The sequence below is a fragment of the Litchfieldella qijiaojingensis genome (genome assembly GCF_014651875.1).
Classification (GTDB): domain Bacteria; phylum Pseudomonadota; class Gammaproteobacteria; order Pseudomonadales; family Halomonadaceae; genus Litchfieldella; species Litchfieldella qijiaojingensis.
On sequence record NZ_BMXS01000004.1, the window covers coordinates 169,188 to 277,585 of the forward strand.

Genomic DNA, 108,398 nt, shown 5'->3' on the forward strand with positions numbered 1-108,398 from the left:
TTGGCACTGCTTGGTCGGGCTCTGCGTATCGTGGGCGATGATGGCATAATGTCTGGCATCGAGTTTCCGACAGGATGCCAGGATGTTGAAGTGGCTCGCTATTGTGCTGATTGCCCTATTTGCATTATTGCAGTACCGCTTGTGGTTCGGCGAGGGTGGGCTGCGCGAGCTGATGCAGATCCGGGCCCGCGCCGATGCCCTGGAGGAAGAAAATCGCCCGCTACGCGCACGTAACCAGCGTCTGGCGGCAGAAGTGGTGGACTTGAAAACCGGCCTGGATGCCATTGAGGAGCGCGCGCGCAGCGATATCGGTATGGTACGCGAGGACGAACAATTCTTCTGGGTACCGGGGGTGGTGACCGAAAGTTCGCGCATCGAGCAGCGCGCCCTGGATTTCAGCCCGCAAGCCCGGATCGGTGAGGAGTCCCGTCAATGAGCCGTTGGTGGTGGGTGGTTCCGGCTGCGGGGCAAGGCCGGCGTATGAGGGCCGATCGTCCCAAGCAATACCTGGAACTCGACGGGCGGCCGGTGCTGGCGCACACACTCGAACGCCTGCATCGTGCCATGCCGGAGGCTGGATTGTGCCTGTGCCTGGATGCTGACGACCGCTGGTTCGACCCTGCCTGGGTCCCCTTCGCTGACTGGCGCCGGGTGACGGGCGGTAGTGAGCGGGTGGATTCGGTGGCCAATGCCCTGGCGGCGCTTGCCGAAGAGGCGACCGACGACGACTTTGTGCTGGTGCATGATGTGGCACGCCCGTGTGTTTGGGTCGAGGACTTGCGACGCCTGGCAGGCGTGTTGGTCGAGGAGCCCGCGGGCGCGTTACTGGCGACACCGGTCGCCGATACCGTGAAGCGCGACGATGGCCAGGGCCATGTGCACGCCACCGTGCCTCGTGAGGGGCTGTGGCAGGCACTGACGCCCCAGGGGTTCCGTTACCGCCTGTTGCGCGATGCCCTCGCGTTGGCCCGCTCGCGGGGGCTGGCGGTTACCGACGAAGCCTCGGCGGTAGAGGCGTTGGGCGTCTCGCCGCGACTGGTGGCGTCTCGCCGCGACAATCTCAAGATCACTCACCCCGAGGACCTGGCGTTGGCGTCTCATGTGCTCGCCACCCAGGCTGCTCTGGATGGGGACCCGCTACCGACCTCTCCGACTCCCCAATCTTGGCAAGAGAACTGACATGACCCTGAGAATCGGCCATGGCTTCGATGTGCATCGCTTTGGACCTGGCGACCACCTGATCGTCGGTGGCGTCGAAATCCCTTTCACGCATGGCTTCGTCGCCCACTCCGATGGTGATGTCCTGCTACACGCGATCTGCGATGCCTTGCTCGGGGCCTGTGCCCTGGGCGATATCGGCCGGCATTTTCCGGATAGCGACCCCGCTTGGGCGGGGGCTGATAGCCGTGATCTGTTGCGCCACGTGGTCGAGCTAGTGGCCGCACGCGGTTATCGGGTCGGCAACCTGGATGCCACCCTCATTGCTCAGGCGCCGAAAATGGCGCCGCATATCGAGGCCATGGTCGCCCATATCGCCGAGGACCTGAAGGTCTCGCCAGGGGCGGTCAACGTCAAGGCCACGACTACCGAACGCCTGGGCTTCACCGGTCGCGGCGAGGGGATCGCAGCCGAGGCCGTGGTCCTGTTGCAGCCTAGGGAGAACTCCGATGACTGAATCGGTCACGGCAATGCCATTGACCTGGCCGCCGGCTTGGCCGCGGGCGCTGGACGAGGTGATGGGGCAACCGCCACCCCGGGGTGATTACCGCGCCTCTCCCGAGGACTTCAAGGTCGAAGAGTGTCTGGGATTTGCACCAGAGGGCGAAGGGGAGCATCTCTGGTTGTGGGTGGAAAAACGCGACCTGACCACCCTCGAGTTGGCTCGACGGCTAGCCAGAGCCTGTGAGGTCGGCGTGCGCGATATCGGCTACTCCGGCATCAAGGACCGCGTAGCGGTGACCCGGCAATGGTTTTCGGTGCATTTGCCCGGCCGAGCGACACCGTCTGACCTGTCCATGCGACTGGCGGATACGCCGGTAAGAGTACTCGAACAAGTGCGGCATCCGCGCAAGCTCAAGCGAGGAGTGCATCGCGCCAACCGCTTCGAGCTGCGTTTGACCGGCGAGGTAGTGCGTGATCCCGGCGTGGAACGACGCTGGCAATGGCTGTGCGAGCATGGCGTACCCAATTACTTCGGTCCTCAGCGTTTCGGCCCCGGGGGGCGCAATTTGATCAACGCCAGGGCGGTGCTGGCGCGTGGCTGGCGCAAGCGCGACGACCGGGAAGGCATGCTGCTTTCCACCGCGCGCAGCTATCTGTTCAACACTCTGTTGGCTCGACGCCTGACAGCCGGTCACTGGGCTTCGGCGCTACCTGGCGATGTGCTGATACTCGATGGCACGGCTAGCCAGTTCCGAGCCGATATTATCGATGCTGAACTGCGTGAGCGGTTGCGGCAACTGGATTTGCATCCCAGTGGTGTGCTGTGGGGGACGGGCCGCCTGGCGAGCCAGGCCGATGCGGCGGCCTATGAACAGGCGCTGGCCATCGCTGAGCCCGAGCTGTGCGAAGGGCTGCAGCGGGCGGGGGTGCGTATGTCCCGCCGGGCCTTGCGCGTGCGTCTGGGGGCACCTGCACTGATGCGTGACGACGCTACCTTGACGCTGTCTTTCGAACTGCCCCGAGGGGCCTTCGCCACCGCGGTGGTGCGTGAGCTGATGGCCCACCCCGATCTTTGATGGCGTGGAGGTTCGTGAAGTTTGCGCAAGAGAAAGATTGATTCACCAGGAAGAGACGATGCGAAGATTATTGCTGTCCAATGACGATGGCGTGCATGCTCCGGGGCTGCGAGCTCTTTATGACGCGTTATGTCCGCACGCTCGGGTACGGGTGGTGGCGCCGGATCGCGACAAGAGTGGGGCCAGCAATTCGCTGACGCTGTCCCGTCCTTTGGCCCTGAGCGATCTCGACAATGGCTTCTACTGTGTCGATGGGACCCCTGCCGACTGCGTCTACTTGGGGGTCAATGGAGTCTGGGACGAAAAGCCGGATCTGGTGATCTCGGGCATCAATCACGGTGGCAACCTGGGGGACGACGTGCTCTATTCGGGGACCGTTGCCGCCGCCATGGAAGGGCGCAACCTGGGTATGCCGGCGATCGCCATGTCGCTGGTGGGTAGCCATCATTTCGATACCGCCGGTCGCGTCGCGGCGAGCCTGATCGGGGCCGCCGACCAGTTGTCGCTGCCCCCGCGCAGCCTGCTCAACGTCAACGTGCCCGATCTCCCTTGGGAGGAGATCCAAGGCTTCCGCGTCACTCGGCTGGGGTATCGTGGCCCGGCGGCACAACCGTTGAAGGTTTGCGATCCGCGCGGTCGCGAACGCTTCTGGATCGCCGCTGTCGGCGAGAACGCCGACGAGGGACCGGATACCGACTTTGCCGCCGTGAAGGCGGGGTTCGTTTCAATCACGCCGCTGCAGACCGACCTGACCCGGCATGCGGCATTGGATGACGTTCAGGGCTGGTTGGATGCACTCACATGAATTGCGCGGTGTCGGCATGACATCGCAACGTACCCGTGACCGTTTGGTCGCCCGTTTGCGGGCTGGAGGCATCGAGGATACCCGTGTGCTGGAAGTACTCCGGCATGAGCCACGTCACTTGTTCCTCGATGAGGCACTGGCTCACCGTGCTTATGAGGACACCTCGCTACCCATCGGTCATGGCCAGACCCTTTCGCAGCCATGGATCGTGGCGCGGATGACTGAACTGGTGATCGCCGAGGCTCCCGAGCGGGTACTGGAAATCGGAACCGGTTCCGGCTATCAGACGTTGATTCTTTCTCGGTTGGTGCCGGAATTGTGGTCGATCGAGCGGATTACCGCCCTGTATCAACGCGCGGGTGAACGTCTGCGCCGCCTCAAGGTCTCCAATGTGCGGTTGCGTCTCGCCGATGGTGGCCACGGTTGGCCCGAGGCGGCCCCCTTCGATGTCATCCTGCTGACGGCCTGTGCCCGGGAACTGCCCGAAGAGCTGCTGGCCCAGCTTGCTGGTGGCGGCAGACTGATCGCACCACTGGAAGAAGCCGACGGCCGCCAGTGGCTAACCCAGGTGCGTCGCCGGGGCGACGCCTTCGATTACCAACGCTTGGAGCCGGTGCGCTTCGTCCCGTTGTTGCAAGGAGTCATTCGTTGAAGCGTTCGTATTCCATCTTCCTGAAGGGTGCCGGCATGGGAGCGGCCGATGCGGTTCCCGGGGTCTCGGGAGGGACCATCGCCTTTATCACCGGCATCTACGAAGAGCTGATCCATACCATCAAGCAGTTCGGCCCCACCGCCTTCACGGCCTGGCGTCGTGGTGGCTGGGCGGAGCTTGCCGTTCATCTCAACCTCGCCTTCGTGGTGCCGCTGCTTGCCGGGATCGCCGCCAGTCTGATCAGCGTGGCGCACCTGGTGACCTACCTGATGGCCGAACATGCGCTATTGCTGGATGCCTTTTTCTTCGGTTTGGTCGCGGCTTCGGTACTTGTGGTTAGCCGCGAGTTGCCGAATTGGCGGCTATGGCATGTGGTACCGCTGGCCGTGGGACTGTTGCTGGCCAGGGCCTTGCCCGGGCTGATGCCCGTTGTCGCCACCCTTGGGCAGGAAACCCTATTGCTGGTGGTGGGGGGCGCCATCGCCATCAGCGCCTTGTTGTTGCCTGGTGTCTCGGGGAGTTTCCTGCTGCTGACCATGGGGCTCTACGGCACGGTCATGGAGGGCATCAAGGGGTTCGATTTGGCCCTGATCGCGCAGTTTGGTCTGGGCTGTGTCCTTGGCCTGTTCTTTTTCTCGCGGTTATTGTCTTGGATGCTGCGCTGCTTCCATACTGCAACGCTGCAACTGTTGGTCGGTTTCATCCTGGGATCCTTGCCAACCTTGTGGCCATGGCGGGAATTGGTCAGATACCAGTTGGGACCGGACGGCAGGATGATTCCGCTGGATTATCGTTATCTGTCGCCAGGGAATTATGCGTTGCTGACCGGAGAGTCCGCGCAGCTTTTTGGTGTGCTGGCCTTGATGCTGGCTGGTTTGATATTGGTGCTGGTGGTCGGCAGACAGTCCCGTCCATCCCAGGCACGCCCTCACAAGGAGGAAGGCTCCGATGCGTAAGGCCCTGTTGATTTCCGCTATGGCGTTGGGCATGGCGGGTTGCGCTACCCAGCCGGAGGGTCCTTCTCAGGTCCAGGTACGCGACCTGTCGATGAGCCGTGAACGGGAAGCGGCGAGTACCTATACCGTGGAGGCAGGTGACACCCTGTATGGTATTGCCTGGCGGTATGACATGGATTTTCGAGACTTGGCGAGCCTCAACGATATTGGCCCTCCTTACCGGCTGCAACCGGGGCAGCAACTGCGTCTCGATGCCAGCGGTGGTGGGCAGAGGGCCACCGCTTCGACTTCCACGCAAGCCGCTTCCGGAGCCCAGGTCAGTGGAGCGGTCGATGTCGATGCCGAGAGCGGCAACCTCGACTGGTTGACGCCGGACGAAGAGGCTATCGAGCGCAATCGCCGTTTGACGGCGCGCTCGCTCGATGAGTCGGGTACCAGTGAGTCGGCGCTTGGAGCCGCGGCCGCTGCCGGCGAGCAACGGGCGGCACAAGAGGAAAACACCAATTCCCCTGGCCCGATTTACAACTACGGTAGCCCCGGTGCCGATGGCCAACTGAGCGAGCGCGATCTTGCCGAAAGCGAGGCGCTTGCCGCAAGCCGGCAAGTCGCCGATTCAGCTACGGAGTCGTCGACCGCGGCGAGAGCGGAGGCTTCCGATACGCAATCCACGCAGCAGGCTGGCCCTGACACACAGTCGTCATCGACAACACGCGATACTGCTCAGCAACAGCAGCCGGATGCCGGTACTGCCGTGGCCGGTGAATCCCAATCGGCGGGAGGTGAAAACGCCAACCGGACATACACTCCCGTGGATGAGGTGCCTTGGCAGTGGCCTGCCGACGGGGAGCTGCTGGGGCGTTTCGGCGAAGGTTCGAGTATCACGGCCGGCATTGATATCGGCGGGCAAAAGGGGCAACCTGTCAGAGCGGCCGGACCGGGAATCGTGGTGTATGCGGGCAATGGGGTGCGAGGCTACGGTAACCTGATTCTGCTCAAGCACAACGATCAGTACCTTAGCGCCTATGCCCACAACGACAGCTTGAGAGTCAAGGAAAATGACGTAGTCGAAGCCGGAGAGGTGATTGCCACCATGGGCGATACCGATGCCGACGGCGTCAAGCTGCACTTTGAGGTGCGCCGGGATGGCCAGCCTCAAGACCCCTTGGAATTCTTGCCGTCACGTTGAGTGACGGCTTGCATCGCACAATAACAACAGCGACCATCGCCATGCGACAGGGCATATCGGTACATCGTGGCGGTCGTGTTTCTGGGTAGCACTGAACGGGGTAGCGACACATGAGTATGCTCGAACGGGATCTTCAGGATGTTGACCTCGAGGCCATCGAGGAGGAGCTGGATGTTGACGAAGAAGACGACGCCAGCGCCAAGGATGACCAGGAATTCGAGAAGGCGCTGAGCCGTGAAGAGAATCAGTATCATCACAGCCTGGACGCCACGCAGATCTACTTGAATGAGATCGGTTTTTCTCCGTTACTGACACCCGAGGAGGAAGTGCATTACGGTCGCCTCGCCCAACAGGGCGATCCGGCTGGTCGATCGCGGATGATCGAGTCCAATCTGCGTCTGGTGGTCAAGATCGCGCGGCGCTATCTCAACCGGGGGCTGTCACTGCTCGATCTGATCGAGGAGGGCAATCTGGGCCTGATTCGTGCGGTCGAGAAGTTCGACCCCGAGCGCGGCTTCCGCTTCTCGACCTATGCGACCTGGTGGATTCGCCAGACCATCGAGCGTGCCTTGATGAACCAGACACGTACCATCCGCTTGCCTATCCATGTAGTCAAGGAGCTCAACATCTATCTGCGCGCGGCGCGCGAGCTGACCCAGAGGCTCGATCACGAGGCCACGCCAGAGGAAATCGCCGAATTCCTCGACAAGCCGGTGACCACGGTCAAGAAGATGATGGGGCTCAACGAGCGCGTCTCCTCGGTGGATTATCCGATGGGTGGCGAAAGCGACAAGCCGCTGATCGAAACCCTGGCCGACGACAATGACGTAGGCCCTGAGTCGTCGCTGGTGGATGTCGACGTCAAGCAACATGTCAACGACTGGCTGGCCGAACTCACTGACAAGCAGATGGAAGTCGTGGTGCGTCGCTTCGGTTTGCGAGGCCACGAGGCTGCCACCCTGGAAGAAGTCGGCGAAGAGATCGGCCTGACTCGTGAACGGGTCAGGCAGATTCAGGTCGAGGCCTTGAAGAAACTGCGCCGGGTGCTCGAGAAGCAGGGATTGTCCCTGGATGCCATATTCGAGTGATGGTCCTTCGGTTCTCTTCATCCGCGTGACCTTGGCGCCCCTCGAGTCTCTCTCGGGGCGGCGATCTTGGAGTGTTCGGCAGTGTGCGTGCTCCTTGCACGAAAAGCTGGCACATTGAAAGCGTCTCGGTCCCCTGCGGAAGGAAGGCTCATGTCGGCCGCTAACTCCTCGCCTTGCATTTCGCGCCTGTTCCTCTTCCTGCTGATGGTAATGTTGCCGATCGGCTCCGCGCATGCCGCCGATCTGTGGACGATTACCCGCGATGCCCTGAATAACGATGCCACTCTGGCGTCAACGCGGGCTGGCGTGAGTGGCGCGGAAGCTGGTCGTGATGCCCAGCAGGGTGCACTGCGGCCCCAAGTCAGTGCATCAGCTAGCGCCTCGCACAACCGCATCTATAGCAGCCAGGAAAATGGCTTTCGCGGTGGTCAAGGCGATTTCATCGGTGATTTCGTCTCGAGTACCGAGGATAAGGTCAATCGAGCCGATGTCGCAGTGGATGCCTCCCAGGCACTGTTCGATGCTGGCAATCGAGCGCAGCTCGAGCGTGCCGAGCGTCAGTTCGGTCAGCAGACCTTGTCGCTCGAAGCGACGCGGCAACAACTGCTGTTCGATGTTGCCGAGGCTTATTTCGAGATCTTGCGAGCCTACGATATTCTCACCGCCCGCCAAGCACAGGAAGCGGCCATCGCCCGACAACTGGAGCAGGCTCGCGAGCGCTTTGAGGTCGGGCTGGTGGCGATCACCGAGGTTCATGAAGCCCAAGCCTCGTTTGACCTGGCGCGTTCACAGCGTATTGCGGCCGAGGGAGCCATGCAGGTCAACTTCGAAGCACTGGAACGCCTGACGGGACGTCGTTACGTTACTATCGACAGCCTGTCCGACGAATTGCCGATCGAGGTACCACAACCCACCAGTCGCGATGCCTGGGTCGAGCTGGCGCTGGACAACAGCCCTACATTGATGGCCGCACAAGCCGGGGTAGAAGTGGCACGCAGCGATGTCGATGTATCGCGGGCTGATCGCCTGCCTTTGGTGGAGGCCTTCGCCAACTACCAGTACGCCGATAGTGACAGTGATTTCGCATCGGGCCATGACTCGACGAGTCAGGTCGGGGTGCGAGCCGAGATGTTGCTGTATACCGGAGGGACGACCAGTGCGCGGATCCGTCAGAGCACCTTCGACCTCGAGGCCAGTCAGTACGATTTCGAGGCCCAGCGTCGGGAAACCGTCCAGCAGGTACGTTCGCTCTACACCCAGACCAGCAACACCGTGGAAACCGTCGAGGCGCGACGTCAGGCGATCGTTTCCAACCGTAGCGCGCTCGAGGCGACTCGCTTTGGACATGAAGTTGGCACGCGCAATATCGTCGATGTCCTCAATGCCGAACAGAACTTTTTCACGGCGATTGCCGATCATGCCGAAGCGCGTTACGACTATGTGCTGGCATTGCTCAATCTGCGTCAACAGGCGGGGCTGCTCGATACCGAGGTGGTTCGTTCGATCAACGAGTGGCTGCGTGCCGACCAACCGGTATCGCTGGAGTTGCCCGACGCCGCCGGTGGAAGCGACGACAGGATGACCAATATCGGGGCGCGCCCGCAAATGCCTGAATGATTCGGCTGCTTTTTTCTTGTTATTCGGTTTAATATTTTGATATTTGGTTATAATTTGGGTGTTTCATCGGTGAAATCGACGAAAAAATGACAAATAATCATGCCCGATCGTCATCGTCGTTTCACTTCAGGAGAACCCCCATGGCCCGGCCGTTGATCGCCGATATCGACCTCGATGCCCTGCGACACAACTACTGTCTGGCTCGTGACCTGGCGCCACACAGCCGCGCCCTGGCCGTGCTCAAGGCCAATGCCTATGGGCACGGCGCCGTGCCGTGTGCGCAAGCCCTGAGCGATCTGGCGCCCGCCTTCGCCGTGGCCAGTCTCGAGGAAGCGTGTGTGCTGCGCGAAGCCGGTATCGAGACGCCTATCGTGCTTCTGGAAGGCATTTTCGAGGCACGGGAGCTGGAAGTCGTCGATGCCATGGGGTTGTGGACCGTGGTGCATAGCGACTGGCAGCTCGAGGCCCATCTGGCCTATCGGCCGCAGCGGCCGATCCCGACCTGGGTCAAGGTCGATTCCGGCATGCATCGTCTGGGGTTCGATCCGCATCGGGCCGAGCAAGTCTGGGAACGGTTGGCCGCCGCTCCCGATCGCGTCACCGATCTGCATCTGATGAGTCATTTCGCTACCGCCGATGCTCTGGACCCCAGCTACTTTCGCCATCAGCTTGCCGTGATGGATGAGTTGGCGGAACGGCTGAAGGCCCCTACTTGCCTGGCCAACTCTCCGGCGACCCTGGCCTGGCCACAAGCCCACGGTGCCTGGAACCGCCCCGGAGTGATGCTGTATGGCAGCAACCCGCTCGAAGGTGCTGACAATGTCAGCCGAGGTCTGGAACCAGTGATGACGCTGCGTTCGGAGCTCATTGCCGTACGCGATCTGGCGGCCGGCGAGCCGGTAGGCTATGCAGGTCGCTGGAAGGCGCCACGTCCCTCGCGGATCGGGGTCGTCGCTTGCGGTTACGGCGATGGCTACGACCGTCACGCGGTGGATGGTACTCCAGTGCTGGTCAACGGCCAGCGCACCACGATCGCCGGCAAGGTCTCCATGGACATGCTCACCGTGGACCTGACCGATATCCCCGACGCCAGGATCGGCAGTTCAGTGGTATTGTGGGGTCGCGCTGAGAGTGGTGAATGCCTGTCGGTGGACGAGGTGGCACGTCACTGCGATACCATTAGCTATACCTTGTTGACCGGGGTACTGCCGCGTGTGCCGAGACGTTATCATGGTGGTCCGGCGGGAGTGGCCCGCCACGCCAACGTCCACGACTGAACAGGAGAGGACCCTCGAAACGGGGGTCGACCCCGTGCATGGCCAAGTCCCGTTATCCCGAATCTTTCGCCCACCCGCGTTATTGGCCGACCTGGCTGACCATCGGATCGATGCGTATCGTCGCCTGGCTACCTTGGCGGGTGAAGCTCGCACTCGGCAAGGCGCTGGGTCTGTTGGCCTGGCGGCTGGCCAAGCGCCGTCGGCATATCACCGATACCAACCTGCGCCTGTGCTTTCCCGAAAAGAGCGAGGAAGAGCGCCGTGCACTGGTGCGCGAAACCTTCATCGCCAACGGCCTTGGGGTCGTCGAAACTGCGACCGGCTGGTGCCGTGACCCCGAGCACCTACGCCACCGGGTAACCTTCAAGGGACAGGAGCACATGGCCCGGGTCCAGGCCGAGGGCAAGGGAGCGCTGATCATCGGCGTGCACTTTTCCACGCTGGATCTGGGCGGTGCGCTGCATTCGCTGTTCTTTCCCGCCGACGTGGTCTATCGGCCCCACGACAATCCCCTGTTCGAGCGCTTCATGACCCGTGCGCGCAATCGCATCTTCGGTACCTCCATCGATCGTCACGATCTGCGCGGCGTGGTGAGGCGCATCAAGTCCGGTCACCATGTTTGGTATTCGCCGGACCAGGATTTCGGCCGTGGTGCCAGCGTGTTCGCGCCTTTCTTCGGTGTGGAGGCGGCCACGATCAAACTTACCGCCAAGATTGCCCGCATGACGGGAGCTCCGGTCATGCCGCTCATGTTCCACCGCAATCCCGACAATCGCACCTATACCCTGGAATACTTGCCGCCCCTGCGCGATTTTCCCAGTGGCGATGAAGTGGCGGATGCCGCGCGTATCAACGCCTTCATCGAGAGCGCCATTCGCAAGCATCCCGAGCAGTACCTGTGGTTGCACCGGCGTTTCAAGACACGCCCGAAAGGGGAGGTCCGCGTCTACTGAGGATGAATGCAGGGAGTTACCCTCGGTAACTTGACCCTTTGTTCAGGGCTGTCGAGTCTGAATGAGGGTGGCAATCTTGGAAAGGAGGCCTCCTCATGCTCGGCAATGCCCTCCTGTTCCTGCTCGTCGCCGTTATCGCCGCTGTCGTGGGCTTCAGTGGTATCGCGGGAGTGGCCACGGTCATCGCCCAGGGGCTATGCGTGCTGTTTCTCATCCTGTTCGTCGTGTCGCTGATTCGCGGCAGACGTTGATAGACACAAGAAAGTCTCGTCTCGAATATGAACTGACCCCCAACAACTGGGGGTCAGTTCACGCCTGCTACATGAGGAGAGCGAGCACCGCATAACGCAGTGATTGAGTCGCGCGGCCATGTATTCAGTACTTCCTCATGCGTCGATGCGCTTGTACTTCATGCGGTGCGGCGTGTCATCACCGACCCGCTTGCGGTGATCTTCCTCGTACTCGGTATAGTTGCCTTCGAAGAACACTACCTTGGATTCACCCTCGAAACCGAGGATATGGGTAGCGATCCGGTCGAGGAACCAGCGGTCGTGGGAGATCACCAGAGCGCAGCCGGGGAAGGCCAGCAGGGCCTCCTCCAAGGCTCGCAGGGTTTCGACATCCAGGTCGTTGGACGGCTCGTCGAGCAGCAGCACGTTGGCGCCCTGCTTGAGCGTCTGGGCCAGCTGCAGTCGGCCACGCTCGCCACCGGAGAGCTCCGACAGGCGTTTCTGCTGATCGTTGCCCTTGAAGTTGAAACGGCCCACGTAGGCACGTGACGATACCTCGTAGCCGTTGATGTTGAGAATATCCTGGCCGTCGGATACGGCCTCCCAGACGGTCTGCTTGTTGTCGAGCGCGTCGCGGAGCTGCTCGACATAGGCGATATCGACGCTGTCGCCTATCACCACCTCGCCGCCGTCCGGCTGCTCCTTGCCCGTGATCAGCTTGAACAGGGTCGATTTACCTGCGCCATTACCGCCCACCAGGCCGACGATACCCCCCTTGGGCACGCTGAAGGAGAGGTCTTCGTAGAGCAACTGGCCGTCGAAGCCCTTGCTGACGCCGTGGAATTCGATGACCTTGTCGCCCAGGCGCGGACCAGGCGGGATATAGATCTCGTTGGTCTCGTTGCGCTTCTGGAAGTCGCTGGACTGCATTTCCTCGAAGCGGTTGAGGCGCGCCTTGCTCTTGGCCTGACGCCCCTTGGCGTTGCTGCGCACCCATTCCAGCTCCTGCTTGATGGCCTTCTGGCGTGAGGCTTCCTGCTTGGATTCCTGCTCCAGGCGCTTCTCCTTGGCCTCCAGCCACTGGGAGTAGTTGCCCTCGAAGGGAATGCCCTGACCGCGGTCGAGCTCGAGGATCCAGCCGGCCACGTTGTCGAGGAAGTAGCGGTCGTGGGTAATGGCCACAACCGTACCGGGGTAGTCGTGCAGGAAGCGTTCGAGCCAAGCCACCGATTCGGCATCCAGGTGGTTGGTCGGCTCGTCGAGCAGCAGCATGTCGGGGTTGGACAGCAACAGGCGACATAGTGCCACACGGCGGCGCTCGCCCCCGGAGAGATTGCCGACTTGGGCGTCCCACGGCGGCAGACGCAGAGCATCGGCAGCGACATCGAGCTTGCGCTCGAGGTTATGGGCGTCGGCAGCCTCGATCAGGTTTTCCAGGCGTGCCTGCTCGGTGGCCAGGGCATCGAAGTCGGCGTCCGGTTCGGCATAGGCGGCATAGACGGCGTCGAGTTTTTCCTGAGCCTCCTTGATGTGGATCAGGGCTTCTTCGACGGTATCGCGGACGTTCTTGGCATCATCGAGCTGCGGCTCCTGGGGCAGGTAGCCGACGTTGATGCCCGGCATGGGGCGGGCTTCGCCTTCGTATTCGGTATCCACTCCCGCCATGATGCGCAGCAGGGTCGACTTTCCCGCCCCGTTGAGACCCAGCACGCCGATCTTGGCGCCCGGAAAGAAGGACAGCGAAATGTCCTTGAGAATCTGCTTCTTGGGGGGCACGACCTTGCCCACCCGGTTCATGGTGTAGACGTATTGCGCCATGGACATCCACTTGGGTTAGGGGTTTCAGTGGCCACCGATGATAGTGGCCGTTACCTCGAAAGGCCAGTACCCCATTGGCCTTGGCCAAACGACAATGGGCGCCCGCGCGCCCATCACGATGTCGTCCCAAGGGGAAATTATTCTTCGCCGTCGTCTTCCAACTCCAGCAGCCAATCATCCTCGATGGCACGCCTCAGGCGGCGTTCCTCGAGCAGGGCTTCGACCCGACGCCGCGCGCGCAGGGTATCGGCCCGACTGCTGGGGCGTGAACGGGTATAGTGTTCGTCGTTGACGGCGTCGAAGAAGTCCTGCTCGTCGTCGAGGGAGTCGTTGACAAGTTGTTCTCGGCTCATGCGATGTCCTCCCATGACCCTGATGCTGACATTACACCCTGTAAAACGGGTACTTGCACCTAGGTGGGCAATACCCGAAGGGCGCCAACAGGCACCGGGCGGCACCTGCGGCCCTTATAGCCTCAGTTTAGAGAAAGGGCAAGAGGGCAGGGCAAAAAATCAGGACCGCCCCTGTCGATTCCTCCGGCGTTCGCTTCATTCCCCTGCGCGGGTCACTATGATGGATGTGTCTTGTTATCATGCCCTCAATCTCTTGACGGAAACGACATATGGCACGAATTCGCATCCATTATTGCACGCAATGCCAGTGGCTTCTGCGTGCCGGCTGGTACGCCCAGGAATTGCTCTCGACCTTCGGCGAGTCGCTAGAGGAGGTGGCATTGGTGCCGTCCCATGGTGGCTATTTCGAGATCTTCTACGACGATGTCTCGTTATGGGAGCGCAAGCGCGACGGCGGCTTCCCGGATATCAAGACCCTCAAGCAGCGTGTTCGCGACCGGCTCGACCCCGAGCGTGATCTTGGTCATATTGATCGATAATCTGACTTCGAGCTTCGAGCTTCGAGCTTCGAGCTTCGAGCTTCGAGCGTCGAGCGTCGAGCGTCGAGCGTCGAGCCTGGGTTTCGAAAACACCGGTTTGTGCGATGCATATAAAGCCAGCTGCCATCCTCGTCCTGTTGCCGCTCCTTGTTGTCGCCGTACCCGCACGAAGCGCGGAATCCGTCTTTCTGACCGGTGCAACGGTTTACGACGGCACCGGCACAGCGGCACTGGAGAATGCCGTGATCGAAGTCAAGGGCGAGCAGATCGCGTGCATCGGTGGTGAGGCCACCTGCCCCGTAACCGCGGGGGCGGAGACGGTCGATGTCAGCGACCGGTTCATCACGCCGGGGCTTGTGGATGCGCATGTCCACTTCTCGCAGACCGGCTGGTTGGATGGCCGCCCCGATAGCCGGATCGGCCACGACTTCTACGACTATGAAGCCCTGCAGCAGGCCCTGAGCGCAACCCCGGATCGTTGGTATCGCGCCTACCTCTGTTCGGGCGTCACCGCCGTTTACGACGTGGGCGGCTTTCCGTGGACACTGGAGCTCGAAGATCACGCCGCGGATCATCCGGAGCGTCCACACGTTCGGCCCGCCGGTCCATTGATCACACACTTCGAACCGGTGTTCCCCATCTTCCAGGTGTTGGACACCGGCCTGTTCTTGCCGATGCGTACCGATGAGGAGGCCCGCGCCAGTGTGCGAGAGCTCGCGGGAATGGGCGCACGAGCCATCAAGGTGTGGTATCTCGACCCACCGCAGGACGAAACAGAAGCGCTAGACAAACGTCTGCTGCTGATTGGGCGGGAAGCTCGGGCACAGGGCGTCCCGCTTGTGGTGCATGCCACGCAACTTCGCGGGGCGAAGGTCGCGGTGCGGGCTGGAGCGCACATGCTGGCGCACAGTGTCAGGGACCGCCATGTGGACGAGGAATTTCTCCGCCTGGCTCGTCAAGTGGGAACCTACTACGTGCCCACGCTAATCGTCTTCCAGAACTGGACGCGGGCGATAGCCAGCGTCGCCATCGGCAAACCGCCCTCCCTCGATGACCCCAATGATTGTATTGACGCCGAAACGCGCCGCGTGGTCCAGGATGCAGCTCGACTTCATGCGACACTCCCTGACAAGCTGCGCTACCTCGCCCGCGTGATCAGCAGGCGGGTGAATGAAGCCCGGCAAAGCGCAATCATGGAGGAGAACCTCCGGCGTGTGTACGAGGCCGGTATCCCTATCGCCACGGGTACCGATGCGGGCAACCCGCTCACGTTTCACGGTCCCTCGATCTACCGTGAGATGGAGGCGATGGAGCGGGCTGGAATCCCGGCGGCAGAGGTGCTGGTGATGTCGACGCGCCATGGGGCAGCGGCCATGGAGCGGCTTGACGACTTCGGGACGCTGGAGGCGGGCAAGCTGGCTGATCTCATCGTGCTCAGGGAGGATCCGGGGGAATCAACGCACGCGTTCCGGAGCATCACTCACGTGATGCGCGGCGGGACCCTGCATGAGATCACGCGGTTTGCCGCCGAGTAAGGCTTGGCTCTCAGGCGGTCAGTCCTGATCGCTGAGCGACAGGTCGGCACGCGATTCCAGCAGCGCTTCGAGTTCTGGCCAGATATTGTCGAGGATACGTGGTTGGGCATCGGCAGTGGGGTGGATGCCGTCGCCCTGCATCAGCGACTGGTCCAGGGCGATATCCTCAAGGAGGAACGGGACCAATGGCACATCGTAGCGGTCGGCAAGCTCGGTGTAGACGTTGCGAAACGCCTCGCGGTAGGCATTGCCGTAGTTGGGGGGGATATCGATGCCCAGCAGCATGACTGCGGCGCCGGTCGCCTGACTAGCCTTGATCATCTCGGCCAGGTTGGCTTGCATCTGACGTGGCGGCAGACCGCGCAGGCCGTCGTTGCCGCCGAGTTCCAATAGCACCAACTCGGGTTCATGCTGTCGTAACAGGTCGGGCAAACGCGATACACCGCCCGAAGTGGTTTCGCCACTGATACTGGCGTTGATCACCTGGGCCTCGTCACCCAGGCGTTCGGCCAGCAGTTGCACCCAGCCTCGGTCCCGCTCGATGCCATAAGCGGCGCTCAGGCTGTCGCCCATCACCAGTAGAGTGGGGCGCGCGTCGGCCAGCAAGGGGGCCGGCACTACGCACAACCAGACCAGACATGCCAGCCACAGCCGGGCAGCCGCACGCTGTGAATCCAGTGGACCACGCAGGAAAACAGGGAATTCTCGTACCATGTTCGATTCCTCTCGCCCCGATTCGACTCCGATTCTACATGCTCGGGCCTTATGCAAGCAGGTAACCAGTGGCGAACGATGTCTGACCATTCTGAGTGACTTGGAACTCACGGTGTCTCCGGGCGAGACATTGGCGATCCTTGGTGCCAGCGGTGCCGGAAAATCGACGTTGCTGGGCTTGCTGGCTGGGCTGGACTTGCCGACCAGCGGTGAAATGAGCTTGTTCGGAGAATCGTTGACCACGCTCGACGAGGATGGCCGGGCCCGGTTGCGGGCAGGTCGAGTGGGGTTCGTGTTCCAGAACTTCCAGTTGTTGCCGACCCTGACAGCACTGGAGAACGTGCTGTTGCCTCTGGAATTGGCGCCGCTGGCCGATAGCGAAGCTCGCGGCCGCGACTGGCTGGCGCGGGTTGGCCTCGGCGAACGCCTGGACCATCTGCCCAAGCAACTCTCCGGCGGCGAGCAGCAACGTGTTGCCTTGGCACGTGCCTTCGTCACCGGCCCTGAACTGGTGTTTGCCGATGAACCCACCGGAAACCTTGACCAAGGTACCGGCAAGAAGATCATCGATCTGCTGTTCGAACTCAACCACGAGGCTGGTACCACCCTGGTGCTGGTGACCCACGATCACGCCCTGGCGCGGCGCTGCGATCGTTGCCTGCGCCTGGAAGATGGCTACCTCGTCGCCATGCAGTACGACGAGGTGGAAGCATGAGTAACACCACGCGTCTCGACGACGGCCGGCAAGCCGCGCCGCTGTCGGTACCCGGTCACGTCATGCGCTGGCTGCTCCTCTCCTGGCGGGGCTTGCATCGAGACTTTCGCGCCGCCGATGTGCGGGCTCTGTTCGTGGCCCTGGCCTTGGCGGTCGCCGCGGCGACCATGATCGGTTTCTTCCTCGACCGTCTGGAGCGTGGTCTGGAGCGCCAGGCCGGCCAGTTGCTGGGTGGCGACCTGGTGCTCGAGCAGTCGCGGCCCTTCGACGCTAACCTCAAACGCGAACTGCGTGAGGCCGGGCTGACCATCAGCAACCAGGTTGACATGGTGTCGATGGTCAGTCGCGAAGGTGCCTTCCAGCCGGCCAGCCTCAAGGTGGTCGACGAGCGCTACCCACTCTACGGCGCGGTGCATGTCGATCGAGGAGAGGGTGTCGAACTGGTGGCCAGCGGGCCGGCACCCGGCGAGGCATGGCTTGCGCCGCGTCTGGCGCAACTCATCGAAGTGTCGTTGGGCGATGACATTCAGGTTGGTGAGACCTCGCTGACCGTGAGCGGCTTGATAGAGCGTGAACCCGACCAGTCGGCTGGCTTTTCCAGTTTCAACCCGCGACTGATGATGAACCTGACCGATCTCGATGCGACCAATCTGGTACAACCTGGGTCACGCGTCGAGTTCGAATTGCTTGCCGCCGGCTCGCCTGAAGCCGTGGCCAGTCTGGAGCGGCGACTCGACCAATTGCGGCGCGACGGGGTCGAGGTGCGCGACGTGCGGGTCGATCGTCCGGCGCTAGGGCGCTCGCTGGAGCGGGCGGAAAAGTACCTGGGCCTGGCGGGGCTGGCGGCGGTGCTGCTGGCTGGAGTAGCAGTGGCCATGGCCACGCGACGTTATGTGGATCGTCACCTGGATACCGCGGCGCTACTGCGCTGTTTCGGAGCGTCCCAGGCCCAACTGACTCGCTTGTTCGCCCTGCAGTTGCTATGGCTGGCGCTTGCCGCTTCGTTGCTGGGCGCATTATTGGGTCTGGTTGGCCAGGCCGGGTTGCTGGCACTGCTGACGCGTTATCTGCCATTGGAGCTGCCGCCTCCCGGCCTGTTACCGTTGTGGTTGGGAATACTGACGGCCCTGGCGGTATTGGTGGGCTTTGCTGGTCCTACACTGTTGCGGCTCAAGCGCGTCAGCGCACTCAAGGTGTTGCGCCGCGAGCTCGACCCCATGCCAGCGTCGGCCTGGCTGGTGGTTGGCGTGGCCAGTCTGGCCTTTGGTGCTCTGCTGTGGCTCTATTCCGGCGATGCCTGGCTTTCCTTCGGCCTGTTGGCGGGTGGGCTGATCATGCTAGTGGCGCTGTGGGCCACAGGGTGGCTGCTGCTGGGGGCGATATTGCGCCTGGCATCTCGGGTGTCGCTATCAAGAGGGGAAAATGGGCATGAGCTGCGTCAGGCGATCCGCCTGGGAGCCCGGCAACTGGCACGCCGGCGTCGCTCAAGCCTGGGGCAGATGCTCGCCTTTGCCGTGACCTTCGCCGCCATGGCGATGATCGCCCTGGTACGCGGGGATCTGCTCACCACTTGGCAGGCCCAGCTCCCTGAGGATACGCCCAACTACTTCGCCATCAATATCCAGCCCAGCGAGCGCGAGGCATTCATCGACTCCCTCGAAGAGGCCGTCGACGACCGCACCGCACTCTATCCCATGGTGCGCGGGCGTATCACCGCCATCAACGACCAGTCACCGCAAGAGGCGGTCCCGGTCGATGCGCGAGGCGACCACTCGTTGCGTCGCGAACTCAACCTGACGTGGCGCGAAACCCTGCCCGAAGGCAATCGTATCGTGTCGGGCCGCTGGTTCGATGCTATGGAGGCGACGGTAGGCTGGTATGGCGAGGTGGATACCCAGGCGTCACCACGGGTGCCGATTTCCGTCGAGGATGGCTTCGCCGACCGCCTGGGGCTGGCGCTGGGCGATACCCTCACCTTTGCTATCGGTGGTGAGGACATCACTGGCGAGATTACCAGTCTACGCGACCTGGACTGGGACAGCTTTCGTCCCAATTTCTTCGTGATATTTCCGCCCGAGGTGCTGGAACGTTTCGGGCACAGCTATATCACCGCCTTCCACCTCCCGAGAGGGCATGGCGATACCCTGCGCCATCTGGTCGAGAACTTCCCTGGCGTGTCGTTGCTCAACGTCGAGGCGATCCTCGCCCAGGTACGCGAACTGCTGACCCACGTCACGCGAGCGGTGGAGTTCGTGCTCGCCTTTGTATTGCTGGCCGGAGTCAGCGTGCTGTATGCCGCGCTGACCGCCAGCCGACCCATGCGTGCCCACGAGAGCGGTCTGCTACGGGTGTTCGGTGCTGGAGATCGGTTGATTTCCCGGGTCCAGGGCGCCGAGTTCGCGGTGCTGGGCTTCACCAGTGGACTGATGGGAGCGTTGCTCGCCGAGTTGGCTGCTGCAGGAATCTATGTCACTTGGCTGGACCTCGCACCACGCATCCACTGGGGAGTTTGGTTGATACTGCCGCTGGTCGGAGCCCTGCTGATCGGCCTGATCGGCCATGCCTTGTCGCGAGGTGTTCGCCGGCAGGCCCCGGTGGCCAGCCTGGGATTGCTGGGAGAGGCTTGATGGGCCATATGCGGGTAGACTTGGCGATTGGTGTCCATCGCAACGCCATCTACATCACACACAACGGAGGTGAACCATGAAATCCATCGGTCCTTGGCCGGCGGCGGGCCTGGCATTGAGCCTGACCCTGATGCCGGCTGGCTCGACGCTGGCCAGTCCCGAACGACTGGAAGCCGATCTGCGCGCCATGTTCGGCGACACGGGGATGCTCGAGATTGGCGATGTCTCCTCGCCGACGTTTTCATTGGGCAGTCGCGTGGTTGCCGAGGCGCTGGTCTACGAGAGTGATCAGGGCGAGCGGGTATTGATCGATCGTTACACCGTGCGTGGCGACTACGATGCTCCCGATGCCGTAGTGATCGATGGCCTGAGCGTCGAAGACAGCCAAACCGGCCTGACATTGATCAGTGCCAAGAAGTTGCTCCTCGAAGAACCGTCGCATGCGGTCTTTCCAATGGATGGCTCATCATCGGATGTCGAGTGGCATATTCAGGAGCTGGCCATCGACGACCTGACCTTCGATCTCGCTTCGGAACTCGCCGAGGGGCTGTTCGGGGATGCGCCGTGGGCCGGTGGCAGCGGACACCTGGACATCGCCCGCATCGAAGGGCGGGACCTTGCGAAGGGGCATATCGGTCTGTTCGAAGCGAAGGATCTTTCCGGTGAAGGCCGGAACCTCGGTGAACTGGGCTCCGGCTCGTTCCGACTAGCCTTGTTTCGTATGGAAAATGTTCGCGATCTCGACGTCGAGGGAGAGACCCGCGGCGATGAATTGTTGCTGTCCGACATGGTCTTCGACACCGACCGACTGACGGGAGCCTTCGAGCGTTTGCGGTTGGACGGCAACATGGACGATGGCCAAGGCGGCTTATGGCTGGATGCTCTGAGCATGGATCTCGACCGGATGATCGCCCAGGCCCCCGCCGATCAGCGCACTCAGATGCGCATGGTCAGCAATGTGCTGACCGATGGTACCGGCGAACTCAATCTGGATGCTGCCTTCGAAGGTCGTTGGACGGCGGACGATGGCAAGGGCACGCTTCTTGCCAAGGGCATGATCGACGTAGCCGATGCCTTGCGAGTGGGGATGGACATGGATCTCCCGGTCGCCGTACCCGAGGGCGCCGATGCGTCGACCTATCTGGCCAATTCCGATAATTTCGAGGATCTGACCTTGTTGGGTGGCAATATCGTCTTGCGGCTCGAGGATCTGGGAATGTTCGGCCGCATCGCTCCGATCGGTGCCGCCATGAGCGGTGTCAGCGAGCAGCAGTACCTCGAACAGGCGCGGACCCAGGCCAAGGGCTTCGGCATGATGCTGGGCAAGGAGGCGCAAGAGATTCTGGTGGCGCTGGTCGGCATGCTCGAAGGCGACGTCAGCAAGCTGACGGTGTCGACCACCTTACCTGCCGAGAGCAGTCTCGCTACCTATCGCGAGGATCCGTTGGGGGTGACGGAGCGCGCGAAGATCCGCGTCGAGAGCCGATAGTACGTCTGCTTAAGTCTAGCTAAACCCAAAGTGAGAAATTATAGGGCAGAGCATGACCCCCTTTCATGTGAAAGGGGTCGGGGGCTGCGCTATCATAGTGACTTCGATTTTCCCGTAATTTCGAGGACCCTCGACGATGTTCAGCCGTGACATGCAGATTGCCGGTTTCGATGATGCCCTGTTGGATGCGATGCAGAAAGAAGTCGCTCGTCAGGAAGCGCACATCGAACTGATCGCCTCCGAGAACTATGCCAGCCCGCGGGTGATGCAAGCCCAAGGGACGCAGTTGACCAACAAGTACGCGGAAGGCTATCCCAGCAAGCGCTATTATGGCGGTTGCGAGTACGTCGACATCGTCGAGCAGTTGGCCATCGATTATGCCAAGGAACTGTTCGACGCAAGCTATGCCAACGTCCAGCCGCACTCCGGCTCCCAGGCCAACAGTGCCGTGTTCCAGGCACTGGTCAAGCCGGGCGACACCGTACTGGGCATGAGCCTGGATGCCGGCGGCCACCTGACCCATGGTGCCAAGCCCAACTTCTCCGGCAAGCATTACAACGCCGTGCAGTACGGCATCGACGAGAACGGCCGCATCGATTACGACGAAGTGGCAAGACTTGCCCGTGAGCACCAGCCGAAGATGATCATCGCCGGCTTCTCGGCTTACTCCCAGATCATCGACTGGGCCAAGTTCCGCGAGATCGCCGACGAGGTGGGCGCTTACTTGCTGGTCGACATGGCGCATATCGCCGGCCTGGTTGCCGCCGGTCTCTACCCGAGTCCGATGCCGCATGCCCATGTGGTCACCACCACCACCCACAAGACCCTGCGCGGTCCGCGTGGCGGCCTGATCCTCTCCAGCGAGGGCGACGCCGAGATCGAGAAGAAGCTCCAGTCCGCCGTCTTCCCCGGTCAGCAGGGCGGTCCCTTGATGCATGTCATCGCCGCCAAGGCGGTGTGCTTCAAGGAAGCCATGGCGTCTGAGTTCAAGAGCTACCAGCAGCAGGTGGTGAAGAACGCCCAGACCATGGCCGGCGTGTTCATCGAGCGTGGCTACGATGTGGTCTCCGGCGGCACCGAGGATCACTTGTTCCTGCTGTCGCTGATCAAGCAGGGTTTGACCGGCAAGGACGCGGATGCCGCCCTGGGGCGCGCCCATATCACCGTCAACAAGAATGCTGTGCCCGGCGATCCACAGAGCCCGTTCGTGACCTCCGGTCTGCGTATCGGCACGCCGGCGGTGACCACGCGCGGTTTCGGCGAGACCGAATGCCGTGAGTTGGCCGGCTGGATCTGCGATATCCTCGACGCGATGGTCAAGGGCGACTCAACCGCGGCCGAGGCTGACGTCAAGGCTAAGGTCGAGGCAGTCTGCGCCCGTTTCCCGGTCTATCGCGACTGATCGCTACCCGCAATCGGATCTCACCAACGAGCGCCTCGGCATAAGCCGGGGCGCTTTTTCATTTCCGGCATTGGTAATGCCCATCTTTGACTAACGTCTAAAGGCGCTATGTCTTTTTTTATTCGATCCTATGTCGGACATAGGTCGAGCATAGTCCTACACGATAGCCGGAGCTGGCATGAGCCGAGCCACATCTTCCCCGAATAGTCGCGCATCGCGTCCCGATATCGCCGAGCAACTCGCCGAAGCGATCTTCAGCGGTGCATACGCGCCGGGGGAGTTCGTACCCAAGGAGCTGGACCTCTGCGAGCAGTACGGCGTCAGTCGCAGTACGGTGCGCAGTGCCCTGCAGACGCTAGTAGCGGCAGGTATGGTGAAGCGTATCTCGGGGCAGGGCAGCAGAGTGCGTGAATTGGCCGAATGGCACTTGCTCGATCCTCGGGTCAGTGACTGGATGGCGCGTTTCGCCCAGCCCAACCCGCGCATTCGTCGCGAGATTTTCGCCTTTCGCGTTGCCGTGGAGCCTTTCGTGGCACGTCTGGCGGCCGAGAACGCCACAGCGGCGGACCTGATGGAGATCGAAACCGCCTATCACGGCATGATCCATGCGCTCGATAACCCCGATCACCAATATCAGGGCATTAGCCACGACGACCATGACGTGGCCTTTCATGAAGCGATCTTTGCTGCGACCCATAACCTGCTGTGGTCGCAGATCAGCCATGTGCTCAAGCCGGCGATCGCGCTGCTGGTGGAAACCTCCAATCACAGCGCCGATGAACTCAACGACAGCATGGAACGCCACCGTCTCCTGATGGAGGCGATACGCCTGCGTCAGCCCGAAAAGGCCGAAGCTGCTGCCTTGTCGGTTCTCGATCGCACCGGTCTCGACCTGGGGCTGGAGGGGCTAAGCAGCCGTCTTCCCACCCTGCGCCTGCCAGGCGTGGGGCGTCTCGAGCCATCGTGAATGGCTCTTGTTCCAATGGCGCCACAGGTGCCGACAACGACAACCTGAAAGCAAGCGAGAAGGGGCATCATGACCACTACCACGTCACTCAAGGGTTTCGCGCTCAAGACGCTAGCCACCGCAGTACTCGGCTCCCTGGCCTTCGGGGCGCAGGCCGCGGAATACGAATGGACCTTCCAGACTTCGGAGACTTCCGGCGAGCCGCAGTTCGAGATGAAGAAAGCGTGGGCCGAGAACGTCAACCGGATGTCGGCTGGCCGGATCGAAATCGAGATCCTGCCGGTCAATGCCGTGGTCCAGGCCAACCAGACACTCGATGCGGTCGAGGCCGGCATCCTGCAGGGTCACCTGACCGATCCCAGTTACTTCTCGGGTCGCGATCCCGCCTTCGGCATGCTGGGTAACCTGGTGGGGGCCTGGGGCGATCCGCTGGAGTTCCTCGAATACATGAACCATGGCGGTGGCGAGGAGCTCTACAACGAGCTGGTAAACCCCTATGGCGTGCATCTGATCGGCGCTGCGGCGACTGGCCTGGAGTCGTTCCCCTCCAAGCGGCCGATTCGCGCCGTGGATGACCTCGAAGGCCTCAAGGTCCGTGCTCCGGAAGGCATGGTCTACAACATCTTCGAGAAGGCGGGGGCGGCACCGGTCAACTTGCCTGGCTCCGAAGTCTATACCTCGCTGGAGAAGGGTGTGATCGACGCTGCCGATTACACGGTATTCTCCACCAACCATAGCCAGGGGCTGCACAGCTTCGCCAACTATCCGAATTATCCCGGTTTCCACTCGCTGCCAATGGTCTCGGTATCGCTGAACAAGGATATCTGGGACGGCCTGCCCGAGGACCTCAAGGCAATCCTGGAGACTTCGGTGGACCGGCTCGCCTATGAAATGGTCTTCGAACTCAAGAAATTGGATCTCGAAGCCGTGGCCGAGGCACGTAATGATCCGGACATCGAGCTGATCGACATGCCCGCCGAGGAGCGCGTCAAGTTCCGCAATATCGCCAAGGAAGAGTGGGCCGCATGGGCCGAGCGTAGCGAGATGAACCAGAAGATCTACGACTCGGTGGTCGAGTTCCTGCAGGCTCGCAACCTGATGTAAGCCGAACACCCTTCATTCACCACCATCCGATCGGCTGATTACCCGAGGCAGTGTCTCGGGTAATCAGCGGAGACATGCCATGTCACAGCAATCTTCCGACCCTCGCGCCCTGCCCGATGCCGACGCGCTGGAGCAGGCCGAGGCACTCCCTCCCGAGCGCAACGCCCTCGACCGCCTGGTGGCGCGCGGCGCCCGCGGCGCCGCCTGGCTGATCCTGCTGGCCATGGCCATCAGCGTGGTCGAGGTGGGCCTGCGCTACGGCTTCAACAACCCCACCTCCTGGGTCCACGAGAGCGTGGTGTTTCTGGTCGCCGTGAGTTTCGCCCTGGGCGGCCCGGCGGCGATGGCCAAGAACGCCCACATCCGCGTCAAGGTGCTCTACGACGGCGCCGGGCCTCGCTTCAAGGGCTGGCTGGACCGCTTCAACGACCTGGTGACGCTGGGCTTCTGCCTGACCATGAGCTACGCCGCCTTCCACATGTTCTGGCGCGCCTCGCACAACCCGCTCGGCGCCTGGCAGTTGGAGCGCTCTGGGACCTCCTGGAACCCGCCCTTCCCGGCGCTGGTCAAGGGCGTGATCCTGTTCGCCCTGGCGCTGATGACGCTGCAGGCGGCGCTGCACCTGCTGCAGTCGCTGCGCGCCCGGCCGGCGCCGCAGGCCACGGCCGCCCCGGCCAAGGAGGTGCGCTGATGGCGATCGGAACCGCGACCCTGCTGATGGTCGGGGCGATCTTCGCCCTGCTGGTCACTGGCCTGCCGCTGGCCTTCATCACCGGCCTGGTGGCGATGGTCTTCACCTTCGGCTGGTTCGGCGAGAGCGCGCTGCCGCTGGTCACCAGCCGCGTCTACGGCTTCATCACCGAGTACTCGCTGGTGGCGGTGCCGATGTTCGTGCTGATGGCCTCGCTGCTCGATCGCTCGGGGATCGCCCGCGACCTGTTCAACGCCATGCGCGTGTTCGCCGGGCGCCTACCCGGAGGCGTGGCGGTACAGACCATCGTGGTGGCGTTCTTCCTCGCCGCGCTGTCGGGGATCATTGGCGGCGAGATCGTGCTGCTGGGTATCCTGGCGCTGCCGCAGATGCTGCGCCTGGGCTATGACAAGCGGCTGTCGATCGGCGTGGTGTGTGCCGGCGGGGCGCTGGGCACCATGATGCCGCCATCGATCGTGCTGATCATCTACGGACTGATCGCCAGCGTGTCGATCGCCGAGCTGTTCACCGCAGCGGTGACCCCGGCGGTTATCCTGATGGGCTCGTACATCGCCTACGTGCTGGTGCGCTGCTTGAAGAACCCGGCGATGGGCCCGCCGCTCTCCGAGGACACCCAGGACAACCCCTTCACCAGCAAGCTCGACGCGGTCAAGGCCATCCTGCTGCCGGGCATGATCGCCTTCCTGGTGCTGGGCACCATCTACGGCGGCATCGCCTCGGTGACCGAGGCGGCGGCGATGGGCGTGTTCGGGGTGATCCTAGCGATCGTGGTGCGCGGCGAGTTCAGCGTGGGCATGCTGCACCACAGCCTGGGCCAGACGCTCAACACCTGCGGCATGATCATCTGGATCGGCATCGGCGCGGCAGCGCTGGTCGGGGTCTACAACCTGATGGGCGGCAACCGCTTCGTGTCGGGCATGATCCTGGGGCTGGAGGTGGCGCCGATCGTGATCATCCTGGTGATGATGGCGATCATGCTGGTGCTGGGGTTGTTCCTCGACTGGATCGGGATCGCCATGCTGGCCCTGCCGATCTTCCTGCCGATCGTCACCCAGTTGGGCTTCGACCCGATCTGGTTCGGCATCCTGTTCGCGGTGAACATGCAGGTGTCGTTCCTGTCGCCGCCGTTCGGGCCGGCCGCCTTCTACCTGAAGAGCGTAGCGCCGCCGGAGATCAGCCTGAAGGACATCTACGTCTCGGTGCTGCCGTTCATGCTGATTCAGTTGTGCGTGCTGGCGGCGCTGCTGATGTGGCCGCAACTGGCAATCTGGCCATTGTGACGGGAGTATGCTTTTTCGCTTTCGATGTTCGAAAAAACCGCCGGCGTTGTCCGGCGGTTTTTTTTATGTTCTGAGCACGTTCAGTATCGCATCCGGTTACAGCGTTTCCAGGAACCGATCAACGATCTCCTTGGGTGAAAGACGGACGTCGATAATGGTGGCTTCGTCACAGTTGGGTGGTTGAAGATCACTCAGTTGGCTGTCGAGCATATGGTCACCATGAAAGAAATGACCTCGACGATTTCTCAGTCGATCCAACAACACATCACGGTCGCCATGGAGGTAGAGGATATTCAGCTTTTGTGCGCCACTTCTCAATACATCTCGGTAGCGATGCTTGAGAGCGGAGCAGCCAATGACCACTGTCTTTCCTTGTCTTTCATAGTCGCGATAGAAGCCGGCGAGGGTCTGTAACCAATCCTCTCTGTCACTATCATTGAGCGGCTCCCCACGTGACATCTTGGCGATACTGGTGGCGCTATGATGATCATCGGCATCGATGAAATCGGCATGTAGCCGTTCAGCAATGAGCCGGCCTATATGGGACTTCCCTGAACCGGAAACGCCCATTACCAGAATGGATTTCGGCCTGATATTCATTGTGTGTTTACCTGGATATGGCGTTGGTAAAGTGTGGTTTATTATAACGAATACCCATGGGAAGAAACCAGGAAAAGGCATGAAAGTTCGTGCTTCCGCTGCTTGGTTTTTCTTTTATTCAATGGTGAACTAATGTGGTGCATTGTGAACAGCGCTGGTACGGCAATGCCCTGTCATGGTGCTTTCCGAGCAGGAAGGCCAGTACTCCGGCCAGGCTCGGCGGTGCTTGGCGCCAGAATGCTGTAGGTTGGCACGCCACGTGCTAGGTTCATCAATAGCACGCAAGTCACTCAGGTGTAGCCATGGCACTATCGTCTTCTCCCCCCAAGGTGGTGTTCACCGATCTCGACGGTTCCCTGCTCGATCACGATACCTATGGTTGGCAGCCCGCCTCCGCCTGGCTGACACGTCTGAAACGTGCTGGAGTGCCGGTGATCCCCGTCACCAGCAAGACCCGCGCCGAGCTGCTGTCGCTGCGCCTCGAACTAGGGCTTGGCAACAGCCCCTTCATCGCCGAGAACGGCGCCGTGATCGGCTTGCCGCCAGCTTGGCAGCACGCCCGTCTCGACCGCAATCTGGACGACCCCGCAAGGCTGTGCATCAAGACCCCCAGCCTGGATGTCGGCTTTATCCGCCGGCGTCTGGAAGTGCTTCGTCAGCGGCTAGGATTGGCGTTTCGTAGCATGGGAGAGATGACCCTGGACGAAATCATGGCGCATACCGGCTTGTCCGAGCCGCAAGCGCGGCAGGCTCGGGTCCGTGAGGGGAGTGAGCCGTTGCTTTGGCAGGATTCCGAGGAAGCCCTCGAGCATTTCGCCCAGGCGCTGGACAATGACGGCCTGCGGCTGACTCGTGGCGGGCGTTTTCTGCATGTGATGGGACGGGTGGACAAGGGCGATGCCATGCACTGGCTGGTCGAACGCTTTGTGGCGTTGCGCGGGATCCGGCCATTGACTCTGGGACTTGGTGATGGGCCCAACGACGTGCCGCTGCTGGAATCCGTCGACCTGGCGGTATTGATCCGCGGTCGCCACGGCCAGCCGGTCGATGTCGATGCCAAGCGGCTCTACCGGACCCGCGAATATGGCCCCTTGGGCTGGGCCGAAGGACTGGAATACTGGTGGGGCGATGAGATCCCCGACGACTCTTAGGGCTTGTCCGAGGAGGAGCCGGTATGAGCGACTTCTATCAGAACGGCATCATTACCAATTCCACATCCTCGCAACTACTCCACCAAACGGCTGTGCCAAGTGGATATCGCCGATATCTATGACCACAAGCACCAGCCGGTCTCTGAGGGCGATCCCGGCGCCGGCCTCAATCGCATGAGCCTGGATATCGCCAAGGCCTTGTATCGCAAACTGGCAACGCTAGGGGTGCAAATCAATGCCGAGAGCTTCCGCACCATCAAGGCGACTTATTATCGCATCGCGCTGGACTTGATCGAGGCCTACGACAACGATGCCGTGATGAATGGCCTGAAACTCGACCGCCACAGCGAGGAACAGGCGGTGGAACTGTTCGCCGCCAACATCATGGAAGCGGGGGCGGTTTTCCTCGACAACCCCCGCGACAAAGCCTTCATTCCTAGCTGGAATCGTGTGCAGGCGGCGATTCCCGATTTGCTCGAACGTATGCACGCCGCAGTGGAGCTGGATAACAAGGGCAAGGTGTAGTCCTGGCCCTCGGTCAAGTCGCTTTCGTGCGATCCGGTAGTATGCTGAAGAGACATACTCATGTGTTCGCGCGAGGGAGTACGGAGGCGTTCCATGACCGATCCTATCGTTACCTCTTTCTTCGACGAGTCGACCAACACCTTCAGTTATGTGGTGCGGGACCCTGCGAGCCGTGCCTGTGCCATCGTGGATTCGGTGCTGGACTTCGACTATGCCGCCGGGCGGACCGGTGTGCACTCCGCTGGCGCCATCGTCGACTTCATCGAGCGCGAGGGGCTGGCAGTGGAGTGGATCCTTGAGACTCATGTTCACGCCGATCACCTGTCAGCCGCGCCTTATCTGTATGACAAGCTGGGCGGCAAGACCGGCATCGGCGCCAGGATCACCGAGGTCCAGGAAATCTTCGGCAAAGTGTTCAATACCGGCACCGAGTTCGCCCGCGATGGCAGTCAGTTCGACAGGCTGTTCGAGGAAGGCGATACCTTCTCCATTGGCACCTTGAATGGGCGGGTATTGCACACCCCGGGCCACACGCCGGCCTGTCTGACCTATGTGATCGGCGATGTCGCCTTCATCGGCGATACCCTGTTCATGCCCGATTACGGCACGGCGCGCTGCGACTTCCCCGGTGGCGACGCTCGCACAATGTATCGCTCGATCCAAAGGGTGCTGTCCTTGCCGCCCAAAACCCGCTTGTTCCTATGCCACGACTACAAGACGCCGGGACGCGAGGAGTACCAATATGAGACCAGCGTTGCCGAACAGCGTGCCCATAACGTGCATGTGCACGAGGGGGTCAGCGAGGACGAGTTCGTCAGGATGCGTACCGCGCGAGATGCCAGTCTGGGCATGCCGAAACTGATCATCCCCTCGGTGCAGGTCAACATGCGTGCCGGTCATATGCCACCGCCCGAGGACAATGGCCAGATCTATCTCAAGATTCCTCTCAACCTGTTGGGACAGGAGTGAACGACGTGGGCGGGACGGTGAGTGGGAGTTAAGAAGGAGAGACGTCCTTCAGCTTTGTACTAGCTTATCGACGGGGTTTCCCCTGTTCTTGCAGAAGCCGTGCCAGTCCCGCGTAATGGGCTGATGTCGCTGGGCGGGATCAGGGCAAACCGTTACAATACAACGACAAACAATGCTTTACTACGCTGGAAGCTAGCCGATGCACTGTCCCTTCTGCGGTACGCACGATACCAAGGTCACCGATTCGCGACTGGTGGCCGATGGCGACCAGGTGCGGCGTCGCCGCCAATGCGCTGGCTGTGGCGAGCGTTTTACCACCTATGAAACCGCTGAACTGGTCATGCCGCGAGTGGTCAAGGCCGATGGCTCCCGCGAGGTTTTCGACGAATCCAAACTGCGTGCGGGTATGCTGCGGGCGTTGGAAAAACGCCCGGTCAGTGCCGAGTCGATCGAGGCGGCCGTGGAGCGCATGCGTCAGCGGCTTCGCGCCAAGGGCGAACGCGAGATCGAATCCCGTGAGGTTGGCGAGGAAGTGATGCGGGCTCTGAAGCGTCTCGATCAGGTGGCCTACATTCGCTTCGCTTCGGTCTATCGGCGCTTCCAGGACATCGACGAATTTCGCGCCGAGATCGACCGGCTCGCCCAGGAGCCGCACTTTCCCCCCAATGACGACCAATGATCTCCATGTCCAAGTTGACGCCTGAATTCTGGATGGCCCGTGCGTTGACCCTGGCACGCCGTGGGCTCTACACCACCGATCCCAATCCCAGGGTCGGGTGCGTATTGGTCAAGAATCGTCGCCTGGTCGGCGAGGGTTTTCATGCTCGGGCTGGCGAACCGCATGCCGAGATCCATGCCTTGAATGATGCCGGTGGCGCCGCCAAGGGGGCGACGGCCTACGTGACCCTGGAACCCTGTGCTCACCAGGGACGCACTGGCCCTTGCGCCCAGGCGTTGATCGATGCCGGTGTGAAGCGGGTGGTCGCAGCCATGCAGGACCCCAATCCCCAAGTGGGAGGACGCGGTTTCGCCATGTTGCGCGAAGCCGGGGTCGAGGTGGAATGCGGCCTGCTCGAAGCCGAGGCGCGGGCGCTCAACCCTGGCTTCATCTCCCGTATGAGCCGCACGCGACCCTATGTGCGGCTAAAGATGGCCACCAGCCTGGACGGCCGCACCGCCATGCGCTCGGGTGAGTCGCAATGGATCACTGGGCCGGCGGCACGCACCGAAGTCCAGCGTCTGCGGGCGCGATCCAGCGCGGTGATCAGTGGTGTCGAGTCGATCATCCTGGACAACTCGCGGCTGACCGTGCGTGCCGAGCAGTTGCACCTGGACGCCGCCGAGGCCATCGCTGGTCGCCAGCCCTTGAGAGTGGTGGTCGACTCACGCCTGCGCCTGCCGCTTGCGGCCGCCTGCCTGCGCGAGCCGGGCCGCACCCTGGTGGCGACCTGTAGCCAGGATGGCGAGCGTCGCAGGCGTTTGGAGGATGCCGGAGCCGAGATCCTGACTCTACCGCCCGGCTATGATGGCCGGGTCGACCTCGAAGCGCTGCTGACCCATCTCGCCAAGGAGGAGAGCGCCAACGAAGTACTGCTGGAAACCGGTGCGACCCTGGCGGGGGCGATGCTGGATGCCGGTTTGGTCGACGAGATCCAACTATTCATGGCACCGACGCTGCTGGGCGGTGAGGCTCGACCACTGTTCGTCCTGCCGGGCATGGAGCGCATGGCTCAGCAGCGGGCCTTGGAAATCGAGGACATTCGAGCCGTGGGGCGCGATTGGCGTATCATCGCACGGCCGCTTGCGAACAGCACCTGACACCGTCCAAGGTGCTCACTACTGGCGCCCGAAGCCGCGCCAAGGTGCTCACTACTGGCGCCCGAGGCCGCGCCAAGGTACCCTGAGCGCCGACTAAGGTAGAGCGTTGGTGAATGGCAACTCCGTCGCCAAGCCGCGTCGCGAGCCGGCGACACCTTGCAGATATAAGGAAATGCATGCCTGCATGCGGCATTTCCATGATATTCGGAGATTCCATGGTGCACTCATCCCACGAATCGGCCCCCGCTGACGATGCGTTGCAGACCAGTGGCCTGTCGCGTGTCGAAGAGCTGATTGAGGACATTCGGCAAGGCAAGATGGTGATCCTCATGGACGATGAGGATCGTGAGAATGAAGGTGATATCATCATGGCCGCCGAGATGGTCCAGGCCGAGCATATCAATTTCATGGCGCGCCATGCCCGTGGCCTAATCTGCCTGCCGATGACCCGCGAGCGTTGCGAGCGCCTCAAGTTGCCGCTGATGGTGCGTGACAACGGCTCCGGCTTCGGCACCAAGTTCACCCTCTCCATCGAGGCTGCCGAGGGCGTGTCGACCGGCATTTCCGCTGCCGATCGCGCGCGCACCGTACAGGCGGCGGTAGCACGTGACGCTCGTCCCGAGGACATCGTCCAGCCTGGTCATATCTTCCCGTTGATGGCCGAACCAGGTGGTGTGCTGCGTCGCGCCGGTCATACCGAGGCCGCTTGCGACCTCGCTGCCATGGCGGGGTTCGAGCCCAGCGGCGTGATCTGCGAGGTCATGAATGACGACGGCAGCATGGCGCGGCGCCCGGAGCTCGAGCGCTTTGCCGCCGAGCATGGGCTGAAGATCGGTACCATTGCCGATTTGATTCATTACCGCATCCATAACGAACAGACCATCGAGCATGTCGAGGCCAAAGCGGTCACCACCGCCTTCGGCGAGATGAATCTGCACGTGTTCCGCGATAGCATCCAGGGGGCTCACCACGTGGCGTTGGTCAAGGGACGGCCCGACCCGGATCAGCCGACCACCGTGCGCGTGCACTTGGCCGAGCCGCTGCGCGACCTGTTGACGCTGACCAAGCCCGATAGTCAGAGCTGGACCGCGCAGGGAGCCTTGGCCGAGATCGCCAAGGCGGAGCGTGGGGTCTTCGTGCTGCTCGACGACGGCCGACCGCATCAGGATCTGAAGGATCAGCTCGATGTCCTGCTGGAGCGCAAGCGAGCACCGCGCACCAGCGATTCCGATGGGGCGGGCAACTACCTGACCATCGGTACCGGCTCACAGATTCTGCGTCATCTCGGGGTAGGCAAGATGCGCTTGCTCAGCTCGCCCTGGAAGTTCTCGGCGCTATCCGGTTTCGACCTCGAGGTCGTCGAACGGCTGAGCCCCTGATACATGAGCTCCGGCCACGGCTTTCGGGCCGGGGCTTCGTCCTTGACCGGCCTTGTGTCAGGCCCCTTTTATCGCGTGTCCCGTAGGGCACGGTGCGGACTAGCAGGATTGGAAACCATGCAACCTATCTCCCAAGTCGAAGGCAGTTTCACCGACGTCGATGGCCGCTACGTGATCGTGGTCGGTCGCTTCAACCATCATGTGGTCGACAGCCTGGTGGAAGGCGCCGTCGATAGCTTGGTGCGTCACGGTGTGAATGCCGAGCATATCGATATCGTCCATGTGCCGGGCGCCTGGGAATTGCCGCTGGCGGTCAAACGGGCCCTGAAAGTGGTCAAGCCGGATGCCGTCATCGCCTTGGGGGCGGTCATTCGTGGTGGAACCCCGCACTTCGAGTACGTGGCCGGTGGCTGCAATGCCGCCATGAGCAATCTGCAACTCGAGTTCGACACCCCGGTCGCCAATGGCGTACTGACGGTGAACTCCATCGAGCAGGCGATCGAGCGTGCCGGTACCAAGGCCGGTAACAAGGGGGCCGATGCGGCCATGGCGGCGATGGAGATGGTCTCGTTGCTGCGTCAGTTCGGAGGTGAGGCATGAGCCAGCAGCAGCGTACCCCGTCCAAGGCGCAGCAGGCCCGCCATGCAGCCCGCGAGCTTGCCGTGCAAGGGCTCTATCAATGGCAACTGACCGGCAAGCCGATCGCCACGGTCGAAGCCGAGTTTCGTAGCCAGATCGCCGACGATGACCTCGAGGATCACGAGAACTGGCGCAAGGTGATGGAGATCGCCGATCTGGCGCTATTCCATGAGCTGCTGCACAACGTGGTACGTTTCCAGGCCGATCTCGATGCCACCCTCACGCCGGTGCTGGATCGTCGTCTGGAAGATCTCGACCCGATCGAACTGGCGATCCTGCGGCTCGGGACCTATGAATTGTCGCGGCGCCTGGAAGTGCCCTATCGAGCGGTGATCAACGAGGGTATCGAGTTGGCCAAGTCATTCGGTGCCACCGAAGGCCACAAATACGTCAACGGTATCCTCGACAAGTTGGCGGCCCGCCTGCGTCCCGCCGAGGTCAGCGCGCGTCGCTGACATGCCCCGGACGATGTCTAGCCCGATGCCCAGCGAGTTCGAGCTGATCGCCCGCTATTTCACTCGGCAGCCCGGTGACGACGGTGTGCTGTTGGGAGTAGGGGACGACTGTACCTTACTGCAACCGACGCCGGGATATTGCCTGGCGGTGAGTGTGGATACCTCGGTCGCCGACGTGCACTTCCCGGGTACGGCGCCGGCCTATGCCATTGGCTACCGGGCCTTGGCGGTCAGCCTCAGCGACCTGGCGGCGATGGGCGCTACTCCGCGCTGGTGTCTGATGGCGCTGACCCTCCCCGAGGCAGAGGAGTCCTGGCTCGCCGAGTTTGCTCGCGGCTTCCATGCCTTGTGCGACACCAGCGGTGTGACGTTGGCGGGGGGCGACATTACCTGCGGCGATTTGAGCATCGGCGTGACCGTGCATGGCGAGTTGCCGCCGGGTATGGCGCTGCGGCGCAGCGGTGCCCGCGCCGGCGATGTGCTGGCGGTAACTGGCTCCCTGGGGGGTGGGCATGGAGGCCTGCGGGCCTGGCAGCAGGGCGAACGCGATCTCGACGACCCGCTGTTGGCTGCCTATCTACTTCCCCAGCCGCGTATCGAGGCCGGCCAGGCGTTGCGCGATCTAGCTACGGCCGCCATCGATATCTCAGATGGACTGTTGGCGGACCTGCAGCACCTGTGCGAGGCCTCCGGCGTAGGTGCCGAACTCGACCGCGAGGCACTGCCCCTGACACCAGGGCTGGTCGAGCGCCTTGGCGACACTGACGCCTTGCATGCGGCCTTGGGCGGGGGCGACGACTATGAACTGCTGGTCAGCTTGCCGCCCAAGGCCGTCAAGGAGGCTCGCCGCCGCCTGCAGACACTGGGCGTGCCGTTGACCGTGATCGGCAAGCTATCCTCCGAATCCGGGATTCGCGGGGTCCCCGACTCGATCCCGAGTGGGTGGCTGCACTTTCACGGAGAGGCGCCATGAATCGCGCTCCCGCGAGTGTCTGGCGCCGCCCCACCCACTTCCTGGCCTTCGGGCTGGGCAGCGGTGCCGTGCCCTGGGCGCCAGGTACCTTCGGCACCCTGGCGGCGATCCCTTTCTACTGGCTGATGTCCGATCTGCCGCTGGGCTGGTACCTGAGTCTGGTTGGTGTGGCGATGGTGATCGGTATCTGGCTGTGCGACAAGACCTCGCACGATCTGGGCGTGCACGATCACTCTGGTATCGTCTGGGACGAGTTCGTCGGCTACTGGTTGACGATGGTAGCGGTGCCCTTTTCCTGGGAAGCGGCACTATGGGGTTTCGTCGTCTTCCGCATCTTCGACGTCTTCAAACCGTGGCCGATTCGCTGGGCCGATCGTCGCGTGGCGGGCGGTTTCGGCATCATGATCGATGATGTCATGGCCGCCCTCTATGCTTGGGGGACCATTCACTTGTGGCTGTGGTTACATTGAGAAAACACTGAATAAATGTCTGCGCGGGCGAATCGCTGCGTTGCGTGGTGCTCGGAAGCCTCACATATAACCGCATATGCTCCGGTTCCTGCGCTCCGGGCGCCTTGCGCTTCGCTCTGCTCGTCAATTTATTCAGCGCTTTCATGATGGAGAAACCTATGCGCAAGGGGCTGTTCGTTGTTGTCGTCATCGCAGTGCTGGGGGCGGGGTATCTGGTCGCCCAGGCCACATCGAGCCTGTTGTTCGAGCGAGAACTCGAGCGGACCTTGAATGATCTGGCGGCACGTGGTGATCTGCACGTCGAACGACACGATGTCGAACGCGGCTGGTTCGTGTCGCACGGTGAGATCGTACTGACTCCACGGCTAGGTGAAGGTGAGTCCTGGCGATTCGAGTTGCCCTACACTGCACGCCATGGGGTGCTGAGCACGCGTGCCGAAGGTCGCCTGGTGCCGGTGATGGGTGAGGATGACTCCCTGCTGTTCGGCGAATGGTTGCCGGTCACTCCTCCCCGCTGGCATGCCGAGTACCGCACCCTTTCCAACGATTTGGAGCTGCGTGTCGACCTGGTGGGGTTTCAGACCACCGAAGGCGAGCGACTGTTCGATTTCCAGGGCGGCGAACTGCTGCTCAGCGGACGCCGCGATGATGTGCGCCTGCAGGCTCGTTTGGGCCCATTGGATGTCGAGCAAGGCGACGACATCGTGCAGATCGAGCCGTTGATCCTGGATATCCGCCATCGCCTGGGTGATGACGACCATCCTCCCCACCTGGCGCTGGATACCTTGCGTCTAGCCAGTCCCTCGCTCGGATTGGAGGTCGATATCGTCGGCGAGTTGCGTTTCCTGGGAGGGGACTGGAGACAGTTTCGGCTAAGCGACCTGGAGAACGATGTCAGGCGGCAGCACTGGCGGTCGCGTCTCGATGGTCATTTCACCTGGGACGGCCCGCCGGCCCTGGTGCTGCTCCAGCTTGGCCTGCCGCTGTCGACCGACGTGCTGGAAGTCGAGATCGAAGCCGGTGAGGTGACAATCAACGACCGTCCGCTGCCATCGTTGCACTAGCGCTTGAAGTTCCACATTGTCGCCCGCATTCCTGTACCCAATGCGGTCAATGGACCACTCGAGACAGGACGCACGATGAGCGAGTACGACGAAAACCTGGAAGATATCATCTCCGACACCGCCACCGAGGAAGAGCAAGACCGGGAGTCCCGGTCCGGTGGGGCCGTGGTCCCGACCCAGGACTATCTGCCGGAGCGCCTTTACCTGCTGCCGATCCACAACCGGCCCTTCTTCCCCGCCCAGGTGCAGCCATTGGTGATTCATCGCCCGCGCTGGGAAGAGACCATGCAGCGGGTTTCCAATACGCCGCACCATACCTTGGGCGTTGCTTTCGTCGGCGATACCGGGGTCGACGATCTGAGCTTCGACAGGTTTCCCGAGGTCGGGACCGCCGTGCGCGCACACAAGGTGCAAGGCGAGGATGAGCAGATCCAGTTCATCGCCCAGGGCATTCGGCGCTTTCGTATCGTGCGCTGGCTGTCGAAGAAACCACCATACCTCGTCGAGGTCAGCTATCCCAAGGAGCCGGTCAACGTCGAGGAAGACGAGACCCGTGCCTATGCCATGGCGTTGATCAACGGCATCAAGGAGTTGTTGCCGATCAATCCGCTCTACGGTGAGGAACTCAAGAACTATCTCAATCGCTTTAGCCCTCATGAGCCAGGGCCGCTGGCTGACTTCGCGGCGGCCATCACCTCGGCCAAGGGGGACGAATTGCAGGAGATCCTCGAGACCCTGCCAGTCATGGCACGCATGCAGAAGGTGTTGCCGCTGCTGCACAAGGAGATCGAGGTCGCCCAACTGCAGAGCGAGATCAGCGAGCAAGTCAACGCCCAAATGCAGGAGCGCCAGCGCGAGTTCTTCCTGCGCGAGCAGCTCAAGGTGATCCAGCGCGAGCTGGGCATTTCCAAGGACGATCGCGAGAACGATGTCGATACCTTCAGGAAGCGCCTCACCGACATGGAGGTTCCCGAGCGGGTCATGGAGCGTATCGACGACGAACTCGACAAGCTCTCGGTTCTCGAGACCGGCTCGCCGGAATATGGCACTACCCGCAATTACCTGGACTGGCTGACCTCGTTGCCGTGGGGTATCACCAGCCAGGACCAGCTCGATCTCAAGCATGCGCGCCAGGTCCTCGACCGCGACCACGACGGTCTGGATGACGTCAAGGACCGCATCATCGAGTTTCTCGCCGAAGGCACCTTCAAGGGCGACGTGGGGGGGTCGATCCTGTTGCTGGTCGGCCCACCGGGGGTCGGCAAGACCTCGGTGGGACGCTCCATCGCAGAAGCCCTGGGCCGCGAGTTCTACCGTTTCTCGGTGGGGGGCATGCGCGATGAGGCCGAGATCAAGGGCCATCGTCGCACCTATATCGGCGCCATGCCCGGCAAGCTGGTGCAGGCGCTCAAGGAGGTCGAGGTAGAGAACCCGGTGATCATGCTCGACGAGATCGACAAGATGGGCCAATCATTCCAGGGCGATCCGGCCTCGGCATTGCTCGAGGTGCTCGACCCGGAGCAGAACGTCGACTTCCTCGATCATTACCTGGACGTGCGTCTCGATTTGTCCAAGGTACTCTTCGTGTGTACTGCCAATACCCTGGATTCGATTCCCGGGCCGTTGCTCGACCGCATGGAGCAAATCCGCCTGTCGGGTTATATCGCCGAAGAGAAGCAGACCATCGCCAAGCATCACTTGTGGCCCAAGCTGTTAAAGCGCGACAAGATCCCGAAGAAGCGCATCAATCTTACCGAAGCCGCACTCAAGCAGGTCATCGAAGGCTATGCCCGTGAGGCCGGGGTGCGACAGCTCGAGAAACAGCTTCACCGCATCGTGCGCAAGGCGGCGGTCAAGTTGCTCGAGAACGACCAGCAGACGGTCAAGGTTTCGATCAACAACCTCGAGGAATTTCTTGGCGCACCGCTATTCCGCAAGGACGAGGTTCTCAGGGGGGAAGGTATCGTCACCGGACTGGCGTGGACCGCCATGGGTGGCGCCACCCTGCCGGTGGAAGCCGGCAAGGTGCATGCCCTGGATCGCGGTTTCAAGCTCACCGGCCAGCTTGGCGACGTGATGAAGGAGTCGGCGAATATCGCCTATAGCTACGTCCAGGGCCACTTGGGCGAGTTCGGCGCCGATGCCGACTTCTTCAATGACGCTTTCATTCACTTGCATGTGCCGGAAGGCGCCACGCCCAAGGATGGCCCCTCGGCCGGGGTGACCATGACCACGGCCCTGTTGTCGCTGGCCAGGCATCAGTCCATTGATCGGTCGCTGGCGATGACCGGTGAGTTGACCCTCACTGGTCAGGTGCTGCCGGTGGGCGGTATCCGTGAGAAGATCATCGCCGCTCGACGCAGCGACATCTTCGAGGTGATCCTGCCCGACGCCAACCGTCGCGACTACAACGAACTGCCTGGCTTTCTCAAGGAGGGCATGACGGTGCACTTCGCCAAGCGCTACCAGGACGTGGCCAAGGTGGTATTCGGCTAAGTTGGGCTACGGGCTACGGGCTACGGGCTACGGGCTACGGGCAGTTTGTGGATGGCTCGGAACCAACAACAATCCTGCTCGAAGCTCGAAGCTCGAAGCTCGAAGCTCGAAGCTCGAAGCTCGAAGCTCGAAGCTCGAAGCTCGAAGCCTGCTGTCTGGCCAGCCGCCCCGGCTCGTGCCAGAATCGGCGGTCGACCTGGACACCCAGAACCGTCTAAAACTGTCTGCGAGATAGTGAAAGACGGCGTGACTGAGCACGAGAGGACATCATGCCCGAATACCGTTCCCGCACCACCACCGCCGGTCGCAACATGGCCGGAGCCCGCGCCCTTTGGCGTGCCACCGGCATGAAGGACGACGACTTCCACAAGCCGATCATCGCCGTGGCCAATTCCTTCACCCAGTTCGTGCCCGGCCATGTGCACCTGAAGGACATGGGGCAACTGGTGGCCCGCGAGATCGAGAAGGCCGGCGGGGTAGCCAAGGAGTTCAACACCATCGCGGTGGACGACGGCATCGCCATGGGCCACGACGGCATGCTCTACTCGCTGCCCAGTCGCGACATCATCGCCGATAGTGTCGAGTACATGGTCAGCGCCCACTGTGCCGACGCACTGGTATGCATCTCCAACTGCGACAAGATCACTCCGGGGATGCTGATGGCTGCCATGCGTCTCAATATCCCGGCGATCTTCGTCTCCGGCGGGCCCATGGAAGCGGGCAAGACCAAGCTGCTCGATCACGGCCTGGACCTGGTCGACGCCATGGTCATGGCCGCCGATGACAAGGTCGACGATGCCACCCTGGCCGAGGTCGAGCGCAGCGCCTGTCCGACCTGCGGTAGCTGCTCGGGCATGTTCACCGCCAACTCCATGAACTGTCTCACCGAGGCACTGGGCCTGGCACTGCCGGGCAACGGCACCGTGGTCGCCACCCATGCCGACCGTCGCCGGCTGTTCGAGACCGCCGGTCACCGTATCGTCGAACTTGCCAAGCGCTACTACGAAGGTGACGAGGCGCATCTGCTGCCGCGTGCCATCGGCTCCAAGGCGGCGTTCAAGAACGCCATGACCCTGGATATCGCCATGGGCGGCTCGACCAACACCATCCTGCATCTGCTCGCCGCCGCCCAGGAGGCCGAGCTCGACTTCGGCATGGCCGACATCGACCGCCTGTCGCGTGAGGTCCCGCAGCTGTGCAAGGTGGCGCCCAACACCCAGAAGTACCACATCGAGGACGTGCACCGTGCCGGTGGCATCATGGCGATCCTCGGCGAGCTGGACCGTGCGCGGGTACTGGATACCTCGGTGCCCACCGTTTACGGCGACAGCCTCAAGGCGGCGCTGGACGAGTGGGACATTATGCGCAACCCGTCACCCGAGGTGGTGGAGTTCTTCAAGGCCGGCCCCGGCGGTGTTCCCACCCAGGAGGCCTTCTCGCAGAGCGCTCGCTGGCCGAGCCTCGACGGCGATCGTGCCACCGGCTGCATCCGTGACCTCGAGCACGCCTTCTCACGAGAAGGGGGGTTGGCGGTGCTGCATGGCAATATCGCCCGCGACGGTTGCGTGGTGAAGACCGCCGGCGTCGACGACTCTATCCTGGTCTTCGAAGGCCCGGCGCACGTGGTCGAGTCCCAGGATCAGGCGGTGGAGCACATCTTGGGTGGCAAGGTGAAGGAGGGCGAGGTCGTCGTCATCCGCTATGAAGGGCCCAAGGGTGGCCCTGGCATGCAGGAGATGCTTTACCCGACCTCGTACCTCAAGTCCAAGGGGCTCGGCAAGGCGTGTGCACTGCTCACCGACGGGCGCTTCTCCGGCGGCACCTCAGGGCTGTCCATCGGTCATGTCTCGCCCGAGGCCGCGGCGGGCGGTGCCATCGGCCTGGTCGAGTCGGGCGATATCATCCAGATCGATATTCCCAACCGGGCGATCAACGTCAAGCTTACCGACGCCGAACTGGCCGAACGTCGCAAGGCGATGGAAGCGAAGGGTGCCGATGCCTGGAAGCCGAGCATCCAGCGTGTGCGCAAGGTATCGGCGGCACTCAAGGCTTACGCGCTGCTCGCCACATCCGCCGACAAGGGCGCGGTGCGCGACCTTTCCAAGCTGGATTGAGGCCTCCTGAATGGCGAGGCCCGCGCCGGATGGGCGCGGGCCTCGATGAATGTCGACGCTTTCCCTGTCGGATGCGCAGGGTTTCAGGCGGCATCATGAAACGACTTTGATGCCTCCTCCTCCAGGGCCTCGAGTTCGCACTCCAATTCGAACCACAACACCAGCATGTCCAGACTATCTTCGGAACAGCACATCCTGACAACCTCCCTGATCGAGTGGTGGATGGCGCAATACGCAACTCAGTATGGCTGACTAGACGAAGGTCGACATGACGTTTTTTGATCCTTTTTTGATATGCATCAGACTGACATGCATAACGCAGGCCTACCGGACGGATACCATCAAGGGTGGTTGCGGAACACAGACAAGGAGATGGGATGAAGGAAATCTTCAACGTTGGCGTGGTGGGCTATGGCTTTGCCAGTAAGACCTTTCACATACCGTTGATCCTGGCGACTCCCGGCCTGAACCTGGTGGCAGTGTCTTCCAGTGACGCCGATAAGGTACATGCCGACTTGCCGGATGTCGTCGTGGAATCCAAGCCCCAGGCGCTGTTCGCGCGCAGCGAAATCGACCTGGTGGTGATTCCGACCCCCAACGAGACCCACTTTCCGCTGGCCAAGTCGGCGCTGCTTGCGGGCAAGCACGTGATTCTCGACAAGCCCTTCACCGTGACGCTTTCCGAAGCCCGCATGCTCAAGAGCCAGGCCGATGAATGCGAGCGGCTCTTGACGGTGTTCCACAACCGGCGCTGGGACAGCGATTTCCTGACTCTCAAGTCGTTACTCAAGCAGGGGACCCTGGGGCGCGTGGTCAACCTGGAGTCGCGTTTCGACCGCTTTCGTCCCGGGGTACGTGAGCGCTGGCGCGAACAGCCCAAGCCGGGCGCGGGTATCTGGTACGATCTGGGGCCGCACCTGCTCGACCAGGCCCGTCAACTGTTCGGCATGCCGCGCGCGATCCTCCTCGACCTGGCCAACCGACGTGATGGGGCCAAGGTCGATGATGACTTCCTGGCCTTGCTCGACTATGGCGGGCTCAGGGTCACGCTCAAGGCCAGCGCCCTGGTCGCCGAGCCCACGCCGCGCTTCGCCGTCTACGGAACCCGGGGCAGCTACGTCAAGTATGGACTCGACCCGCAGGAGGAACGGCTCAAGGCTGGCGAAACACCGGCACCGCAGTGGGGCGAGGACACCCGCCACGGCACCCTGACCCTGCGTGATGGAGAAGGCGAGGATGCCCCGCTGGTGTCCCGTGAACAGCCGACGCTTCCCGGCGACTATCTCGCCTATTACCGAGGCATCGTGGCGGCCCTGAATGGCGATGGTCCGACCCCGGTCGGTGTCGACGACGCCCTGGCGGTGATGGGGCTGCTCGAGGCCGGCTTGGACAGTTGTCGCCAGGGGCGCTGGGTTAAGCTCAAGGAAGGTTCGCCCTCCAAGCGGCTACATCCGCACTGATTCGAGCTACCAGAGCCTGGGGCGAGCGCTCTCGTCACGGAGCCGGTCTCGTACGATGTACAGCGCGGCGATGGCGCGGGCTTCGTGGAAGTCGTCGCGAGCCAGCAGGGCAGGAAGCTCGTCGATGGCGTGGGTCTCGACGATCAGCGGCTCGGGTTCGTCTCCAGCCAGCCGTTGGGGGTAGAGGTCGGTGGCGAGCATGACCTGCATGCGATGGCGCATGTAGTTGGGGGCCAGGGACAGTTCCACCAGGGGCTCGATGTTACGGGCCCCGAAGCCGCACTCTTCCATCAGTTCACGATTTGCCGCCGAGACGATGTCCTCTCCGGGGTCGACCAGCCCCTTGGGCAGGGTCAGCACGTAGTCGTCGAAACCGGCGGCGTATTCACGAATCAACAGCACGTGTTCCGGATCCGGCATGGCAACGATCATCACCGCACCATGGTCGCTGCCCATCAACCGCTCGAAGCTGCGCTCCGCGCCGTTGGAGAAGCGCAGCTCGAGGGCTTCGACCCTGAACAGTCGGCTGCGAGTGACTTCGCGGCGCGACAGGATGCGTGGCTTTTCGGGAAAGGTGGGCATGGAGGCCTCCGGGCATGGGGTACGTGATGCTGTGTTGCCGATCCTGATGATCCAGTACAATACCATTCAACTCTCTGTTGCGGAGCCTCTGGCCGATGATCGACTGGCGTGTCATCGACACTGTATTGCTGGACATGGACGGTACCTTGCTGGACCTGCATTTCGACAGCCACTTCTGGCTCGAGCACCTGCCCAAGCGCTATGTCGAACTGCATCACCTGGACGATGTCACCCAGGACGAGGTGCGCGCACGCATCATCCGCGAGCAAGGTACGCTCAATTGGTACAGCCTTGCTTACTGGAGCCGTGAGTTGGGGGTGGATGTTCTCGCCCTCAAGCGTGAAGTCCAGCATTTGATCGGCCTGCGCAGTGATGCCTTGGATTTCCTCAAATGGTTGAAGCGCGCGCATCCGCGCGTAGTGTTGGCCACCAATGCCGACCGTGAGAGCCTGGCGCTCAAGTTGCCGCTGACCGGTCTCGAGGACTACCTTGACGCCGTCGTGTCGTCGGCGGATGTCGGCGTGGCCAAGGAGGCTCCCGAGTTCTGGTTCGCACTGCAGGAACTCGAACCGTTCGATCCCGAGAGAACCCTATTCATCGATGACAACCAGGCGGTGCTGGAATGTGCGCGGGAATTCGGCATCCGCTTCCTGCTGGGCATCAAACAGCCCGACAGCACCCGTCCCGAACGCGAACTCGAGGAATTCATTGCGCTGGATCGCTTCGCCACCATTCTTCCTGGCGAACGGCCGCGCACCTGAGGTGAGCGATGGAAACGGTACGACTCGACAAATGGCTGTGGGCGGCACGCTTCTTCAAGACCCGGGCGCTGGCCAAGAAGGCCATCGACGGTGGCAAGGTTCAATACAACGGGGCCAAGGCCAAGACCAGCAAGGCCGTCGAACGCGGCGCGCGGATCAAGGTGCCGCAGGGCTGGGACGTCTGGGAGGTCGAAGTCGTGGCGCTGTCCGATCAGCGCCGCGGTGCGCCCGAAGCCCGGGAACTTTATCGTGAGACCCCAGAGAGCCAGGCCCGCCGCGAGCGTGAAGCCGAGCGGCGGCGGCTGGCCAATCAGGCCTTCCAGCAACCGCCGCGCCGTCCCGACAAGAAACAACGCCGCGAACTGCAGCGGATACAGCGGCAGGGGGAAGACTGACGCCTGGCGTTGCCGCTGACTCATGTCGTTGTGGGAGCGCAGCTTGCTGCGCGATGAGACTCGCTGCTACAGGCATGCAAATCGCGCAATGAATTGCGCTCCCACCTGAATATCGCCTTCAATCTTTCAACATGGCGGATGAGTATCCGTTTGATATCGAGACAACCATGACCGACCAGATCCAACGCTTCCTTTTCGACGATACCAACGTGCGGGGTGAGATCGTCACCCTGGAAGCCGCTTACCGGGAAGTGCTCGACAAGCACGCCTATCCGGCGCCGGTCAATCGCCTCTTGGGCGAGTTGCTTTCGGCCGTGGCGCTCCTCACCGAAACGGTCAAGCTCGACGGCACCCTGAGCATGGAAGTCCGTGGTAAGGGCCCCGTGTCGCTGCTGATGGCTGAATCCAATCCAGGGGGCGAATTGCGTGCCATCGCCCGGTTGTCCGAAGCACACGACTTGCCCGGCGACACCGCTGGTTTCCGTGAATGGCTAGGCGATGGCCAGATCGTGATCACGCTCGATCCGCAGGAGGGTAACCGGTACCAGGGCATCGTCGCGTTGGATGCCGATGACCTGGCCTCATGCCTGGAAGATTACTTTTCCCGTTCCGAGCAGTTGCCCACCCGTTTGTGGCTCACAGCTGACGGCCAGCGAGCCGCTGGGCTGCTGTTGCAGCAACTGCCCAATGATACGGCCAACAAGGATCCTGATGCTTGGGACAGAACCGTGCATCTGGCTTCGACGTTGCGTGATGATGAACTGCTTCGTCTCAAGCAACGCGAGCTGCTGTTCCGGCTTTATCACGAGGAAGTCATCCGGGTCTTCGATCCCAAGGCGTTACGCTTTGGCTGCACCTGCTCGCGGGAACGCATCGTCCAGGCACTCTACAACCTGGGGGCCGATGAGCTGCGTGAGATCCTCGAGGAACAGAAGGCCATCGACACCCAATGCCATTTCTGCAATACCCGCTATCACTTCAATGCGGCCGAGATCGAGGCGTTGATCGAGTCGCCGGATTCACCTGCACCGACCGTGCACTGAGACAAGCTGCGGGCTTCGAGCGGCGAGCTACGAGCAGTTACGGATAGCTAGGGGCTGCCCGAAGCCCAGTTAGTCAAATTACGGGGAGAGCCAAAAAATTGCGCCGTGTAGTAGGAAAACTACAAGAAAATCCGCTAACTTCGGCGTTTTCCAATAGCGTGCTTTTTGCCATAATGGCCCCCCTTACTAGGAGCTCGGTCAGATACCTTCCTATTATCAGAGGCGAGATCACTCGCCCGCGTCTACCGAGCGCAGTGCCATCGCCCCGGCGTCGAACGACACACGGGTTAACGAGAGAGAATCGGCCACCAGGCCCAGGACAACGACATGACCACGACTCACGCTGCCGCCCAGGCTGACACCGTCACGGGTACCGCTAGCCCCAACGTTTTCACCAACCTGTGCAATGCCGAGCTGATCGAACGCGCCGTCCTGCGAGGGGAGGGGCATCTGGCCGCCAACGGCGCCCTGGTGGTGAATACCGGCCAGCGAACCGGTCGCTCCCCGGCGGATCGTTTCATCGTCGATGAGCCTTCCACGAGCACCCATATCGACTGGGGCAGCGTCAATCGTCCCTTTCCGGCCGACAAGTTCGATGCCCTATGGGCCCGCGTCGATGACTACCTGAGCGAGCGTGATCGCTTCGTCTCGGAACTGCATGTCGGAGCCGATCCCAGCCATTACCTGCCGATTCGCGTCAACACCGAGACCGCTTGGCACAACCTGTTCGGACGCACCATGTTCGTTCGTCCGGAGGCCTACAACCCCGCCGCAAAGGACGAGTGGATCATCCTCAATGCCCCGAACTTTGTCTGTGAGCCGGAACGTGACGGTACCAACTCCGAGGCGGCAGTGATTCTCAACTTTGCCGCGCGCAAGGTGTTGATCGCCGGCATGCGATATGCTGGTGAAATGAAGAAGGCGATGTTCTCGGTACAGAACTTCCTGCTGCCAGCGGTCGACGTGCTGCCCATGCACTGCAGCGCCAATGTCGGCGAAGACGGCGAAACCACGCTGTTCTTCGGTCTCTCCGGTACCGGCAAGACCACGCTGTCCGCCGACCCTGCGCGTTACCTGATCGGTGACGATGAGCATGGCTGGGGAGAAGGCACCGTGTTCAATGTCGAGGGTGGTTGCTATGCCAAGTGCATCGATCTCTCCGAGAAGAACGAACCGGTGATCTGGAAGGCTATCAAGTTCGGTGCGGTGCTCGAGAACGTGGTCCTCGACGACCGTCGCGAGCCGGACTACGCCGACGACAGCCTGACCCAGAACTCGCGTGCCGCCTATCCGCTGGAACATATCGACAAGCGGGTCGCCGAGAACCGTGCCGGCGAGCCCAACGCCATCATCTTCCTGACCTGCGACATGAGCGGCGTGTTGCCTCCGGTTTCCGTGCTGTCCAAGGAAGCCGCTGCCTATCATTTCCTGTCCGGCTACACCGCCAAGGTTGGCTCGACCGAGATGGGCTCCTCGAGCGGGCTGGAAGCAACTTTCTCGACCTGCTTTGGGGCACCGTTCTTCCCGCGTCCGGCCCGTGAATACGCCGACCTGCTGATCAAGCGCGTCGAGGCTTACGGGTCGCGAGTGTACCTGGTCAACACCGGCTGGACCGGTGGCAGCTACGGCCAGGGCGGCTCACGGTTCTCGATTCCCACGACTCGCGCCATCATCAGTGCCATCCAGTCCGGTGCGTTGCGCGATGTCGAGACCCGTACCATCGAGGGGTTGAACCTGGAAGTACCGGTGGCCGTGCCTGGCGTCGAGACTCGACTGCTCGACCCTCGTGAGACCTGGGACGACAGCGCTGCCTATGATCGCCAGATGGCGGAGCTGGTGGCCAAGTTCGTCGATAACTTCAAGAAGTTCTCCGGGGTCGACGAAGCCATTATCGCCGCGGGTCCGCGCCTGCACTGAGGCTTCCCCTTCACGAACCCTATCGCTTGCGAGCGGTCGAAACGGGGTGAGTCGCGAGACTCGCCCCGTTTTCGTGGTATTCATGATTGCCGGCATGTCGAATCGCATCAATGGAGACCCGTCATGAAACGTCGACACTTTCTCGGCCTATTGGGTGCCGGAGGCTTGGCAGGCTTGTTGCCCGGCGTCGTGGCGGCAAGGCCCAAACCGGATATCCAGCGCGCCGAGGGCCTCGAAGTGCTAGAGCTATCCGATGCCGAGTGGCGTGAGCGCCTTACGCCCGAACAGTACGAGATCCTGCGTAACGATGGCACCGAGCCGGCCTTTTCCAGTCCGCTGGACAAGGAAACCCGAGCAGGTGAATACCGCTGCGCGGGCTGCGATCTGCTGCTGTTCACCAGTGCCATGAAATACGATTCGGGCACCGGCTGGCCGAGCTTCTTCGAACATGTCGAGGGGCACCTACTGACCCAGGTCGATTACAAGATCATCTGGCCGCGTACCGAGTACCATTGTGCACGTTGTGGCGGTCATCAGGGGCATATCTTCGAAGATGGGCCCGAACCCACCGGGCTGCGCTGGTGCAACAACGGCCTGGCACTCAGATTCGTGCCGGCTAGTGCCTGAAGCCTTCGATGATATGCTGCGCCAGCCCATCGATGGCAGGGGAGTGCGCACCCGGGGCGCGTAGCAACACGATCGAGGCGTCAGGCAACGGCGGAAAACCATCCTCTTCACCGAGAATGCGCATGCCCGGCGTGAACAGGCTCCTCATCCATGCCGAAACGGCCAACCCTGCGACACTGTTTCATCTTGACGCAGTATCTCGCCGATCTCGTGTCCCACCTCTCGGGTCACGATGCTTAGGTCGAGGCTGCCTTTCTGACGGTTCAGCAACTCGGAAGAGGGTGCGCACTGCACCTCCACGTCCACCAGTGGCCAGGTTTCGGAGAAGGACTTGAGAATGCCGGGCAGGAAGCGCATCACGTAATCATCGGGCACCCCGATCCTGACTCGTCCCACCATGTCCGGCTGGCGCAGCATGTTGAGCGCCTCCCCATGTAGTTCGAGGATCCGACGCGCATAGTTAGGGGGAACTGAATCATTCAGTGTTTCCCTGGATCACGGAAACTCACTGACGGGGCGGCGCCGTTGCGAGGTTTGTGATACCTTGTCGCCAACTTTCGCTGGTTGAACGTCAAGGATTTCATGGACGCACAAGCCAAGATCATTGCCCGCCTCGCCGAGGAACTCGTCGTTCGCCCCCAGCAGGTGGCCGCCACGGTGGAACTGCTCGACGGCGGGGCCACCGTGCCCTTCATTTCCCGTTACCGCAAGGAGGTCACCGGCGGTCTCGACGATAGCCAACTGCGCCATCTCGATGAGCGGTTGAGCTACCTGCGTGAGCTTGAGGACCGCCGCGCGGCGGTCCTCGCTGCCATCGACGAACAAGGCAAGCTCACCGATGAGCTGGCTGGGCTGATTCGCGATGCTGACACCAAGCAACGCCTGGAAGACCTCTATCTGCCGTATCGCAAGAAGCGTCGCACCAAGGCGCAGATTGCCCGCGAAGCCGGCCTCGAACCGCTGGCCGATGCGTTGCTGGCCGACCCGAGCCTCGATCCCGAGACCGCGGCGCAGGATTATCTGCGTCCGGCGGAGGGCGACATCCCGGCCATCGAGGACACCAAGGCCGCACTGGATGGCGCCAAGCAGATCCTCATGGAGCGCTTCGCCGAAGACGCCGAACTGGTCGGGCGCCTGCGCGAGCGGCTGTGGGACGAAGGCCAGCTCAGTGCCCGGGTGATCGACGGCAAGCAGCGCGAGGGTGCCAAGTTTTCCGACTACTTCGAACACGACGAGCGCCTGGCCAAGACTCCTTCGCACCGGGCGCTGGCAATGTTCCGCGGTCGCAACGAGGGCGTGCTGTCGCTGTCCATCAAGCTGCCCGGCGAGGACGAAGCGCCGCGTCATCCTGGCGAGGTGGCTATCGCCCAGCACTTCGATATTCGCGATGAGGGGCGCGCTGCCGATCGCTGGCTGAAGGAGGTGGTGCGCTGGACCTGGCGGGTCAAGCTCTACACTCACTTGGAAACCGAATTGATGGGCCGCCTGCGCGAACGTGCCGAGCTGGACGCCATCGAGGTCTTTGCCGCCAACCTCAAGGACCTGCTGCTGGCCGCGCCGGCTGGTCCCAAGGCGACCCTGGCCATCGACCCCGGTCTGCGCACCGGCTGCAAGGTGGCGGTGGTCGATGCCACCGGCCAGTTCCTGGATCATGCCACCATCTACCCGCACGCGCCGCAGAACCGCTGGGACGAGTCGCTGGCCGTTCTCGCCAAGCTCGTCGATAGGCACGATGTCGAGCTGGTTGCCATCGGCAACGGCACCGCCAGTCGCGAGACCGACAAGCTGGCCGGCGATCTGGTCAAGGCCATGGCCGGCAAGCGTCGTCTGGCCAAAGTGATGGTCAGCGAAGCCGGCGCCTCGGTGTACTCGGCGTCGGAATATGCCGCGCGCGAATTCCCCGATCTTGACGTCACCATTCGTGGCGCGGTGTCGATTGCCCGCCGCCTGCAAGATCCGTTGGCCGAATTGGTCAAGATCGAGCCCAAATCGATCGGTGTAGGGCAGTACCAGCACGATGTTTCCCAGGTGCAGCTCTCGCGGAGCCTGGAAGCGGTGATCGAGGACTGCGTCAACGCCGTGGGCGTCGATCTCAACATGGCCTCCAGCGCGCTGCTTTCGCGGGTCTCTGGACTCAATCCGGGGCTGGCCGAGAATATCGTCGCCCGTCGCAACAGCGAGGGCGCCTTCAAGACCCGCAAGGAACTGCTCGATGTCAGCCGGCTGGGGCCCAAGACCTTCGAGCAGTGCGCGGGCTTCTTGCGCATCATGAACGGTGACAACCCGCTGGATGGCAGCGCCGTGCACCCCGAAGCCTACCCCGTGGTGGAGCGCATCGCCGCCCGTGGCGGGCGCGAGGTCGCCAGCCTGATCGGTGACAGCGGCTTCCTCAAGCAGGTCAAGCCAGCCGATTTCGTCGACGACACTTTCGGTGTGCCGACCATCAGCGACATTCTCAAGGAACTCGACAAGCCCGGCCGCGACCCGCGTCCCGAGTTCCGCGCCGCCGAATTCCGTGAAGGGGTGGAAAACATCAAGGACCTCGAGCTCGGCATGGTGCTGGAAGGCAGCGTGACCAACGTCACCCACTTCGGTGCTTTCGTCGATATCGGCGTTCACCAGGACGGTCTGGTGCACATCTCGGCGCTGTCGGATAAGTTCGTCGAAGATCCGCGCACCGTGGTCAAGGCCGGTGATATCGTCAAGGTCAAGGTGATGAGTGTCGATCTGGAACGTGCACGGATCGGCCTGTCGATGCGCCTGTCCGATGAACCAGGGGAGTCGCGCGGGGGCGGCGAGCGTGCCGGTGCCAATGGCAGCGGGCAGCGTAAGGGGCAACGCAAGCCTCAAGGCAAGGGACCGCGGGGCGATCAGGACGGCGGTCAGCTAGGTGCGTTGGGGGCAGCGCTGCTACAGGCGCGAAAAGGGAAATGATGGCTACGTGCTGCGGGCAGTTTGCAGAGGGTTCGAAACCAACGACAATCCTTCTCGAAGCTCGAAGCTCGAAGCTCGAAGCTCGAAGCTCGAAGCTCGAAGCTCGAAGCTCGAAGCTCGAAGCTCGAAGCTCGTACCTTGAAAGGCGCCGGCTAGCCACCATAATCTGACATTTACCCGAAAGCGCCGGCCCGGGCCGCGCTAGCTCTTCAAGACCGAGGCGGCCGTGTTTCGATAGCCGCTTCCATGACATGGGGTGTTCACCTTGTCCGAGCAACTCGCCACCGTTATTCAGCGGCTCAAGGGGCCGGCCCGCCAGGGACTGATCGGCCGCTTGCGGCGCGGCATCGAAAAGGAAGGCCTGCGTGTCGACTCCACGGGGCGGATCGCCCAGACGCCGCACCCCCACGCGCTGGGCTCGAAGCTGACCCATCCGCACATCACCACCGACTACTCGGAAGCGCTGCTTGAGTACATCACGCCGGTGTACTGTCGGCCCATGGATGCCATGGCGTTCCTCGGCGACCTGCACCGCTTCACCTACCGTCATCTCGACGATGAGTGGATCTGGCCGGCCAGCATGCCGGCGCGCCTGAACGGCAACGACAGCATACCGATCGCCGATTATGGCACCTCCAATGTCGGCACGATGAAGCACGTTTACCGCAAGGGGCTGGACGTGCGCTACGGTCGTATCATGCAGGCCATCGCCGGTGTGCACTACAACGTCTCATTGCCCGACAACGTCTGGATAGTGCTGCGCGAGTTGGACGGGCAGGGCGATACCGCCATGAACGACTATCGCTCGTCGCGCTATTTCGGCCTGATCCGCCATTTCCGTCGCCATAGTTGGTTGCTGATGTACCTGTTCGGCGCCTCGCCGGCACTCGACAAGAGCTTTCTTGGCGACTCGCCGACCCCCGACAAGCTCCGCGAACATGCTCGTCGCACGTTGGTTTCGCCTTATGCCACCAGCCTGCGCATGTCGGATCTCGGCTACCAGAACAAGGTCCAGGCCCAGCTCAAGATCTGTTTCAACTCACTGTCGAACTATGTCGGCACCCTGCGCCATGCCATTTCCACACCCTGGCCGGCCTACGAGCGACTGGGGGTCAATGTCGATGGCGACTGGCGTCAGCTCAATGCCAATATCCTGCAGATAGAGAACGAATACTACAGCGACATACGCCCCAAGCGCGTCGCCCGGCACGACGAGACGCCCAGCCAGGCGCTCGAGTCGCGCGGTGTCGAGTACATCGAGGTTCGTTGTCTGGACCTCAATCCCTTCTTGACGCTGGGCATCGACGAAACCCAGATGCGCTTCCTGGATACCTTCCTGATGTGGTGCCTACTCGCCGACAGCCCCTGGATTCCCGACGAAGAATGCGACCGCCTCGACGATAACCGTGCCTTGGTGGTCGAGCGCGGTCGTGATCCGGCGCTGAGCCTGTCGGTCGATGGCACCGAACGGCGTCTTGCCGAGTTGGGGCATGACGTGTTCGCCGAGCTTGCCCAGGTTGCCGAACTGCTGGATATCATCGAGGGTGGCACACCACATGCCGATGCGCTTGCTGCGGTGGCTCCGCGCCTCGACGATCCGCGTCTGACTCCATCGGGTCAGATGCTGCTGGCGCTGGAGGAGCGTGGCGACGATTTCGTCGACTACATGCTCGAGCTTGCCCGCGACCAGGCCGTCAAGCTGCGTGACGAGCCTATCAATCGAGCCCGAGATGCCCTGTTCAGCCAGCTAACCGAAACCTCGCACCAACAGCAGGGCGATATCGAGGCGGCGGATATCGAGAGCTTCAGCGACTTTCTCGAACATTATTTCGCCCGGGCCCGTGAGCCCCGTGTGACGAGCAAGGAGGCCGTCGGCCGATGACACCAGTAACAACCCTTAGCGTGCGGCAATGGAGTATCGCCGGCCTGTTGTTCTGTGCCCTGATGATGGGGGTGGCGCTCTACCTCGAGCATGTCATGGGGCTCGAGCCCTGTCCGCTATGCATCTTCCAGCGGGTCGGGGTGCTGGCCACCGCCGCGGTACTGCTGGTGGCCGCCATCCACAACCCACGAGGCCGCTGGGGAGCCCTGTATGGGGGGCTGGGGGTGCTCAGCGTCGCTGGCGGGATCGGCGTGGCAGGGCGTCATCTATGGCTGCAGTCCCTGCCGCCCGACCAGGTACCGAGCTGCGGCCCGAGTCTCGACTACATGATAGATGTCCTGCCCATGCGCGAAGTGCTGGTGCATGTGTTTTCCGGTTCTGGCGAGTGCGCTTCGATCGACTTCCTGTTCCTCGGCGTGTCGCTGCCTGGTTGGACGATGGTCGGCTTCCTGGTGCTGGCGTTGGCTCCCTTGGGCATCTTGCTGCGCAGTTTTCGTGGCACGTCTTCAAGCTGAACCGATCCTGCAAAAGTTCTGGTGCGATCGGGATTGACAGCGCGCTCCAGTCGAGTGAGTCTGTCAGTCCCCCCTTCGATCGAGGACGATCGTCGGGGTAGATGACGAGCTAGGGAGGCGCCCATGCTGGAAGATTGCAAATCCGCGCTGGAACGCTGGGGTGGCGTACACCAGTTGATAGATCGCTGGCTGGATCAGCGCCGGGAGATGCTGGTGAGTTTCGTCGAGCTGAAGGAGGCGTGCGATGTCGAGCTCGATGCGGTCGAGAAGGCGCAGATCGATACCTTCAGCGAGCTGTTGATGGATTACATCAGTGCCGGTCATTTCGAGATCTACCCCCAGTTGCGCGAGGAAGCCAAGGCCTTCAGCGACGACGAGGCGCTAGTGATCGCCGAAAAGCTGCTCGAGCGGCTGGAGATGTCCACCGAACTGGTACTGGCCTTCGATGCCGACTACGCCTCGCCCACTCGTTGCCAGCATTACCTGTCGCGCCTGCCGGCCTGGCTCGATCGGCTGGGCAAGGGGCTCACCGAGCGCTTCGCCCTGGAGGACCAGTTGATCGGCCGCCTCCATGCCGCCCATTCGCCTCCCCCCGGCGCACAGGCCGCTATCCGGAGCTCTTCGCCCACCACTTGATGGGCCGGCCTGACAGCTGGATCGCCGCCACGGCGGCTCCTACAGGAAACTGTGCCACCGTCCCCCTTGTAGGAGCGCCCGTGGGCGCGATGGCCATGCCACCCAAGCCGGCCTGACGGCCGGATCGCCGCCACGGCGGCTCCTCAGAAATGTGCCACCGTTCCCCTTGTAGGAGCGCCCGCGGGCGCGATGGCCATGCCACCCCAGCCGGCCTGACGGCCGGATCGCCGCCACGGCGGCTCCTACAGAAATGTGCCACCGTCCCGCCTTGTAGGAGCGCCCGCGGGCGCGATGATCATGCCTCAACGACTCTTGAATAGCCGTGCCCCCAGCACCAGCATGCACGGCGTCAGCAGCAGCGTCAGGCCGGTGGCGAAGGTCAGGCCACCGGCAATGGCACTGGAAAGTTGGGTCCACCACTGAGTTGAGGGCGCGCCGATCCCCAGCGATGGTTCGAACAGGTTGACGTTGACGCCCAGTACCATCGGCATCAGTCCCAGTACTGTAGTGACAGCAGTGAGCAGCACCGGACGCAGGCGCAAGCCGCCGGCTTCCAGTGCCGCATCCGTCGCGGACAGACCTTCACGACGTAACTGATTGTAGGCGTCGATCAACACGATATTGTTGTTTACCACGATACCTGCCAGGGCGATGATCCCCATGCCGACCATGACGATGCCGAACGGCTGGCCGTTGATCAACAACCCGAGCAGCACGCCGGCGGTGGAGAAGACGACCGCCGAGAGGACCAGCAGGGCCTGGTAGAGACTATTGAACTGGGTGACCAGAATCAGCGCCATCAGGAACACGGCGACCAGGAAGGCGGAGATCAAGAACCGCGAGGCTTCCTGCTGTTCCTCCTGTTCGCCGGCGACATTGACCAATACGCCGTCCGGCAGCGAATCGAAGGCATCCCTGAGTACCTGCAAGCGTTCGTCGGGTTGATACCCTTCGGCTACATCGGCCTCCAGTGTAATGGCGCGACGACCATCGATGCGCTGCAGGCTGCCGACCTTGGGAGCCGGCTCGAGTTTGACGAAATGACTGATCGGCACCTGGCCGCGCGGCGTGTTCAGGGTCAGGCGACCGAGCTGGTCCAGCGAACGCCAGCTTTCCGGCAGTCGCACGCGAATATCCACCTCATCGGCAACCCGAGCCGGGCGGTAGCTGGTGACTTGCAGGCCGGTAGTCACCAGTTGCACCGCGCTGCCGACACTCGCGACATCGGTACCGAAGCGCGCTGCCGCTTCACGATCGACCTTCACCCGCCACTCCACGCCGGGCAGGCTGCGATTGTCCTCGATGTCGCGAAAACCGCCCAGGCGGCCCATCGCCTCACGCAGCCGGTCGACCGCCTGCAGGGTCTGCTCCATGTCCACGGCACTGACCTCCAACTGGATAGGCTTGCCGGCTGCGGGCCCTGCCTCCTGCTGACGGAACTCCAGCACGATGCCGGCCAGCTCCTCGGTGCGCCGGGCCATGTCCGCGAGTATCTCGCGGGCCGGGCGGCGCTGTTGCCAGTCGATCAACTGAAATTGCAGAACGCCGATCACATCGGGTCCGAGCTGAAGCTGCTCGCCGGAACCCGCAAAGGAGCGCGCATACAGCGCCTTGACCTCGCTCATGCCGGACAGACGTCTCTCGACTCGCTTGACGATGGCATCCTTCTCGTACACCGAGTAATCGCCGCGTGCCCGCACCAGCACTTGGGCACTATCGGGCTCGACACTGGGAAAGAACTCCACGCCATGGTTGAAACGGGCATAGCCGACATAGATCAGCGCCATCAGGCCGAGGGCGGCGAGCAGGGTGGTGCCGGGCTGGCTCAGTAACCGGCCGAGCAGACGACGATAAGCGCGCCCTCCGGCGGTGACCACGAGCCGGGCACGCTCCCGGGTCACTCCGCGGCTGAACACCGACCCCAGTGTCGGCAGGAAGATCAGCGCCATGGCCAATGACGCCAGCAGTGACAGGATCACCGTGGCCGGCAGGTATTTCATGAACTCGCCGACCACGCCGGGCCAGAATAGCAGGGGGACGAATACCGCCAAGGTGGTAGCGGTGGAGGAGATGACCGGCCACGACATGCGCGCGGCGGCATTGGCCCAGGCATCCCGAGGTGGTTGACCCACGCGCAGATGGCGGTCGGCCAACTCGCTGACCACGATGGCTCCGTCCACCAGCATGCCGGCTACCAGGATCAACGAGAACAACACCACGATGTTGAGCGTATAGCCGATCGACCAGATCAGCAGGATGCCGGTGAGAAAGGCACCGGGGATAGTCAGGCCCACCATCAGCGCGGAACGTATCCCCATGGCGGCAACGAGCAAGATCAGCACCAATACCACGGCGGTCAGCACGTTGTTGAGCAGGTCCGAGAGCATGTCCTCGACTGTCTGAGACTGATCCAGGATGGTGGTCACCTCCAGCTCAGCCGGCAGCAGCGACCTGGCTTGGTCGAGCACGGCGCGTACCGAGTCGATGGTGGCGATGATATTGGCACCGGCGCGCTTGCTGATTTCCAGTACCAGGGCTGGATGGCCGTTGATTCGGGCGAAACCCTCGGGGTCCTTGAACGTCGGGTGGATGTAAGCCACGTCACCGAATGTCACCACCTGGTCGCCGTCGACCTTGACCGGTATCGCCATGACATCCTCGAGGCTTTCGATTACTCCGGGCACCTTCACCGCCATGCGACCGGCACCAGTGTCCAGGCTGCCGGCAGCCACCAGTCGGTTACTGCGCGATATCTGTTCGAACAAGGTGCTGAAGTCGACGTTGTAGCTGCCGAGAATCAGAGGGTCGACAACGATTTCCAGCAGGTCTTCGCGCTCGCCCCCGATATCCACCTCCAGTACCTCGGGAATCCCTTCGATTTCTTCCTTGAGCCGGCGTGCCACCGCCAGTAGTTGATTATCCGTCAGCGGTCCCGACAGCCCGATCGACAACACCGGGAACAGCCCCACATTGACCTCGACGACACGTGGTTCGTCGGCTTCCTCGGGTAGTGAGCCCTTGGCGATGTCGACCTGTTCACGCACGTCGGCCAGCGCTTGGCGGGGATTGAAGCCGGCATCGAATTCCAGGATCACCGAGGCATGCCCCTCGCTGGCCTGGGAGGTCATCTTGCTGACCCCTTCGATGGCCCGCAGCTCCTGTTCCATGGGGCGGACCAGCAGCCGCTCGCCGTCTTCCGGGCTCACCCCTTCCAGCGTCATGGAGACATAGATCGTGGGGATGGTGACGTCGGGGTTGGCCTCCTTGGGAATGACCTGATAGGCCGCTGTGCCAGCGATCAGGAAGAAGATCAGCAGCAGCAGGGTGGTGCGTGAGCGATCGAGGGCGGCGAGGATCAGCGTGCGCATCGATCAGTGTCTCTCGGTATCGCATTCGGCGGTCGGCCTGCCGGCGGCCAGCATGGTGCCCTCGCCAGGGATGGTATCCGGAGCCGCAGGCACTGCCGCAACGCAGTCGCCGGCTTCGACAAAACCGCCACCCAAGGTGATCAAGCGTACCCGTCTGGGCAGTCCCCCGACCCAGGCGCGGTGGTTGTCAGTGGACAGCAGGGTCACACGCTGGAACTCGACGCGATTGTGCTCGTCGAGTGTCTTGACACCTAGATGGCCGGCACCGTCGAGCACCAGCAGCGCCGGTGAAAGCGTGTGTGCCTGGCGTTCGGGAAGCGTGATGTTCAGCGTGGCGCTGGCGCCGCCCAGACGGCGGCGATCGGGGTTGTCGGCCTGCGCCTCGATGGTGAAGGTGCGTGTGCTGGGGTCGGCGCGACTGGAGACATAAGTCAACTCACCGTTTAGTTGACTGCCATCCAGCAACGTCAGGCGCACCTCGAGGCCAGGATCCAGTGCCAGGGCATCGCGTTGGGAAACGGAGGCCTGGGCCTTCAAGCGTTGGTCGTCGATCAGCAGTGCGTAGTTCTCGCCGCTTTGCAGCACATCGCCTTCTTCGATGTCCAGGCGATCGATTCGGCCGGCGAACGGCGCTTTCGGACGCGTATGCGACAAGCGCTGGCGCAGGTTTTCCACGTCGGCTTCGGCCTCGGCGACCGCACTGATCATGCGTAACCGCTCGGTGTCCGAAATCAGGTCGCGTGCGCGCAGGCGCTCGGCACCGGCCAGTTCGGCGCGAGCCAGCCTCAGATCGGCTTCGGCGTGCTCCAGTTGGGCAGGCAAGTCTTCCTGATCCAGGCTTAGCAGCAGATCGCCTGCGGCCACTTCCTGTCCTTCCTCGACGGCCAGCGACGTTACCTGGCTGCTGGCGAGGGAGCGTAGCGCAACCTCTCGCCATGGCATGAGCTGGCCCTGGGCGACCAGCGAGGGACGATAGGGTTCCTGGGTGCTCAGCCGGACTTCAACACGCGGCAACGGGGCGGGAGCGAGCGGTTCGGCTTCCGGTGCTTCGGCCCGGAAGCGTTGCAGGTCGCCGAAGGCCAGCCACAACAGCAGGGCCAGCCCGCAACTGGTGGCCAGTAGAAAGGACAAAGAGGGGCGACGAAAAGCCATGGGCCTTCCTAAGGCGAGTTGGCGATGTCAGGCGGCCCCCAGCATAACCCAGCTGCGAGCTTGTCGCATTGTCATGGGCGAAAGCCCGTCGCCCCGGCCAGGGCCGGGGCGACGAGGAGGTTTGGAGCAGGGGAGAGTGTTATGACATCAACGCGGTGGCCGCCGGGCGTTCCAGGTCGGTCAGCGGGACTTCTCCAACCAGCAGGTCGCGTTCGAAGGCTTCCTTGTCGATGGCAAAGCCAAGGAATTCCTGTGCCAGGTACAGGTCTTTCTCGGCATTGCCCAGGCAACTGGTGCCGCCGGGCGAGGGGGTCATGTTGAAGACGATGCCGCTGCCCGGGTTGATCTTGGCCTCGCCCATGACGAGCTTACGCTTCTCCTTGTCGATCAACTGCGGACGCACACCGCCGAAGCCCTTGGCGAAGCTGACTTCCTTGACGGTCAGGCTGGGCACGATCTTGCGGATGTCCTTGAGGAACAGGCGCTCGCGCAGCCAAGGCACCTCGAACAGAAAGTTCTTGAAGATATAGCGGCGGATGTCGCGTACCCTCATCAGATCCCACAGTGCCTTGATCACATTGCGATCCAGGCGCAGTACCTTGAGGAACTCGAAGAAGGTCTTGCCGTTGTAACGCTCCAGCAACGGCAGCATCAGCGCAGTGGGACCGAAGCGCGTCTTGCCCTCCACCAGTACGTCGGGGTCGCCGTGCACGGCGGCGAACGGCAGGTTCTCGTTCTGCACGGTGTAGACCTTGCCGTTGAGCACCTGGGGCGTGAAGTAGAAGGAGCCGGCCATCGGCAGACAGGACTTGTCCCGGCCATAGCCCATCCTGTGGGCGAATAGTAGCGAATGGCCGCCGGCACTGACCACCACGTAGCGCGCCGTCAGGGTGCCCTTGTTGGGGGTCTTGACCTTGAACAGGTCGCCCTCCTTGCGGATGTCCTCGACCGGCGTGGAGAGATGCACGTCGAAGGCCATGCCCTTGGCTTCGGCGCTTTTCTTGCCTTCCTCGACGAAGGCTTCGGAGAGGGTGGTGTAATTGACCGCCGTATACTCGTCGGTGGAGCCCATGGCGACGATCGGCACTTCCGGGCGGCGACCTTCCACCAGCTTGGGTTCGAGCTCGGCAATGTCGTCGCGCTCGAGCAGTTTCATGCGCGGGAACAGTTCCTTGAACCGACTGTAACGGTCGCGCAGGAACTCGCATTCCGTCTTACCGACGCCCAGCACCATCTTCGGGTACTTGTAGACGATCTTGTCGCGCACCTCGGGCGCCAGCTTGGTCGCGAAATTCACCACCATGCCCGCGGTGCGCTTGGTCACCTTGGCCTTTTCCAACGTGTAGTTGGTTTCGATATCGCCACAGTGGATAGTCTGGCTGTTGTTGCGGCCGTGGGAGTTGACGATCGCCACGTGATCGTACTTCTCGACCAGACCGATAGCCTTGAGGTCGGTGTAGCGGCCCAACTCGTAAAGAAGGGCGGTGCCGGAAACACCACCTCCCACTATCAGGACATCATAGGTCGGTGTGGACATGGATGTTCTCGCTTGCCTGGGTGCGGGACAAACCCCCCGAGGGTTACCCGGAGGCCCTGAATCTGACGGCGAGGGTGGTCTGCCGACAGGTTCGCTGTGTGTCGGATGGGGGCATTATAGCGGTTTCGTCGCCAAATAAAATCCATACCAAAGCTCGACTTTATGTCTAATTCATTGGCTATAAGGAAAACCTTGGGCTAGGGATAAAACAAAAACGCCATGAAAATCAGTGCGATAGCGTCGATTTCATGGCGTTGAAACATGGTGCAATGCAATATGAAAAATTTCTTCCTGCCGACGAAAGAAGGACGCTGCGCGGTCACGAGCTGCGAGCTACGAGCGACGAGCAGTTTGCGGAAGGTTTAGAGGCAACGACAATTCTGTCCGAAGCCCGAAGCCCGAAGCCCGAAGCCCGAAGCCCGAAGCCCGAAGCCCGAAGCCCGAAGCCCGAAGCCCGAAGCCCGAAGCCCGAAGCCCGAAGCCCGAAGCCCGAAGCCCGAAGCCCGAAGCCCGAAGCCCGAAGCCCGAAGCCCGAAGCCCGAAGCCCGAAGCCCGAAGCCCGAAGCCCGAAGCCCGAAGCCCGAAGCCCGAAGCCCGAAGCCCGAAGCTTCAGCGCAAACTGATGATCTTCCAGCCTCTGGCCTTGGCTTCCTGGCGCAGCGCCTCGTCGGGATCCACCGCCACCGGGTGGTCGACCCGCTCGAGCAGCGGTATGTCATTGTGTGAGTCGCTGTAGAACCAGGCGTCGTCCAGTGTCAGGTGGTCCTTGTCGGCCAGCCACGCTTCCACGCGCGTGACCTTGCCTTCGCGATAACTGGGTGTGCCGGAAACGCGGCCAGTATAGCGACCGCCGACGACTTCCGGCTCAACGGCGATCAGGTGGTCGACACCCAGTCGCTTGGCAATGGGGTCGGTGATGAAACGATTGGTCGCGGTAACGATCAACAAGGTATCGCCGCGCGTTCGGTGGCGGGCCAGCAGCTCCTCACCTCGGGGCAGGATGTTGGGCTCGATCTTGCTGATCATGAACTGCTGGTGCCAGGCGGCCAACTGCTCCGGGGTATTGTCTGCCAATGGCTTGAGCGCGACTTCCAGGAAGGCGTGAATGTCCAGGGTGCCGGCCTCGTAGTCGCGCAGGAAGCGTTCATTGGCCTCGCGATAGCTGACGGGGTCGACGGCGCCTTGCTCGAGCAGGAACTCGCCCCAAGCATGATCGCTGTCAATGGAGAGCAGGGTGTTGTCGAGATCGAAGATGGCCAGGCTCAAGGCTGTCCCCTTGCATCTGTCGGTTTGTGTCGGTCATGTTGCATGGTTGGCGGGAGAGTATGGCAGAAAGGGCAATTCGCTACGAGTCTCGGGCCGCGAGAGACGAACATCGGGAATAATGATTCGCAATGTGGCGCTCGGAGCCCATAACTCGTGGCTTGTGTTGATGCGCTTTCCAGCTTTGTGGAAAAATGTCAGCAATAATGGATTCTTTAAGGTGAGGTCCGTGATCGACGCTGACGGCTTTCGCCCTAATGTTGGCATTATTATTGCCAACCGTCAGGGCCAGCTGCTTTGGGCGCGTCGGGTAGGACAGAATGCTTGGCAGTTTCCTCAGGGAGGCATCAAGGCAAACGAGACACCACAACAGGCCCTGTACCGAGAGCTTGAAGAGGAAATCGGCCTTACGGCAGCCGATGTCGACGTGCTGGCTTGCACCCGGGGGTGGCTACGCTACCGTCTGCCACGACGCATGGTGAGAACGCATTCGCGGCCGGTTTGTATCGGCCAGAAACAAAAATGGTTTTTGCTCGAGATTCGCTGCCAGGAGAATCGGATCTGCGTGGATACCACCGCCAAGCCGGAATTCGACGGTTGGCGCTGGGTCAGTTACTGGTATCCCCTGGGGCAGGTAGTGCCTTTCAAGCGAGAGGTCTATCGCCGAGCCTTGCGCGAGCTGGCGCCACGTGCTCAACGGTTGGCACTGGGAGACGAATGAGCTCCCGCCAGTGGCAAGATTTTTCCAGCCATCATAAGAAGACAAGCTATGCTCGATGTTCTTCGTCGCATCGTACAAGAAGTCAACGGGGCGCGTAATCTGAATGCCGCCCTGTCGACCATGGTGCGTCGTATTCGCAAGGCCATGCGGACCGATGTCTGCTCCTTTTACCTGTTCGATACCGAGCGACAGCGCCTGGTGTTGATGGAAACCATTGGCCTGCATGCGCAGGCGGTGGGACAAGTGTCTCTACGGCTGGGGGAGGGCCTGGTAGGATTGGTCGCCCAGCGCGAGGAGCCGCTCAACCTCGAGGATGCCCAGGGCCATCCGCAGTTTCGCTACTTCGCAGAGACCGGCGAAGAGCGCTTTTCCAGTTTCCTTGGCGTGCCGATCATCCATCAGCGGCGCATGCTTGGTGTGCTGGTCGTCCAGCAGCAGGACAAGCGACGGTTCGACGAAGGCGATGAAGCCTTTCTGGTGACCATGGCAGCGCAATTGGCCGGGGTGCTGGCCCATGCGTTGGCCACCGGCGCGCTCAACCGGCCCAGTCGTGATGTCGGGCAGGCGGTGTTCACCGGCGTGGCGGCCTCGCCGGGCATGGTCATTGGCGAAGCGTTGGTGATCGCTCCACCGGCCGATCTCGACAACGTGCCCGACCTGATTCCCACCGATATCGACTATGAGATCCAGCGCCTGAAGGATGCCATCTACCGCGTGCGCGACGAGATCCGTGCCGCTGGGGAACGCCTTGCAAGCCGCATTAGCGCCCAGGAGCTGGCACTGTTCGAAGTCTATCAGCAGATGCTTGGTGAGGCCGCGCTGGCGCAGGAGGTCGAGAAGCGCATTCGCGAGGGGCAATGGGCTCCGGGAGCGCTGGCCGACGTGGTGCGTCGCCATGTGCAATATATGGAGCGGGTCGACGACGACTACTTGCGCGAGCGGGCGGCGGACGTGCGCGATCTAGGGCGGCGGGTGCTGGCGCATCTGCAGGAAGAGAGCCAACAGACACCGGATACCTTTCCCGAACGTACTATCCTGGTCGGTGACGAGATCAGCGTGGCGACGCTTGGCGAGGTGCCGCGCGGCAAGCTGGTAGGTCTGGTCTCGATTCGCGGCTCGAGCACTTCGCACGTGGCGATCCTGGCCCGGGCCATGGGAATTCCCACGGTATTGGGCATGGTCGATCTGCCCTTGCCGCGTCTCAATGGCGCGCCGGTGATCCTCGATGGGCACCGTGGTCGACTGTTCGTGCGCCCCGACGAGGAGCTGAAAAGCCACTACGAGAGCCTGATCGCCGAGGAAACGGCGCTGGCCGAGGTGCTCGAACACGAGCAGGACCTGCCCAGCCGTACACCGGACGGCCACGACATGCCGTTGATGGTCAATACCGGCCTGGCGGTGGACGCGGTGGCCTCGTTGAAGACGCGCATCAGCGGTGTCGGGCTGTATCGCACCGAAGTGCCGTTCATGATCACCGAGCGATTTCCCGGCGAGCAGGAGCAGACGCGTCTCTACCGTGACCAGCTCGAGAGCTTCGCCCCCTTGCCGGTGGTGATGCGCACCCTCGATATTGGTGGCGACAAGGACTTGCCGTATTTCCCCATCGACGAGGCCAACCCCTTCCTGGGCTGGCGCGGCATCCGTGTGACCCTCGACCACCCCGAAGTGCTGATGGTGCAGCTCCGCGCCATGCTGCGTGCGTCCCAAGGGCTGGACAATCTACAGATCCTGCTGCCGATGGTGACCAATGTCGACGAAGTCGATGACACCCTGAAGCTGATCGAGCGTGCCCAGGCCGAACTCGCTGAAGAGGATGTGGTGGTCGAGCGCCCCAAGATCGGGGTGATGCTCGAGGTGCCGGCCACACTCTACCAACTCGAGCAATTGGCCGCGCGAGTCGATTTTTTCTCGGTGGGTAGCAATGACCTGACCCAGTACCTGCTGGCGGTGGATCGCAACAATCCGCGTGTGGCCGAGCTCTACGATGCCTGTCACCCGGCGGTGTTGGCCGCCTTGGCGCGCTTGGCCCAGGAAGTCGCTGCCCTGGACATGCCGACCTCGGTCTGTGGTGAGCTGGCTGGTGACCCTGCCGGTGCCCTATTGCTGATGGGCATGGGCTTCGATGTGCTGTCGATGAACGCCCCGAGCTTGCCGCGGGTGCGCGCCGCCATTCGCCGCGTGCCGCTTGCCTCGGCCCAGGCGCTGGTGTGCGAAACCCTGCGCCTGGCGACACCCGGCGAGGTGCGTGCGCATCTCGCCGAGCGCATGGGTGAATGGCAGCTTGATCACTTGTTGCCGCCGAAAGACTGACGGCGCCACCGAGTCCGTATCCAGGCACCAAGGCCATGTTGGAGCGGCCGTGGCCGCGATGACCATTCCACTCAGGCCGGCCTGACGGCCGGATCGCGCAGAAAATCTGCGCTCCCACGAGGGCGGGGGCTGGCGATGTTGCCGTGGTGGGAGCGCAGCTCCGCTGCGCGATGAATGCGACAGCATTCCGGGAATGCCGACCTGACGGCCGGATCGCGCAGAGCATCTGCGCTCTTACGAGGGCGGGGGCTGGCGATGTTGCCGTGGTGGGAGCCTTTGCGGAGCGTTGTGGCCGCGAAGGTCGTGGCACCCAGGCCGGCCTACCGTCATGGTACCTGCAGCGTCGTTTCTCCCTGTGGATCGCCGCCCGGTCCGTAGCGCCGTTCGCCGATCTCTGCGCTGCCGTCGGCGTACCACGTCAGCCAAGTCATGGCTCGGGTGCCGTAGTCGTCGCCGATGATGAAGAGTGGCGACAGGCGTCTTTCCAGTTCCTCACCGACGCCGGTATCCGGCAAGCGGTGCGGCTCCTCGGTCGGTCGGCTTTCGCTCATCGCTCTCAGTGCGGCGCGGGGCCAGTCGCCGCTATTCAGGCTGTGGGCCAGGCCTTGGCGGGCCAGCTCCACCTTCGGCCAGGGGCTGTCCAGGTCGCCGTTGGAGATGCCGTGGGTGCCCGGTGCGACCGGGACCAGATGGATCGACTCGCGACCGCGATGCAGATGCCACAGGCCATGCGAATCGCCGGCCAGCAGGTTGAAGCCGGCATAATGGCTCGCCTGGTGCTTGGCCAAATCGTCCAGCCAGACATACAGGTCGTCGCATTCCAGGGCTTCGCGCACCAGATGGCCACGGCTGGGAGCATCCGACGGCACCTCGAGTCCCGGGTCGCGGACGTTGGTGACTGCCGCGAAGCGGCCACGACGGTGTAGCGCCAACCAGGTGCCACCGGCCTGCAGGTCGCGGCCACCAACGATATCCGGAGCGTCCTCCCAGATACCCAGGGCAGCGCTGGGACGGGCATGGAACTCGTCGCGGTTGGCCACCAGGCGCAGGCGCACTTGATGATCGGGGCGGTAGTCGAAAGCGATCAGGCACATGGGCGCCACTTTAGCCTGATGTGAAGCTCGCGAAAAGTACGCCGGCTTGGGTGGTATAACCATCGCGCCCACGGGCGCTCCTACAAGGGGGACAGTGGCACAGCTTCGTGTAGGAGCCGCCGTGGCGGCGATCCAGCCGCCAGGCTGGCTTACGCGGCATGGCCATCGCGTCCACGGGCGCTCCAACATGACTTTGGTGCCTGAGTGCAGGCTTGGTGGGAGCTCAGTTTACTGAGCGATTGGCGCCGACAGGCGCCCCTTAGCCGCCATCGACCATGACAGATGCCCCTCGGTCAACGTACACTCATTGCCATCATCGACCGATCACAGGGACGATAATGCGAGTCGAGAATCGCACGGAAAGCCTCTGGCGCACGCTCATCTGGCCTACCTTATGGCCCTTGTTGCTGGTGGAGGCCGGGTTGGTCGTGCTGTGCGTGCTGGCCGGGCTGGTGCTGTGGCAGTCGGCGATGCCGGTACAGCAGGCTTGGCGCTCCCTGATCTGGCTGATGCTGGCGCTGATGATGGGAACTGGGCTGATCGTGGCGACGTTCCTGATGCTGTTGCGCCACCGTCTGCAACGTTGGGAGATCTCGCTTGGGGTGCCCTATGAGCGTCTGGAGCGAGCGCTGCGCGAACTGCACAAGGAGCTGCCCCCTTGGCTCAAGTCGCGGCGATTGATTCCCGACAGGCCTGCTGCATCGGGGCTGGTCGAGCGCCTCGAATCCCTGCTCGATGGCTTGGAGACCCTGCTGGCCCGGTTCGCCGAACGCCCCCACCTGATGCAGATGGTGGAGCGTCTGTCGCGGCCGGCGTTCATCGCTCATCACGGCTGTCTCGCCGTTGCCAATAGCGCCTTCGAGCAGGTGATCGGCCGTTCGCTGAACGAGCTGCGCGGCCTTGATCTGCAATACCTGATGCGTCACGACGACGATGGCGAGGGCAGTGACATCGTCAGGCTACATGACAGCAAGGGTGCCTGGTGGACCTTTCGCCTGGCCTCTCTGGAAGATCGCAACGACCATACCTTGGGGATTCTGGAAGACGTCAACAGCCAGCAGCAGCGCCTGGCAAAGTTGACTCTCTCGCGGGACCGGGCGCGTGAGGAGTCGCGTCTCAAGTCGACATATCTGGCGCTGTTGCAACGCGAGCTCGATAACCTGATCCGCGACCTGGCGCAACATGTCGAGGCCTGCCGTTCGCCGCAGCAGTATGATGTACTGCGTGAGCGTCTCGCCGACCTGGCCACCCTGGTAGCCAATCTCAGCGGCCCCGAGCCCTCCGAACCCAATGACACCTCCTTGATCGGCGATAACGAGACGGCCAAGGGGAATTCCTTGGCAACCGGCCGTGCCAGAATCCTGATCGTGGACGATGGGCCAGTGAACACCATGTTGGCGCAGCGGGTGCTCGAGGCCAAGGGGTTGGTCGTGGCCACTGCCCAGAGTGGCGAACAAGCCCTGGAACTGGCCGAGAGCGAGCACTATGACCTGGTGTTCATGGATATCTTCATGCCCGACCTCGATGGCGTTGAAACCAGCCGCCGCTGGCGGCGCCGTGAGGGCGAACGGGTCATAGCCAACCCTAGCGTGCTGGTGGCGCTGACCGCCAATGCCAGCGATGCGGACCGCGAGCGTTTCTTTGCGGCGGGCATGGACGATTACCTGTCCAAGCCCTATCGACCCCAAGCCTTGATCGAGATTGTCGAGCGTTGGTTGCCGGACGCCCTGGAGGATGTGCGGCGTTGACCGCTTCGATGCTTTCGATCATGGCCGGGTATCTGGCCATCGGTGTGCTGGCGGGTACGCTGGCCGGTGTATTCGGCGTTGGCGGCGGGCTGATCATCGTCCCGTCTCTGGTCTTCGCCTTCGGCCTTCAAGGCATCGATCCCGCGGTGGTCATGCACCTGGCGGTGGGGACATCGCTGGCCACCATCGTGGTCACGGGCGCATCCTCGACCTGGGGGCACGTGCAGAAGGGCGGGGTACGACGTGGCTGGTTCCTGGCCCTGTTGCCGGGCTTGATGCTGGGGGCGGTCGCCGGTGTCTGCGTGGCCGGCAATCTTTCCGGCGGATCGTTGGGCACGCTGTTCGGACTGTTCGTGATCCTGGTTGCCGGTAAGATGGCGCTGGGCCTGGGCCCCAAGTTGGGGGCCGCCGCCCCGGGCCGACTGGCAATGGGCGCGGCCGGGGGTGTCATTGGGGCCGTCTCGGCGCTATTCGGCATTGGCGGCGGCACGCTGACGGTGCCATGGCTGTCGCGCTGCGGGGCCCGCATGACCGACGCCGTGGGTACCTCGGCCGCCTGCGGCCTGCCCATCGCCATCTTCGGCGCCATGACCTTCATTGTCGTGGGCTGGGGGAACCCCGAGCTTCCACCCTGGTCCACTGGTTTCGTATCATGGCCGGCATTCCTGGGTATCGTATTGACCAGCGTGCCTTTCGCGCGCCTGGGCGTGCGCCTGGCGCATGTGTTGCCGGCCCACGTGCTGCGCCTGGCCTTCGCCACCTTGCTGGCGGGGGTGGGGCTGAGATTTCTTCTGTGAAGCTGGAAGAGGGAAGCTGGAAGAGCGGCGCTGCGCGCCTGGAAGTCGGAAGAACGGCGCTGCGCGCCTGGAAGAAGGAAGGTTGAAGAGCGGTGCTGCGCACCTTGAAGAGTGAAGAAAATACTAGAGAATGCACATCTTCCATCTTCCATCTTCCATCTTCCATCTTCCGTCTTCCGTCTTCCGTCTTCCGTCTTCCCTCTTCCATCTTCCATCTTCCGGCTTGGTTTCTGAATTCATCAAGGATCCTGCATGCTGACCTACCCCAATATCGATCCCGTGGCCATCCAGATTGGCCCGCTCGCCGTCCATTGGTATGGCCTGATGTACGTGGTCGGTTTCCTGGCCGCCTGGTGGCTGGGGCGCCGTCGCGCAGCGAGGATCGGCCTGACCGGCGAGGACATAGGCGATCTGCTGTTCTATGGCGCGATAGGCGTGGTCGCAGGTGGGCGCTTGGGCTATGTACTGTTCTACGGACTGGACCGGCTGCTGGATAACCCCTTGTGGCTATTCCAGGTCTGGGACGGCGGCATGAGCTTCCATGGCGGGCTGATCGGGGTGCTGCTTGCCGCCTGGCTGTTCGCCCGCAAGCACCGGCTGGCGTTTTTCCAGCTTACCGACTTCGTCGCGCCGCTGGTGCCGATCGGCCTGGGGGCGGGGCGTATCGGCAACTTCATCAATCATGAGCTGCCAGGGCGGGTCACCGAGCTGCCCTGGGGCATGCCGTTCCCCAGCATGGGACCCGAGCCCCGCCACCCGTCGTCACTGTACGAAGCGCTGCTCGAAGGCGCATTGCTGTTCGCGATCCTATGGTTCGTCTCGGCCACGCCGCGCTCACGGGGCATGATTTCCGGGCTGTTCCTGCTGCTGTACGGCGTGTTCCGTTTCAGCGTCGAGTTCGTGCGCCTGCCCGACGCCCATATCGGTTTCATTGCCTTCGGCTGGGTTACCATGGGCATGCTGCTCACCCTGCCGATGATCGCCGCCGGGTTGGCACTGATCGCCTGGTCGTGCGGTCAACCGGTGGATGCCAAAATACCGTAAGGCAAGTGTGGGCCAGAGCATCCGTCGCTGCGACAAGTACCGACAAGCACCCGGTAGCCTCGGCCCCGGCCGAGAAGTACACTAGGCAGTCCATTTCACCTCACCATCTCACCGCTATTGGACATCCCGTGATTGCGACTTCTTCGCCTGCACTCGAGCAACCCTACCTGGATCTGATGCGCCATGTGCTCGAACATGGCGTGGCCAAGCACGATCGCACCGGCGTCGGTACGCGCAGTGTGTTCGGCCACCAGATGCGCTTCGACCTGGCGCGCGGCTTTCCGCTGCTGACCACCAAGAAGCTGCACCTGCGCTCGATCGTTCACGAGCTGTTGTGGTTCCTGACCGGCGATACCAATATCGGTTACCTCAAGGAGCACGGCGTCAGCATCTGGGACGAGTGGGCCGACGAGAGCGGCGAGCTGGGCCCGGTCTACGGCTACCAGTGGCGTAGCTGGCCGAAGCCCGATGGCGGCCATGTCGACCAGATCGCCAACGTCATCGAGCAGATCAAGCGCAACCCAGATTCGCGGCGGCTGATCGTTTCGGCCTGGAACCCGGCGCTGGTCGACGAGATGGCGCTGCCGCCGTGTCACGCGCTATTCCAGTTCTACGTCGCCGAGGGGCGGCTGTCGTGCCAGCTCTACCAGCGCAGCGCCGACATCTTTCTCGGCGTGCCGTTCAACATCGCCAGCTATGCGCTACTCACCTGCATGGTCGCCCAGGTCTGCGACCTGGAGCCGGGCGAGTTTATCCACACCCTCGGCGATGCGCATCTCTACTCGAATCACCTCGAACAGGCCAAGCTGCAGCTCTCGCGCACCCCGCGCCCGGCGCCGCGCCTGGTGCTCAATCGCGATGTTCGCGACCTGTTTGCCTTTCGTTTCGAGGACATTCGCATCGAAGGCTACGAGCCGCATCCGCACATCAAGGCCGAGGTGGCGGTATGAGTGACGAAACGCCGAATGTCGAGACCGTCGTCCCGGTGGCAATGATCGCTGCCATGGCGCGCAACCGGGTGATCGGCGTCGACAATAAATTGCCCTGGTACCTGCCCGAGGATCTCAAATTCTTCAAGCGCATGACCCAGGGCAAGCCGCTGGTGATGGGGCGCAAGACCTTCGATTCCATCGGCCGCGCGCTGCCGGGGCGGCTCAATGTCGTCGTCAGCCGCGACCCCCATTTCGAACCACCCGGGGTGCGGGTATGCCGTGATCTGGCCAGCGCTCTTGATCTTGCCGACAAGCAGGCGATCATCGACGGCGTGGAAGAGATCATGGTCATGGGCGGCGCGCAGATCTACGTCCAGGCGTTGCCCTGGGCCTCGCGGCTGTACCTCACCGAGGTCGATATCGACGTCGAAGGCGACGCCCGCTTTCCCGAGCTGGACATGACCGAGTGGCGGGAAGTGCAACGCGTTCCCGGTGAGCCCCGCGAAGGGCAACCGGCTTATGCTTTCGTCGTATACGAGCGCCGCTAATGGCACATGCTGTTTGTCAGGAATGCCAAGCTGACACAGACTATTGAATCAAGTGGGCCCGGCGTCAGGCGCCGGCCTTTTTCGGGAAGTGCTGCATGGAGGGCATGCCCTTGATCCCTCAACTCATCGACGCGCTGGAACGGCAGGCCGACAAGGGACTATTGGAACTCCTCGATGCTCGGGCGACGATCAAGGTATTGGAAGCGCGCAACCGCGAGCTTCAGGAACAGAATCGCGAGCTTCACGAACAGCTCGAGGCGCACAAGCATGCCCACGTGACCGCCGGCCGCCGCCAGGGCCTGGCGGCGTTGATGGCGCGCCGACCCAGGCACCACACCTCGACGAGCGAGCCGGGCAGCGACACTCCCCACCACGATGCCAGGCCGCAAGCCGTACCGAGCGAGGGAGAGCCCCTTTCCGCATCGCCGCCGGCCCCATCCCACACACCGGCCGAGCCCGCCCACCGCGACGAACCGCCACCGGCATCCGCAAGCGACTCCGACATGGACCAAGGCCCGCAGAGCCGCTTGCCGATCGGCGAAGCACCATCCCCCCAGGCGCTGCTCGACGAGTGGTACCACCGCTATACCGAGACCTTCTTCAAGGGCCACACCCGGCCGCTCAAGGTCGGCATCCACGAGGACCTGGTGGCCCGTGAGCCGTGGCCGGAGAAACTGGTGCGCCGCGCGCTGGCCTGCTACGTGCACCTGCCGCGCTATCTCAAGGCGGTGCGTGCCGGCGCCGAACGCGTGGGGCTCGATGGCGAGAGCGCCGGGGTGGTGACCGAAGGCGAGGCCAAGTACGCCCGCAAGCAGCTCGACGACCTGCAGGCGCAGAACCGTACCCGCCAGGCCAAGCGCCGCGAACGCCAGCGCCAGCAGGAGAAGGAGGAGCGGTTGGAGAAGAAGATTAGTGAGCTTCTCGCCAAGCATGAGCGGTGAAGCTGGAAGAGCGCCGCTTCGCGGCTGGAAGTCATAAGCTGGAAGCTTGAAGAAAAAACTCTTGATACCAGCTTCTGGTGGCAAGATGCTGCCTTCCAGCTTCCAGCTTCCAGCTTCCAGCTTCCAGCTTCCAGCTTCCAGCTTCCAGCTTCCAGCTTCCAGCTTCCAGCTTCCAGCTTCCAGCTTCCAGCTTCCAGCTTCCAGCTTCCAGCTTCCAGCTTTTATTGAGCGAATTCGCAAAACGTTGATTAGTTTTCCTCTTGAAAGCTGGCGCGAAGCTCGCCAAGATAGGCGGGGTTCGCTGCCATGACCATGCCGTGAGGCAGGATCGGTGGCAGTCCAGGGAAAGCGTTGCAGGGTGGTGGCGTGGCCCTTGGGTAGGGGAAAAGTTCCCTGATTTTCGTGCGCGGAGATTAAAAACAGTGTTTTTTCTTCTTGCGCTCTCGAAAATCCCAGTATAAGGTTTCCCTGCGAGCATTGGATTATAACAAGGCTTCGCTCAGGTAGCGGTCCTGGATCAAGCGCTTAGACGCGAGATTCTGGGCACACCGGGTAAGCCGATTAACGATCGAAACAGTAAGCTAGTAAAGGAACATATCGCGATGAAAAAGACACTGTTAGCGACTGCTATCGCCGGCGCCCTGGGTGCCTCTGCCGCTGCCCAGGCAGCCACCGTCTACAACCAGGAAGGCACCAGGCTGGACCTGTACGGCAACATCCAGCTGGCCTACTCCAGCGTTGACCAAGGCGCCGAAACCACCGATCAGCTGGCCGATAACGGCTCCACTCTGGGTGTCACCGGTGAGCACGTGATCTTTGATGGCCTGACTGGCTACTTCAAGTACGAATTCGAAGGCGATGCCGATGAGATCAAGGGCGCCGGCGGTCTGGACACTGGTGACCAGGCTTACGTGGGTCTGAAGGGCAACTTCGGTGATGGACGCCTGGGTTCCTATGACCCGCTGATCGATGACTGGATCCAGGATCCGATCACCAACAACGAATTCTTCGATGTCAGCGACTCGACCTCTCAAAGAGCCGGGGCTGTGGGTAGTAAGTTCCTCGAAGGTGACAAGTTCACCTACACCTCTCCGTCTCTGGCTGGCTTCCAGTTTGCCCTGGGTACCCAGTTCAAGGGCGATGCCGAAGCCGAGAACCTCTCCAGTTCCAGTAATGCTTCCTTCTTCGGTGGTTTGAAGTACGCCGTCGGTGGCTTCTCCATCGCTGCGGCCTACGACAACCTGGATAACATTGAAGAAGTTTCTGGCGTGGGCGCCGCGCTCGGCGGTGAGTTCGGTGATCAGTACGGTGTGACCGCCCAGTACACCATCGGCACCCTGCGCCTGTCTGCCAAGGCCGAGAAGTTCGACTCCGACTTCGATGATTCCGATGCCGACTTCTACGCTCTGGGCGCTCGCTACGGCTACGGCATGGGCGACGTCTACGGCGCCTACCAGCGCGTCGATGACGAGCTCGAAGCAGACGAGCGCGACGAGTTCGTGATTGGTGCCAACTATAGCATCTCCGATGCCATGTACACCTGGCTCGAGCTGGCCACCGATGATCGGGATGACGATGCTGGCGACGGTGTCGCCGTGGGTGTGACCTACCTGTTCTAAGTCTTTCGACTCGGGGTTTGACCCTGAATCAGAAGCCTTATATAACGAAAGCCGATCCTGCGGGGTCGGCTTTTTTCATTTGCCGATGTGAGGTCTTATGAAATCGTCTATTGTGACTGGCACTCTGCTGGTGTTCAGCCTGGTGCTGGCCGATGTCAGTGTCGCCGATAGCGTGATGGAGAAGCGCTTTCGCGAGGAGGGGCGCCAGCTCGACCTGACCGGCTTCCTGCAGTCGGAAAACGATGCGCGCAGCCGCAGTTTTCTCTACGGCTCCCCCCATGAGCATGACTTCACTGTCAAGAAAGCTGGCACCTACCTGTTCAAGAGCCACGTGCCGGGCGGGTCCTACAATGACTATCGTGTGGCGGCGGAGCTACTGGATGACCGGGGCCAGGTGCTCGCCCGCGGTGAAGCGCTGAGTCAGAGCGGTGGCCTGGCCCTGCGCCAGCGTCTAGAGCCGGGCGACTACGTGCTGCGGGTCGAAGGCCAGAAATTTGGTACCCGGGCAAGATCGGGCAATAGCTTCTATATCACGGTGTCGGGGCTGGATGCCCAGGGGCGCCGTCTGGAAGGAAGCATCAGCGAAGGCCAGGGGCTGGTGTTTACCGGTAGTGGTCGCGAAGCAAGTCGCAGTGTCTTCGTACGTAACCGCAACTCCGTGGCGACCATCGCGCCGCCTGCGACTGAAGCGGCTGCAGATGTTCAGGAATCCACCACGGCCGAAGGTACTGCGCCATCGAGCGCCGAGCCCCAGCCGCCAACCAGTGAACCGCAGGCCGGGCAGGCGACCGACAGTGACGCGCCCAGAAGCTTCGAGAGGATCGTCACCGATGTGAAGATCCGCGCGCGTGGTGAAGTCCTGACCTTCGATGTGGTGGAAGCCGGCACCATCGCCATCACCACGGCCACCTATCCGACGGGGTATGAGGACACCTACCGGATCGCGCTTCAGGTGTTGGACGAGAGCGGCCGCGTGGTGGCTGAAGGGGCCGGTAAAGGCTTCGATGGCGATGTCGATCTGCGCACCGTGCTTTCGCCTGGGCGCTACCGCATTCGCGTGCAGGGCCAGAAGTTCGGCTCCGTCATGACCGGCGTCAACAACTACGAGCTAAAGGTGATCCAACTGGATCGCCAATAAGGCCACTTCTCCCCGGCCAGGGTAAGAGGTCGAGCAAAAAAAGGGGGCCGCATGACCGGCCCCCGGCACCACGTTACATGCTACGGATGTGAGATCGTAGTGTCAGGTCATCAAGAGGAGGTGTCTGCGTCTTCCTCCTCAAGCATCATACGAATCAATTCCTGCAGTTGTTGCACTTGGTTTTCAAGCGCTTCGACACGGGATTTGCTGGCAGTGGTTTGTTCGGCTTGCTGGTTGATCTCTGCCATATGCTTTTCAATCGCGTCAGAATCCATGGCAAACGCCGAGCCTGCCATCAGCAGGGATGCTGCCAGAGCCGATGCGGTCAGTATCATGGTTTTCATGGGACACCTCGACTAGTCGGTCAATGTTCTATGGTGCTCGTTGCGACACCCGCTGCATCAGCCGCCGTCTCTAGGGTTGCAATGGCAACTTGACCAGCAAGGTATCTGGTTCTTTGTAGGGACGGCATGGCAAAACTTACAGCCTCGGGCGCTACGCGCCCGGAAGAAGGAAGACGTCGCTTCGCGACTGAAGAAGGGAAGGTTTAAGAGGGAAGAACGGCGCTACGCGCCTTGAAGAGGGAAGTGAAAGCCAGACACTGCCATCCTTCATCCTTCATCCTTCATCCTTCATCCTTCATCCTTCATCCTTCATCCTTCATCCTTCATCCTTCATCCTTCATCCTTCATCCTTCATCCTTCATCCTTCATCCTTCTTCCTTCTTCCTTCTTCCTTCTTCCTTCTTCCTTCTTCCTTCTTCCTTCTTCAATCTAGTTCAGCGTTGAATCCCCGTCTTTCTCTTTTCTCACCGCCTGCTATTCTCAACGCTAGGCAAGTTGAACGGTCATTCAATCGTCATCTTTCGGTCACCTCCCAGCGCTAGATTCGCGATGGGTACCGAGGCCCCTGTCATGACGAGTGGCGGGCCGGACAGCCCCTCGAACAATGAATCGGATTTCGTTAGCAGGGAGAGACCAACAAATGTCGATCACGCGTCGTCGTTTTCTGCAGGGCACACTGGCCGCTGGAGCTGCAGCCTCGGTGCCGTTCTATATCAATAAGGCGCTGGCCCAGGAGCAGACCCTGCGCATCTATGCCTGGGCCGGCTATTTTTCCGACGAGATGCTCGCCGATTTCAGCGAAAAGACCGGCATTCGTGCCACCTTTACTCCCTATGGCACCAACGACGAGTTGATGAATTCGCTGCGTGCCACCGACGGCAGCGGATTCGACGTGATCATGCCCACCGTCGACCGCGTGCCGGGCTACCTGGACTTCGACCTGGTGCAGCCGCTGGACGAGTCGCGCATCAACTGGGACGGTGCGCTGGAAAGTGCCATTGCCGGTTCCGAGGTCGGCGGTGTGGTCGACGGCAAGCGTTACTTCGCCCCCAGCGATTGGGGCACCGAGGCGATCACCTACAATCGTCGCTTCACCAATCTGGACCGCTCGACGCTGAGCTACGCCGACCTGTGGAACCCGGACCACGGACAGGGTGTGACGGTGCGCGGCCATTCGGCATTGGTCGGCATCGGGTTATGGCTGGAGCGCGAAGGGCGCTTGCCATTCCCGCTGCTCGATTCCTACAAGAATGAAGAAGCGATGCGCGCCAACTTCGACGTGATTCTCGAAGAAGCGGTCAAGCACAAGAACATGCTGGCGCAGTTCTGGGACACCGAGAACGAGGCCCAGGCCGCTTTCCGCACCAACGGCGCGATCATTGGCCAGACTTGGGACAGCACCGCCTTCCGCCTGCAGCAGGAGGGCGAGGACATCGCCTATGCCGCGCCGCGCGAAGGCGCCCTGGCATGGATGGAAGGCTTCGTGATTCCCAAGAATGCCCAGAACCCCGATGCCGTCTACGAGCTGATCAACTGGTACTACACCCCGGAAGCCGGGGCGATGTTCGTCGCCGCCACCGGCTACAACTCCACCGCCAAGGGCGCCGAGGCGCTGTTGCCGGAAGCCTCGCGCAAGTTCTTCCAGGAATCCTACACCGAGGAGGATCTGGCCAACCTGTGGTGGTGGCCGATCCAGGAACCGTGGTACGTGGCGCTGCGCAACGAATACCAGGATCGGTATTTGTCGGCGTGATCCATGCCGTGCTTCGCGACCGGCAATGATTTCGCGCAGCAAGCTGTGCTCCCACAGGGATGTGCAACCTTGGATGGGGTGGTGGGAGCGCAATTCATTGCGCGATGCATTTGGCAGGATCCCGAGAAAGCCGGCCTGACGGCCGGATCGCGCAGCAAGCTGTGCTCCCACAGGGATGTGCAACCTTGGATGGGGTGGTGGGAGCGCAATTCATTGCGCGATGCATTTGGCAGGATCTCGAGAAAGCCGGCCTGACGGCCGGATCGCGCAGCAAGCTGCGCTCCCACAGGGCTGCGCGGCATTGGATGGGGTTGTGGGAGCGCAATTCATTGCGCGATAGGGTAAAGGGGTATCAATGGACGGTAGTGTCAAACTGGACGAGGTGGTGATGCGCTTCGGCGATTTCACCGCCATCGAGCGCACGTCGCTCGAGATTGCGTCGGGGGAGTTCTTCAGCTTCCTGGGACCTTCGGGATGTGGCAAGACCACGATCCTCAATATGATCAGCGGTTTTCTCACTCCCAGCGATGGGCAAGTCATGATCGGCGGCGAGCCGATGGCGGGGGTGCCGGTCAACCACCGGCCGACGGCGATGATCTTTCAGAACCTGGCACTGTTCCCGCTGATGACAGTGTACGAGAACATCGAGTTCGGCCTAGAGGTGCGCGGGGTCGACAAGCGCAAGCGGCGCGAGGCTTCCGAACGCTTGCTGGCGCTGGTAGCGCTGGAGGGCAGTGGGTCGAAGCTCGTCACCGAGCTCTCCGGTGGCCAGAAGCAGCGTATCGCCATCGCTCGGGCCTTGGCGGTGGAGCCGCGCGTGCTGCTGCTCGATGAGCCGCTGTCGGCGTTGGACTTGAAGCTGCGCCAGCATATGCGCGCCGAGCTCAAGGCGATTCAGCGCAAGACCGGCATCACCTTCATCTATATCACCCACGATCAGGGCGAAGCACTGACCATGTCCGACCGGGTGGCGGTGATGTCGGCGGGGCGTATCCAGCAAGTGACTGATCCGATGACGCTGTATCGCGCCCCGCTCACTGGCTTCGTGGCGTCGTTCGTCGGCGAGAACAATCGTCTCGAGGTCAAGGTGGTCGACCGTCAGGGGCCCCGCGTACGTCTCGATGGCGGCGCCTTGGGGCCGTTGATGGGGAGCGCCGGGGAGGATGTCGTGTTGGCCAACGGCCAGGCGGCGGCACTCTACGTGCGCCCCGAACACTTGCGCCCGGTGGATGACGGCTATACGGGGCCCCGGCTTGAAACGACCATCGAGGCGGTACACTTCGAGGGTGCCTGGCTGATGCTGGAAACCCGGCTGGATGCCAGCGGCGAGAAGCTGCGCGTGCAGCTCGGCAGCGATCTGGCCAAGCAGGCCGCCGGCATGCTGGAACCAGGCAGGCAGGTCGGCTTCGGCTATGACCCCGAAGAGGCAGTGGTGCTGCCCGATGACGGCAGTCCGGTGGTCGACGAGGCGACCGGTGAAGTGGTCGAAACGTCCGCCAAGGGCGAAGCCGAGGCAGGAGGCGCGCATGTTTCGTCAGCTTAGCGAGCGCTTCGGCCATCCGCTGGCAATGGCCATCCTGACCTTGCTGGGCATGTGGCTGATCGTCATGGTCACGCTGCCGCAACTACAGATGATCGACTACTCCTTCCGTCCCAACCTGCTGCCGGCGCAGAGGGGCGGGCCGGAGGATGGTTGGACGCTGGGGAACTACGTCACCCTGTTCGATAACGAGATCCACCGCGCGATCTTCTTCAAGACGCTGTGGTCAAGCGTGCTGGTTACCCTGCTGACCCTGGTGGTCAGCTATCCGCTGGCCTATTACCTGGCCAAGGTGGCAACCCCGCGTCAGGCGGCGCTGTGCATCCTGCTGCTGATCATTCCGTTCTGGATCAACGAGATCCTGCGCACCTATTCGTGGTTCATCATCCTGGCGTTTCGCGGCCCGCTGAACGAGATCCTGCTGGCGTTGGGACTGATCGAACGGCCAATCCGCTTCCTGAGTGGTGATGCCGGGGTGATGGTGGGGATGGTCTACGCGTATATCCTGTTCATGGTGTTTCCGCTGTACAACGCCATCGAGAGCCTCGACGACAACCAGATACGCGCTGCGCGCGATCTGGGCGCCGGTAGTATTCGCACCCACCGGCGCATCGTGATTCCGCATGCCAAACCGGGCATCGCCACCGGCTGCATCATGACCTTCATGCTGGCGGCGGGCAGCTACGCGGTGCCGGCGCTGCTAGGCTCACCGGGCAGCCGATGGTTCACCCAGATCATCTACAACTGGTTCTTCGAGGGCGGCAACTGGAATCAGGGCGCGGCTTACGCGTTCCTGCTGCTGGTGTTGTGTATCGGCTTCATGTCGCTCGTCATGAAGTTCTTCAAGGTAGGGCTGGGGGATATCGCTAAATGAGTTCGCAACGCCTGCTGGCCTTCGGCCTGCGTTTCTACATCACGGTATTCTTCCTGTATCTGTTCCTGCCGCTGATGGTGATGGCGGCGGCGACCTTCAACGACAGCCGCTTTCCCACCATCACTCCCTGGGACGGCACCACGCTGCGCTGGTTCGGCGAGCTCGCCGCCGACGGCGGCATGTGGCAGGCACTTTCCAACAGCCTGCTGGTAGCGGCGGGGGTGTTGTGTCTGGCGGTGCCGATCGGTATTGCCTGCGCGCTGTTCCTGAACACGGTGTCGAGTCGCGGCAAGCCGTTCATCTATGCGCTGATTCTCTCACCGCTGCTGACTCCGGGTGTGATCATCGGTATCTCGACGCTGATTTTCTGGCGCCAGTTCGGTGTCAGCGGGGGGATCTTCTTGACCGTGCTGGGTCAGGCGACCTTCATTGCAGCCTATGTGATGCTGATGGTGATGGCGCGGCTGCAGCGTTTCGATCGCACCATGGAGCGCGCCGCCCTGGACCTGGGCGCCAGCCAGTGGCAGATGTTCCGGCGCATCCTGTTGCCGTATCTGAAGCCGGCGATCCTCTCGGCGGCGGTGATCGCCTTCCTGCAATCCTTCGAGAACTACAACACCACGCTGTTCGTGGTCGGCTATGACACTACCCTGACGGTGTATATCGCCTCCAAGGTGCGCACCGGCCTGACTCCAGCGGTCAATGCCTTGGGCTTGATACTGATTTTGATCACCGTGGCGCTGGCCATCGCCTACGAGGTGAAACGTCGGCGCGAGCAGGCGGCGCTAGCTCGTTTGGCCAGGGTATAAGGATGGGGGCCCTTAGGCGGGCGTCGTACCTTCCTCTTCCAGCCACTCGGCCAGACTCTCGACGCTCATGGGGGCGGCGAAGTGATTGCCCTGGGCCACGAGGATGCCTTCGGCGAGCAGAGCCTCGGCGGTGGGTTGGTTCTCCACACCGACCACCACGCATTTCACACCGAGGTTTGCCAGTAAGCGGTGGATGCCGCCGATCAGCAGCCGGCTGCGTTCCTGTCTGGCGACGCTTGCTACCAGCGCTCCGGAGAGCTTGGCCTGGTGGATGGGCAGCCGCGAGAGATACGCGAAGTTGACCTGGCTGTCGCCCAGTTCGTCGATCGCCAGCTTGACGCCTAGACGTTGCAAGCGTCGCAGCAGGTGGTGGGGCTCGTCGGGTGCGCTGGCAAGGCTGTCGCAGGTGATTTCCAGGGTCAGCCAGGAGGCGTCCTCGGTATAGGCGCGCAGGAAGTGGTCCAGCGGCTGGCGGTCGAGGGTATTACTCCCTAGCAGGTGCTGGTCGACGATATTGACGGCGACAGACAACTTGGCCAGTGCCGATCCGCTCGCTTGCCATCGTTGATGTTGACGGATCACCTGGCCGATCACCCAGCGGTCGAGGCGCACCGCCAGGCCCAGACTTCTCGCCAATGGCAGGAATTGGCGTGGCAGCAGCGGATCCTGCCCCGGCGAGTGCCAGCGCACCAGGGCTTCCAGGCCCACCGGGTGGCCAGTCCCGAGATCGATCTGCGGTTGGTAGAGCAGCTTGAAATGCCGACTGGGGGCGTCCAGGGCCTCGCGCAGGGCGATCTCGCGTTGCAGTTGCACCTGCATGTCGCGGCTCAGTGCCTTGTCGGCGAAGGCGAAACGGCCATGTCCGGAGCGTTTGGCGGCATACATGGCGGTATCGGCGTGGCGTAACAGTTCCTCGGCATCCTCGCTGTCCTGGGGGTAGAGGGCAATGCCGATACTGGCCGAGATCGTCAGGTGTCGTCCGGCGACCCAGAACGGCGGTTCGAGTGCTTCGAGCAGGCGTAGCGCGACGTTCTGTGCCGACACCTCGCTGACATCATGTTCGAGCAGAGCGACGAATTCGTCACCACCGAAACGGGCCAGTGTGTCGTTCTCGCGCAACATCCGCGCCAGACGTCTGCCGGCCTGCTTGAGCAACTGGTCGCCGGCGGCGTGGCCGAGCGAGTCATTGATGCGCTTGAAGCAGTCCAGGTCGATGAACAGCAGCGCCAGGGTGTGGTCGCGACGTTCGGCATGACGCATGGCATGCTCGAGGCGGTCGTTGAGCAACAAGCGGTTGGCGAGGCCGGTCAGCGGGTCGTAATGCGCCTTGAGGCGGAGCTGCGATTCGTTGGCCTTGAGGGCGGAGATATCGATGAAGGCGCGTACGTAGTGGCTTACCTGGCCGGTTTCGTCGTAGACAGCGTCGATGGCCAGCAGCTCTGGGTAATATTCGCCGTTCTTGCGTCGGCACAGCACCTCACCTTGCCAGTGGTGCTCGCGGGCGAGTTGCTGGCGCTGTTCGTGGTACTCGGGCTTCTGCTCATGGCTGTGGAAGACGTCGATGTCCCAACCGATCACCTCATTGCGATCGTAGCCGGTGATCACGCTGAACGCCGGGTTGGCGATCAGCACGCGGTGGCGAGGATCGGTAATGATGATTCCCACTGGCCCGTGGTCGAAGGCAAGCTCGGCAAAGTCGCGACGGACGGCGTTTGCCGCGGCGAGCCGCAGATCCTGCTCCAGCAGGCCGTGGAACCTCGTGCCATGGCCAGCACCTGGGGGTTGGCCGGGATCATCGTTCATATGCTTGGTCACCACGAGACGTTGCCATTTTGAATTTTAACTATCGATGGGGTGGGCGCAGGCGTCAAACTCTGCGGTCGATAGTTCGACCGCACAGGTCAGTTGCGAACAGGGCATTGCGAGGACTGTCCGCACTCAAACGGTTGCCTTGATCAGCCTTGTCATTTTGGTGGGGTCCGGGCAGATACCGGTGTTGTCATACATGTCGTAGACGGCCAGGATGAGATCGGCCTTCTTGACGGGTGGTTCGATCTTCAGGTCGAGCCGTTCCTGCGCGTCTTCCACCGCCTCGATGATCGAACGCAATAGTTCTTCGTCCAGCTTTCTGGTATCGGATTGGCCGAGCTCCTTGACCAACATCGGGCCTTCCCCGGTCAGCAGCCAGTGCCCGTTCACTCCTACTGCCTTGGCGATGGCGGCCAATGCTGTCCACTTGGGTTCGGAGCGACCGCTGAGATAGTTCTCCAGCGTGCGCCGAGGGATTCCCGTAAGCTTGGCTAGTGAATTGCCACTACCTGCCAAGTTAGTACATGTTCTAACTCTACCCCGCAGCATGTCATGGCCCGGCTTACGCCGAGTGGTAAGTGCCCCAATATTTTCTGTCATATGTCGAATTTTTAATGGTTTGATTTGATTATGTTTTCCATGCACCTTGACATCATCGGTACCTGTCCGGCACGGGTGATGCTCATAATGGCTTGAAATATTTCGCCATTTTGGGCTATGTTGGCACCGTTCTTCATATCGGTTGCCATGTCGTCACACGCACCAGGGTGATGATCGCCAGTCTTTCGTGTGGTTATTCATGACTCCTTCGGTAGTTGGCTCGTGCGTGAAACAGGGTGTTGTCAGATGGGGTGGAGGATAGCACTGCCTCGGAACTGAACAATGGCAAAGTCATCAAGGAAAGGAAGAGTTAACAAGAAGAAACGATAAACGACATGGCTTGGCCGAGGTGATGCTGATTCTTTCACATGGCTGCGCCCGACTACGCGAAACCAGGGAAGACCGATACGAACGCCATGGGCAGGACCCTACACCACATACGATTCCATATCCTGCATTTCCGCACCCTGCATTCCCGCCTATGGTTGGGGATCGGGATGGGCTGGTTGGTATTGGCCATCGTGATCCTGTTGTTTGCCTTGCAGATCGGGAATCATCTGGCCAAGGATTCCAATGTCATTCATCTGGAATATGAAGCCGCCCTCATTGCCGACCGGATCGAGGATGACCTGACGTCCGGAATCCATACGCTTCAACACCTCGCTCACGACATGTATGCCGGGCAGCACTCGGAGGAAGTGGCCGCTGGGCTGCGCCGGGGAGGCCATCTCGATCATGTGTTCGGGCTATTCAAATCGCTGCTGGTCGTCTCCCCCGAAGGGCGGGTCGTGTTGGGTCTGCCACAGTCGAATGGCTGGGAAGGACGGGATGTTGGGGACCACGCGTACTTTTCCTCTATCAGGCAAGCAAACGGACCCCGGGTCAGCGAGCCATTCGTAGACGCGGTAACGGGCAAACCGGTAGTGATCGTTGGTGTGCCGCTGCTCGACGAGTCCGGCGGTTTCGCCGGCATGCTGGGTGGCGTGCTCAGCGTGACCGACAGTGAGTTGTTCGCCGGTCTGTCTCGTATCCGCATCGGCGAGGGAGGCTTCGTTTCGCTGATGACGACCTCGGGACGCGTTCTTTCCCATCCGAATGCCGATCTGGTCATGCAGCCGGTACCGGGGAAGGATTCTCACCCGGCGTTGAATCGGGCCCTGGCGGGGTGGGAAGGGGTGGCCGAAGGGTATCAGCTCGGCGGTGACTGGGAGAAGTATCTGGTCGATGGAGACTGGGCATTGCAGGCTTATCGCCAGGTCGGCTCGACCGACTGGGTGGTAGGGATCTATCTGCCCATCCGTCAGATACAGCAGCCGATCATCTCCTTCCTCCGTCAGCTCTGGTGGGTGGGGCTGGTCACCGCGCTGGTGATACTGCCGCTGCTCTGGTGGCTGCTGCGGGAATTGTTGAGGCCACTGCGACACCTTGAACGTCAAATCGCCCGCGTCGGGCGGGGAGAAGCGTCGCGGGTGCAGTTGCGCACCGAGATGCGCGAGCTCCAGCAGGTTGCCGATGCCTTCAACGACCTCGAGGCACGGCGTGGCAAGGCCATGGCATTCCTGCAAGATCGCCAGGCGTTTCTCGATGCCGTGCTGGGTGCCTCGCCGGCGGCCATGTTCGTCAGCGACAGGGCGGGGCGGGTTACGTATATCAATCCCGCGGTGAGCGAACTTACTGGTTATGACCTGGCGATTTACCGCGACAGCGACTGGCGTTCGCATATCCATGAGAAGGATCGTCAGGACGCCATCGATCTTTGGTTCGATGCCATGGCAACGGGGCGCGACTTTCAGCGCCAGTTGCGCTATTACCGCTCGGATGGCGAGGTTCTGTGGCTGGAAGTGCATACCCGTCAGGTAGTCTCCAACGGCCAATCGATCGGCTTCGTCGGCAACGTCAAGGACATTACCCAACGTCACGAGCGTGAAGCCCTGCAGCGTTGGGAGGCGGAACACGACCCCTTGACTGGGTTGCTCAACCGCCGTGGCTTCGAGCGGCGCCTGGAAGAGGCCATGGTCGAATGGCAGAAGACGGGGACGCCGTCGGCGCTGATCCTGTTCGACCTGGACCATTTCAAGCCCATCAACGACGAAGGCGGTCATGCATTGGGCGATGAAATGCTGCGGCGTATTGCGCAGGTCGTGGCGTGGGAGGTGCGGCGCAGCGATCACGTGGCCCGCCAGGGAGGCGACGAGTTCGCGGTGTTGATGCCGAGCTGCACCCTTACGCACGCCAAGCGCATCGCCGAGACTCTGCGCAAGGAGGTGCGAGAGATTTGCGTCACGCATGCCGGCAAGGAATACCGGGTCACGTTGAGCATCGGAGTCGCCGCCTTCGACGATGGCGACCACGCCATCGAAGCCATCGTCGCGCGTGCCGATGCCGCCTGCTACCAGGCCAAGTCGCAAGGCCGTGATGGTGTCATCCTGGAGGTGGACGGGAGCCGATAGATCGAGCCGATGGTGCCGCTGCCCAAGGCCGGTGGTGCCTCGGTCACGTGCTATGGCTGGCACCAGGCCTGCCCACCGGCTCCGGGTTCATAAGGTTGGGCGTGGCCTGCCGCGATGAGCAAGTCGCCGAGATCCCTCCCATCGAGTTTGACATCGGCGATCAAGCGGAAGAAGCTGCCGCGCTCGATATTGTGCAGCACGATGGTATCTGCCTCACGCAGTTGTTCCTCGACGAACGCCTTGGCCTTGCGAGCCCGTTCCCGTTCCGCTTCCTTGGCGGCGTCGGTGTCGCAGCGTGAACGCAATTCGGGAGTGTTGATGCCTTGGATGCGCACCGGCATGTTGTTGCCGATGATGGGCGGCCATTCAACGATGTTGACGTAGAAGGTATCGCCATCATAGACGCCGGTGATCTCGTTCACGAAGATGGGGCCGTAAGGCTGCGCCATGGCGGGAGCGGACAGCAGGAGAGTCAGGTGAAAGACGAGGAAAGCATGAGGCATCATGGCAGGGCCTCGTTTTCGGCGTGTGTCATTCAAGCATGGCAAAATACCCTAAGAGTGGCGCAGAAAGTACGAGATGCTCGCCGATTTTTGTGGTGGCAGGAGCGCGAGTAGACCGACTCGTGAGAGCGCAACATACCCTTGAGGGCGAGCACGTTGGAGCCGGTGCCGTTGAGCATCAGGAAGGTCTCGGCACTGGGGCCGAAGACCTCCTTGAACAGCCCCCTGACCCGCTCGCTGAAAGGGTCGTTGCCGTAGCCGAGATGGTGGCCCTGGTTGGCCGCCTGGAGCGCTTCCATCACTCGCGGATGCACGCCGGAGGCGTTGTCGCTGGCAAAGATCCGTTTCGGTTTGGCCAGCGTGACGTTCATGGATGTCATGGTCATCCGGCCCTCAAAGACCTGCCGCGCTGTCGTCGAGCCACTGCCAGAGGCATAGCGCAACGCTGCGGAAGGTGTAGAGATCGAAGCGATCCGGGCCGGTGGCATGTAACAGCACCTGGACCTCGCGGAAAGCGGTCGGGGCACTGCTCCCCACCGGCCAGGCCGAGGGAGATAGGTCAAGCCCGATGCCGCTTTGCAGCAACTCGCGGGCGCCGTTGCCCTCTAGGATCAGGCGGCACCAGGCGTGGCTCACGTCGGTGACCATGACGTCCTCCGGCAGGCCAGCGAGAGCCGCGGCCAGCTCCTGCGGCGATTCATGTTCCGTGACCACCATCCTGCGGGTGGGGCCGGTCCACAGCAGGGCGCGCTGGGTGCCCAACGAGGCAAGGGTACTGTCCTCCACACCCTGCACGGACAGCATGGCGCTCGGCTGCGAGGCGGCGATGCTCACGCGTGGATGAACGCTTGTCTCGATGCCGGCCAGCGCGGAGTGGCGTTGCCGGTCTGCCGTCGCTTGGACGGCTCGTGCTCGTGTCGTGATGCCTTCAGCCACGTAGACGCTCTCCTTTGGGGTCATGGAACACTGGCCGTGTCACGGTAACCTCGGCCTGTTCGCCGGTCAGCGGCGATACGGCATAGAGGCTGCCACCCTCGGCCTCCACCTCGGCCAGGCCCAGGGCGATGGGGCAGTCGAGGACTGGACTGAAGCCCGGCGAGGTGATGCGGCCGAGACTGTCCTGTGGAGTGCCGGTCCAGCGCTCGGCGACGAGTTGGGCACTGGCGGGGATCGGCGTCTCGCCATCGGCGGAGACGAAGCCGACCAAGCGGGGGCGACCTTCCTCGGTGAGGGCCGGGCGCTGCAAGGAGCGACGGCCGATGAAGTCGTCGTCGCCGCGGATCATGCCGCCAAGCCCGATGTCGTGGGGTGTGACTCGACCATCGATGTCGGTGCCGATGATCAGGTGGCCCTTCTCGATACGCAGGTAGTCCATCGCTTCCAGCCCATAGGGCATGATGCCGAATGGCTCGCCCGCCTCGAGCAGAGCCTCCCACAGTGTCAGTCCATGGTCGGCGGGTACGGCGATCTCGTAGGCGAGCTCGCCGGAGAAGCTGATGCGGAACAGGCGCGTGGTAACTCCCTGGAAACAGACCTCGCGGTAGCCGAGGAAGGGCAATGCCTGGTTGCTGACATCCTCCTCCGGCATCAGTCGCGCCAGTACCTCGCGGCTGGCGGGGCCGGCCAGTGCCACCACCGCCCACTGTTCGGTGACCGGTTCGATATGCACGGATAGCTCCGGCCACACCATCTGTTGGTGGAATTCCATGTGCGATAGCACGGCGCCGGCATTGACCGTCGTGGTCGAGATCAGGTAGCGGTTGTCGGCAAGCTTCACCACGGTACCGTCGTCGAAGACGAAACCGTCCTCGCGCAGCATCACGCCGTAGCGCGCCTTGTGCAGGCCCACGTTGCCGCAGCGGTTGATGTAGAGGCGGTTGAGGAATTCCGCAGCATCACGTCCCTGGACCTCGATCTTGCCGAGGGTCGAGACATCGGCGATGCCCACCTTATCGCGCACGTTGGCGGCTTCCTTGCGGGCGGCTTCCGTCAGCGTCTCGCCATGGCCCGGGCGGCGATAGTACTGCGGCCGCAGCCACAGCCCGGAGGGCATGAATACGGCGCCGTTGCGCACGTGCCAGTCGTGTATCGGCGAGCGGCGCAAGACGTCGAGGCGACGATCGCTCTCGCGGCCGGCCAGGGCGCCCAGCGAAACCGGGGTGAACGGTGGGCGGAAAGTGGTGGTGCCCACCTCGTCGATCCGCTTGCCCAAGCGCTCGGCGACGATGCGCATGCCGTTGATGTTGCTGGTTCGGCCCTGATCGGTGCCCATGCCCAGGGTGGTGTAGCGCTTGACGTGCTCGATGGAGCGGTAACCCTCGCGCAGGGCCAGCTCCAGGTCGCGCACCGTGACATCGTCCTGCAGATCGACGAACTTCTTGCCGCGGCCGCCGCGCACCTCGCACACTGGCGCGGCGCTCGGAGACAACTCGCCCCCCCTGTGCTGGACCTCCGGCAGCGCGACCGGAGTTGCCGCTTCGCAGCCCAGCGCCTCGGCAGCCGCCTCGCCGGCAGCGATCCCCTGGGCGAGGATATTTACCAGCGATTGGGCGCCATTGCAGGCACCGGTGGCATGGATGCCTGGCACTGGTTCGCTGCAAGTGGGGATGAAGGCGCCCCAGGCTGCGTCATAGGCCAGCGTGTCCTTGCCGCCGTGGGCCAGCAGGTGAATGGTGGGCGTCCAGCCACCCGAGACACATAGCAGGTCGCAGGCAATCCGCCGGCGTTTGCTGCCGACTTCGATTTCCACGGCCTTGACGTGTTGGCTGCCCTGTACCCCGACCACTTCGGCCTGGGTCAGGATTTCCACATCATCGAGCCCGGCCACGCTCGGTGCCCGCTCGCGAAGATCGACGATCGCCGCGACCTCGGCACCTGCCTCCCTGAGGCAGCGGGCGGTCTCGTAGGCGCTGTCGTTGTTGGTGAAGATCGCCGCCCGGCGCCCCGGCACCACACCGTAGCAGCGGATGTATCGCCGTATGGCGCCGGCCAGCATCACGCCGGGGCGATCGTTGTCGGAGAACACCATCGGCCGTTCGATGGCGCCGGTGGCCATCACCGCCCGACGTGCATGCACAGAATGCAGGACCTGACCTTGCTCGGTGTGCTGTACCAGGCCGAACTTGCCGTGACGGTAGCGGCCGAACACCGTGGTGCGAGGCAGCACAGTCACGGTTTCCAGGGCCTCCAGCTCGGCCAGGGTTTGCTGCACCCACTGCTTGGCGGTCTGTCCGGCAATATGCACGGACTCTTCCAGCAGCATGCCGCCCAGCTCGCGACGTTCGTCGACCAGAATCACCCGGGCGCTACGGCGGGCCGCTGAGGTGGCAGCCATCAGCCCGGCGGGGCCGGCACCCACCACCAGCAGATCGCAATACTGGTGACGCTTGTCGTAGCGCGCCTCGTCACGGACGGTCGGTGCCTTACCTAGCCCGGCGGCCTTGCGAATCACTTTTTCATAGTGCCGCCAAGCCCAGGATGGCTGCATAAAGGTCTTGTAGTAAAAGCCCGCGGTCAGCATGGGCGAGGCCAACTGGACTGCCGCGCCCAGGTCCCACTTCAGCGAAGGCCAACAGTTCTGGCTGCGTGCCTCGAGTCCGTCGAACAGCGGGATCTCGGTCGCGCGCAGATTAGGTTGGTGAGCCCCCTCGCGGCCGAGCTCGACCAGCGCATTGGGCTCTTCGACACCGGCACTGAGAATGCCCCGTGGCCGGTGATACTTGAAGCTGCGGCCGACCAGGTGCACGCCATTGGCGAGCAGTGCCGAGGCCAGCGTGTCGCCCTCGTAGCCTTGGTAGGTCTTGCCATTGAATCGAAAGGACAGCGCTCGGCGGCGATCGATCTGCAGGCCGTCCCATGCAATGCGATTTGGCTGTGTCACGCTTTTTCCCCCCCTTCCATCCCATGGCCACCCATCGAGACGATGTCATGGGTCACGGTGTCGCGGACGACCTTCAGCCACTGACGGCAGCCGAAGCTGTGCTGCCAGTATTCGATATGCTCGCCTGCCGGGTTCCCACGCCGATACAGAAAGGCTTCCCACTCGGTATCGGAAACGGTAGCGGGATTGGCGGGGCGCGCCTGGTTGGCATCACCGCCATAGGTGAACTCGGTATAATTCCGCTCACCGCAGTATGGGCAGGGGATACGCAGCATGTGTGCACTCCTTCGGAAGCGCTGTCCCATCCAGCCGCTTTCGCAGGTCCGGTTGGACTGCCGAGAAGCAGCGGCTGACGAGTGAATTGACGAATGGATCAGTGGTACATCCAGGGGCGCGGGCCATGGCCTTCTTCGGCAACCACACGCCCGCTGGCGAAGCGGTCCAGGGTAAAGGGCTTGGCCAGCTCCGGGGTGCGATCGGTGGCGATCAGCTCGGCCAGCACGTCGCCCGCCGCCGGCGTGGCCTTGAAGCCGCCATAGCACCAGCCCGCATTGATGTAGAGGCCGTCCACCGAGGTCTTCGAGAGGATTGGGCTGCCGTCCATGGACATGTCGACCACCCCGCCCCAGGAGCGCATCAGCCGCAACTGCCCCAAGCTGGGAAACAGCGTCAGACAGGTACGTACCATTGCCTCCAGAGGTGGCAGGTCGCCGACGCTGGTCGAGTTGTTGTAGCCGTCCAGGTCGCCGCCCAGCACCAGCTCGCCCTTGTCAGTCTGGCTGATGTAGAAATTGTGCACCCCATGAGTGACCACGCTATCGAGCACCGGCTTCACCGGCTCGGTCACGCAGGCTTGTAGCAGGTGGTTCTCCAGCGGCAGCCGCAGGCCAACCATCTCGGCCAGCCGCGACGAGCCGCCGGCGGCGGCCAGCGCCACTCGCGCGGCACCGATCTTCCCGCGCGAGGTCTCCACTCCCACTACCTTGCCGTTGCTGCGGGCGATGCCGGTCACCTCGCAGTTCTGGATGATATGCACTCCCAGCTTGGCCGCCGCCCTGGCGTAACCCCAGGCGACCGCATCGTGGCGGGCGGTGCCCGCGCGGTGCTGGATCATGCCGCCCTTGATCGGGAAGCGCGCATCGGGCGAGGTATCCAACAGCGGGACCCGCTCGCGAATCTGCTCCACGCTCAGCAGCTCGGTTACCACCCCGCTGACGCTCATCGCGTTGCCGCGCCGTGCCAGCTCATCGATCTGGCCACTGCTGTGGGCCAGGTTGATGATCCCGCGCTGGCTGAACATGACGTTGTAGTTGAGCTCCTGGCTCAAGCCTTCCCACAGCTTCAGGGCATGTTCGGTGAATGCCCGCCGGGCGGGATGGAAGTAGTTGGAGCGCACGATGGTGGTGTTGCGAGCGACGTTGCCGCCGCCCAACCAGCCCTTGTCGATCACCGCCACGTTGGTGATGCCGTGCTTGCGTGCCAAATAGTAGGCAGCCGCCAGGCCATGCCCACCGGCACCGACGATCACCACGTCGTAACGCTCGCTGGGGGAAACGTCGGGCAGCGCCTGGGGCCAATGCCGATGTCCGCGCAGGGCGTGACGAACCAGGGAAAAAACGGAATAGCGTGTCATGTGGGTTATCCGAGCACTGCCTGCAGGAAGCGTTGGGTACGCGGGTTCTGTGGATTGGTCAACAGTTCCTTGGCCGGCCCCTGTTCACAGATCTTGCCTTCGTCGAAAAAGCAGACGCGGTCGGCGAATTCCTTCGCGAAGCCCATCTCATGGGTGACGATCAACATGGTGATGTTGTGCTCCTCACCGATCCGACGAATGGTACTCAACACTTCGCCGACGAGTTCCGGGTCGAGCGCCGAGGTCACCTCGTCGAACAGCATGATGTCGGGGCGCATGGCCAGCGATCGGGCGATGGCCACGCGTTGTTGCTGGCCGCCGGAGAGCTGGCTGGGGCGTTGGTCGCGCTTGTCGACCAGGCCGACCATTTCCAGCAGCTCTTCGCCGCGGGTCACCGCCTCCTGACGGCTCAATCCCAGCACGTGGATCGGCGCCTCGATCACGTTGCCAAGCGCGGACATGTGCGGAAACAGGTGGAAATGCTGGAACACCATGCCGATCCGCTGACGCACCCGGCGGATGTGGCGCTCGTCGGCGGGGACCAGCTTGCCGTTGCGCGGCATCATGTTGAGCGGCTCGCCTTCGACGTAGATGACTCCCTCGTTGGGCGTTTCCAGCGTCATCAGCAGGCGCAGCAGCGTGGATTTTCCGGAGCCGGACGGACCGATGATGGCTACGCGCTCATTCGGTGCGACATCCAGGTCGAGGGCGTTGAGCACCACCAGGTCGCCGAAACGCTTGGTGACTTTGTCGAAACGCACCATCGGGGGCGTCGACTGGTTCTGGTCGGCGGCTTGGGTGACCGCTGCCGAATTTTCGATCGTTTTCAGCATGGTTAGTGACTCCCCAGTACTTTTTGACGCAACCAAGCCTCGGTGCGGCGGATACCCATCATGGCGACCAGGCTGACGACCAGGAAGAAGGCGCCGACCAGGGTGATGGGTTCGATGTAGCGGAAGGTTTCCGAGCCGATGATCTTGGCCTGCTGCATGACTTCGACAACGGCGATCGACGACAGTAGCGGCGTTTCCTTGATCATGCCGACGAGATAGTTGCCCAGGGCGGGAACCACCGGCGGGATGGCCTGTGGAATGACGATGTCCCGGTAGGTGCGGTAGCGGCTCATGTTGAGCGATACCGCCGCTTCCCACTGCCCGCGTGGCACGCCGTCGAGGCCGGCACGATAGACTTCGGAGCAATAGGTGGAGAAGTGCAGGCCGAGCCCCAGAATCCCGGCCACGATCGCCGGCATCAGCACGCCGAATTCGGGTAGCACGAAATACAGGAAGTAGATCTGTACCAGCAGCGGCGTGCTGCGCACGAACTCCACGAAGGCCACGGTTGGCAGCGAGATCCAGGGCCGATGGCTGCGGCGCATCAATGCCAGCACCAGGCCAAACACGGCGGCGAACGCGAAGCCCAGCACGGTGGCGTAAACGGTGATCACCACCGCATCCAGCAGCAACGGCATGATGCGCCAGGCGAATTCCCAGTCCCAGATGTTCATCAGATACCTCCTCGTCCAAGACCACGGCTGGTGTAATGCTCCAGCAGACGCATTCCCGCGGTGATTACCAGCGCCATGGCCAGATACATCAGCAGCACCAGCGTGAAGATTTCCACCGTTTCGAAGGTCCGGTCATTGAGCTGCCTGGCCCGGAAGGTGAGGTCGGCGATGGTGATCAGCGACACCAGCGAGGTGGCCTTCAGCAGTTCGATGGAGAGGTTGCCCCAAGGCGGGATCATGTTGGGAATGGCTTGGGGAATGATCACCCGATACATGGCTTGCCAGCGGGTCATGTTGACCGCAATGGTCGCCTCGTACTGGCCTTTCGGCACCGCCTGGATCGCTCCCCGGATGACTTCGGCCCCATAGGCGCCGATGTTCAGGCCAAGGGCGACCCAGCCAACCATGAAAGGATCGATATTGACGCCGAAATGCGGCAGTACGTAGAACATCCAGAACAGTTGGACGAGCGCCGAGGTGCCGCGAAACACTTCCACGTAGACGGTCGCCACGCCACGCAAGAGGCGGTAACGGGACAGTCGCATCAGGGCGGCCGTGAACCCCATCACCAGGGCGAGGAGCAGGGCCAGCGCCGTGATCTGGGCGGTGACCCAGGCCCCCTCGAGCATCAGTGGCAGAAAACGTAATAGGTCCATCGATATGGCCTCAAGAACCCTGACAGAGTTCTGCCGCGGTGACGTCTCCCGGCAGGTTGGCTTCGGTGAAGCCGAACGGCCGGACCAGCTCCCGGTGTTCCTCGCTGCCGATGAAATCGGCGAGGTGGACGTTGAATTCCTCGATCAGCGCCTCGTCCGCCTTGCGGAAGGCGAAGCCGCCGTAACCGATGGCTTCGGGCGGAGTGTCGAATGGCTCGGCACGTTCGACCCGGTCGCCGCCCAGTTGCGCCATGCGCTCGATGGAGACGGAGGTCAGTGCCGCGGCATCGATGCGCCCGCTGCGCACGGCCGCCAGCATGCTGGTCTGGTCCGGCAGCTCCTGGACCTGCGAGTCCGGGATCCCGGCATCGCGGGCATAGCCGCGCTCGACGGCGCCGGCCAGCACGCCGAGGGTGACCTCGTCGTTGTTGGCGACATCCGCGTAGCTGTGCAGGTCATGGGGATTGCCGGCCTGCACCAGGAACGACTGTCCCATCATGTAGCTGGGATTGGAGAAGGCCACCTCCTTGCAGCGCTCGGGGGTGATGAACATGCCGGCGGCGACCATGTCCCAGCGACCCGCGTTGAGGCCGGGCAGCAGAGAGGCCCATTCGGTCAAAATGCCATCCAGGTTTTCCACGCCGAGACGCCCGAAGATGACCCTGGCCACCTCGGGAGACTCGCCGGTCAGGACACCCTCTTCATTCACGTATCCGTAGGGGGACTCGTTGGCGAAGGCGGCGCGCACGGCGCCCCGTTCGCGCAATTCGTCCAGGGTGACGGCCAGCGCCGGAGCGCTGGCGACGACGGCCAAGGCGAGGACATTGGCGGTGATTGCGGTACGGAAGTTAGTCATATCATTCTCTCCAGGTCATACGTTGTGGTTGTTGTTGCTCTGAAGTGACGACCAGTTCGTGGGGACGGGGCGAAGCCTCAGTCCGCCACCAACTGGCAAGGACTGCGTGTCAGCACCTCACAGCCCTTGTCGGTGAGGACGACAGTGTTGGAAAGGAAGTGGTCGCCCAGGTTGGAGCCGAGTAGCCAGGACAATACATGAAAGGTCATTCCCGGCTTGAGCAGCATGTCGCTATCGTGACGCAGGCCGACCACCTGACTTCCACCGGTCCAACTAGGAGGATAGCCAAGGCCGACCATGTAGCCGCAGTGGTGCCGACGGTAGTCCCGCACACCGGAGCGCTCGACCGAGCGCTGCCAGCTTGCATATACCTCGGCAGCGGTGACACCGGGCTGGATGGCGTCGACCACCGCGTCGAAGGCGTCCAGGCAGGCGCGCTGGGCCCGCTCGGCGTTGGTTGGTGCATCGCCCAAGTAGAGGAAGCGCCCGGCCGGTGCATGGTAGCGACCGACACAGCCCGCCATTTCGAGGAACAGCGCCTCGCCGGCACGCAACTCGCGATTGCGCCAACTGGTGTGTTCCTGTTTTATGCGGGGAGTGGGACGAATGAAAGGGGTAAAGCCCGGAGGCTCCCCACCGGCCAGGATCATCCGGCGATGGATCTCGGCCGCTATTTCCTGCTCATTGACGCCGGGACGGGCCACCTCGAGCGCCGCCTCGATCATCGTGTCGGTAACGTGCGCAGCGCAGCGGGCGTACTCGATTTCCAGCACTGACTTGACCTGGCGCAACGATTCGACCAGCCACGAAGCATCCGAACACTTCAGTTCGGGCAAGATCGCGCATAGGCCTTCGTAGATCGCCAGCGGAAAGCTGTTGCTGTGTTTCTCGACCCCGGCTTGGGCTTGACCCAAGCCCAATTCAGCGAGTACTTCGGCGACAGTGGCTTCCGGCGGCGTGCTGTCCGAATGACCGATGAAGTCCGCCTCGGTGAGCTGATCCTCGATGGTGGCCCATTCCATGGCGCGAGTGATCAGGATGGGTCTGCCTTCCAGCGGTACCACCAGCAGGTGGAAGGCGAAATACCCTTGGTGGTCCAGGCCTGTCAGGTAATAGATATTTTCTGGCTTCGACACCAGAAGGCATTGGAGACCATGTGCATCCATCAGTGAGCGCACTCGAGCCAGACGGCCTTGGAACTCCTCGCGAGGGAACAGCGGGTGATGGTCCATATCGCTATCTCGTTATCGTTGTTGGCAAGGATTGGTTTCTACTTGGATCCAAGTATTTTACTTGGATCCAAGAGTGGCACCGCCGAGAAGACAGGTCAATACATGAGACATCTCCCGATGCAGGCGTCGGGAGATGTATCTATAAATTTATAAAAAACAATTAGTTGTGCGTATTTTTAAGAGGAGGTGGTCGTGCTGGTATACGAAAGTCCATCGAGGCGGAGTGAGCGTCGGAGAGGCAAGATGTCTGACACACGAGTCCCAATAGAGGAGCATCGATAGAATATGAACCGAGATCCGAGCGAACAATTTGCCAAGCTCGGTGCCGCCCAGCGTCGCACCGAGGAGATCTATATCTGTCTGCGTGATCGGATCTGCCTGCTCCACTACCCGCCGGGAACCAAGCTTAGCGAGTCGCAGCTCGCCAAGGAGTTCGAGGTGAGCCGGACTCCGATCAGGCGGGCTCTTCTCCGGCTGGAACTGGAACATCTGGCCGAGCGCCGTCAGGGACTACAAACGGTCGTCACCAGTTTCGATTTCGAATCCGTGAGGGATGTCTATGTCATCCGCATGATTCTGGAGGCCAACCTTGGCAGCCTGTCGCCTGCGGAACGTTGGTGGGAACGGGCCGATCAGCTTCGCGATATTCGCGAGCGGTGCCAGGAGCTTCTCGAATCCCGTGACCTGGCGAAACTCGGCGAACTGCATCTCAGGCTGCAGGAAGCGCATGCCGACATCATCGTTAACATCCGCGCCCGCGAAATCGTCATGCAGCTCTACTTTCAAATCGCCCGTATCTGGTTGTCGATGGTGCCCAGGATGAACTGGGAAGAGGAAATCGAGTTGCTTATCCGCGAGATCGACGATTCTCTCGATGCGATGCACAAGCGCGACATCCGTGCCCTTGGCCAGATTCGCAAGGAAGCGATCGAACATAACATCACGAGAATGAGGGCCATCATGGCAGATAGCGCCGGTTGATCAGGGGCCATGATCAACCGGCAAGAACCTGCGGCGCGAGTGCGTCTCACCTTAATGATGCTCTTCGCGTTCCTCTAGATCTGCGGCCGCTGCATTGGCTTCTTCGCGAGTCTTGTGCAGCGAAACGATGTCATTCCTGTGTAAATCCACGACTTCCCATTCATTGGGGTGGGAGTTATCCGGATATGTGTAGACGGCGCGAACTTCATAACGCTGGTCCATGACACCCTCCTCGAGCTGGATGGGTATCTACCAGTCTAGCGGCAAGACGCTTTACTTGGGCAATCGTGGGTCTTCCTGTCGGCGCTGCGGAAATAGAGCTTTTCGCGCCGCTTGGGAATAGTAGGAAAAGTTAAAATGCCAATAGGGAGTTGGCGCCCCCATCAGGATTCGAACCTGAGACCTTCCCCTTAGGAGGGGGACGCTCTATCCAGCTGAGCTATAGGGGCGCTGTGGCAAGCGGCCATATTATAAGCTTCTGAACGTGCAAGATAAACCCACGGTATTTGCTGTCGGTCAGTGGAGGCGGCTTAGCGGGTAGCCGGTTCCGGTGGCGTGCTTGGCATGCGGGGCGTCGAGGTAGCGCATGGCCAGCTCCCTTTCTTCCATGGGGCGGCCAATATGGTAGCCCTGGCCCAGGTCGCAGCCCATGGTCTTGAGCGCTTCGAGTTGAGCCTGGCTCTCGATGCCTTCGGCAAGCACTTGGCGTTGCATGGCATGGCCCATGTGAATGATGCCGCTGATGAACTGCTGGCGGTCTTGGCGACTGTCCACGTGACGCGTGGCGATACGGTCGATCTTAAGGGTGGTGAGCGGCAACTGGCTGGCGTAGGTGATCGAGGATATGCCCGAGCCGAAGTCATCAAGCGCGACCTGGGCGCCAAGGTTACGGGCTTCCTGCAGCAGGCTGCACGCCAGGTCGAGGTCGTGGAAGTGGGTCGATTCCAGTACTTCGGCGATCAGGTAGGGATCGGCCAGATCGTAGCGGGTACGCGTCGTCGCCAGGGCTTCGAGGAAGGCGCCGGTTTCGATATGGTCCTGTGAGAGGTTGACGGAGATCAGCGTTCGGTAACCGGCCCGGCGAAAGCGCTGAGCCATGCGCCCGGCCTGGTCGATCAGCCATTGCCCATAAGGCAGGCTTAGCGACGACTGGGTGATGATGTTCATGAAGTGCTGGGGACCGAGGACGCCTTGCTTGGGATGCCGCCAGCGGGCAAGGGCCTCGAATCCGACGATCTCGCTGTGTTGGAACGAGAGTATAGGCTGGTAGAAGAGCTCGATCTGCCCACTTTCGAAGGCCGCCTTGACGATCGAAAACATGTCTTCGCTTTCGGATCCTGCACTGAGCGGTTCGGCGAAAGCGATGCGGTTCTTGCCACGTTGTTTGGCCTCGTACATGGCCGTATCGGCGGCGTCGAGCAGGTGGGAGCAGGCCACGCTGTGGTCGTTGGTGAAGGCGATGCCGATGGAGACGGAGACCTCGACCCGCTCGCCGTTATCGAGCTCGAACGGCTGGACGATGTCATCGAGGACCTTCTGCGCAACCTTGCCGGCTTTCTCGATGGTCCCGAGGCCATTGAGCGCGACCACGAACTCGTCGCCGCCGAAACGGGCGGTGAGGTCGTTGGCGCGCATCAGACGCTTCAGGCGGCGGCTGATCTCGATGAGCAGTTCGTCGCCGCTGGCATGGCCGAAGTTATCGTTGACCGGCTTGAAGTCGTCTAGGTCGAGGAACAGTACTGCCAGGCCGGTTTGAGTGTACTCCAAGCTTTCCAGTTGCCGTTCCAGCAGGCTGTTGAAGTGTTCACGATTGAACAGCCCAGTCAGAGGGTCGTAGCTGGCCATGCGTTCCAGGCGGGCCTGGTTGAGGCGACGCTGGGTGATGTCACGGAAGACGCCAATATAGTTGACGATCTTCCCGGCCTCGTTGCGGATCGCCGAGATGGTGGTGTTCTCGATCAGTTGGCTGCCGTCCTTGCGAGTGTTCCAGATGTCGCCGCTCCAGAAGCCGCGCTCCTCCACGGCGGCGAACATGCTCTGGTAGAAACCGGTATCGTGCTTGCCCGACGACAGCAGGTTGGGCTTCTTGCCGATCACTTCGTGGCGACTGTAGCCGGTGAGTTCGGTGAAGGCAGGATTGGTATCGATGATGCGTTTGGCGGCATCGGTGACCAGAATGCCGTCATGGGTATTGCGGAATACCGCCTGAGCCAGCTCCATGCGCTGGCGGGCATGCTCGCGTTCGCTGACGTCGCGCTGGATGCCGATCAGGTAGCGGCGTCCGCCATGCCGCAATGGCGAGAGGCTCACTTCGTTCCAGAACTTGGTGCCATCCTTGCGACGGTTTTCCAGCGTCAGGGTGATGGGGGAATTTCGCTCGATGGCATCGCGCAACGCGGCAATCGCATCGCGGTCGGTGTCCTGGGTCTGCAGCAGACGGCAGGATTGGCCGAGTACTTCGTCACGGGCGTAGCCGGTGAGGATTTCGAAGCCACGATTGACGAAAACCAGAGGACAACCGCTGACCTCGCCGTCAGCGATGGAAATGGACAGGCTAGGAATTTCCAATAGCCTGGCAAACATGGTCGGCAAAGCGACGAGTCGACCCAATGTATGGTCCCCGTACGAATATTATTTGGCTAGATTCTAAGTCCTTACATGATATGTGTCATTATTTGAATAATACTAAAATACGTATTTTATTTTAGTGATGTTTGATCAAGGAGCGACGGATGTTCGATCGCGACTATCGCTGCCACGATGGACTCGCGCTGGCGGCCCTGATCCGGTCTGGCGACGTGAGTCGCGAAGAAGTGTTCGAGGTGGCTTGCGAGACGATCGAACGTGATAACCCGAATCTAGGGGCGGTGGTACGCACGCGTTATGAAAAGGCTCGTCGGGAAGGCGCGGTGGTCGATCCCGCTTCTCCGTTCGCTGGGGTTCCGTTCCTGACCAAGGACCTATTGATGGCAATCGGTGGCGAGCCGCTGGCGTTTGGCAGCGCCGCTCTAAAGGCGTGGTGCCCGGCGGAGGATTCAAGCTTGGTACGGCGGTTCCGGCAAGCGGGATTGGTGATTCTGGGCCAGACAGCAACACCGGAATTGGGCTTGATGGCCATCACCGAGCCCAAAGCGTTCGTCAAACCGCGCAATCCCTGGGCCTTCGATCGTTCTCCCGGCGGTTCCAGCGGTGGTGCGGCGGCTGCGGTGGCAGCAGGGTTGGTGCCGTTGGCCGGAGCCGGAGATGGCGGCGGCTCGATCCGGATTCCGGCCAGTCACTGTGGGTTGTTCGGCTTCAAGCCGTCGCGCGGACGAGTGCCGCTAGGCCCCATGAATGCCGAGGTCTGGGAAGGTGCTGTGATCGAACACGCTGTAACCCGCAGCGTGCGCGATAGCGCGGCCCTGTTCGATGTCACCAATGGCATGGATGAGGGGGCTCCTCTGCCTTTGGCCCAAGAGCAAGGGTTCCTGGCGGCACTGGAACGCCCGCCTACAGGTTTGAGGATTGCCGTTTCCCTGGGCACGCCCTTGGGGGAACCACTTGGCACGCGCTTGCATCCCGAGGTGCGTCTGGCAGTGGAGCAGGCGGCGCAGGGAGCTGAGTTTCTGGGCCACCATGTCGAGTGGTGCGACCCGCCGGTGGATGGCGAGCGTCTTGCGCAAAGTTTTTTGACGATCTATCTCGGATATGCGGCGGCGAATCTGCAGTGGATCAGTGAGCAGACGAAGGTGCCGGTGTCGCGGCTGGATATCGAACCCGCCACCCGGGCGATCGGACGACTAGGGCGACGTCTCAAGGCATGCGACTACGTGCTGGCCAAGCGCTATTGGAATACTGTCGCTCGAGCCATGGGGCGTTTCCACCGACGTTTCGACCTGCTGCTGATGCCGGTGCTGGCCGATCCGCCGCCGCGCATCGGCGAATTGTATCCCACCCGATTCCACGAGCGCTTGATGTCGCTGCTGGCGATTCCTGGCCTGCCAGACGTGGCGCTGAAGGCGGGCTTGCTCGAGCATTTGGCACGCGATGCGTTGCGCCATTCCCCTTTCACCCAGTTGGCCAACCTCACCGGACAGCCCGCCATGTCACTGCCGCTGCATGTCACCGCCGATGGCCTGCCGGTGGGTGTGCAGTGCCTGGGAGCGATGGGCGACGACCGGCGCCTGCTGCAATTCGCTGCCCAGATCGAGGCCGCCATGCCCTGGGCGGAGCGCTTGCCGCTGTCGATTAGGCGATGAGCTCATGGCGTTCGATGCGTAGAATAGGGAGCTGTGACAGATTCACCAGTGGAGTCTCGATGGTCGCCAGTTCTCATTTTACCCGCCAGTCGGTACCGCTGTCCGTGCATGGCGATCGCCACTTCGATGGTTTGGGCGACAAGTTTGCCAATAGCCTCTACGGCAGCGCCCGCGGCGAGATTCGTCTGGCCGTGCTCGACCATCTGCTGCCTCGCATGCTGAGGTTGCAGGTGCAGCCGATGCTGGATGTGGGGGCCGGGCTGGGGCATATGAGTGCCTGGTTCGCCGAGCGTGGCCATCCCGTGACCCTGGCCGAGCCTTCCGCCGAGATGCTGGTCGAGGCGCGCCGGGCGCTGGCCGGCCATTCCGCGACCTTTCTCCAGGCGCCCTTGCAAGCGTTGCCGGAACAGGCCCCCGGCCCCTGGGAACTGGTCGTCTGTCATGCGGTGCTGGAGTGGCTGGGCGATCCGCGTGCGGCCATGGGAACGTTGGCCGAGTTGCTCTCGCCGGGTGGCCAACTTTCGTTGATGGTCTTCAACCGTGATGCCCTGCGTTTTTCCAACGTGGTCAAGGGGAATCTCGACAAGGTCTTGGCCGATCGCCTGGCCGGCACCGGCAAGCGCCGGCGGCTGACGCCGATTTCGCCGCTGACGCATGAAGAGATCGTCGCCTGGTCGGCGGAGTACGGGCTCGATATTGCGGCCGTGGCTGGGGTGCGTGTCTTTCATGACTATCTGCGCGAACACCAGCTTGATGACGAGAGCTTGGTCAAGTTGATCGAGCTGGAGCGTCGCTACTGCACGACGGAACCCTACTGGCGACTGGGGCGCTATCTGCTTTATACCCTGACCAAGCCGGCGACGACGCCCGAGAGCCGATAGCCTCACACCCTATGACGATTTTCCCCGTAACCGACCCTGGAGAGCCTTGCATGAGTGCCGAAACCCCCGTCTGCCAGTTGCTGGAGCGCCAGGCAATGGACTATCGCGGCTGGCTATGGGTAGCGCCGCCGCGCGATGCCTGGCTGGAGCACGGCGAGGGTAGGGTGTTGAGTGCCGATCATGGGGTGCTCAGGGCCTGGAACGACCAAAACCGGCCGACGCTAGAGGCGCTGGCCACCGACTTTGGGGAGCCACCGGGTGCAGTGCTGTTCTGGCCCAAGGCTCATGCGCTGGGAGAATGGTGGCTGCTGACGTTGTGCCGCCGCCTGCCGGAGGGCACTCCGCTGCAGGTGGTGGGCGAGAACAATGGCGGTATCAAGCGCGTGCTCAAGGTGCTTGCCGCGCTGGGCCTTGGGTGTCGCAAGCGCGACAGTGCGCGGCGCTGTACCCTGTTCGAGACCCGCTTGGGGCAGGTTGCCATCGACCCCGAGGTGGCCTGGAGCCGCTTCGAGGCCGAGGGCCTGCAACTGGCCAGTCACCCGGGCGTGTTCGGCCATGGCAAGCTCGACGAGGGAACGCAGCAGTTGCTGCAACAGTTGCCTGCGGTGTTGCCAGAGAGGGGCAGCTCGTTTTCAGCACTGGATATGGGCTGCGGCGACGGCATCCTGGCTGCCTGGTTGGCTCGGCGCGGGGCACGCGTCACGGCGGTGGACGTCAATGCCTTCGCCGTCGAGGCCACGCGCCGCACGCTGGCAGCCAATGACCTGCAGGGCGAAGTACTGGCCAGCGATGTCTACTCGGCGCTGCAAGGGCGGCGCTTCGATGTCATTGTCAGCAACCCGCCTTTCCATCAGGAACGCAGTATCGACTACGGGCCGGCGGGACAGTTGATCGGCGAGGCTCCGCATCATCTCACTCCCGGTGGCCAACTGGTTCTGGTTGCCAACGCCTTCCTGCCCTATCCGGACCTGCTCGAGGCGGCCTTCGGTGGCTTCGAGATACTTGCCGATGACAGGCGCTTTCGCGTCTATCGCGCCTGGGTCTGAGCGTCGCCCGAGGCCAGCGGCGGGGAAAGGCGGTCATGCAGGGACAGGCACCCGAGGCTACCGGGTGCCTGACGGGGGATGACATCAATACTCGGATGATGTCTCGTCCTCCATGCCTCCTTCGCCTGTCTCGCCTTCGCCTTTCGTGGCTGCCTTGAACTCTTCCTCGCTCAAGGTGCCGTCGCCATTGGCATCCATGGTGGCGAAGTCCAGGCCTTCGACGGATTGTACCTCTTCCTCGCTCAAGGCGCCGTCCTGGTTGGCGTCGAGGGTTTCGAACTCGGGCGTCCCGCTCCCGGCGGTGGCGACACTGACGCCGAATACCAAGGCAACCGGCAACAAGGCAGCTTTCATGGCACGTTTCATGACATTCCTCCACTGAATAGACGCTGTTCGTAGCAGCGAGCTGTCCACTCGCTGTCCCTTCCCACGCCAAAAGCATGCCATTTCTCGATTTCTATCCTTATAATCAATGGGATATGGCGTGCGAAAGTGGAGGTGAGTAGTGATTCGCTGTTGCACGATGCCCCACTAGCGTCACTTTGCGGCAACGGTGACTGGGATGAAGAGGTAAGGCCTTGATCTACAAACCTTGTCACTGTCGCCGTTGGGCGTCGCCTAGCCGCAATGGGGGGCGTGATAGGCGATATCGGTGATGATATAGGTCGTTTCGCCCCCGGGGGCGGCGACAGTCGTCTCGTCGTCGAGAGCCTTGCCAAGCAGGGCCTTGGCCAGTGGTGCGTCGACGCTGATCCAGCGCTTTTCGGTGTCGGTTTCATCGTGGCCGACGATGCGGATGTGCAGTTCCTCGCCTTCTTCGTCTTCCAATGTGACGTAGGCGCCGAAGTAGACGCGTCCGGTATCCGCCGGCAATCGGTCGACCACCTGCAGTTCGTCGAGCCGCTTGCCCAGGTAGCGAATCCGTGCGATGACGCGGTTGAGTTCCTTCTTGTTGTAGGTGTAGTCGGCGTTTTCGCTGCGGTCGCCGAGCGCCGCGGCCTCGCCGACCTTGGCCGAAAGCTCTGGGCGCTTCACTCGCGACAGGTGGTCGTGGATGCCCTTGAGCCGGGCATAGCCTTCAGGGGTGATCAGGTTGCTCTTGGGTTCCTGGCGTGGATCCTTGGCAGGGTCGCGCCAGCGGGTCATGTTGCGGCCTTTCATGGAATCGTTCGCGCTGTCGTTTGTTGATTATCACCATACTCAACCTCTGGTCCGAGGCCAAGATGCAGGGAGTGCAAGGTGAAGCTAGCGAATAAATCAAACGTTCGTTACATTTAATTGGCGATACACTGCCTCCTGCAACAATTCCATGCACCACAACAAAACGAAGGAGTTCGCCAATGATCCGTCAACTGCTATCGACTGTCGTGTTGGGGGTGGGCCTTTTGCTGGCCCCGCTCGTCATGGCCCAGACGCTGGAAAACGATGTCTTCGCGCTCCAGAACCGTTGGGAACACATCACCACCCAGGTGCCGGAACGCGAGCGCGCCGACGCTTTCGGGGCACTGGCCGCTGACGCCGAGGCCGTGGCTGAAGCTCATCCCAGCGAGCCGTCTGTGTTGGTCTGGCAGGGGATCATCCTGGCCTCCCAGGCGCGTGCCAAGGGTGGTGTCGGTGCCTTGGGGTTGGCCAAGAAAGCCCGCGCGGCTCTCGAGCGGGCCGTCGCGCTCGACCCCCAAGGTGGCAATGGTTCGGCCTATGTGACCTTGGGAGCGCTGTATGATCGGGCCCCGGGCTGGCCGTTGGGATTTGGTGACAGTGAAACCGCCGAAAAAATGTTCTCCCGAGCATTGGAGATCCGCCCCGAGGGCATCGATGTGAATTACTACTATGCGGCCTTCCTCGAGGATGAGGGGCGCTTGGAGGAAGCGCGCGAGCATGCTCGTCGGGCGACCGAAGGGCCGCTTCGAGAAGGACGCGAGCGTTCCGACGAGGCGTTACGCGAACAGGCGCGATCCCTGTTGGGCGAACGGGAATAGATCCCGAGACGCCGCATTGTCATCTGCGGTACGCTTGGCGCCCATGACGACCGTCAACTCTTCCCGTTCCGAGCTGCCCGCTGTTCTGGTCGGCCCGATACTGCGCCGCGTCTCTCCCGATCGGATCGTGATGTGGCTGGTCGGCTCGCGCCCGCTTTCGTTGCATTTGACGCTGATGCCCGAGGATGGCTCACCGTCGCATGAGCTGAGGCTCGATGACGCGTCTTGCCGTTGCCTGGCGGTGGGGTGTCATGCCCATGTGCACCTCATTGACGTCGGTCTCGACTCACCCTTGCCTCAAGACGTGAGGGTCGATTACGACCTGGCTTTGTTGGATGAGACTAGCCAGTACGTGAGCATCGCCGACTGGGGGGCTCACCTGAGATATGACGGTGCCGCCTTACCGGGCTTCGTGATCGCCTCGCGCCTGGGTAGCTTGCTGCACGGATCGTGCCGCAAGCCACACCATCCCGGCGGAGACGGCTTGACCCGGGCCGACACCTGGCTTGGCGGGCGCTGGGCCGAACCGCAAGAGCGTCCCGCCTGGCTGCTGATGACTGGCGACCAGATCTATGCCGACGATGTGGCAGGCCCCATGCTGGCAGCCATCCATGCCCTGATCCGGCGCCTGGGGCTGTTCGATGAAATTCTGGAAGGGGCAACGGTAGACGACAGCCAGGCACTATATGCAGCGCCGGAGAGCTACTACCGGCGTGAGTGGCTGTTGCCCGACATCGAGTCCAGCGAGGCGCTGCGCGATCGCTTCTTCGGCGGAGTAAGAAAGCCGGTCTTCACTTCCGCCAATGCCCACAATCACCTCATCACCTTTGCCGAAGTGATGGCCATGTACCTGCTGGTCTGGTCGCCAGTCCCTTGGCGATTGATCGATATCGAGCATCCCGCTCTTTCGGCCGAACAGGCTTCTCTTTTTGCCAAGGAGCGCGCCATCATCGATGACTTCGTCGAGGGCTTGCCGGTCGTGGCCAGGGTGATGGCGAATCTGCCTACCTTGATGATTTTCGACGATCACGACGTTACCGATGACTGGAATCTGACCGCCGCCTGGGAGCAGACCGCCTATGGCCATCCCTTTTCGCGACGCATCATTGGCAATGCGTTGCTGGCCTATGCATTGTGTCAGGGGTGGGGCAACGATCCCGACCGCCTGGCCGAGCCTATCGAGGCGTTGGCCGGGCTGTTGGCAAAGGCTGAAGGAAACCGCTGTCTCCCGCCTGCCGAGCAGGACGCCTTGATTCGGCGCCTGTTACGCTTCGAGGGGTGGGAGTTCGTGATACCGTCCTCACCCAGGCTGGTGGTGCTGGATACCCGCACGCGCCGCTGGCGTAGTGAACGCCGTCGCCATCGCCCCTCGGGGTTGATGGACTGGGAGGCACTGTCGGACCTGCAGCAGGCATTGCTGGGCGAGCCCTCGGTGGTGATCGTATCACCGGCTCCGATGTTCGGCGTCAAGCTGATCGAGGGTATCCAGAAACTCTTCACCCTGGCTGGCAAGCCGCTGCTGGTGGATGCCGAGAACTGGATGGCTCACCGGGGGGCCGCCAGTGTGATGCTCAATATCTTTCGCCATTCGCGGACGCCGGGAAATTACGTGATCCTCTCGGGGGATGTGCATTATTCATTCGTCTACGACATCCATATCCGCCATCGTCGCGAAGGCCCCCGCCTTTGGCAGATCACAAGCAGTGGTCTGAAAAACTCCTTTCCCGATACCTTGCTGGACTGGTTCGATCGTCTCAACCGTTGGCTGTATGCGCCTCGCTCGCCGTTGAACTGGTTCACCAAGCGACGTGCCATGCATATCCGGCCGCGAATCCCGGACTGTGCCAAGGCCGGCGAGCGGTTGTGGAATGGTTCCGGCATCGGCCTGGTTCGACTCGATGAGAAGGGGTGTCCCAGCGAGATCGTACAGCTCGATGCCAACGGCAACGACATCCAGTTTCCCGAGCAACCCATATCCGAAAGCCGCGAGTCGCGGCGCTCCCTGCGCCGAGGTTGGCATCCTCCGCCGGGGCCGCGATAATGGCCTCTTTGCCATGATTCGGAGGCAGCATGGACGAGCCGCTACTACCGCCTATTACCTTCACGGCCGCGGATGTCGAACGGCTGGAGGATGAGTGTCTCTATCAGGGCTTTTTCAGGCTCGAGCGGCGGCGTTTGCGTCATCGGCTGTTCGAGGGAGGCTGGAGTCAGGAAGTGGTGCGCGAGGTACATCTGCGCCACGATGCCGTGGGGGTGCTGCTCTATGATCCGGAGCGCGATCAGGTGGTACTGGTCGAGCAGTTCCGTGCCGGTGCCCTTGACGATCCCGAGAGTCCCTGGAAGATCGAGATCGTCGCTGGCCTGATCGAAGCCGGTGAGGATCCAGCCACCGTGGCTCATCGCGAGGCTCGTGAAGAGGCCGGCTGCGAGATAGCGGAACTGATCGAGTTGCATACCTATTACCCGAGCCCCGGCGCTTGCAATGAGCGGGTCACGCTATACTGTGGTCTGGTCGACAGTCGTGGTCTGGGCGGTGTGCATGGTTTGGACGAAGAGCATGAGGATATCCGGGTTCATGTGCTAGGGTTTCTCAAGGCTTGGGAACTTCTGGAGTCCGGCCGACTCGACAACGCGATGTGCCTGATCGCCTTCCACTGGCTGGCGCGCGAACGGGCCTCACTGCGAGCAAGGAGGTAATTCCGTGGCCAAGACCGCTTACGTCACCGACCTCAAGAGCCTGCAAGGCGAGTGTAGTGCCAACTACCTGCGCCTAACGCGGCTGCTCGGCGATCTCGAGGCCGGCGAGGTACGCGAGGTGGCTCTCAAGGGGCGCGAGATGCGCTTCGGCTCGCTGTGGCTGGAAGTGCTGGAGCGCGCGCCCTATACCAGCATCGTTCGGGTGTCGCAGTCCGGTGTGCTGGATTCCATCATCGAACCGTTGCGCATGCGCGTGCACCTGTACCATGACGTACGCATGGCAGAGGTCACCGACTTCCAGCGTCAGCGCCATTTTGACGGCCGCTATCGCTATCCCAATGCGCACATGCACCAGCCCGATGAAAAGCTGCAGTTGAATCGCTTCCTCGGTGAGTGGCTGGAGTATGGTTCGGCGCACGGGCATTCGCTGGATATTCCCGCTCTCCGCTGAAGAAACACCGTATAAATGTCTGCGCAGGCAAATCGCTGCGTTGCGCGGTGCGCGGAATCCTCACATATAACCCCATATGCTCCGGTTCCTGTGCTCCGTGCGCCTTGCGCTTTACGCTGCTCGCCGATTTATTCGGCGTTTCTCTAAGGATCTTTTATTGTGATGCGACTGATTCAGATCACGGATTGTCATCTGCATGCCGATCCCGAGGCGCGCTCGCGTGTTGGCGTTCCCTTGCGTCAGCTACAGGCGGTGGTAGCACATGCGCAACGTCAGCGTCCGGATGTGGTGCTGGTGACGGGTGACGTCAGCGAGGACGAAACGCCCGCTTCCTACCGGCATGCGGTGGAGACCTTCGCTTCCATGGAGTGTCCGTGGTTCTGGCTGCCGGGTAACCATGATCATCCACAGTTCATGGCTGAGCAGCGCGAGATTCTCGACGATATCGATCTTGGTGACTGGCGGTTGCTGGTGCTTGATACGCAGGTAAATGGTCAGCCGCATGGTGAACTCGGGCAAGCGCAACTGCAAACGCTTGCCGGGCGCTTGGAAGAAGACGAGCGCCCGACATTGCTGGCCATGCATCACCCGCCGCTGGAAATCGGATCGGCGTGGATGGATGCCATCGGGCTTCACGATCGCGAGGCGCTATGGCAAACACTCGCTGCCTATCGCCAAGTGCGTGCCATCGTATGCGGTCATATCCATCAGGCCTTTGCCAGTCATTACTCCCTTGAGGACGGTGAAATCGCCGTTTACGGCACGCCATCGAGCTCTGATCAGTTCCTCGGCGGTTCGCCTGAATTCGCAATCGACGAGGCTTCGCGCCCCGGCTATCGGATCATCGATCTGCAGGGACAAAAGCTGACCACGTGGGTGGAACGTGTCGACGTATGATCTTGATATTCCTTGTAGGGCTAAAAAGATAGTTCTTAATTCTTTGACGTTATCATAATCATCTCAGTACCCTAACCTCCATGATATTCCCGAGTGCGCTCTTGAGCGCGCCCGTACGACACTGTGTTCACCATGCTGCCGCGCATTGCGGCACGCCCAAGGTCATGAGAGGTTGCCAAGCCGCGATGCTTTCCCCCGAGCGACAGACCCACCTCAAGCAACTGGAAGCGGAGTCGATCCACATCATCCGTGAAGTGGCCGCCGAGTTCCGCCACCCGGTTATGCTCTACTCCATTGGCAAGGACTCGTCGGTGATGCTGCACCTGGCGCGCAAGGCCTTCTACCCGGGCACGCCGCCGTTCCCGTTGATGCACGTCAACACCACCTGGAAATTCCGCGAGATGATCG

Annotated in this window: 100 protein-coding genes, 1 tRNA gene and 2 pseudogenes; 72 read left to right on the forward strand and 31 right to left on the reverse strand. The window is 62.1% G+C overall.

Annotated elements, in window-relative coordinates; translation table 11 throughout:
- The first annotated feature begins 82 nt into the window (after positions 1-82).
- The 13 genes from ftsB (at position 83) to IE093_RS06515 (ending at position 11,523) form a co-directional block, all read left to right on the forward strand.
- Positions 83-436, forward strand: coding sequence for a cell division protein FtsB (ftsB, locus tag IE093_RS06455; RefSeq protein WP_189467351.1), 354 nt, complete (start codon positions 83-85; stop codon positions 434-436).
- Positions 433-1,179, forward strand: a complete 747-nt coding sequence (gene ispD, locus IE093_RS06460; RefSeq protein ID WP_189467352.1) for a 2-C-methyl-D-erythritol 4-phosphate cytidylyltransferase — start codon at positions 433-435, stop codon at positions 1,177-1,179. Before ftsB ends, ispD begins: the two co-directional genes overlap by 4 nt.
- Before the next feature lie 7 nt (positions 1,180-1,186).
- The gene (gene ispF, locus IE093_RS06465; protein WP_308427192.1) at positions 1,187-1,675 is read left to right on the forward strand and encodes a 2-C-methyl-D-erythritol 2,4-cyclodiphosphate synthase; all 489 of its coding nucleotides are present in this window, start codon (positions 1,187-1,189) and stop codon (positions 1,673-1,675) included.
- On the forward strand, positions 1,668-2,738 hold the full coding sequence (gene truD / locus IE093_RS06470) for a tRNA pseudouridine(13) synthase TruD (RefSeq protein WP_189467356.1): 1,071 nt from the start codon (positions 1,668-1,670) through the stop codon (positions 2,736-2,738). The genes ispF and truD overlap by 8 nt, the downstream gene beginning before the upstream one ends.
- 58 nt (positions 2,739-2,796) lie before the next feature.
- Entirely contained in the window at positions 2,797-3,543 is a 747-nt protein-coding gene (gene surE, locus IE093_RS06475) for a 5'/3'-nucleotidase SurE (RefSeq protein ID WP_189467358.1), read from the forward strand.
- Between the two features lie 16 nt (positions 3,544-3,559).
- Positions 3,560-4,195 (forward strand): protein-L-isoaspartate(D-aspartate) O-methyltransferase, encoded by a 636-nt coding sequence (locus IE093_RS06480; protein ID WP_229803310.1) that lies wholly within the window; start codon positions 3,560-3,562, stop codon positions 4,193-4,195.
- Positions 4,192-5,151 carry a DUF368 domain-containing protein gene (locus IE093_RS06485; RefSeq protein ID WP_229803311.1) on the forward strand — a complete coding sequence of 320 codons (960 nt, stop codon included), beginning with the start codon at positions 4,192-4,194 and terminating at the stop codon, positions 5,149-5,151. The genes IE093_RS06480 and IE093_RS06485 overlap by 4 nt, the downstream gene beginning before the upstream one ends.
- Complete coding sequence (locus IE093_RS06490; RefSeq protein ID WP_189467361.1) at positions 5,144-6,337, forward strand: peptidoglycan DD-metalloendopeptidase family protein; 1,194 nt, start codon at positions 5,144-5,146, stop codon at positions 6,335-6,337. Before IE093_RS06485 ends, IE093_RS06490 begins: the two co-directional genes overlap by 8 nt.
- Positions 6,338-6,447: 110 nt before the next feature.
- Entirely contained in the window at positions 6,448-7,425 is a 978-nt protein-coding gene (rpoS, locus tag IE093_RS06495; protein WP_189467363.1) for an RNA polymerase sigma factor RpoS, read from the forward strand.
- A 150-nt stretch (positions 7,426-7,575) separates the two neighbouring features.
- Positions 7,576-9,042, forward strand: coding sequence for a TolC family outer membrane protein (locus tag IE093_RS06500; RefSeq protein ID WP_189467365.1), 1,467 nt, complete (start codon positions 7,576-7,578; stop codon positions 9,040-9,042).
- Between the two features lie 140 nt (positions 9,043-9,182).
- Positions 9,183-10,319: an alanine racemase gene (gene alr, locus IE093_RS06505; RefSeq protein ID WP_189467367.1), complete on the forward strand. Its 1,137-nt coding sequence runs from the start codon at positions 9,183-9,185 to the stop codon at positions 10,317-10,319.
- A gap of 38 nt (positions 10,320-10,357) precedes the next feature.
- Positions 10,358-11,272, forward strand: coding sequence for an LpxL/LpxP family Kdo(2)-lipid IV(A) lauroyl/palmitoleoyl acyltransferase (lpxL, locus tag IE093_RS06510; RefSeq protein ID WP_189467369.1), 915 nt, complete (start codon positions 10,358-10,360; stop codon positions 11,270-11,272).
- A gap of 95 nt (positions 11,273-11,367) precedes the next feature.
- On the forward strand, positions 11,368-11,523 hold the full coding sequence (locus IE093_RS06515) for a DUF1328 domain-containing protein (RefSeq protein ID WP_189467371.1): 156 nt from the start codon (positions 11,368-11,370) through the stop codon (positions 11,521-11,523).
- Between the two features lie 135 nt (positions 11,524-11,658).
- On the opposite strand, the gene ettA is transcribed toward IE093_RS06515, so the two are convergent.
- Together ettA and IE093_RS06525 are read right to left on the reverse strand one after the other, a co-directional pair.
- A complete protein-coding gene (ettA, locus tag IE093_RS06520) occupies positions 11,659-13,320 on the reverse strand; it encodes an energy-dependent translational throttle protein EttA (protein ID WP_189467372.1) in 1,662 nt (553 codons plus the stop codon).
- Positions 13,321-13,457: 137 nt separating this feature from the next.
- Entirely contained in the window at positions 13,458-13,673 is a 216-nt protein-coding gene (locus IE093_RS06525; protein WP_189467374.1) for a PA3496 family putative envelope integrity protein, read from the reverse strand.
- Between the two features lie 269 nt (positions 13,674-13,942).
- Here IE093_RS06525 and IE093_RS06530 point away from each other — a divergent pair, with 269 nt between their 5' ends.
- A complete protein-coding gene (locus tag IE093_RS06530) occupies positions 13,943-14,212 on the forward strand; it encodes an Rdx family protein (protein WP_189467376.1) in 270 nt (89 codons plus the stop codon).
- 242 nt (positions 14,213-14,454) lie between these two features.
- The gene (locus IE093_RS06535) at positions 14,455-15,747 is read left to right on the forward strand and encodes an amidohydrolase family protein (protein WP_189467384.1); all 1,293 of its coding nucleotides are present in this window, start codon (positions 14,455-14,457) and stop codon (positions 15,745-15,747) included.
- A gap of 18 nt (positions 15,748-15,765) precedes the next feature.
- On the opposite strand, the gene IE093_RS06540 is transcribed toward IE093_RS06535, so the two are convergent.
- Positions 15,766-16,461: an arylesterase gene (locus tag IE093_RS06540; RefSeq protein ID WP_189467386.1), complete on the reverse strand. Its 696-nt coding sequence runs from the start codon at positions 16,459-16,461 to the stop codon at positions 15,766-15,768.
- On the opposite strand from IE093_RS06540, the gene IE093_RS06545 reads away from it, so the two are divergent.
- From IE093_RS06545 to IE093_RS06580, 8 genes are all read left to right on the forward strand, one after another.
- Positions 16,460-17,176 (forward strand): ABC transporter ATP-binding protein, encoded by a 717-nt coding sequence (locus tag IE093_RS06545; protein ID WP_189467388.1) that lies wholly within the window; start codon positions 16,460-16,462, stop codon positions 17,174-17,176. The two genes, IE093_RS06540 and IE093_RS06545, sit on opposite strands and share 2 nt — an antisense overlap.
- A gap of 62 nt (positions 17,177-17,238) precedes the next feature.
- Positions 17,239-19,803, forward strand: coding sequence for an ABC transporter permease (locus tag IE093_RS06550; RefSeq protein ID WP_189467545.1), 2,565 nt, complete (start codon positions 17,239-17,241; stop codon positions 19,801-19,803).
- Between the two features lie 76 nt (positions 19,804-19,879).
- Entirely contained in the window at positions 19,880-21,292 is a 1,413-nt protein-coding gene (locus IE093_RS06555; RefSeq protein ID WP_189467390.1) for a hypothetical protein, read from the forward strand.
- 136 nt (positions 21,293-21,428) lie between these two features.
- Positions 21,429-22,694: a serine hydroxymethyltransferase gene (gene glyA, locus IE093_RS06560; RefSeq protein ID WP_189467392.1), complete on the forward strand. Its 1,266-nt coding sequence runs from the start codon at positions 21,429-21,431 to the stop codon at positions 22,692-22,694.
- Positions 22,695-22,872: 178 nt separating this feature from the next.
- Positions 22,873-23,661 carry a FadR/GntR family transcriptional regulator gene (locus tag IE093_RS06565; protein WP_189467394.1) on the forward strand — a complete coding sequence of 263 codons (789 nt, stop codon included), beginning with the start codon at positions 22,873-22,875 and terminating at the stop codon, positions 23,659-23,661.
- 69 nt (positions 23,662-23,730) lie between these two features.
- The gene (locus IE093_RS06570; RefSeq protein ID WP_189467396.1) at positions 23,731-24,765 is read left to right on the forward strand and encodes a TRAP transporter substrate-binding protein; all 1,035 of its coding nucleotides are present in this window, start codon (positions 23,731-23,733) and stop codon (positions 24,763-24,765) included.
- 79 nt (positions 24,766-24,844) lie between these two features.
- Positions 24,845-25,456, forward strand: a complete 612-nt coding sequence (locus IE093_RS06575) for a TRAP transporter small permease subunit (RefSeq protein ID WP_189467398.1) — start codon at positions 24,845-24,847, stop codon at positions 25,454-25,456.
- Positions 25,456-26,757, forward strand: coding sequence for a TRAP transporter large permease (locus IE093_RS06580; protein WP_189467400.1), 1,302 nt, complete (start codon positions 25,456-25,458; stop codon positions 26,755-26,757). The genes IE093_RS06575 and IE093_RS06580 overlap by 1 nt, the downstream gene beginning before the upstream one ends.
- A gap of 96 nt (positions 26,758-26,853) precedes the next feature.
- On the opposite strand, the gene IE093_RS06585 is transcribed toward IE093_RS06580, so the two are convergent.
- The gene (locus tag IE093_RS06585; protein WP_189467401.1) at positions 26,854-27,357 is read right to left on the reverse strand and encodes a gluconokinase; all 504 of its coding nucleotides are present in this window, start codon (positions 27,355-27,357) and stop codon (positions 26,854-26,856) included.
- A gap of 302 nt (positions 27,358-27,659) precedes the next feature.
- Between IE093_RS06585 and IE093_RS06590 the strand changes: the two genes are divergently transcribed.
- The 14 genes and pseudogenes from IE093_RS06590 (at position 27,660) to IE093_RS06655 (ending at position 42,870) form a co-directional block, all read left to right on the forward strand.
- Positions 27,660-28,508 (forward strand): HAD-IIB family hydrolase, encoded by an 849-nt coding sequence (locus IE093_RS06590; RefSeq protein WP_189467403.1) that lies wholly within the window; start codon positions 27,660-27,662, stop codon positions 28,506-28,508.
- Between the two features lie 69 nt (positions 28,509-28,577).
- Positions 28,578-29,033, forward strand: a pseudogene (locus tag IE093_RS06595) (glycosyl transferase); the annotation flags it as partial.
- A gap of 93 nt (positions 29,034-29,126) precedes the next feature.
- Positions 29,127-30,002 carry an MBL fold metallo-hydrolase gene (locus IE093_RS06600; RefSeq protein ID WP_189467405.1) on the forward strand — a complete coding sequence of 292 codons (876 nt, stop codon included), beginning with the start codon at positions 29,127-29,129 and terminating at the stop codon, positions 30,000-30,002.
- 199 nt (positions 30,003-30,201) lie between these two features.
- The gene (gene nrdR, locus IE093_RS06605) at positions 30,202-30,681 is read left to right on the forward strand and encodes a transcriptional regulator NrdR (protein ID WP_189467408.1); all 480 of its coding nucleotides are present in this window, start codon (positions 30,202-30,204) and stop codon (positions 30,679-30,681) included.
- A gap of 5 nt (positions 30,682-30,686) precedes the next feature.
- Positions 30,687-31,820: a bifunctional diaminohydroxyphosphoribosylaminopyrimidine deaminase/5-amino-6-(5-phosphoribosylamino)uracil reductase RibD gene (ribD, locus tag IE093_RS06610; RefSeq protein ID WP_189467410.1), complete on the forward strand. Its 1,134-nt coding sequence runs from the start codon at positions 30,687-30,689 to the stop codon at positions 31,818-31,820.
- Positions 31,821-32,035: 215 nt separating this feature from the next.
- On the forward strand, positions 32,036-33,199 hold the full coding sequence (ribBA, locus tag IE093_RS06615; RefSeq protein WP_189467412.1) for a bifunctional 3,4-dihydroxy-2-butanone-4-phosphate synthase/GTP cyclohydrolase II: 1,164 nt from the start codon (positions 32,036-32,038) through the stop codon (positions 33,197-33,199).
- Positions 33,200-33,316: 117 nt separating this feature from the next.
- Entirely contained in the window at positions 33,317-33,799 is a 483-nt protein-coding gene (gene ribH, locus IE093_RS06620) for a 6,7-dimethyl-8-ribityllumazine synthase (protein WP_189467414.1), read from the forward strand.
- The gene (nusB, locus tag IE093_RS06625) at positions 33,796-34,293 is read left to right on the forward strand and encodes a transcription antitermination factor NusB (protein WP_189467416.1); all 498 of its coding nucleotides are present in this window, start codon (positions 33,796-33,798) and stop codon (positions 34,291-34,293) included. The genes ribH and nusB overlap by 4 nt, the downstream gene beginning before the upstream one ends.
- A gap of 25 nt (positions 34,294-34,318) precedes the next feature.
- Positions 34,319-35,266, forward strand: coding sequence for a thiamine-phosphate kinase (thiL, locus tag IE093_RS06630; RefSeq protein WP_189467419.1), 948 nt, complete (start codon positions 34,319-34,321; stop codon positions 35,264-35,266).
- The gene (locus IE093_RS06635) at positions 35,263-35,736 is read left to right on the forward strand and encodes a phosphatidylglycerophosphatase A family protein (RefSeq protein WP_016417922.1); all 474 of its coding nucleotides are present in this window, start codon (positions 35,263-35,265) and stop codon (positions 35,734-35,736) included. The genes thiL and IE093_RS06635 overlap by 4 nt, the downstream gene beginning before the upstream one ends.
- Before the next feature lie 158 nt (positions 35,737-35,894).
- A complete protein-coding gene (locus IE093_RS06640; RefSeq protein ID WP_189467421.1) occupies positions 35,895-36,800 on the forward strand; it encodes a DUF945 family protein in 906 nt (301 codons plus the stop codon).
- Positions 36,801-36,875: 75 nt separating this feature from the next.
- Complete coding sequence (lon, locus tag IE093_RS06645; RefSeq protein ID WP_189467423.1) at positions 36,876-39,296, forward strand: endopeptidase La; 2,421 nt, start codon at positions 36,876-36,878, stop codon at positions 39,294-39,296.
- Positions 39,297-39,565: 269 nt separating this feature from the next.
- The gene (gene ilvD / locus IE093_RS06650) at positions 39,566-41,410 is read left to right on the forward strand and encodes a dihydroxy-acid dehydratase (RefSeq protein WP_189467425.1); all 1,845 of its coding nucleotides are present in this window, start codon (positions 39,566-39,568) and stop codon (positions 41,408-41,410) included.
- A 377-nt stretch (positions 41,411-41,787) separates the two neighbouring features.
- Complete coding sequence (locus tag IE093_RS06655; RefSeq protein ID WP_189467426.1) at positions 41,788-42,870, forward strand: oxidoreductase; 1,083 nt, start codon at positions 41,788-41,790, stop codon at positions 42,868-42,870.
- A gap of 6 nt (positions 42,871-42,876) precedes the next feature.
- Here the strand turns inward: IE093_RS06655 and nudE are convergent, their stop codons facing one another.
- Positions 42,877-43,452 (reverse strand): ADP compounds hydrolase NudE, encoded by a 576-nt coding sequence (nudE, locus tag IE093_RS06660; protein ID WP_189467428.1) that lies wholly within the window; start codon positions 43,450-43,452, stop codon positions 42,877-42,879.
- Positions 43,453-43,547: 95 nt separating this feature from the next.
- Here nudE and yrfG point away from each other — a divergent pair, with 95 nt between their 5' ends.
- From yrfG to msrB, 5 genes are all read left to right on the forward strand, one after another.
- Complete coding sequence (gene yrfG / locus IE093_RS06665; protein WP_189467430.1) at positions 43,548-44,213, forward strand: GMP/IMP nucleotidase; 666 nt, start codon at positions 43,548-43,550, stop codon at positions 44,211-44,213.
- A gap of 8 nt (positions 44,214-44,221) precedes the next feature.
- Entirely contained in the window at positions 44,222-44,608 is a 387-nt protein-coding gene (locus IE093_RS06670) for an RNA-binding S4 domain-containing protein (protein ID WP_189467432.1), read from the forward strand.
- Between the two features lie 167 nt (positions 44,609-44,775).
- Positions 44,776-45,651 (forward strand): Hsp33 family molecular chaperone HslO, encoded by an 876-nt coding sequence (gene hslO / locus IE093_RS06675; RefSeq protein ID WP_189467434.1) that lies wholly within the window; start codon positions 44,776-44,778, stop codon positions 45,649-45,651.
- A gap of 327 nt (positions 45,652-45,978) precedes the next feature.
- Positions 45,979-47,568, forward strand: a complete 1,590-nt coding sequence (locus tag IE093_RS06680) for a phosphoenolpyruvate carboxykinase (RefSeq protein WP_189467435.1) — start codon at positions 45,979-45,981, stop codon at positions 47,566-47,568.
- A gap of 123 nt (positions 47,569-47,691) precedes the next feature.
- Positions 47,692-48,195: a peptide-methionine (R)-S-oxide reductase MsrB gene (gene msrB / locus IE093_RS06685; protein ID WP_189467437.1), complete on the forward strand. Its 504-nt coding sequence runs from the start codon at positions 47,692-47,694 to the stop codon at positions 48,193-48,195.
- Between the two features lie 144 nt (positions 48,196-48,339).
- Here msrB and IE093_RS22870 read toward each other — a convergent pair whose 3' ends face one another.
- Positions 48,340-48,612, reverse strand: coding sequence for a LysR substrate-binding domain-containing protein (locus IE093_RS22870; protein WP_229803313.1), 273 nt, complete (start codon positions 48,610-48,612; stop codon positions 48,340-48,342).
- Between the two features lie 165 nt (positions 48,613-48,777).
- On the opposite strand from IE093_RS22870, the gene IE093_RS06695 reads away from it, so the two are divergent.
- From IE093_RS06695 to rsd, 4 genes are all read left to right on the forward strand, one after another.
- Positions 48,778-51,129, forward strand: coding sequence for a Tex family protein (locus IE093_RS06695; RefSeq protein ID WP_189467439.1), 2,352 nt, complete (start codon positions 48,778-48,780; stop codon positions 51,127-51,129).
- 256 nt (positions 51,130-51,385) lie between these two features.
- On the forward strand, positions 51,386-53,011 hold the full coding sequence (gene gshA / locus IE093_RS06700; protein ID WP_422730965.1) for a glutamate--cysteine ligase: 1,626 nt from the start codon (positions 51,386-51,388) through the stop codon (positions 53,009-53,011).
- Complete coding sequence (locus tag IE093_RS06705) at positions 53,008-53,526, forward strand: disulfide bond formation protein B (protein ID WP_189467443.1); 519 nt, start codon at positions 53,008-53,010, stop codon at positions 53,524-53,526. Before gshA ends, IE093_RS06705 begins: the two co-directional genes overlap by 4 nt.
- Before the next feature lie 123 nt (positions 53,527-53,649).
- Positions 53,650-54,162 (forward strand): sigma D regulator, encoded by a 513-nt coding sequence (gene rsd / locus IE093_RS06710; RefSeq protein WP_189467445.1) that lies wholly within the window; start codon positions 53,650-53,652, stop codon positions 54,160-54,162.
- Between the two features lie 302 nt (positions 54,163-54,464).
- On the opposite strand, the gene IE093_RS06715 is transcribed toward rsd, so the two are convergent.
- The 3 genes from IE093_RS06715 to IE093_RS06725 form a co-directional block, all read right to left on the reverse strand.
- On the reverse strand, positions 54,465-57,530 hold the full coding sequence (locus IE093_RS06715) for an efflux RND transporter permease subunit (protein WP_189467447.1): 3,066 nt from the start codon (positions 57,528-57,530) through the stop codon (positions 54,465-54,467).
- 3 nt (positions 57,531-57,533) lie between these two features.
- Complete coding sequence (locus tag IE093_RS06720) at positions 57,534-58,682, reverse strand: efflux RND transporter periplasmic adaptor subunit (RefSeq protein WP_189467448.1); 1,149 nt, start codon at positions 58,680-58,682, stop codon at positions 57,534-57,536.
- Between the two features lie 139 nt (positions 58,683-58,821).
- A complete protein-coding gene (locus IE093_RS06725) occupies positions 58,822-60,219 on the reverse strand; it encodes an FAD-dependent oxidoreductase (RefSeq protein WP_189467449.1) in 1,398 nt (465 codons plus the stop codon).
- Positions 60,220-60,502: 283 nt separating this feature from the next.
- Here IE093_RS06725 and IE093_RS22875 point away from each other — a divergent pair.
- Positions 60,503-60,775: pseudogene (locus IE093_RS22875) on the forward strand (hypothetical protein); the annotation flags it as partial.
- 53 nt (positions 60,776-60,828) lie between these two features.
- On the opposite strand, the gene IE093_RS06735 reads toward IE093_RS22875, so the two are convergent.
- Positions 60,829-61,485 carry a histidinol-phosphatase gene (locus IE093_RS06735; protein ID WP_189467450.1) on the reverse strand — a complete coding sequence of 219 codons (657 nt, stop codon included), beginning with the start codon at positions 61,483-61,485 and terminating at the stop codon, positions 60,829-60,831.
- 226 nt (positions 61,486-61,711) lie between these two features.
- On the opposite strand from IE093_RS06735, the gene IE093_RS06740 reads away from it, so the two are divergent.
- Positions 61,712-62,203 carry an RNA pyrophosphohydrolase gene (locus IE093_RS06740; protein ID WP_229803315.1) on the forward strand — a complete coding sequence of 164 codons (492 nt, stop codon included), beginning with the start codon at positions 61,712-61,714 and terminating at the stop codon, positions 62,201-62,203.
- Between the two features lie 48 nt (positions 62,204-62,251).
- On the forward strand, positions 62,252-64,513 hold the full coding sequence (gene ptsP / locus IE093_RS06745; RefSeq protein ID WP_189467451.1) for a phosphoenolpyruvate--protein phosphotransferase: 2,262 nt from the start codon (positions 62,252-62,254) through the stop codon (positions 64,511-64,513).
- Positions 64,514-64,839: 326 nt separating this feature from the next.
- Here the strand turns inward: ptsP and IE093_RS06750 are convergent, their stop codons facing one another.
- Positions 64,840-65,607: an NRDE family protein gene (locus IE093_RS06750; protein ID WP_189467452.1), complete on the reverse strand. Its 768-nt coding sequence runs from the start codon at positions 65,605-65,607 to the stop codon at positions 64,840-64,842.
- Between the two features lie 338 nt (positions 65,608-65,945).
- Between IE093_RS06750 and IE093_RS06755 the strand changes: the two genes are divergently transcribed.
- The 6 genes from IE093_RS06755 (at position 65,946) to IE093_RS06780 (ending at position 71,617) form a co-directional block, all read left to right on the forward strand.
- A complete protein-coding gene (locus IE093_RS06755) occupies positions 65,946-67,355 on the forward strand; it encodes a response regulator (protein ID WP_189467453.1) in 1,410 nt (469 codons plus the stop codon).
- 8 nt (positions 67,356-67,363) lie between these two features.
- On the forward strand, positions 67,364-68,152 hold the full coding sequence (locus IE093_RS06760; protein WP_189467549.1) for a sulfite exporter TauE/SafE family protein: 789 nt from the start codon (positions 67,364-67,366) through the stop codon (positions 68,150-68,152).
- Between the two features lie 252 nt (positions 68,153-68,404).
- A complete protein-coding gene (lgt, locus tag IE093_RS06765) occupies positions 68,405-69,196 on the forward strand; it encodes a prolipoprotein diacylglyceryl transferase (protein WP_189467454.1) in 792 nt (263 codons plus the stop codon).
- Between the two features lie 176 nt (positions 69,197-69,372).
- On the forward strand, positions 69,373-70,146 hold the full coding sequence (locus IE093_RS06770) for a thymidylate synthase (RefSeq protein ID WP_229803325.1): 774 nt from the start codon (positions 69,373-69,375) through the stop codon (positions 70,144-70,146).
- On the forward strand, positions 70,143-70,676 hold the full coding sequence (locus IE093_RS06775) for a dihydrofolate reductase (RefSeq protein ID WP_189467455.1): 534 nt from the start codon (positions 70,143-70,145) through the stop codon (positions 70,674-70,676). Before IE093_RS06770 ends, IE093_RS06775 begins: the two co-directional genes overlap by 4 nt.
- A 110-nt stretch (positions 70,677-70,786) precedes the next feature.
- A complete protein-coding gene (locus IE093_RS06780; RefSeq protein ID WP_189467456.1) occupies positions 70,787-71,617 on the forward strand; it encodes a ProQ/FINO family protein in 831 nt (276 codons plus the stop codon).
- 31 nt (positions 71,618-71,648) lie between these two features.
- Here IE093_RS06780 and IE093_RS06785 read toward each other — a convergent pair whose 3' ends face one another.
- Positions 71,649-71,903 (reverse strand): hypothetical protein, encoded by a 255-nt coding sequence (locus IE093_RS06785; RefSeq protein ID WP_189467457.1) that lies wholly within the window; start codon positions 71,901-71,903, stop codon positions 71,649-71,651.
- 316 nt (positions 71,904-72,219) lie between these two features.
- On the opposite strand from IE093_RS06785, the gene IE093_RS06790 reads away from it, so the two are divergent.
- Together IE093_RS06790 and IE093_RS06795 are read left to right on the forward strand one after the other, a co-directional pair.
- Positions 72,220-73,236: a porin gene (locus IE093_RS06790; RefSeq protein ID WP_189467459.1), complete on the forward strand. Its 1,017-nt coding sequence runs from the start codon at positions 72,220-72,222 to the stop codon at positions 73,234-73,236.
- A 97-nt stretch (positions 73,237-73,333) separates the two neighbouring features.
- Positions 73,334-74,374 carry a hypothetical protein gene (locus tag IE093_RS06795; RefSeq protein WP_189467461.1) on the forward strand — a complete coding sequence of 347 codons (1,041 nt, stop codon included), beginning with the start codon at positions 73,334-73,336 and terminating at the stop codon, positions 74,372-74,374.
- A gap of 110 nt (positions 74,375-74,484) precedes the next feature.
- On the opposite strand, the gene IE093_RS06800 is transcribed toward IE093_RS06795, so the two are convergent.
- Positions 74,485-74,718, reverse strand: a complete 234-nt coding sequence (locus tag IE093_RS06800; protein WP_189467462.1) for a hypothetical protein — start codon at positions 74,716-74,718, stop codon at positions 74,485-74,487.
- A 640-nt stretch (positions 74,719-75,358) separates the two neighbouring features.
- On the opposite strand from IE093_RS06800, the gene IE093_RS06805 reads away from it, so the two are divergent.
- From IE093_RS06805 to IE093_RS06820, 4 genes are all read left to right on the forward strand, one after another.
- Positions 75,359-76,471: a substrate-binding domain-containing protein gene (locus IE093_RS06805; protein ID WP_189467464.1), complete on the forward strand. Its 1,113-nt coding sequence runs from the start codon at positions 75,359-75,361 to the stop codon at positions 76,469-76,471.
- Positions 76,472-76,826: 355 nt separating this feature from the next.
- Positions 76,827-78,014 (forward strand): ABC transporter ATP-binding protein, encoded by a 1,188-nt coding sequence (locus IE093_RS06810; protein ID WP_189467466.1) that lies wholly within the window; start codon positions 76,827-76,829, stop codon positions 78,012-78,014.
- A complete protein-coding gene (locus IE093_RS06815; RefSeq protein ID WP_189467468.1) occupies positions 77,998-78,885 on the forward strand; it encodes an ABC transporter permease in 888 nt (295 codons plus the stop codon). The genes IE093_RS06810 and IE093_RS06815 overlap by 17 nt, the downstream gene beginning before the upstream one ends.
- Positions 78,882-79,694, forward strand: coding sequence for an ABC transporter permease (locus tag IE093_RS06820; RefSeq protein ID WP_189467470.1), 813 nt, complete (start codon positions 78,882-78,884; stop codon positions 79,692-79,694). Before IE093_RS06815 ends, IE093_RS06820 begins: the two co-directional genes overlap by 4 nt.
- Before the next feature lie 12 nt (positions 79,695-79,706).
- Here IE093_RS06820 and IE093_RS06825 read toward each other — a convergent pair whose 3' ends face one another.
- Both IE093_RS06825 and IE093_RS06830 read right to left on the reverse strand, forming a co-directional pair.
- The gene (locus IE093_RS06825) at positions 79,707-81,497 is read right to left on the reverse strand and encodes a putative bifunctional diguanylate cyclase/phosphodiesterase (protein ID WP_189467472.1); all 1,791 of its coding nucleotides are present in this window, start codon (positions 81,495-81,497) and stop codon (positions 79,707-79,709) included.
- A 135-nt stretch (positions 81,498-81,632) separates the two neighbouring features.
- Positions 81,633-81,920: a hypothetical protein gene (locus IE093_RS06830; protein WP_189467474.1), complete on the reverse strand. Its 288-nt coding sequence runs from the start codon at positions 81,918-81,920 to the stop codon at positions 81,633-81,635.
- 599 nt (positions 81,921-82,519) lie between these two features.
- Between IE093_RS06830 and IE093_RS06835 the strand changes: the two genes are divergently transcribed.
- Positions 82,520-84,553 (forward strand): sensor domain-containing diguanylate cyclase, encoded by a 2,034-nt coding sequence (locus IE093_RS06835; RefSeq protein WP_189467481.1) that lies wholly within the window; start codon positions 82,520-82,522, stop codon positions 84,551-84,553.
- 50 nt (positions 84,554-84,603) lie between these two features.
- Here the strand turns inward: IE093_RS06835 and IE093_RS06840 are convergent, their stop codons facing one another.
- From IE093_RS06840 to IE093_RS06890, 11 genes are all read right to left on the reverse strand, one after another.
- On the reverse strand, positions 84,604-85,059 hold the full coding sequence (locus tag IE093_RS06840) for a thermonuclease family protein (RefSeq protein WP_189467483.1): 456 nt from the start codon (positions 85,057-85,059) through the stop codon (positions 84,604-84,606).
- A 29-nt stretch (positions 85,060-85,088) separates the two neighbouring features.
- Positions 85,089-85,442, reverse strand: a complete 354-nt coding sequence (locus IE093_RS06845; protein WP_229803317.1) for a beta-eliminating lyase-related protein — start codon at positions 85,440-85,442, stop codon at positions 85,089-85,091.
- 7 nt (positions 85,443-85,449) lie between these two features.
- The gene (locus IE093_RS06850) at positions 85,450-85,992 is read right to left on the reverse strand and encodes a sarcosine oxidase subunit gamma (protein ID WP_189467485.1); all 543 of its coding nucleotides are present in this window, start codon (positions 85,990-85,992) and stop codon (positions 85,450-85,452) included.
- Positions 85,985-88,936: a sarcosine oxidase subunit alpha family protein gene (locus tag IE093_RS06855; protein WP_189467487.1), complete on the reverse strand. Its 2,952-nt coding sequence runs from the start codon at positions 88,934-88,936 to the stop codon at positions 85,985-85,987. The genes IE093_RS06850 and IE093_RS06855 overlap by 8 nt, the downstream gene beginning before the upstream one ends.
- A complete protein-coding gene (locus IE093_RS06860) occupies positions 88,933-89,211 on the reverse strand; it encodes a sarcosine oxidase subunit delta (protein WP_189467489.1) in 279 nt (92 codons plus the stop codon). Before IE093_RS06860 ends, IE093_RS06855 begins: the two co-directional genes overlap by 4 nt.
- A gap of 98 nt (positions 89,212-89,309) precedes the next feature.
- Positions 89,310-90,569 carry a sarcosine oxidase subunit beta family protein gene (locus IE093_RS06865; protein ID WP_189467491.1) on the reverse strand — a complete coding sequence of 420 codons (1,260 nt, stop codon included), beginning with the start codon at positions 90,567-90,569 and terminating at the stop codon, positions 89,310-89,312.
- Positions 90,570-90,574: 5 nt separating this feature from the next.
- Complete coding sequence (gene ehuA / locus IE093_RS06870; protein ID WP_479691159.1) at positions 90,575-91,402, reverse strand: ectoine/hydroxyectoine ABC transporter ATP-binding protein EhuA; 828 nt, start codon at positions 91,400-91,402, stop codon at positions 90,575-90,577.
- Positions 91,403-91,404: 2 nt separating this feature from the next.
- Positions 91,405-92,076, reverse strand: a complete 672-nt coding sequence (ehuD, locus tag IE093_RS06875) for an ectoine/hydroxyectoine ABC transporter permease subunit EhuD (RefSeq protein WP_189467493.1) — start codon at positions 92,074-92,076, stop codon at positions 91,405-91,407.
- Positions 92,076-92,732, reverse strand: coding sequence for an ectoine/hydroxyectoine ABC transporter permease subunit EhuC (gene ehuC / locus IE093_RS06880; RefSeq protein ID WP_189467495.1), 657 nt, complete (start codon positions 92,730-92,732; stop codon positions 92,076-92,078). Before ehuC ends, ehuD begins: the two co-directional genes overlap by 1 nt.
- A 10-nt stretch (positions 92,733-92,742) precedes the next feature.
- Positions 92,743-93,588: an ectoine/hydroxyectoine ABC transporter substrate-binding protein EhuB gene (gene ehuB, locus IE093_RS06885; protein WP_189467497.1), complete on the reverse strand. Its 846-nt coding sequence runs from the start codon at positions 93,586-93,588 to the stop codon at positions 92,743-92,745.
- Positions 93,589-93,665: 77 nt separating this feature from the next.
- Positions 93,666-94,820 carry a M24 family metallopeptidase gene (locus tag IE093_RS06890; protein WP_189467499.1) on the reverse strand — a complete coding sequence of 385 codons (1,155 nt, stop codon included), beginning with the start codon at positions 94,818-94,820 and terminating at the stop codon, positions 93,666-93,668.
- Between the two features lie 285 nt (positions 94,821-95,105).
- Here IE093_RS06890 and IE093_RS06895 point away from each other — a divergent pair, with 285 nt between their 5' ends.
- Positions 95,106-95,801 carry a GntR family transcriptional regulator gene (locus IE093_RS06895; protein WP_189467501.1) on the forward strand — a complete coding sequence of 232 codons (696 nt, stop codon included), beginning with the start codon at positions 95,106-95,108 and terminating at the stop codon, positions 95,799-95,801.
- Positions 95,802-95,852: 51 nt separating this feature from the next.
- On the opposite strand, the gene IE093_RS06900 is transcribed toward IE093_RS06895, so the two are convergent.
- The 3 genes from IE093_RS06900 to IE093_RS06910 form a co-directional block, all read right to left on the reverse strand.
- Complete coding sequence (locus IE093_RS06900) at positions 95,853-96,023, reverse strand: hypothetical protein (protein WP_189467503.1); 171 nt, start codon at positions 96,021-96,023, stop codon at positions 95,853-95,855.
- Positions 96,024-96,173: 150 nt separating this feature from the next.
- A tRNA-Arg gene (locus IE093_RS06905) sits at positions 96,174-96,250 on the reverse strand.
- Positions 96,251-96,317: 67 nt separating this feature from the next.
- Positions 96,318-98,411 carry a putative bifunctional diguanylate cyclase/phosphodiesterase gene (locus IE093_RS06910; protein ID WP_189467505.1) on the reverse strand — a complete coding sequence of 698 codons (2,094 nt, stop codon included), beginning with the start codon at positions 98,409-98,411 and terminating at the stop codon, positions 96,318-96,320.
- 122 nt (positions 98,412-98,533) lie between these two features.
- Between IE093_RS06910 and IE093_RS06915 the strand changes: the two genes are divergently transcribed.
- The 3 genes from IE093_RS06915 to IE093_RS06925 are packed head-to-tail and all read left to right on the forward strand — an operon-like array spanning position 98,534 to position 101,966.
- Entirely contained in the window at positions 98,534-100,039 is a 1,506-nt protein-coding gene (locus tag IE093_RS06915) for an amidase (RefSeq protein ID WP_189467507.1), read from the forward strand.
- A 59-nt stretch (positions 100,040-100,098) separates the two neighbouring features.
- Positions 100,099-100,920, forward strand: coding sequence for a methyltransferase domain-containing protein (locus IE093_RS06920; protein WP_189467509.1), 822 nt, complete (start codon positions 100,099-100,101; stop codon positions 100,918-100,920).
- A gap of 50 nt (positions 100,921-100,970) precedes the next feature.
- Positions 100,971-101,966 (forward strand): methyltransferase, encoded by a 996-nt coding sequence (locus IE093_RS06925; protein WP_189467511.1) that lies wholly within the window; start codon positions 100,971-100,973, stop codon positions 101,964-101,966.
- A gap of 84 nt (positions 101,967-102,050) precedes the next feature.
- Here IE093_RS06925 and IE093_RS06930 read toward each other — a convergent pair whose 3' ends face one another.
- Together IE093_RS06930 and greB are read right to left on the reverse strand one after the other, a co-directional pair.
- The gene (locus IE093_RS06930; protein ID WP_189467514.1) at positions 102,051-102,332 is read right to left on the reverse strand and encodes an EF-hand domain-containing protein; all 282 of its coding nucleotides are present in this window, start codon (positions 102,330-102,332) and stop codon (positions 102,051-102,053) included.
- Between the two features lie 252 nt (positions 102,333-102,584).
- Positions 102,585-103,127 (reverse strand): transcription elongation factor GreB, encoded by a 543-nt coding sequence (gene greB / locus IE093_RS06935; RefSeq protein ID WP_189467517.1) that lies wholly within the window; start codon positions 103,125-103,127, stop codon positions 102,585-102,587.
- Positions 103,128-103,306: 179 nt separating this feature from the next.
- On the opposite strand from greB, the gene IE093_RS06940 reads away from it, so the two are divergent.
- The 6 genes from IE093_RS06940 to IE093_RS06965 form a co-directional block, all read left to right on the forward strand.
- The gene (locus IE093_RS06940; protein WP_189467519.1) at positions 103,307-103,945 is read left to right on the forward strand and encodes a hypothetical protein; all 639 of its coding nucleotides are present in this window, start codon (positions 103,307-103,309) and stop codon (positions 103,943-103,945) included.
- 43 nt (positions 103,946-103,988) lie between these two features.
- Positions 103,989-105,986 (forward strand): metallophosphoesterase family protein, encoded by a 1,998-nt coding sequence (locus IE093_RS06945; RefSeq protein WP_229803319.1) that lies wholly within the window; start codon positions 103,989-103,991, stop codon positions 105,984-105,986.
- Between the two features lie 29 nt (positions 105,987-106,015).
- Positions 106,016-106,642 (forward strand): NUDIX domain-containing protein, encoded by a 627-nt coding sequence (locus IE093_RS06950; protein ID WP_189467520.1) that lies wholly within the window; start codon positions 106,016-106,018, stop codon positions 106,640-106,642.
- Between the two features lie 4 nt (positions 106,643-106,646).
- Positions 106,647-107,093, forward strand: a complete 447-nt coding sequence (locus IE093_RS06955) for a DUF1249 domain-containing protein (protein WP_189467522.1) — start codon at positions 106,647-106,649, stop codon at positions 107,091-107,093.
- Between the two features lie 162 nt (positions 107,094-107,255).
- On the forward strand, positions 107,256-107,990 hold the full coding sequence (locus tag IE093_RS06960; RefSeq protein WP_189467557.1) for a phosphodiesterase: 735 nt from the start codon (positions 107,256-107,258) through the stop codon (positions 107,988-107,990).
- A 185-nt stretch (positions 107,991-108,175) separates the two neighbouring features.
- On the forward strand, positions 108,176-108,398 hold a 223-nt coding region (locus IE093_RS06965; protein WP_189467559.1), incomplete at its 3' end, for a phosphoadenosine phosphosulfate reductase domain-containing protein.

Excerpts from the sequence above, each read along its gene's own strand:
- ftsB (WP_189467351.1), top strand. The coding sequence starts at position 83 with ATGTTGAAGTGGCTCGCTATTGTGCTGATTGCCCTATTTGCATTATTG.
- ispD (WP_189467352.1), top strand. The coding sequence starts at position 433 with ATGAGCCGTTGGTGGTGGGTGGTTCCGGCTGCGGGGCAAGGCCGGCGT.
- truD (WP_189467356.1), top strand. The coding sequence starts at position 1,668 with ATGACTGAATCGGTCACGGCAATGCCATTGACCTGGCCGCCGGCTTGG.
- surE (WP_189467358.1), top strand. The coding sequence starts at position 2,797 with ATGCGAAGATTATTGCTGTCCAATGACGATGGCGTGCATGCTCCGGGG.
- IE093_RS06480 (WP_229803310.1), top strand. The coding sequence starts at position 3,560 with ATGACATCGCAACGTACCCGTGACCGTTTGGTCGCCCGTTTGCGGGCT.
- IE093_RS06490 (WP_189467361.1), top strand. The coding sequence starts at position 5,144 with ATGCGTAAGGCCCTGTTGATTTCCGCTATGGCGTTGGGCATGGCGGGT.
- rpoS (WP_189467363.1), top strand. The coding sequence starts at position 6,448 with ATGAGTATGCTCGAACGGGATCTTCAGGATGTTGACCTCGAGGCCATC.
- IE093_RS06500 (WP_189467365.1), top strand. The coding sequence starts at position 7,576 with ATGTCGGCCGCTAACTCCTCGCCTTGCATTTCGCGCCTGTTCCTCTTC.
- alr (WP_189467367.1), top strand. The coding sequence starts at position 9,183 with ATGGCCCGGCCGTTGATCGCCGATATCGACCTCGATGCCCTGCGACAC.
- lpxL (WP_189467369.1), top strand. The coding sequence starts at position 10,358 with ATGGCCAAGTCCCGTTATCCCGAATCTTTCGCCCACCCGCGTTATTGG.
- IE093_RS06515 (WP_189467371.1), top strand. The coding sequence starts at position 11,368 with ATGCTCGGCAATGCCCTCCTGTTCCTGCTCGTCGCCGTTATCGCCGCT.
- ettA (WP_189467372.1), bottom strand. The coding sequence starts at position 13,320 with ATGGCGCAATACGTCTACACCATGAACCGGGTGGGCAAGGTCGTGCCC.
- IE093_RS06525 (WP_189467374.1), bottom strand. The coding sequence starts at position 13,673 with ATGAGCCGAGAACAACTTGTCAACGACTCCCTCGACGACGAGCAGGAC.
- IE093_RS06530 (WP_189467376.1), top strand. The coding sequence starts at position 13,943 with ATGGCACGAATTCGCATCCATTATTGCACGCAATGCCAGTGGCTTCTG.
- IE093_RS06545 (WP_189467388.1), top strand. The coding sequence starts at position 16,460 with ATGTTCGATTCCTCTCGCCCCGATTCGACTCCGATTCTACATGCTCGG.
- IE093_RS06540 (WP_189467386.1), bottom strand. The coding sequence starts at position 16,461 with ATGGTACGAGAATTCCCTGTTTTCCTGCGTGGTCCACTGGATTCACAG.
- IE093_RS06550 (WP_189467545.1), top strand. The coding sequence starts at position 17,239 with ATGCGCTGGCTGCTCCTCTCCTGGCGGGGCTTGCATCGAGACTTTCGC.
- IE093_RS06555 (WP_189467390.1), top strand. The coding sequence starts at position 19,880 with ATGAAATCCATCGGTCCTTGGCCGGCGGCGGGCCTGGCATTGAGCCTG.
- glyA (WP_189467392.1), top strand. The coding sequence starts at position 21,429 with ATGTTCAGCCGTGACATGCAGATTGCCGGTTTCGATGATGCCCTGTTG.
- IE093_RS06565 (WP_189467394.1), top strand. The coding sequence starts at position 22,873 with ATGAGCCGAGCCACATCTTCCCCGAATAGTCGCGCATCGCGTCCCGAT.
- IE093_RS06570 (WP_189467396.1), top strand. The coding sequence starts at position 23,731 with ATGACCACTACCACGTCACTCAAGGGTTTCGCGCTCAAGACGCTAGCC.
- IE093_RS06575 (WP_189467398.1), top strand. The coding sequence starts at position 24,845 with ATGTCACAGCAATCTTCCGACCCTCGCGCCCTGCCCGATGCCGACGCG.
- IE093_RS06580 (WP_189467400.1), top strand. The coding sequence starts at position 25,456 with ATGGCGATCGGAACCGCGACCCTGCTGATGGTCGGGGCGATCTTCGCC.
- IE093_RS06585 (WP_189467401.1), bottom strand. The coding sequence starts at position 27,357 with ATGAATATCAGGCCGAAATCCATTCTGGTAATGGGCGTTTCCGGTTCA.
- IE093_RS06590 (WP_189467403.1), top strand. The coding sequence starts at position 27,660 with ATGGCACTATCGTCTTCTCCCCCCAAGGTGGTGTTCACCGATCTCGAC.
- IE093_RS06600 (WP_189467405.1), top strand. The coding sequence starts at position 29,127 with ATGACCGATCCTATCGTTACCTCTTTCTTCGACGAGTCGACCAACACC.
- nrdR (WP_189467408.1), top strand. The coding sequence starts at position 30,202 with ATGCACTGTCCCTTCTGCGGTACGCACGATACCAAGGTCACCGATTCG.
- ribD (WP_189467410.1), top strand. The coding sequence starts at position 30,687 with ATGTCCAAGTTGACGCCTGAATTCTGGATGGCCCGTGCGTTGACCCTG.
- ribBA (WP_189467412.1), top strand. The coding sequence starts at position 32,036 with ATGGTGCACTCATCCCACGAATCGGCCCCCGCTGACGATGCGTTGCAG.
- ribH (WP_189467414.1), top strand. The coding sequence starts at position 33,317 with ATGCAACCTATCTCCCAAGTCGAAGGCAGTTTCACCGACGTCGATGGC.
- nusB (WP_189467416.1), top strand. The coding sequence starts at position 33,796 with ATGAGCCAGCAGCAGCGTACCCCGTCCAAGGCGCAGCAGGCCCGCCAT.
- thiL (WP_189467419.1), top strand. The coding sequence starts at position 34,319 with ATGCCCAGCGAGTTCGAGCTGATCGCCCGCTATTTCACTCGGCAGCCC.
- IE093_RS06635 (WP_016417922.1), top strand. The coding sequence starts at position 35,263 with ATGAATCGCGCTCCCGCGAGTGTCTGGCGCCGCCCCACCCACTTCCTG.
- IE093_RS06640 (WP_189467421.1), top strand. The coding sequence starts at position 35,895 with ATGCGCAAGGGGCTGTTCGTTGTTGTCGTCATCGCAGTGCTGGGGGCG.
- lon (WP_189467423.1), top strand. The coding sequence starts at position 36,876 with ATGAGCGAGTACGACGAAAACCTGGAAGATATCATCTCCGACACCGCC.
- ilvD (WP_189467425.1), top strand. The coding sequence starts at position 39,566 with ATGCCCGAATACCGTTCCCGCACCACCACCGCCGGTCGCAACATGGCC.
- IE093_RS06655 (WP_189467426.1), top strand. The coding sequence starts at position 41,788 with ATGAAGGAAATCTTCAACGTTGGCGTGGTGGGCTATGGCTTTGCCAGT.
- nudE (WP_189467428.1), bottom strand. The coding sequence starts at position 43,452 with ATGCCCACCTTTCCCGAAAAGCCACGCATCCTGTCGCGCCGCGAAGTC.
- yrfG (WP_189467430.1), top strand. The coding sequence starts at position 43,548 with ATGATCGACTGGCGTGTCATCGACACTGTATTGCTGGACATGGACGGT.
- IE093_RS06670 (WP_189467432.1), top strand. The coding sequence starts at position 44,222 with ATGGAAACGGTACGACTCGACAAATGGCTGTGGGCGGCACGCTTCTTC.
- hslO (WP_189467434.1), top strand. The coding sequence starts at position 44,776 with ATGACCGACCAGATCCAACGCTTCCTTTTCGACGATACCAACGTGCGG.
- IE093_RS06680 (WP_189467435.1), top strand. The coding sequence starts at position 45,979 with ATGACCACGACTCACGCTGCCGCCCAGGCTGACACCGTCACGGGTACC.
- msrB (WP_189467437.1), top strand. The coding sequence starts at position 47,692 with ATGAAACGTCGACACTTTCTCGGCCTATTGGGTGCCGGAGGCTTGGCA.
- IE093_RS22870 (WP_229803313.1), bottom strand. The coding sequence starts at position 48,612 with ATGCTGCGCCAGCCGGACATGGTGGGACGAGTCAGGATCGGGGTGCCC.
- IE093_RS06695 (WP_189467439.1), top strand. The coding sequence starts at position 48,778 with ATGGACGCACAAGCCAAGATCATTGCCCGCCTCGCCGAGGAACTCGTC.
- IE093_RS06705 (WP_189467443.1), top strand. The coding sequence starts at position 53,008 with ATGACACCAGTAACAACCCTTAGCGTGCGGCAATGGAGTATCGCCGGC.
- rsd (WP_189467445.1), top strand. The coding sequence starts at position 53,650 with ATGCTGGAAGATTGCAAATCCGCGCTGGAACGCTGGGGTGGCGTACAC.
- IE093_RS06715 (WP_189467447.1), bottom strand. The coding sequence starts at position 57,530 with ATGCGCACGCTGATCCTCGCCGCCCTCGATCGCTCACGCACCACCCTG.
- IE093_RS06720 (WP_189467448.1), bottom strand. The coding sequence starts at position 58,682 with ATGGCTTTTCGTCGCCCCTCTTTGTCCTTTCTACTGGCCACCAGTTGC.
- IE093_RS06725 (WP_189467449.1), bottom strand. The coding sequence starts at position 60,219 with ATGTCCACACCGACCTATGATGTCCTGATAGTGGGAGGTGGTGTTTCC.
- ptsP (WP_189467451.1), top strand. The coding sequence starts at position 62,252 with ATGCTCGATGTTCTTCGTCGCATCGTACAAGAAGTCAACGGGGCGCGT.
- IE093_RS06750 (WP_189467452.1), bottom strand. The coding sequence starts at position 65,607 with ATGTGCCTGATCGCTTTCGACTACCGCCCCGATCATCAAGTGCGCCTG.
- IE093_RS06755 (WP_189467453.1), top strand. The coding sequence starts at position 65,946 with ATGCGAGTCGAGAATCGCACGGAAAGCCTCTGGCGCACGCTCATCTGG.
- IE093_RS06760 (WP_189467549.1), top strand. The coding sequence starts at position 67,364 with ATGCTTTCGATCATGGCCGGGTATCTGGCCATCGGTGTGCTGGCGGGT.
- lgt (WP_189467454.1), top strand. The coding sequence starts at position 68,405 with ATGCTGACCTACCCCAATATCGATCCCGTGGCCATCCAGATTGGCCCG.
- IE093_RS06770 (WP_229803325.1), top strand. The coding sequence starts at position 69,373 with ATGCGCCATGTGCTCGAACATGGCGTGGCCAAGCACGATCGCACCGGC.
- IE093_RS06775 (WP_189467455.1), top strand. The coding sequence starts at position 70,143 with ATGAGTGACGAAACGCCGAATGTCGAGACCGTCGTCCCGGTGGCAATG.
- IE093_RS06790 (WP_189467459.1), top strand. The coding sequence starts at position 72,220 with ATGAAAAAGACACTGTTAGCGACTGCTATCGCCGGCGCCCTGGGTGCC.
- IE093_RS06795 (WP_189467461.1), top strand. The coding sequence starts at position 73,334 with ATGAAATCGTCTATTGTGACTGGCACTCTGCTGGTGTTCAGCCTGGTG.
- IE093_RS06800 (WP_189467462.1), bottom strand. The coding sequence starts at position 74,718 with ATGAAAACCATGATACTGACCGCATCGGCTCTGGCAGCATCCCTGCTG.
- IE093_RS06805 (WP_189467464.1), top strand. The coding sequence starts at position 75,359 with ATGTCGATCACGCGTCGTCGTTTTCTGCAGGGCACACTGGCCGCTGGA.
- IE093_RS06810 (WP_189467466.1), top strand. The coding sequence starts at position 76,827 with ATGGACGGTAGTGTCAAACTGGACGAGGTGGTGATGCGCTTCGGCGAT.
- IE093_RS06815 (WP_189467468.1), top strand. The coding sequence starts at position 77,998 with ATGTTTCGTCAGCTTAGCGAGCGCTTCGGCCATCCGCTGGCAATGGCC.
- IE093_RS06820 (WP_189467470.1), top strand. The coding sequence starts at position 78,882 with ATGAGTTCGCAACGCCTGCTGGCCTTCGGCCTGCGTTTCTACATCACG.
- IE093_RS06825 (WP_189467472.1), bottom strand. The coding sequence starts at position 81,497 with ATGAACGATGATCCCGGCCAACCCCCAGGTGCTGGCCATGGCACGAGG.
- IE093_RS06835 (WP_189467481.1), top strand. The coding sequence starts at position 82,520 with ATGGGCAGGACCCTACACCACATACGATTCCATATCCTGCATTTCCGC.
- IE093_RS06840 (WP_189467483.1), bottom strand. The coding sequence starts at position 85,059 with ATGATGCCTCATGCTTTCCTCGTCTTTCACCTGACTCTCCTGCTGTCC.
- IE093_RS06845 (WP_229803317.1), bottom strand. The coding sequence starts at position 85,442 with ATGACCATGACATCCATGAACGTCACGCTGGCCAAACCGAAACGGATC.
- IE093_RS06860 (WP_189467489.1), bottom strand. The coding sequence starts at position 89,211 with ATGCTGCGTATCCCCTGCCCATACTGCGGTGAGCGGAATTATACCGAG.
- IE093_RS06865 (WP_189467491.1), bottom strand. The coding sequence starts at position 90,569 with ATGACACGCTATTCCGTTTTTTCCCTGGTTCGTCACGCCCTGCGCGGA.
- ehuA (WP_479691159.1), bottom strand. The coding sequence starts at position 91,402 with ATGCTGAAAACGATCGAAAATTCGGCAGCGGTCACCCAAGCCGCCGAC.
- ehuD (WP_189467493.1), bottom strand. The coding sequence starts at position 92,076 with ATGAACATCTGGGACTGGGAATTCGCCTGGCGCATCATGCCGTTGCTG.
- ehuC (WP_189467495.1), bottom strand. The coding sequence starts at position 92,732 with ATGGACCTATTACGTTTTCTGCCACTGATGCTCGAGGGGGCCTGGGTC.
- ehuB (WP_189467497.1), bottom strand. The coding sequence starts at position 93,588 with ATGACTAACTTCCGTACCGCAATCACCGCCAATGTCCTCGCCTTGGCC.
- IE093_RS06890 (WP_189467499.1), bottom strand. The coding sequence starts at position 94,820 with ATGGACCATCACCCGCTGTTCCCTCGCGAGGAGTTCCAAGGCCGTCTG.
- IE093_RS06895 (WP_189467501.1), top strand. The coding sequence starts at position 95,106 with ATGAACCGAGATCCGAGCGAACAATTTGCCAAGCTCGGTGCCGCCCAG.
- IE093_RS06900 (WP_189467503.1), bottom strand. The coding sequence starts at position 96,023 with ATGGACCAGCGTTATGAAGTTCGCGCCGTCTACACATATCCGGATAAC.
- IE093_RS06915 (WP_189467507.1), top strand. The coding sequence starts at position 98,534 with ATGTTCGATCGCGACTATCGCTGCCACGATGGACTCGCGCTGGCGGCC.
- IE093_RS06920 (WP_189467509.1), top strand. The coding sequence starts at position 100,099 with ATGGTCGCCAGTTCTCATTTTACCCGCCAGTCGGTACCGCTGTCCGTG.
- IE093_RS06925 (WP_189467511.1), top strand. The coding sequence starts at position 100,971 with ATGAGTGCCGAAACCCCCGTCTGCCAGTTGCTGGAGCGCCAGGCAATG.
- IE093_RS06930 (WP_189467514.1), bottom strand. The coding sequence starts at position 102,332 with ATGAAACGTGCCATGAAAGCTGCCTTGTTGCCGGTTGCCTTGGTATTC.
- greB (WP_189467517.1), bottom strand. The coding sequence starts at position 103,127 with ATGAAAGGCCGCAACATGACCCGCTGGCGCGACCCTGCCAAGGATCCA.
- IE093_RS06940 (WP_189467519.1), top strand. The coding sequence starts at position 103,307 with ATGATCCGTCAACTGCTATCGACTGTCGTGTTGGGGGTGGGCCTTTTG.
- IE093_RS06945 (WP_229803319.1), top strand. The coding sequence starts at position 103,989 with ATGACGACCGTCAACTCTTCCCGTTCCGAGCTGCCCGCTGTTCTGGTC.
- IE093_RS06950 (WP_189467520.1), top strand. The coding sequence starts at position 106,016 with ATGGACGAGCCGCTACTACCGCCTATTACCTTCACGGCCGCGGATGTC.
- IE093_RS06960 (WP_189467557.1), top strand. The coding sequence starts at position 107,256 with ATGCGACTGATTCAGATCACGGATTGTCATCTGCATGCCGATCCCGAG.